This is a genomic window from Amycolatopsis sp. NPDC003865, from assembly GCF_053605345.1.
In genome coordinates this window covers 1-115,343 of the sequence record NZ_JBSGJA010000029.1, presented here as the reverse complement: position 1 = coordinate 115,343, position 115,343 = coordinate 1, and the positions used below count along the sequence as shown (strand labels likewise).

Genomic DNA, 115,343 nt, shown 5'->3' with positions numbered 1-115,343 from the left:
CTGGGCATCAACCCGTTCTGGCAGAACGTCGCCCACGGCGCCCTGCTGGTGATCGCGGTCGTGCTGCAGCAGCTGCGCAGCGGGGAGCGGCGCGTCGGCCTGCCCGAGTAGCGGTGCGCAACCTCCACGCGCGCATCGTCGACGAACTGGGCCGGCTCATCGTCGAAGGCGTCCTCGGGGACGGGCAGCCGCTCGTCCCCGAGGAGCTCGGGCGCCGGTTCTCCGCGTCCCGCACGGTGGTCCGCGAGGCGTTGCGCGTGCTCGAGTCCAAGGGCATGGTCACCGCCCGCCCGCGGGTCGGCACCTGGACGTTGCCGCCCGAGGCGTGGGACGCGATCGACCCGGACGTCATCGCCTGGCGCGTCGGCGGTCCCGGCGGCCGCGAGCACCTGCGCGAGCTGCTGGAGCTGCGGCTGGCCATCGAGCCGCAGGCGGCGCGGATGGCGGCGCGGCACCGGCGTCCCGACGAGCTTTCGGCGATGGCGGCGGCCTACGCGCGGATGGCCGACGCCGAAGACACCGCGGCCTTCCGGGCCGCCGACGCGCAGTTCCACGCCGCGCTGGTCCGCGCCTCGGGGAACACGTTGATCGCGCAGCTGCAGGTGCCGGTGGTGGCGGCGCTGCGGGCGCGAGGCGAACCGGCGGACACGCTCGTCGCGCACTCCCGGGTGCTGACGCTGGTGCTGGCGAAGGACGCCGACGGCGCCGAGTCCGCGTGCCGCCGGCTGCTGGAAACCGTTGCGGCGTACCGGTGATCGGTACCTTGACACGGTTACCGGTACGCGCTTCACTCGCTGCGGATGCCCGCCGCCATGAGTGTTGAGGAGGACGCTTTCATGCGTTTCCCGGGAATTCGCGGTTTCGGCGTGCTCGCGGCCGCGGCCTTGGCGGGCAGTCTCTTCACCGCCCCGGTGGCGACCGCCGCGACCTGCACGATCTCCGACGAAATGGTGTCCGCGGGCAACTACTGGGTGGCGAACGGGACGAACCTCGACGCGCCGGACTGGCAGAACGCGACGTTCCACGTCGGCAACCTGGCACTGGTCCGGACCACCGGCCAGTCCAACCACAAGACGTACCCATGGGCGCAGGCCAACGGCTACCAGCTGCCGCTCGACCCGAAGCGGCCGTTCTTCCCGGACAACCAGGCCGCCGGTGAGGCCTACCTGGACCTGTACACCTACTTTCACCCCGAGATCCCGCTCGACTCGATCCGCACCCGCATCAAGGACGAAGTCGCGTCGGTGCAGGCGGGGCACCGCGGCTACTGGGACTACGTCGACGCGCTGAACATGGCGATGCCGTCGTTCGCGCGGATGAGCCTGATCGACCACGATCCGTCCTATTTGGACGCCATGGACCAGCTCTACCGGACCGCCGAACACAAGCTGTTCAACGAGTTCACCGGCCTGTGGTACCGCGACGAGCGGTTCACGGGCTCGGGCGTGTTCTGGTCGCGCGGCAACGGCTGGGCACTGGCGGCGCTGACGAAGGTGCTGCAGGTCCTGCCGGCGGACGACCCGCGCCGGCCGGAGTACCTGCGGGTGTTCAAGAAGATGGCGTTCTCGTTGTCCTTGCTGCAGCGGCGTGACGGCTTCTGGAACTCCGACCTGCTGAACCCGTGGGACCACGGCGGCCCGGAGACGAGCGGCACGGCGTTCTTCACGTACGGCATCGGCTGGGGCATCACGGCGGGCATCCTGGACGAGTCGCGCTACCGCCCGGTGGTGGACAAGGCGTGGACGGCGCTGTCGACGAAGGCGTTGCAGCCCAGCGGGTTGGTGGGCTACGTCCAGCCGGCGGGCGACCGCCCGGCGACGGCGAAGGCGACCGACACGTCGGCGTTCGGCGTCGGCGCGTTCCTGCTGGCGGGCCAGGAAGTGGCGAAGCTGCAGGGCTGCTCGGCCGAGTAGGGCCTACTTCAGGCAGTCGCCGGGATCGCCGCGGGTCAGGGCCGGGTCGGTCTGGGGGAACGTGCGGGCCACGCCCGGGCCCGAGGAACGGTGCTCGAAGCGGACCGTCACCCGGCCGTGGCCCGCGCCCTGCACCCAGCCCGTTCCGTACTCCGAGTGCACCACGTCGTCGCCCTGGCGCCACTCGGAGGGGGCCGCGGGCACCGGAGCGGCCGCGGTGACCACGGTCGAAGCGGTGGGAGTGGCCGGCGCCGCCAGGGTGAACAGGGCGTCCTGGTGCGGTACCGACAGCCCGCTGTACGCCACGCCCGCCAGGCGGATCCCGCCGAACTCCGCCGGGTCGAGCAGCAGCCGCTCCGCCACCGCCGACAGCTCCGCCAGGTCGTCGGTCGGGGCCGAGATCGTCTCCGAGCGGGTCACCGTGTGCATGTCAGTGTGCCGCAGCTTGATCACCACCGTGCGAGCCACCCGCTCGGCCTTCACCAGCCGCTGGTGCGCGCCCACCGCGATGCGCCGCACTTCCGTCCGAAGCGTGGCCAGGTCCTTGATGTCGGTGTGGAACGTCGTTTCCGCGCTGACCTGCTTCGTCTCGCCGCGGTCGGCCACCGGGCGGTCGTCGAAGCCCGTCGCCAGGCGGCGCAGGTCGCGGCCGACCACCCCGCCCAGCGTCGCGACCGCGTCCTGTTCGGACAGTGCCGCCAGCTGCCCGAGCGTCTGGACGCCGATGAACCGCAGCTTCCCCTCGGCCACCGGTCCGATCCCCCACAGCGCGCGCACCGGCAGTGGCGCGAGGAACTCGCGCTCGGTGCCCTGCGGCACGACCAGGAGCCCGTCGGGCTTGGCCTCGTCGGAGGCGATCTTGGCGATCTGCTTGCCGTTGCCCGCGCCGATCGACGCCACCAGCCCGGTCTCCGCGCGGATCCGGGCCCGCAAAGCCGCACAGAACGCCGTGACCTCGTCGAAAGAGGCGCCCACCAGGGAAGGCGGCTCGGCGAACGCCTCGTCGAGGGAGATCTTCTCCAGCAGCGGGGCCACCGCCGTGACGACGGCGAAGACCTCCTGGCTGAGCCGCTCGTAGACGCGGAACCGCGGCGGCACGATCACGCCGTTCGCCGGGAGCAGCCGCCGCGCCTGGGCCATCGGCATCGCGGAGCGGATGCCGAACGCCCGCGACTCGTAGCTCGCGCCCGCGACGACGCCGCGTGGCCCGAGCCCGCCGACGAGCACCGGGCGCCCGGCCAGCGTCGGGCGGGTGAGCTGCTCGGCCGACGCGTAGAAGGCGTCCAGGTCGAGGTGGATCACCCAGCGGGCCACGTCAGTCCCCGCCGGTGGCGTCCAGCAGCTGGTGCAGCGCCTTGGTGTAGCTCTCGAACGCCGCCCGGCCGGCGGCGGTCAGCCGGACCAGCGTGACCGGCGTGCGGTGCTCGTAGGCCTTGGTGATCTCGACGTACTCGGCGTCCTCGAGCTTGCGCAGGTGCGTCGAGAGGTTGCCCGCCGTCATGTCCAGCAGCTGCTGCAGCCGCGGGAACGTGATCTGGTCGCCGGCGCGCAGCCCGGCGAGCGCGACGGTGACCCGCAGCCGCGCCTGGGCGTGGATGACCGGGTCGAGCTGCGGCAGCTCACTCATCGCGACTTCATCTCGCGGGTGAAGTACACGATCGCGCCGAGCAGGAACCCACCGCCGCCGCAGACCGCCAGCACCAGGAAGTTCGCCGGGAACCCGACCAGCACGCTCAAGCCCGAGCACACGATCATCCACGCGCCGAGGCCGTACATCAGCTTGTCCTGCCAGACCATGCCGCCCGCCAGGTACATGACGCCGGTGAGCAGCAGCCAGGTGCCCGACCACAGCAGCGACACCTGCTCGGAGGCGAGGGACTGGAACGCGGTGATCCGGACGTCGACGACCGTCAGGCCGATCGACGCGAGCGCCCAGCTGTAGCCGTACATCGCGCCGACGGTCTTCGACGGGCCGCGGATCCCCCGCCCCATCCGGGCGCTGACGTAGCCGGTGTAGCCCATCGCGGCGAGGAACAGCACCGCCACGACCACGCCGCCGACCCAGCCGGGGATGCTCTCGGTCCGCGTCGCGAAGTAGGTGAAGCCCCAGCCGACGATCCAGGCGAAGGCCCACGCGGCAAGCATGCGCGCGGGGCCTCCGCCCAGTTCCCGGCGGTTGCGCCGGGACTGCTGGGCGATCAGGTTCAGCGACTCCTCCGCCGACAACGGCTCGTCGTCCACCCGTCCCGCCCTTCGTCCGCGCAGACCCCTCAGTACTGCACGGAGGTTAACAAGCATTCACAGCCTGGCCGTGTCCAGCCGGAACCGGCGCACCACGATCAGGGCCGGCACGACCAGCCAGCCGGCCAGCACGAGCACCGCGAGCCCCATCCCACCCGCGTGCGCGAGGGGTTCGAGACCCACCCGGCCGAGCCAGAACGTCGGGAAGAAGTGCGCCAGCGTCGCCATCCAGTCCGGCAGCACGTAGAGCGGGATCCACAGGCCGCCGAGCATGCCCAGCGGCATCATCAGCGCGCCGGTGACCGCGCCGACCGTGTCGCCCTTGCCGAACAGGCCGATGGCCAGGCCGAGGACGGCGAACGGCAGGACGCCGAGCCACAGCGACACCAGCACCAGGCCCCACTGGGCGGCCGTCAGCTCGACGCCCATCGCCAGGCCCGCGGCGAACAGCACCACCAGCACCGGCAGCGCCACGGCCATCGCCGAGACGACCTTGACGACCAGGTAGCCGGGGCCGCGCATCGGCGTCAGGCGCAGCTGGCGCTGCCAGCCGTCGGTGCGTTCCTGCGCCACCCGCGTGCCGGTGAACAGCGCGCCACCGCTCGCGCCGTACGCGGCCAGGTTGATCATGGTCTGGACGTCGGACGCCAGCCCGTTCGGCGCGACGAGCTTGCCGAAGATCGAGCCGAAGAGCAGGAACATCGCCAGCGGCATGCCGATGGTGAAGATCGTGAACTGGGGACTGCGGACGATCCGCTTGATCTCCAGGCTCAGGTAGGTGGTGTTCACGCGGCGGCCTCCTCGGCGGTCAGCGCCAGGAAGGCTTCTTCGAGCCCGAGCGCGGTGATTTCGATGTCGGCCGCCTGCGGGAACGCCGCCAGCAGCGCCCGGACGGCGGCGTCGGAGTCGGCGCAGGTCAGCTCGGCGCGGCCGGCGCGCAGCTGCACGGACGTGACGCCGGCCAGGCGCGCCAGGTCGGTCTCGGTGGCGCCCGGGACGGCGGCCTTGAGCACCCGCCCGGACACCGCGGCCCGGACCTCGGCGACCGGCCCGTCCGCGACGACCATGCCGTGGCGCATCAGCACGACGCGGTCGGCGTAGTCCTCGGCCTCGGCGAGGTAGTGCGTCGCGAACAGCACCGTCCGGCCGCCGGCGGCGAACTCGCGGATGGCCGCCCAGAACGCGCGCCTGCCGTCGACGTCCATCGCGGCGGTGGGCTCGTCGAGCACGAGCAGCTTCGGGTTGCCGGCCAGCGCGAGGGCGAACCGGACGCGCTGGCGTTCGCCGCCGGAAAGCTTGCCGCAGCGGCGTTTCACGAGGTTCTCCAGGCCCGCGCGGGCGATCACCTCGCTCGCCGGCAGCGGGTTCGCGTGGGTCGAAACGATCAGATCGACGATCTCGCCGACCGTCACGTCGCCCAGCAGCGCGCCGTTCTGCATCATGGCGCCGACGAGCCCGCGGTCGACGGCCTCGCGTGGGCTGCCGCCCTCGACCGTGACGGCTCCCGCGTCCGGCTTGGTGAGCCCCAGCAGCATGTCGACGGTGGTCGACTTGCCCGCGCCGTTGGGCCCGAGCAGCGCGACGACCTCTCCGCGGGCGACCTCGACGGACACCCCGTCGACGGCGGTGACGCGGCCGAACCGTTTGGTCAGGCCCCACAGTGTGAACGCCGGTCCCCCAGTCATGGCGTCCCTCCCTTCGTGAACTTTGAAACGCAAACTCGACTCGCACTTTGTAACACAAAGTCCGCGCAGGTTCAAAGCCCCCGGTGTGGGAAAGCAGGAAAACGGGGTGCCGGGCACTGGGCCCGGCACCCCGTCCAGGAGTGGTTTACGCAGGTCAGCCGGTGAACCGCCCGGACACGAGACCCTGCGTCGCCGCGAGGCCGGCCTTGGCCGCGGTCGGCGCCGGTGGCGTCGGCTGCGGCAGCGGGGCGCACTCGACGTCGGCCGTGCGGCCCGGCTTGCGGGCCGGAAGCGCACCCGTCGCCAGGTAGTCGGCGATCTTGGTGTCGACGCACGCGTTGCCACGCGGGGTGATCGCGTGGCTGGTGCCACCCGGCTCCGCGATCAGCGAAGCGCCCGGGAAGCGGCTGCGGACCTCGAGGCTGCCCGGGTAGGGCGTCGCCGCGTCGAGCGTCTCGTCGATCATCAGGACGCTCTGGACGCCCTTGCCGTCAACCTTGGTCGGCTTGCCCGCCTTCGCGGGCCAGTACAGGCAGGGTGCGTTGAACCACGCGTTCTGCCAGGTGAAGTACGGCGCCTTGGCGAAGGTCTGCCAGTTGTCGCGCTTCCACTGGTTCCAGCTCTGCGGCCACTGCACGTCGGTGCACTGGACGGCGAGGTAGACGGCGTAGCCGTTGTCGTCACCGCGGCCGCCGAAGGCCTCGAACAGCGTCTTCCAGTTCTGCCAGTCGCCCTGGTTGACGAACCGGGACAGCGCGTCGCCCAGCAGCGTCCACCGCAGCTGGTAGTAGCTGGCTTGCTGGATGACGTCGAGGATCTCGTCCGGGCCGATCACGCCGCCCGCGGAGGTGAAGGACGTCTTCAGCAGCTGCTCGTTGACCACCCGCTGCACGGCGGCCTGGGTCTTGCCGAGGTGGTAGACGTCGTCGTGCTGGGCAAGCCAGCCGAACCAGATGAGGATGTTCTTGTCGAAGGCGACGTCCTGGTTGAGGTTGTCGCCGTACCAGACACCGCGCGGGTCGACGGTCGAGTCGAGGACCATCCGGCGCACGTTCTTCGGGTAGAGCGTGCCGTAGACCTGGCCGAGGTAGGTGCCGTAGGAGTAGCCGTAGAAGTTCAGCTGCTTCGCCCCGAGCGCCTGGCGGATGGAGTCCATGTCCTTGACCGTGTCGGTCGTCTTCATGTTCTCCAGCAAGGCCTTCGGGTTGTTCTTCGCGCAGGCCTCGGCGTAGCCCTTCGAGCGGGCGAGCCAGGTCTTCTCCAGCTGCGGGGTGAACGGCGCGTACTCCGGCCGGTCGTAGTCCATGTAGTTCGGGTCGCAGCTGAGCGCGGGCTTGCTCGAGCCGACCCCGCGCGGGTCGAAGCCGATCCAGTCGTAGGCGTCGCCGGCGTGGTTGGGCACGCGCGGCCCGCGGGTGGCCAGCAGCAGGCCGGAACCGCCGGGGCCACCGGGGTTGGTCAGCATGACGCCCTGGTACTGCGCGTCGGGGACCTTGTGCTTGACGCGGTCGACGGCGAGCTGGATCCGGTCGCCGTGCGGCTTCGAGTAGTCGAGCGGCACGCTCAGGAACCCGCACTCGGCGCCGGCGGCGACGAGCGTGGGATCGGTGCACGGCCCCCAGGCGATCGTCCCGGCTTGGTTCGCGGGCGCGGGCGCGGCGCTCGCTGCCGGCGCACTCACGAGCGCGGTCGCCACCGCGGCGGTGACCGCGGCGATCAAGACACGTCTCACTGTTTCCTCCCTTTCCCCTGCGACTGCGGGCGGGAGAACCCTAGACCCGGGCCAGGGGCTTCGGGCAGGGCAAACGGGGTGGCGGCCGGGAATGCCCTACGAAAGGCGGAAACCGGTCATCGAGGGCACGCAGCCGTCCGAAGTGGACTGTGCGGCGGATCGCTTCAGCCGTGCCGCCGGACGAAGGCCTCGATCAGCTGCTGGCGCTCCGCCGAAGTCGCCCGCTCCAGCTCCACCGTGTCGCCGTCGATCGTCACCTTGATCTTGTGCTTGCCCGCCTGGCGGCCCAGCCACTCCTTCAGTGTCTCCACCAGGCCCGGGAACACCCCGCCCGCCGCGCTGAACGCCACCAGCAGCGAGCCCACCGTCACCGGGTCCGCCGCCTTCGCGCCCGCCGGGGCCTCCGCCGGTAGCGCGCGCAAGTCGACGTCCAGCTCGCCCAGCTCCGCGCGCAGCCGGCGGGCGAGGCGGTCCAGCTCCTCCGCGTCGGCGTCCGGCGCCTCGATGCTGAGCACCGCGCACCGAGTGTCCGGTTCGGTCATGCGCGCCATGGTCCGCTGCGGAACGCGTGCGGGCAAGGCCCCGATCAGGCACGGATTTCGTTGAGGTAGTTGTAGATCGTGTACCTCGTGACGTCGAGCCGGCCGGCCAGGTGGTCGACCGCGTCCTTGATCAGGAAATAACCGGCTTCGTCGAGTTCCCGGACCACGGCCGCTTTGTGCCGCTTCTTCATCAGGTCCACCGGGATCCCGGCCTTCGTCACCGCGCGGTCGACGAGGAACCGCTGCAGGCTGTCGACGTCCGGTGGGAAAGTCTCCGGCTCCCCGTTGCCGCCCGCCGAAGCCGACGCGTCGACGCTGTTGACGCACAGGCAGCCGACCGCGACCCCGTCGGCGTCGCGCAGGAACAGCGTCGACGACCGGATCGCGCGGCCGTCGGGACCGTGCGTGCGGTAGTTCGTCAGGTCCTGGGTCGTGCCGCGCCGGACCAGGCCGAGCAGCAGGTCGGTCATCGGCCCGCCGACGCTGCGGCCGGTCAGGTCGCCCGCGATGGCGACGATCGAGTCCGGCAGCCTGCTCAGGTCGTGCAGCAGCACCTCGTTGCCCGGTCCGAGCATCGCCGCGAGCCCCGGGATCGCCGGCACCAGCGCCGTCAGCACCTCGTGCGTCGTCGCTCCCGCGGCCGGGACGACCAGCGGTTCCCGCGGCCGGGTCAGGGTTTCCAACGCGGAACGCAGCAGGTCCGCGGCGGCCACGGGCGTCGACGCGTGCGGCGACAGGCGGACGTGCTCGGGCCGCACGGTCGCCGCGATCCCCGCGCTCGCCAGCGCCGCCCCGACCTGTTCGGCGGGGTGCCCGGGCAGCGTGAACGCCAGGATTCCCGCACGGCGGTCGACCGCCGACACCACTTCGGCGCCGCAGGACGCGAGCACTTCTTCGAACGCTCCCAGCCGCTCGGCGATCCGCGCCGCGATGGCGCCGACGCCGGCGTCCTCGACCAGTTCGAGGGCTTCGGCGAACGCGCCGGACGTGATCGGGCTGAGGTTGGAGATCGACCAGGCCTGCGCGGTGGCGTCCGGCGGGTGGATCTCGTCGTCGAACAGGCCCGGGTCACGCGCGCCGGTCCAGCCCGACAACACGGGGTCCATCCGCTCCAGCGCGCGATCCGACAGCACCGCGAAGCCGGTGCCCCAGCCCGCGCGCAGCCACTTCTGCCCGCCGACGACCAGGACGTCGGCGACCTCCCACGGCTCCTCGACGACGCCGAAGCCCTGGATGCCGTCGACGACCAGGAGCCGGTCGCCCACGACGTCGCGCAGCGCGGCGAGATCGGCGCGGTAGCCGGTGCGGAAGTCGACCGCGCTGACGCTGACCGTGGTGATCTCCGGCGTCAGCGCCGCGGCGACGCGCTCCGGCGTCACGTAACCGCTGGTCAGACGCCGGACACGCAGCCGCCCGGCCTGTTCGGCGCGGGCCCACGGGTAGCTGTTGGCCGGGAACTCCGACGCCGACACCAGCACTTCGCCCGCGCTGTGGAACGCGGCCTGGAACAACCCGAGGCTCGTGTTGGGGAGCAGCACGGTGTGGTCGGTGTCCGAACCGGACAGCCGCGCGGCGGCGGCCTTGGCCCGGATCTCCTGCCGCATCAGCTCGTCCACAGTGGACGGGCCGGCCGTGGTGGCCTGGTCGAGCAGGGCGGCCGTCGTGTCGAGGACAGCGTGCGACGGCGGCCCGAAGCGGGCGAAGTCGAGGTAGCCGGCGGGCTCGTCGAACTGGAGCAGGTACCGGGGCGAAATCCGCGTCACGCGAGGATCCTCGCCAGGAACTGCCGGGTGCGTTCGTGCTTCGGCGCGCTCAATACTTCGCTGGGCGGCCCGGTCTCCACGACGGCTCCGTCGGCCAGGAACACCACCTCGTCGGCGGCCTCCGCGGCGAAGCTCATCTCGTGCGTCACGACGACCATCGTCATCCCCTCCCCCGCCAACGTACTCATCACTTCGAGGACCTCACCGACCAGCTCCGGGTCGAGCGCGGACGTCGGCTCGTCGAACAGCATCAGCTTCGGCTTCATCGCCAAGGACCGCGCGATCGCTACGCGCTGCTGCTGGCCGCCGGACAGCTGGGCCGGGTACGCGTCGGCGCGGTGCGCGAGCCCGACGCGGTCGAGCAGCGCCAGCCCCTGCTTGCGGGCTTCGTCCGGTTTGACCCCGAGTACCCGGATCGGTCCCTCGACGACGTTGTCAAGGGCCGTCCGGTGCGCGAACAGGTTGAACCGCTGGAACACCATGCCGATGTCCCGGCGCTGGTGGGCGACCTCGCGTTCGCGCAGCTCGTAGAGCTTTCCGCCGCGCTGCCGGAAGCCGATCGGCTCGCCGTCGACCCAGATCTGGCCGGCGTCGATCGTCTCGAGGTGGTTGATGCAGCGCAGGAACGTGCTCTTCCCGGCGCCGGACGGGCCGAGCAGGCAGACGACCTGTCCCTTGTGGACGTCCAGGTCGATGCCGCCGAGGACTTCGGTGTGGCCGTAGGACTTCCGGACGCCGACGGCGCGCAGCAGTGGCTCAGACACGGGCACTCCTCACCAGCGGCACCCCGCGCAACGCCTTGCCGGCGCGGGCGAGCGGCCCGCGCTCGGCCTGGCCGAAGGCGCGTTCCAGGTAGTGCTGGCCGACGCCGGCGACGGTCACCACGACCATGTACCAGACGGCCGCGGCCAGCAGGGTCTCCATCACCAGCAGGTTGTTGGAGGAGATGTTGTTGGCCGCGTGGATCAGCTCGGTCACGCCGATCACCGAGGCCATCGACGTGCCCTTGAGCATGTTGATGAAGTCGTTGCCGGTCGGCGGGATGATCACGCGCATGGCCTGCGGCAGCACGACCCGGCGCAGCGTCGCGGCCGGCGTCATGCCGATCGACTTCGCGGCCTCGGTCTGTCCGTTGTCGACGCTGTTCAGTCCCGCCCGGACGATTTCGGCCATGTACGCGCTTTCGTTGAGCGCCAGGCCGAGGAACGCGGCGGTGAACGCGCTGATCAGCACGTTCGTCTGCTCGTGGACCAGGAACGGGATGTCGATGACCGGGAAAACGAGCGCCAGGTTGTACCAGAGCAGGATCTGCAGCAGCACGGGCAGGCCGCGGAAGATCCAGATGTAGCCGGCGGCGAACCACCGCGCGACCGGGTTGGCGCTGCGGCGCAGCAGGGCGATGACGATGCCCAGCACGATCGCGACGGCCTGGGACAGCACGGCCAGGACGACGGTGTTGAGCAGGCCGGTCGCCATCACCTTGTAGAAGACGAAGTCCGGGACCTGGTTCCACGCGATCTGCGCGTTGCCGAGGGCGATACCGAGCAGGACGAGCAGCGCGATGATGATCGCGGCGGCGACCCAGCGGCCCCAGTGCCTCAGCCGGACGATCGGCAGCGGTTCAGGAGCCGCCATTGACGGCAGCCTCCTTGATCGCGCCCTGCTCGACGCCCCAGGCCTGCAGGATCTTGCCGTAGGTGCCGTCGGCGATGAGGGCCTGCAGCGCCTTCTGGACGGCGTCGCGCAGCGGCGTGTTGGCCTTGTTGACGCCGATGCCGTACGGGCCGCCGTCGATCGGTTCGCCCGGGACGACCTCGAAGAACTTGCCGTCACCCGCGGTCCGCGAGATGTAGACGGCGCTGGGGAGGTCGTTGAGGATCGCGGCGACGCGGCCGGTGCGCAGCTGGTTCTGGTTCTGGTTGTCGCTGTCGGTCGCGGTGACGTTCAGCGCGGGCTTGCCGGCCTGCGTGCACTTGGTGCTCTGCGCCTCGGCGAACTTCTGGTGGCTGGTGCCCTGCACGACGGCGACGTTCTTGCCGCACAGGGTGTCCGGGCCGGTGATGCCGTCCGGGTTGCCCTTGCGGATCATGATCGTGATGCCCGAGGTGAAGTAGTCGACGAAGTCGATCTGCGCCTGGCGGGCCTTGGTGTCGTTCATGCCGGCCATGGTCAGGTCGATGCGGCCGGACTGGAGGCTGGTGATGAGCGAGCCGAACGCCATGTCCTGGTGGGTCACCTGGACGCCGAGCTTGGCGGCGATCGCCTTGGCGAGGTCGACCTCGTAACCGATCGGGGTCTTGCCGTCGGCGGCGTAGAAGTTGTTGGGCGCGGACTGCAGGTTCGACGCCAGGTGCAGGCCCGCCGTCTTGACGGTGTCCGGCAGGGCCGCGTTGAGCTGGGCGTCCTTCTGCACGCCCTGGACGATCGCGGCGGTGTCCGGGATGCCGGACGCGGGTGCGCCGGCGGCCTGCGACGTCCCGCCCGCGCCGTCCGGACCACCACCGCACGCGGTCACCAGGACGGCCAGGCTCGCGAGCAACACCGCCTGAGCGGCGCGGGAACGGGACATAACGGACCTCCACTGTTCGGCTGGCCGGAACGGTACAACTCGTTGTTGAAGAGGTCAACTGGCTGTTGAAATCCGGTTCGGTGCTAGCTTCGCGGCATGAGCCTGCGGATCGGCGTCCTGGGGGCGGCTCGCATCGCCCCCGCTGCCCTGGTCAAGCCCGCTTCTTCGCACCCCGCCGTCTCGGTGACGGCCGTCGCCGCGCGCTCCCGCGATCGCGCGCAAGCGTTTGCTTCGCGGCATCGGATCCAGACGGCGTATGGGTCCTACGAGGAGCTGCTGGCGGATCCGGACGTCGACGCCGTGTACAACCCGCTGCCGAACGGCCTCCACGGCAAGTGGACGCGGGCGGCGCTGGAAGCGGGCAAGCACGTGTTGTGCGAGAAGCCGTTCACGGCGAACGCGGACGAGGCTCGCGAGATCGCGGCACTGGCTTCGGCGTCGGACCGCGTCGTGATGGAGGCGTTCCACTACCGGTACCACCCGCTGGCGCTGCGGGTGGAGGAAATCGTGGCGTCGGGCGAACTGGGCACGCTGCAGCGCGTGGAGACGGCGTTGTGCTTCCCGCTGCCGAAGTTCTCCGACATCCGCTACGACTACGGCCTGGCGGGCGGCGCGACGATGGACGCGGGCTGCTACGCGGTCCACATGGCCCGGATCTTCGGCGGCGAGACACCTTCGGTCGTTTCGGCTTCGGCTCGGCTGCGGTCACCCCGGGTGGACCGCGCGATGACGGCGGAGCTCCGCTTCCCTTCCGGCCACACGGGCCGGGTGACGTGCTCGATGTGGTCGTCCTCGCTGCTGAAGATCAGCGCGAAGGTGATCGGGTCACGCGGTTCCGTTTCCGTGTTCAACCCGCTGATGCCTCAGGCGTACCACCGGTTCACGGTCCGGATCGACGGCGCGCGGCGCACGGAGAAGTTCCCCCGCCGGGCGACGTACGAGTACCAGCTGGACGCGTTCGCGGCGGCAGTCCTGCACGGCGAACCGGTGAAGACCTCGCCGTCGGACGCGGTCGAGACGATGACCGTGATCGACGAGATCTACCGCGCCGCGGGACTGCCGCCGCGCGAGCCGAGCTAGGCGGCCACGTAGTTGCCGCTCAGGATCAGCAGCACCTGAACCGTGATGCCCGTCCCGTAGTAGTCCGTCGCGTCCGGGGACCACGTCGAAACCGCCGTCCACAGCTTGTCCAGCCACGCCTGGCTGCCCGCGTCCGTCATCGCCGCCACCGCGAACGGCGCCGTGAAGCACGGGTGCTGGCCGCTTTCGGTCTTCGAGCCCGACAGCGAGTAGCCGCTCTGGATCTTCGCCGGGTCACCGCCCGTCGCCGACTTGATCCACGTGTTCATCTTGCGGACCTGCGCCGCCGCCGCGCTGCCGGAGAACGAAATCGCGTCCGCGCCGAGGCGCCACGGGTCGCGGCACGCGTTCCAGCTGTACTTGCCGTCGTACGGGCCCTCGAGGAAGTCCGCCGGCGCCGGCTTGGGCGTCGAGTTCGTGTTGACCACGAAGTCGGGCAGCAGCCCGGTGTTCGGCGCGTACGACGACTGGAGCTGGCTCACCGCCGTCTCCGAGCGGGTGCGGACCGACGTCCAGAAGCTGTCGCCGGTCGCCGTGGCGAACGCGCGCAGGTGGCCGGGCATCCAGTCCGACGAGCGCGAGCTGTTCCGGTACTCCGCGTCGTTGCCCCAGTCGCCGAGCAGCGTGAACTTCGTCGTGCCGTTGACTTCGCTCTTCTTGATCGCGTTGATGATCCGGATGGCCTCGGCCTTGTAGTTCACCGAGCCCCCGCTGCCCCACTTCTTGTCCGCGATCAGCAGGCCGTAGGCGATTTCGAGGTCGCCGTCGGTGGCGGAGTCGCTGCCGTTGACGCTCCTGCAGTTCGAGTCCTGCTCGGCCGCGTGCAGGTCCTTGTTGTTGACCGACGGGTGCGCCTTGACGAACTTCAGGATCCCGTCGACGATCGAGCGGGCCTGCGGGTCCTTGTCGGCCATCATCGCCGAGATCGTCATGCCGTAGCCCTCGCCCTCGGCGACGAAGGCGTGATCGGCGTCCTTGGACAGCACGGCGTAGGTGCCGCTGCCGCACTTGGTCGTCAGGAAGTTCTGCTTCCAGAAGTCGTAGTACTTCTGCAGCGCGGCATCCTGCGTGGCCTGCGAGACGGACGGCCGCAGGGTCCCCGACACGTACGGGGTGCCGGCCGCGGACGCGGCCGACGGCACGCTCAGCAGCCCGGCGGCGAGCGCGGCCGTGGCCACCACCGCCCGGACGATCTTCTTCATCGCTCCTCCGTAGAGACATCGTTGGCTGCGGCGACGGCGATCAGAGCCTGACAGAAGGTTCAAGACCAGGTCAAGACTGTTAGGAAACTTTCCTTACTATGACCGTGAGTGGTCTCACCGAGCGGCCGGCCACCCGGACGGACTAGCGTGTGACCCATGAAGATCGACGACCGCGGACCCGGCTTCCGCGCGTTCTGGACCGAGCGACGGCTGGCCACTCTCACGACGGTCCGGCCGGACGGCACCCCGCACGTCGTCGCGGTCGGCGTCACCGTGGACTTCGAGGCCGGGCTCGCGCGCGTGATCACCTTCGGCACGTCCGTCAAGGCCAGGATGATCCGGGCCGCGGGCGCCGACGGCGTCCCCGTCGCGGTCTGCCAGCTGGAGGGGCCGAAGTGGTCCACTTTGGAGGGACGTGCCGTGCTGCGCGACGACCCGGAGTCGGTGCGGGACGCCGAAAACCGGTACGCCGCGCGCTACCGGCAGCCCAAGCCGAACCCGCAGCGGGTGGTCCTGGAGATCGCGATCACGCGGGTCCTCGGCAACGCGTAACCCGTCGTGAGTGCACCAGCCGCGTGTACTCGGCCAGCAGGGTCGCCAGTTCGCTGTGCTCCCCCGCCGACGCCAGCTGCTGGTGCCCCACCAGCATCGCCATGCCCAGCGACGTCAGCGTCCGCGCGAGGTCGCCGTCGCCGACTATTCCCTTGACCGCCGCGCCGACCGTCCGCAGCCGGGCGGAGTCGACGCGTTTCTGCGCCGCCCGCACGGTTTCGTCGTTCGCCGCCCACGCGCGGATGGCGGCCTCCGCTTCGTGCGGCAGCCCGAGCGTCAAGTCCATCAGCGCCGCGAAGTCCGCCGACGGCCCGCCGGTGCCGAAGTTCCGCGCGCGCAGGATCAGCACCTGCCGGTTCTCCCAGTGCTCCAGGAGCCGCTCGACGAACCCCGGCCAGCCGCCGAAGTGGTGGTAGAACGAACCGCTCGTGACGCCGAGGGCGCGGCACAGCCGGCCCACGTTCAGTTCGGTGAACCCGTGCTCCGCCAGCACGTCCAGCGCGGCTTCGAAGTACGCCTGCCGCGTGACCGCGGGCATCAGACGTTCCGGTCCTGGTCCCGCCAGTACGGCTCGCGCAGCGAACGCTTGAGGATCTTGCCGGTCGCGTTGCGCGGCAACGCTTCCACGACGTCGACGCTGCGCGGGCACTTGTAGTGGGCGAGCCGTTCGCGGCAGAACTCCATCAGCTTGTCGGCGTCGAGCCCCTCGCCGGCGACGACGGCCTTGACCTGCTCGCCCCACCTCTCGTCCGGCACACCGATCACGGCCACCTCGGCGACACCGGGGAACTCCGCGACTACCCGCTCGACCTCCGGCGAGTAGACGTTCTCGCCGCCGGTGATGATCATGTCCTTGACGCGGTCCTCGAGGAACAGGAACCCGCCGTCGTCGAGGCGCCCGACGTCGCCGGTGCGCACCCAGCCGTCCACGATGGTCTCCGCGGTGGCTTCGGGCTTGCCGAGGTAACCGGCCATCCGCTGCTCGGTGCGGACCCAGACCTCGCCGACCTCCGCGTCTTCGGCGGTCACCGGGTCGACGATCCGGATGTCCACACCGGACAGTGCGGTACCCGCCGAGGCGAGCCGTTCGGGGCGGGTGGCGTCCCGGTGCGCCTCCGGGTCCAGCGCGGTGACCGCGCCGGACAGCTCGGTCATGCCGTAGACCTGCGCGAACTTCACGTCCGGCCAGGCCGCGAGCACCGTGCGCAGCAACGGCAGCGGCATCGGCGAAGCGCCGTAGCACAGGTACTTCAGCCGGGAGAACGCCTTGAGCGCGGCCTCGCCGGCCTGCGCGATCCCGGCGACCACGGCGGGCACCAGGAAGGCGTGCGTGATCCCGGCCTGCAGCGCGGCGAACAACGACGCCGCGTCCGGCTCGCGCGTCAGGTAGGACGGTTCGCCGTAGAGGAACCCGGAAACGGCGTAGCAGCTGCCGCCGACGTGGAACAGCGGCATCGCGACGAGGTTGACGTCACCGGCGCCGATCGGGAACGCGGTCCCCGCGGCGAGCCCGTGCGCGATGACGCTGTGGTGGGTCAGCACCGCGCCCTTGGGGAAGCCGGTGGTGCCGCTGGTGTACATGATCAGGACGCCGTCGTCTTCGTCCACATCGGACGCGGTGTGCGGCTCCCCGGCGGCCAGGAAGTCCTCGTACTCGTCGTGCTCGCCGCCGACGACGACCACGCGTTCCAGGGCCGGCAGCCGGTCGCGGACGGCGTCGAGCGCGGGCACCAGCTCGGCGCCGACGAAGACGACCTTCGCGCCGGCGTCCTTCAGGACGTAGGCGAGTTCGTCACCGGAAAGCCGCCAGTTGACGACGGCGTTCGCGGCACCGGCGCCGGCGGCCGCGAAGGTGGTTTCCAGGCAGGCGGGGTGGTTCTTGTCGACGAAGGCGACGCGGTCGCCTTTCCCGATCCCGGCGGCGGCCAGCGCGCCCGAGAGCCGCCGGACGCGCTCGTCGAACTCCGCCCAGGTCCACCGCCGGTCGCCGAAGATCAGCGCGGTGCCGGTGGGTCGTTCGCGCGCCCAGTGCGCCAGGAGCTCACCGAACAACCGGACGCGGGGGCGGACGTCTTCGGGCATCGGAGGACTCCTCGGGCCGGCGCTGGACCATAGACCGGTCTATGGTGCGCCGCGCTTCCCCGGCCCGTCAACAGCGGACAACGATGACCATGGCGCCCGGATTGCCGGTTTCTTCCTGCCGCGTCAGGCGAACAGCGCCAAGAGCCCCTCGGTCGACCGCACCACGACGTGCGCCGCGGTGCGTTCGGCGTGGGGCTTGTCCGGGCGTTCCGCCTCGTGGCGCCAGCGCCGCAGCGCGTCCAGGCCCGCGTCGTAGATGTCGCCCGGGTCCGCGTCCGGGTCCAGGCCCAGCCGGTCCGCCGGGGACGTGCCCTGCGCGCCCAGCAACCGGATCGCCTCTTCCGCCGGCTCACCGGACAACGCCGTGCGGCCGCCCGTGATGTCCGCGATCAGGCGCAGCTCGCGGAAGTCGTGCGCGGCCGCCGCGAAGCGCTCCACCCGGGACACCAGCCGGTCGCCGCCCGGGCGGGGCTGGGCCGCCAGCAACGTCTCCAGCCGGATCACCGCCGTACGCGCCTTCAACGCCTCGGCGCGGGCCACGAAACAGCCCGCGAGCGTGTCCCGCAGCTCGCCGAGACCGCTGCGGCGCACCAATTCCGCCGACAGCTTCAGGCGGTCGTCGCAGCCGGTGCGGATCAGCGTCAGCGCCAGCCGGACGCCGAACATCCCGAACCGCACCACCAGCGACCGCCGCGTCTCGACCGGGATCGGGCCGGGGAACGCGGGGTCGGTGAACGAGTCCACCGAAAGCACGTGCCGTTCCAGCTCTTCGCGCGGCACCGCGGCGAACGCGGCGAGCAGGTCGAACTCGTCGTCGCGCAACGACCGGCCGCCGTAGGCCAGCTGGCCCGCGACGGCGATCACGCCCAGGAACCCGGTGCACAGCGGGTCTTCGCGCCACGCCCGGCGCGCGAGCTGCTTCGCGGTCAGCAACGCGTCGATCCGGCCCGCGCCGACCTCGTCGGCCCGCGACAGCACCAGCACCGAGTTGACCGCGCTCTGCCGCGCGAACGCCGAGCCGCCCGGTGCGTGCGCCGCCGCGAGCTCGTCCGGCTCGAGGTGCCGCACGAGCCGGACGGTCGCGTCCGGGAAGTCGTCGGCCGGGCCGGGGTCGTCGAGCAGCACGAGGTCGCGCAGCGCCCGCGTCGGCCATTCGCCGAGCGCGGCGGCGAGCGTCGACTTGCCCGACGACGGCGCCCCGGTGAACGCGACGCGCAGCGGCTGCTCCAGCCGGTTCAGGCAGTCGTGCAGGAGGGCCGAAGCCCGCGGGTCGTCGCGGTAGAGCCCGGCCGCGGCGTGCAGCAGGTCGCGGACGTCCTGCGTCACGCCGAAAGCTCCCGCCGCTTCCGCCCGGCGATCGTGCCGAGCTCACCCGCGCGCTGGTGCAGCCCGGCCAGGCGGTCGATCTCCCGGCGGATGTGGCCGGTCTTGCGTTCGCGCTCGGCCGAGCCGGCCATGATCGTCTCGCGCTCGCGCGTCAGCTCGTCCGCGAGGTCCTCGGCCAGGCCGGTGAAGTGGTCGCGCAGCCGCCGCTGCACGACGCGGATCGCGTCCCGGCTTTCCTTGCTGAACCGCAGGAACACGTCGTCGACGTGCCGTTGCGCCGCCTGCTTGGCGACGGCTTGGCGCCGCTGCAGCCGCATCCCGCCCTCGTCGCGGATCGTCTTCACCGCGAACGCCGCGCCGGCGCTGATCGACACGGGGTTGATCAGCGGCAGGCCCAGCCACGGCAGGCTGGTCACCAGGCCGAACATCAGCACCCCGCCGTACGAGCCGCGCAGGCCGGTGAAGGCCTGCTGGCCGATCTTGAACTTCTCGATCTTCGGCCGCCGGACGTCGTCGAGGCTTTCCACGCCCGAGCCGTCGAGCGGCAGGTCGGGCAGCGCGTGGTCGTACTGCGCGCCGAAGCACGCCGCGACCGCCTGCGCGGTCCACTGCGCCCGTTCGGTCAGCCACGCGTAGTTCGTCTCGATCGCTTCGGCCAGCGCGTTGTCCAGCCACGGCGCGAATTCGTCCCACACCTTCGCCGGGTCGCCCTCGTCGAAGGTCTGGTCGATGGTGTTGACGATCTTGCGCGTCCGCTCGCGCAGGTCGTACTCGACGTCACCCATCAGGTCGGTGATCTCGTCGGAAAGCAGGTTCTGCCACCGGGTGTTCTGCCGCCGCAGGTCGTCGGCCCGCCGTTGCGCGCGCTGCAGCAGCGCGGCCTGGCCGAGCCCGGCGTCTTGTGCGGCTGTGTCGATGCGGTCGCGCAGCGACTCGACGAGCTCCGCGGCGGCGGCCCGGATCCCGACGGCAGCGAGCAGCGCGCGAGACTGCTCCGGCGGACGGGCGGCCTGTTCGGCGATCCACGTGAGCAGTTCGGGAAAGCCCGAACGCGCGTTGAGCTCGGCGTCGCCGGTCTTCGCGGCGGCCTGGCGCACGACGGCGGAAACCGGCAGCACGGGCGCGTCGATCCCCGCTTCGGCGAGCATCCCGCGGTTGCGTTCGGCGACCGCGCGCCAGCCGGGCGAAGCGTCGATCTTGGTGAGCGCCAGCACGACGTGCGGGCACCAGGTGCGCACGTGCCGGGCGAGCGCGAGCTCGGCCGCGCTGAGCGGCGCGGTCGCGTCGGAGACGAGGATCACCGCGTCGGCTTCGGCGAGCAGGTCGAGCGCGGCGGCGGTGCGCGGCGATCGCGGGTCGCCGACCGGCGGGGTGTCCACCAGGACCAGCCCGGCGGACAGCAGTTCCCGCGGCACGCCCACCTCGACGCGGCTGAGCGTGCCGGCGGGCCGGGCGCCGAGCTCCCCGCTGAGCCGTTCGACCGCGACGGGAGTCCGTTCGCGGGAGCGGCCGACCAGGGTGGCGGCGGGTTCGGCGGCGTAGCCGATTTCGGTGGGGACCTCGGGGGTCGCGGCGTCGCCGACGGCGCACACGGGCGCGTTCAGCACCGCGTTGAGCAGGTATCCCTTGCCCTGTTTGGGGAAGCCGAGCACGCCGAGGCGGATCTGCCCCTCGGGCGCGTCACGACGTCTGCGAAGGCGCTCGGCGAGATCGGCGCGGCCGTGTGTGCGGCACGCGTCCAGCGTCTCGTTGAGCACTTCGAGCCAAGCCGGTGCGGTCACAGCGGACGAGTGTCCCCGGTTTACTCCCCGTGCGCACACCGGGTGCCCGTCCCGCGGCTGCACCCAGACCGCGGGACGGGCACCGGTGACCGGTTCGGGGATCAGTGCCCGAGGTGGATGTCGTTCGACGCGATGTCACCGATGTGCAGGTTGCCCAGCGCGTTGTGGCTGACGTCCGCCACGTCGGAGACCACGTCGTGGACGGCGGTGCCGGCGCTGTTGCCGCTGGCGATGTCGCCGACGGCACCCGCGACGTTGTGCTCCACGTTGATGCCGGTGGCGTTCGTCACGGCGCCGGTCACGTCGCCGACGTTGTGCGAGATCTCGCCGGTGACGTGCTTCACGTCGAGGTCGGCGGCGCCCTTGATGATGCCGGTGAAGTCGCCGATGTGGCCGGTGACGTTGCCGGCCAGGTCGCCGACGCCGAGGCCGCTGGTGACGTCGTGGACGTCGCCGGTGACCTCGTGGACCTGCGCGTTGGCCAGGCCGACGGCCTGGTGCGCCTGGTCGACGGCACCGCCGACGGCCTGGTAGCCCTGGTCCACGGCGCCGGCGACGACACCGTCGTTGGCGTCGGTCAGGTACGCCGGGGCGGCGGTCAGGTTGGTCAGCGCGGCCGAGTCGAGGCCGTTGGCCAGGTCGCCGCCGAGCACGTTGCCGGCCAGCGCGGTGACGTTGCCGACGTTGGTGAGGTCGTTCACACCCGGGAGCGCGCCGACGGCGGGCAGCTGGCCCACGGCGGGCAGCTCGCCGACGCCGAGGTCGCCGACACCCGGCAGCTCCGGGGTGGCCGGCAGGCCGAGGCCCGCGGTGAGGGCGGTGAGCTGGTCGATCGCGCCCTGGATGCCGGGGGCGTCGGTGCCGACCGGGGCCAGGTCGCCGACGGCCGGGAGGCCACCGACGGCCGGGAGGCTGTCGACCGGGACGAAGTCGAGCACCAGCGGGATGACCTCGTGCACGTCGGCGGCGCTGACGTCACCGAGACCGGCGGCGGCGAGGGCGCCCTGCGGGTCCGTCCCGAAGGCCGCGAGCGCGGTCGGGTCGTTGAGCAGGTTCAGAGCGAAGTCGTGCAAGGTCTGCACGGAGTCCATGGGGATTTCTCCTGGTCCGGTGGTTCGGGGGACAGCATCGGCCGCAGGGACCGGTGCTCCGACATCAAGTTAGGGAGCCGGTGCCCCCACGCACATCGGGGATCACTCCGAGTCGCAGTCCAGTCAGCCAATAGGGGATCGATATGTCATCGTTAGGGAGTTAGGGGCTCATCCGAGACGCACTCAGTTGGATTAAATCCTTCCAACCACTTGCTTGACTAACCCGTTTGGGTGAGGATGCCCCGAGCCCTAGGGGGATTCCGCACCCCCGATCGGCCCCGCGAGGTGAGGAGGAAGCGCCGTTGCCCTACGTCCTCGGGATCGATGTGGCACAGGGGCGGACGCACGCCGCGACCTGCCGCCGTCAAGGCCCCGGCTGGGGCGAGCCCGAACCCCTCTGGCTGGGTGAACGGACCCCGGCCGCCGCGTCCGCGCTGTTCCTGGACGACGAGGGGTACCTGCTCACCGGCGACGCCGCCGCGCAGGCGGGCGCCCGGGTCCCGTCCCGGCTGCTCACCGGCTTCCACCGGCGGATCGGCGACGACGTGCCGATGCTCGTCGAAGGCGAGCCGTTCCCGCCCGAGACGCTGACCACCGTGCTCGTCGAAGGCATCGCCGAGCACGCCGCGAACCTGTTCGGCGGGCCCCCGCAGCACCTCGTGCTGACCCACCCCGGCGACTGGGGCGGCTACCGCCGTGACGTGCTGCGCCGCGCGCTGGCCGACGCCGGGTTCGCCGCGGTCACGCTGGTCCCCGGCTCGGTCGCCGCGCTCGGCGCGCACCTGCCCGTCCCCGGCCCCGGCGCGCAGTTCGCCGGGGTCTGCGAATTCGGTGCCGACGGCGTGAACGTCACGCTGGCCACGGCCACCGGCGCGAGCGGGTGGCAGCCCGCGTCGAGCGCCGAAGGCGTGGCCCCGGCCGCGGCGCTCAGCACGCTGTTCGCCCTCGCCGGCGCGGCCTCGGCCTCCCCCAGGGGGCTCGCCGGCGTGGTTTTCTGCGGCGACGTCCCGCCGCACGCGCTGCCGGCCCGGCCGCCGTGCCCGGTGTTCGCGGGACCGGTTCCGCCGGCGGCCACCGCGCTCGGCGCGGCCGCCCTCGCGGCGCTGCGCGTGGACCACCGGGGTGCCCCGCACGAACCGCCCGCCGTCGAGACCACCCTGCTCCCCCAGGTGGACACGCTCGGTGACCTCGGCGAGCGGCCGCCCCGGCCGCCGGTCGACATCACGCCGTTCGAACTGCCCGAGCGCGCCACCCCGCTGAACCTGTTCCGGCGGCGGCGCCCCCTCGCCGCCGCGGTCCTCGTGCTCGCGGCGGCCGTCTCGGCCGTCGTGATCACCCTCACCGCCCGCGAAGCCACCGCCGGCCCCGACTCGTCCCCCGCTCCGAGCCACTGCGCCCGCCCCGGCGCCCCCTCCGGTGAAGGTCACTGTTGAACACTCTGCTCACGCAGGTCCCCCCGCTCGTCCCCGTGCACCCGGCCGCCCGGCAGCTGCTGGACCAGGTCGCGGCCGCCCCGGCCACGCCGTTGCGGCTCGCCGTCGTCGCGCCCGGTGGCTACGGCAAGAGCGTGCTGCTCGCCGCCCTCGACCGCTGCTACCGCGAAGCCGGCGTCGAAGCCCTGCTCGTCGACGACGCCGACCGGCTGGCCCCCGACCAGCTCGAGGAGCTGCTCACCGGCGCGGACGGCCCGATCGTCGTCGCGCACCGGCCCGCCCCGGTGTCGGCCACCTGGACGCTGCTGCAGCTCGGCCCGCTCGGCGTCGACGACGTCGCGCGGCTGATGACGGCCGTGACGGGCAAGCCCGCCGATCCCGCCGCGGCGGCCGAACTGCACGCGCGCAGCGGCGGCGTGCCGCGGCTGGCCGAGCGGGAGCTGCTCGGGCGGCTGGAGGACTTCCGGCCGGAGCTCGACGAACTCGACGACGACGTCCTGCGCTACCTGACCGCGGCCGAGGCCGGGGCGGGGCGCAACCTCGACCTGCTGTGCGCGCTGCTGGACCGCGACCCCGACCGGCTGCCGTCGATCGTCGACGCCGCCCGCGCGACCGGGCTGCTCGGCCCGGACGACATGCTGCCGCCGCTGGCGGCGGTCGCCGTCCGCGACTTCGGGCCGCCCGCGCGCCGCCTGACGACGGTGCAGCGGCTGGTCGAGCTGCAGCTGGCGAACGGCCTGCCGGTGCTCGACCTGGCGCGCTCGCTGCTCGGCACGGGCAGCTCGGGCTCGTCCGCCGCGGCCGCGTTCGCCGCCGCGGCCGGCGAAGCCCTGCCGTCGGACGCCCAGCTGGCGACGCGGCTGTTCGAAGCGGCTGCCGAAGCGGGTGACCGTTCGTCCGCCGTCACGACGGGCTGGGCGCGCGCGACGGCGTTGTCGGGCGACCTCGACACGGCGTTGCGCCTCGGCGACGGCATGCTCGGCGACCCGGACCCCGGAACCCGCGCGGCCGGCGCGGCGATCGCGGCGACCGTGCTGGCGCACCGCGGCGAGCTGGCCCGCAGCGCGGAGCTGTACCACTGGGCGTCCCGCACCTCCCCGGACGGCGCGGGCACCTGGGCCGGGGCCGACGCGTTCGCGGCGATCGCGCTGGTCGGCACCGGCGACCTCGCCGGTGCCCAGCGGCTCCTCGACTCCCCCGCCCCCGGCGTGGCGCCGACGTTGTTCGCCGGCGCGGCCACGCGGATGGCCCGCGGCATCGCCGACTCGGTGGTCGGCTGCGCGACGGAGACGCTGTCGACGCTGCTCGGCGCGGCGGCGATGCTGGAACCGGCCCTGGGCGGCACGCTGCTGCCGGACAGCCCGGCGGCGCTGGCCGCGCTCGCGGCGCTGCACACCGGCGAGCTGTCGCTGGCGGAGTCGGTGCTGACGCGGGCCCTCGACGGCGGCATCGGCGGCGACCTCCTGGCGGTCCGCCACCGGCTGCTGCTGGGCTGGGTGGCGATGACGGCGGGCGACCTGGCGACGGCGGCCGAGCACCGCGACGCCGTGGCCGGCCGAACCCTGGAGGCCCGCGACGAGCTGTTCTTCGCGACACTGGAGCTCGGCCTGGCCCGGCGGGCGAGTGACCTCGTCGGGCTGCAGCGGTCGTGGAACCGCGCGTACCAGGCGTCGATGCGGCAGCAAACGGACCTGTTCGGCCTGCTGCCCCTCGGCGAGCTGGCGATCGCGGCGGCCCGCACGGGGGCGTTCGCGAAGATTTCGGGCCGGCTCGAGCGTGCGCACGCACTGCTGGGCCGCCTCGGCGAGCCTCCACTGTGGACGGTCTCGCTGGTGTGGCACGAGCTGCACGCGGCGATCACGCTGGAGGACGCGGAAGCGGCGAAGGCGCACCTGGCGACGTTGGCGACGCACGCCCACTGCGGCCGCTACCCGAGCGCGCTGGCGACGGCGGCCCAGTGCTGGCTGTCGGTCCTCGGCGGCAAGTTCGACCCGGACGCGATCACCGCCGCCGCGGCCGAGATGCACGACCTGGGCCTGCGCTGGGACGCGGCCCGCCTGGCCGGCCAGGCGGCGATCCGCACGTCCGACCGCAAGGCGATGGTCCGGCTGCTGGAGGCGGCCCGCCAGTTCCAGGGCACGGCGGCCCGCCGCGAGTCGGGAGCGGCCGAACCCGCGGCGGCCGGGACCGGCCTGGCGGCGCTGAGCGAGCGCGAGCTGGAGGTGGCCCGGCTGGTCGTCGAGGGGCTGACGTACAAGCAGGCCGGGTCGAAGCTGTTCATTTCGGGCAAGACGGTCGAGCACCACATGGCCCGCATCCGCGGCAAGCTGGGGGCGTCGGACCGGCGCGAGCTGCTCGCGACGCTGCGCGAGCTGCTTTCCCGGCCGGACGCCCCCTGAAGCAACCCCCACCCTCCCTGGGGGCCGGCCCCGCTTCCAGCGTATCGGGGGCGCCCGACCGAAACCTTGTGGAGACCGTCGGCCGGGCCGCTTTGTCCACATCTCGGCCGGCCTGTGGATCACTGGCTCAGCCGCTGGTCGTCGCGGTGAAGGTGGCGGCCGGGCCGGTTCCCGTCGCCGTTACCGCCTCCACCGTGAACGTGTACGTCGTCGCGGGCTTCAGGTTGTCCACCACCCTCGTCATGCCCTTGATCGTCGGCTGGGTCACCAGTGCGTCCCGGCCCCGGACGTCGATCGTGCGGCCGTCGGACACCGTGATCGTGTAGCCAAGGACCGGGGTGTCGCCCGTGGCCGCCGGCGGGTTCCAGCGGATCGAAGCCGCCGTCGCGCTCGGCAGGGCACGGGCGTTCGTCGGCACTCCGGGCAGCGTTCCCGCCTTCGGGCCCGGTGTCACCGGAGCCGCGGCCAGGGAGGGTTCGCTTGTGCCGTAAGCGTTGCGCGCCGCCACTGTGACCGTGTACGCGGTCCCGTCCGTCAGGCCCGGGACCTCGGCGTACGCGCGCTTCGCGAAGTCGGCCGCCGGGATCGTCGCGGTGTAGGTGCGGCCGCCGCCCGTTGCCGTCACGACATAGTCCGTCACCGGGGCGTTGTTGAACGCGTACGTCGGGTTCCACGTCGCGTACAGCTTCCTCTCGACCGCGAACGTGCCCACCCGCGACGGCGCTTCGGCCGGCGCGGCCCCGCCCACCCGGCGGGTCAGCAGGCCGCGGTAGGCCGGTTCGAGGCCCGCGTTCGCGACGATCGCCGCCGGCGCGTCGGACGGGTTCGCCAGGAGCTTGTTGCCGCGCGTGATCGCGCCCTTGTCGACCTTGTCGCGGTCGCCCTGCTCCCAGTAGTTGTCCTCGGTCAGCGTCGGGTCGTTGTTGCCGAGGCCGTCGCGGTAGTCGACGTGCACCGTGCCGACGTTCGCGTACGCCATGTCGTAGAGGACGTTGCCGCGGATCGTCTCGTAGGTGTTGCCGTTGTCGGTGTAGACGCCCTTGCCGAGGCCCCACTGGCCGTGGATGACGTTGCCGGTGACCTTCTCGCCGTCGTCGAGCGAACTGCCCGTGATGCCTTGGGTGTAGACGCCGCCACCGTCGTCGAGCATCAGCATGTAGTCGAAGATCAGGTTGTCCGAGACGGCGTTGTCGTGCGACAGGTTCGGCGTCGCCGGCTGCTTGATCTTGTCGGGCCAGCCACCCCAGCCGACGGAGATCGCCGAGTAGCCGACGTGGTCGATCTGGTTGTGGGACAGCGTGTTCCGCACGGTGTAGCCGTTGACGATCGGCACGCCGCCGTGGAACTCCCGCGGCAGGCCGTAGAGGTGGTTGTCGGTCACCGCGACGTCGCGCACGACGTCGGCGTCGGTGTCGGTGACCGGTTTGTCGACGCCGCCGATCTGCACGCCGTTGCCCGAGATGTCGGTGAAGACGTTGCCGCGGACCAGGGATTCCTTGGTGCCTTCGACGAGATCCAGCGCGGCGCCGCCGAGGTGCGCGAACACGCTGTCGCTGAACTCGACGCGCTGCCCGTGCGACACCGAGACGTTCGCGGGCTCCCGCGTCCACGACGCGTACGGGCAGGTGCCGCCGGGCACGAACTGGCAGAGCCCCTGGGTGGCCCAGCCGTCGGCACCGGTGATTGTGTAGCCCGCCTGGATTTCGGAGAAGCCCTCCGGCGACGACGGCGTCAGCCACGTCGCGTAGGAGTAGCGCAGCCCACGGAAGGCGACGTCGTGGATGCCCCGCGCGTCGACGAGCTTTTCCAGCACCGGCACCTCGACGTCGGCGCGGCGCAGGTCCTGTCCCGGCTTCGGCAGGTAGTAGACGACGTGCGCGGACCGGTCCAGGTACCACTCGCCGGGGGTGTCGAGCAGCTCGAAGGCGTTTTCCGCGTAGGTCGGGTGCCGTCCGTTGGTCAGGTCGGCCGGGCCGACCATGTTGACGCTGCGGCCGGGGATGTCCGGGAAGAGCACGCGTTTGGTCGAGTTGTCCCAGCACGGCTGGGCCATGGTGATGGTCGTGCCTTCGGCCGCGGCGAGCGGGCACCGCGGCTCGGTCCACTGGCCGAGGCCGTCGCGCTGGATGTTCCAGAGCGCTTCGCCGGCGGTGTAGACGAACTCGACGTCCTTCGGGTTGCGCCAGTGCGCGAGGGTGTCGGCGCTCGCGGTGTAGCCGGTGGCGGTGGCCTTGACGGTCACCGGCAGCGGCCCCCGGGCGCGTTGTTCGCGGACACCGTCGACGTACAGCTGCCGGCTGTTGCCGAGCCCGGCGGGCGCGGCCGCGGCGAACAGGCCGGGACGGCCCGGGACCGGCCGCCACCCGGTGACGCGCACGCCGCCGTTCAGCTCGGTGTCGCCGCTGCCCTGCCAGATGACGCGGTGGCCGTTGCCGCCCGAGTCCCGGGCGTCGAGGCGAAGCGGCTCGGTCAGCCGGAAGACGCCGGGAGCGAGGTGCACGGTGAGGTCGCGCGAGAGGTGCGGCGCGCGCTGCCGCACGAGGTCGCGCGCCTTGCCGAGGGTCCGCACGGGCCGGTGCGCGGTGCCCGGAGCGTGGTCGGAGCCGGCCGGCGAGACGTAGACGTCCCGATCGGCGGCGGAGTCCGGATCCGCGGCGGCGGCCGGGCCGGTCGTGGCGAGCAGCGCGCCCGCCCCCAGGAGAACGGTCACCACGGTGCGGCGCCGCTTCGAGCCCCACTTCGTCAGCATGGGACGAAACATAGGATCTCTGAACGCCCATGTCGACAAGTTCCCGCTCAGCGGGGCGCGTTGTCACCTATTCATCGGATGCCTGCCCGGTCAGTCGCGGCTGGGACCGAACCGCTCGGTGCGGATCCGGTGCGGATCGTGGCCGAGGGCGACCAGGATGTCGGCGACGGTCTCGACGAAGCCCGTCGGTCCGCAGACGAAGCACGACGCGCCGAACTCCGCCGGCCACCCCGCCGTGTTGAGCGTGGCCACGTCGATGCGCCGCGGAATACCGGGGCGGCCTTCGGGCAGCTCGCGCGTGTAGACGTAGGTGATGTCCAGCCCGGCCACCGGCGTGCGCAGCTCGTCGGCGTAGTACCGCTCAGCCGGGGTGCGCAGCGAGTAGATCAGCTTGAAGGGCGTGCGCACGCCGGCCGCGCGGCGGGCGCGGATCATCGCCATCAACGGCACGATGCCCGAGCCACCCGCGACGAGCAGGACCGGTTCGGGAGCCGTCGGCCGCCAGACGAACCAGCCGCCGACGGGCCCGCGGATCTCGACCGGGTCACCGACCGCGTACGGGCCGGTCAGGTGCTCGGACACCTCACCGTCGGCGACCCGCTGCACCGTCAGCTCGACTCGGTCCCCATCGGCGGGCGCGGCGAGCGAGTAGCTGCGCTGCGCGCGGTAGCCGTCGGCGGCGGTCAGCCGGACGTCGACGTGCTGCCCCGCCAGGTGCCCCGGCCACCCGGGCAGGTCGAAGACGAGCGTGCGCGCCGTCGGCGTCTCGTCGCGGATCGCGGCCAGGCGGGCGACCCGCCAGGCTAGTCGCCCTGATACCGCTGTTCGCGCCATGGATCCCCGTAGTCGTGGTAGCCGACGTTCTCCCAGAAGCCGGGCTCGTCCCGGGTCTTCAGCTCCAGGCCGCGCACCCACTTCGCGGACTTCCAGAAGTAAAGGTGCGGCACGAGCAGCCGCGCCGGGCCGCCGTGCTCGGGCGTCAGCGGCCGGCCGCCGTATTCGTAGGCGATCCAGGCCTGCCCGTCGAGCAGGTCGGCGAGCGGCAGGTTCGTGGTGTAGCCGCCGTAGGAGTGCACCATGACGTAGTCGGCGGCGGTGTCGAGCCCGCCGATCAGCGTGTCCACCGAGACGCCACGCCACCGGGTGTCCAGTTTGGACCACTGGGTGACGCAGTGGATGTCCACTGTGGGCTTCTCGCTGGGCAGGGCCATCAGCTCGGCCCAGGTCCAGGAACGCTTCTCACCGGCTTCGGTGGTGACCGTGAACTCCCACGTCTCGGTGCGCACGCGCGGAGTCGGTCCCGCCGACAGCACGGGGAAGTCCTCGGCGAGGTACTGCCCGGGCGGCAGGCGCGGGTCACCGCTGCGAGCCCGGCCACTGAACCCCGGTGTCACGACACCCATGCGGCCCTCCCTTCCCGGTCGGCCCGAGCCTACGCCCGGACGCGCAGCCCGAGCGACGTGACGAGCACCGCAGCCTGTTCGGGTGACACGATCGCCCCCGCCAGGTCGGCGTTCACCGGGTCGAGTGCCGACAGGTCGCTGCCCCGCAGGTCCGCGCGCGGCAGCTTGACGGCGTGCAGCATCGCGCCCGAGAGGTCGACGTCGGCGAACACGGCGTCGCCGCAGTTCGCCCCGCTGAGGTCGGCCTCGCGCATCCGCACCCCGTGGAAGGCGACCGACCGCAGGTCGGCACCCGCCAGCCCGGCGAACGACCAGTCGCCACCGGTGACCCGCAGCGGCCGCAGCTCGCACTCGCCGAACGTCGCGCCGACGAGCTTGCACCCGGTGAACTCGGCGTCGAAGAAGTTGCACCGCTTGAAGGAGCAGCCGGTGAACGCCGAGTCCGTGTGGCGGGACGCGTTGAACCGCACGTTCCCGAACACGCAGTCGGTGAAGACCGCGTTCCGCGTCTGCGCCTCCGAGAGGTCGACCTCGAGGAACTCGCAGCGCACGTAGTGCCGTCCGGTGATCTCCTCTCCGTACCAGTCGTCGCGGACGAACCGCTGTTCTTCGACGGGTGGATCTTGCGTCGCGTCGGGCACCCCGTCAGGCTAGCCGCAGTCTCCGCCGCCGAAGGGGTCAGCGCATGCTCGATGCCCACGCCGTCCGGGCCGCCGTGCCGATGCCGGCCGCCGTCGACGCGGTGCGGGCGGCCTTCCTCGACCTCGCCGCCGGCCGTTTCGTGGTACCGCAACGGTTGTCGTTCGGCGGAGGCACGACGCTGGTGATGAGCGCGTGCCACACCCCGAGTGCGACGACGGTGGTCAAGACGCTCAGCCTGGCCGCCGGCCGCACCCCGATGATCCTCGGGACGCTCGTGTGGAACACGGCCGCGGGCCAGCTGGTCGCCGACGCGATCGAGGTGACGACGCTCCGCACGGGCGCGGCATCCGGCGTCGCGACGGCCCTGCTCGCCCCACCGTCCGCCGGCCGCTTGGCCCTCCTCGGCACCGGCGCGCAGGCCGCGGACCAGGTACGCGCGGTGGCCGCGGTCCGGCCGGTGAGCCGGCTGGCGGTGTTCGGCCGCTCGCCTGAACGCGCGGTCGCTTTCGTGGAGCGGATGAGGGCCGAGTTCCCGGGCGTGGTGACGCGGGTGGCCTCGTCGGCCGCGGACGCGGTGTTCGACGCGGAGATCGTTTGCTGCGCTACGTCATCGTCGACTCCTCTGTTCGATGTGGACGACTTGCCTGAGCGGGTTCACGTCAACGCGATCGGGTCATACCTGCCTTCCCTGCGCGAGCTCCCGGCCGAGCTGCTCGGGGGCGCCACGTGTGTGGTGGTGGATCAGGTCGAGGCGGCGCTCGAGGAGGCCGGCGAAGTGATCCACGCGGTCGAGGCTGGAGTGGTGGCGCGGTCTTCGTTGGTCGAGCTCGGGGACGCGCTCCGCTCACCGCCGGCGGTGAGCGGCCGGACGGTGTTCAAGTCGGTGGGCCTGGCGGTGCAGGACTGGGCGATCGCCAGGCTGCTCGGTGACGCTCACGGAGTGTCCGAATGAGGCGGCGGAGAGCAACGGGAGCGGCCGAACGGCGCAATCTTGGGGATTGAGCGTTTGATCGGTCACCCGATCCGGGAATTTTCCGGACATGTCTCCTTGGCGAACCACCACCAGACGGAACACGGCCGTGCGGGTCATCACGGCGATCGGCGCGATCTTCGCGGGGATCGAAGTTCTCTACATGATCATGGTCCTGGCCGGCGCCAATGCCGGCAACGCCTTCTTCATCTTCATCAAGTCCTTGGCGGTTCCTCTCGCGTTGTTCTGGCCGGGGCTGTTCAACGTGGACAACGCCAGCTTGCAGGTCATCCTCGACTTCGGCTTGGCCGCGGTGTTCTGGCTGGTAGTCACCGGCATCATCGCCCGCTTCGCGGGCCGGTGACCCGCGGGCGACGTCGCCCTCCGAGCTGCCACCTGCCGTCACTGCCCCCTCCGGTGGCGGCAGGTGGCTCACGATCCGCCACCTGCCGGTGGTTTGGTCTTGGCGCGGTACGGAAAGCGAGACGTGAGCTTCCGAGCCGATGCCATGGCGTCCCCGCTGCCGGGGCCGCCGTCCTGAAGGGCGGCTACCGCGCGGAAGGTTCACGTCCGGGCTACGGCCACGCATGAGGGCCTCCCCCGTCCGGGCGGGGACCTACCCCCCATGCCGCCAGGACTGCGGTTCTCGGGCGGCGAAGGTCGCAGGGCGGCGATTGTTCTGTGTGGCCCAAGCGGCGGGGCGGGTGCTGCAGCGGCAGGGAGAACGCGGCGCGCGCGAAGCCCGGCCCAGCAAGTTTCGCGGCGCCAGAGACAACCCGGCGCACCCCAAACCCCGCCCAGCAAGACCCACGGCACCACAGACAACCCGGCGCACGCCAAACCCCGCCCAGCAAGCCCCACAGCACCAGAGACAGCCCCGGGGGGCGATTCCCCGCCGGGCGGACTTGCACCTGATGGTGCCGGGCCTGCACCTGCGGGACGCGCTCATCCAAAGCCGGTCCCGGCTCGTCGAATAACCCTTACCGCGTGAGAAACCTCCTTTTGCGTTACCTGGCCTCGGCGGCCTACCCCTCCTTGCGCAACACTGGACGGATGACGGACGGCAGGTGGTTCGACGGCTGGTCGCCCTGGCCTGAGCTGGCGGGGCTGGCCGCGGCCGGGCGTTCGCTGCTGCCGAACGTCCCCGTCACGCCCGCTGCCCTGGTGCGGACCGTCACCGAACAGCTCGTCGGGCGGCGGCTGACCGCCAAGGTCGAGGACCGCGAGGTTCACCTGACCCTCGCCGAGCTCGACTACCCCGCCGACAGCCTGCGACTGGCCACCGGACGCGTCGGCGACGTGCGCATCGTCGCCGAAGACGTCGACTGGCCGGAGCCCGAAGGCGGCCGCATTCCGCTGCGCCGGGTCACCGTGCTCGCCGAAGACGTCCGCCTCCGCTCACTCCCCGCTCCCACCGCCAAGCCGGCTCGCGTGGACCTGCGGATCGCCGTCTCCGCGGACGTGCTCCGCGAAAGGGTGGCGAAGGTCCGGCCCGGGATCGTGGCCGCGCCCGCGGGCAGCGGGCTGCTCCAGATCCACTGGGCCAGGAAACCCCACTGGGGCCACTTGACCCTCGAGGCCCAGGTGGACGACGACGCCGTCGTGCTCGTGCCGCGGACCCTCCACATAGGACAACGACAGCTCCGCCCACCGAAACGCTTTCACCCCATCGTGCTCCCCCTGCCGGAACTTCCACCGGGGATAAAGCTGACGAAGGTGGAGCCCCGGCACGACGAACTCGTGCTGCACACCGTGGCGGAAGAGTGGCCGGAACGGCTCTCCCGCATTCCTCTCGCCGATCTGTTGAGCTGGCTGACCACCGCAGCGGTGACCCTGACCCTGCCGAAACTCGGTTCGCGTCCATAACGCCAAGCTACTCGAACGCGCGTTCGAACGTCATCACTCACAAGGGTAGGGCCGGAAACTCACACGTCCCGGTCTCGCAGATACCGCGTGTGATCGGCCTGCCGGTCGACTTCGGAAGCGTAGAACCGCTCGGCCACCCGGTGCGCCTCCGCCTCGAGCAAACCCAGCTGAGCTACCAGTTCCTCGCCGGCCCCGGCCCGCCGGGCGGCGAACCACCACGGCAGATTCAGGTAAGTCTCCAGCGACAGCGGCAAATCCGTCCGCGCAAGACGAACCAAGGAGTGCTGCAGATCTGGATCGGCGGCCAACCGCGCGGGCTCCGACAGCAGGTCACGCACGATCGAAGCGATCCGCCCCACGGTGTCCACAGTAGACGCAGGCATCCGCGAAGCCTCCGTCGAGACCCGCGAAACCAAGGTCTCCAACGACGAAAGCAGCGAGGCTGAAAGGTCCGGCACCAACCGGACCTTCTCGGACGGCCCCAGCAAGGCACCCGCCAGGTACAACGCCACCACGACGAACGGCCAGAACCACCCGACCACCCCGGTCAGGTACAGCACGATGCCGATCAGGCCCCCGACGCAGCCGAGCAGGTTCTTGGTCGACCCCAGATAGCGCAGCATCATTGGTACCCGCGGATCTCCTTGAAGACATCGGACAGCTGGGTCTTGCGCCCGTCGAAAACCTTGCCGCCGGTCATCGCCGCGACCTGCGTGAGCTCGTCGCTGCTGCCCTCGCCGAACAGCACCGTGAACACCGGCACCTGCTTGACCGACGGCGGGATCGAGCCGAAGGACGACCGGAAATCCGCCAGGGACGAGCCGTTCGCGTTCTCGCCGTCGGTCATCAGCACGATCGAGGTGAACCGGTCGGGATCGCGCGTCTGCAACGGTTCCAGGTCCCGGTACGCCTGCGACAGGCTGTCGTAGATCGCCGTCCCGCCGCCGGCCGACAGCCCTTCGGCGAACGCCTTGATGCGCGCCAGCTCACCCGAAGGGTCCTGCTCCGGCACGGTGAACGCCGTGACGCCCGTGGGCCGCGTGTTGAAGGGCAGCATCAGCACCTCCTCGCGGCTGCGGAACCGCCGGTACCGCCCGGTAAGCGAGTTGTCCGCGCCGGTCAGCCCGGCTAGCGCGGTTCGCAGCGAGTCGATCCGGTCGCCCTTCATCGACCCGGACGTGTCCAGCACGTACAGCGTCCGCGAAGGCCGCCTGATCTTGTCGAAATACGCCTGGAGCAGCGCGTCCACCGCCTGTTGCGTCGCCGGGAACGGCAGCTCGACGAGGTCGTGCGCCGCGAACTGCCGCTCCAGCGCCACGCCCGGCACCACCGGCCGCCGCTGGGTGGTCTCCATGATCCGCTTCTGCACGTCGGGCGTGCGCAGGTAGTCCGCGAGCCGCTGGTGCGCCGACCGCGCGTCGTCACCGGCGGAAGCCAGCAGGGAAAGCGGGTAGTCCGCGGTGACGACGCCGTCGCTCGGGTAGATCAGCGTCAGCGGCTCGGGCAGCTTCCCGGACGCGTTCGCCGACAGCAGCACCGACTCGTAGTTGATCAGCCCGTCGACCTTCCGCCCGGGGTCCTGGCCGGTCGCGCGCCGGAGGTACGCGTCGGACAGCCACCCCGAAGAACCCGCCGAAAGCGCCTGGGCGCTGAAGAACTGGGTCAGCTGCGGAGTGACCGAGGCGATCTGCCGGGCATCGATCGCGTTGCCGGCCCCGGCCAGCGCCGAAGCGACGCCGACCAGCGCCGAGAACCCGGAGTTCGACGCCGACGGGTCCGTCATCCCGTAGCTGAACGCCTTCTGCCCGGCCTGCGCGGCGATCTCGCTCCAGCTGACCGGCTTCCCGGCCCACCCCAGCCGCCGCACGACCGACTCGGCCAGCCCGAGCACCACCGGCGAGCTCATGATCTTGACCTGGTTGCCGAGCCGTTTCGCCGCCTCGGGAATGCCTGCGAGATAGCGGTTCGACGAGAACCACACGGCGTCGTACTTGCCGTCGACGCTGCCGTTGGCCAGCGCTTCGGCGCCCTCCAAAGTACCGGTGAAGGTGAACTTGACCGTGACGCCGGTGGCCTGCGCGGCCGCGTCGAGCACCGGCTGCATGTCCGCCAGTTCGCTGCCCGCGAGGATCCGCAAGGTCCCCGGCTCGGGCTCCCCCAACGGCGCGGACGAAGGTTCGGAACACCCCGCCAGCAACGCGGCGCCCAAGAAGAGCGCCAGCACCTTCCTGATCATGCTTCCCCCTCGTGCGAACGCCGCAGGTGGTCCTCGGCGCGGCGGATCTCGCCGGACAGCGATTCGACGGTCGTGGCCATCGCGGCGACGGCGTCGGCGCGGAACCCGTCGATCGCGTCGAGCGAGGCGTAGATCCGGTCGAAGGACGCGCGGATCGTCCCGGTCGCGACGGCCGGGTCGCTGCCCGCCTTGCGGATCTCCGCGGACTGCAGGTCCAGCAGCTCGGTGTTGGCGCGGATCAGCCCGTCCGTGGTCGCCCGCAGGGCCGCGACCTCGTCGAGGACGTCCCGCTGGCTCGCCAAGGCACCGCTGACCAGCAGCGAGACCCGCAGCGCGGACACGGTCGTGGACACCGCCCGCTCGACGCCGCGGATCAGCTCGTCGTTGTTCTTGCGCACCAGGTCCAGCGCGAGGTAGCCCTGCGCGCTGACGGCCAGCTGGGTCAGCAGGTCCTGGTGCCGTTGCCGGATCGGGTACAGGACGTCCGCGCGCAACGCCTGCGCGCGCCCGGGATCCGTCAGGTCGAAGACGCCGGCCTGCGCTTCGATCGCGCCGTCGACGGCTTCGGCGAGCGCGGCCGCTTCGGCGAGCTTCCCCATGACCTGCCACAGCTGCTCGTGCTCGCGCTTGATCGAGGCGTTGTCGCGGCGCAGGACGTCCTGACGGCCGCGCAGGTCGACGACCAGCGCGTTGACCGGCTCGTTCGCCGCGCGGTACCGGTCCAGCGCCCGCTTCGCGCCGGCCGCGGCCGGGAACACCCCCAGCAGTTTCCGGCCGGTGAGCGGCAGCTTCGCCGGATCCAGCCCGGCGACGGTCCGGCGCAGGCTCGCGAGGCTCGTCGTGACGCCGTCCTGCGGCGACGCCGTACTGCGCAACGACCGGTCGAGCATCGTCCCGGCGACCCCGGCGGCCGCGCGCATGTCGGCCTCGCCGACGGTCAGCAACTCGTCGAGCAGGTCGGTGAACTCCGGCGAACGGACGTCGAGGGCTTCGAGCCGGGCCGCGAACTCCGAAGCGCGAACGGTGACTTCCGACCGCGTCTCGGAACTGAGCGTGATCAGCCCGGCGGCGCGCGCGGTGGGGATCGCGGTGACCGGCTCGGGCGGCGTGAGCGCGAAGTCCATGTCAGTACTGCTTGCCGACGGCGTCGAGCAGCCGCTCGAGGGTCTCGAACGAGGGCGGTTCGACGACGTCCACCAGGTCGGCGGGCACGTGGGCCGGCGCGGCGACCTCGGCGAACAGCTTCGGGTCGGTCGTGCGGAAGCCGAACGTCGCGGCGAGCTTGCCCAGCTCGGGGTCGGTCGCGAGGAGCTGACCGACCTTGTCGCCATCGCCGGTCAACGGCACCAGCGTGTGCTTCGAGTAGACCGTCGGCGCGGTGTAGAGCATCCGCATCTCCGGCCGGATCGAGCCGTCGCCGCTCACCACGCGGCCGACGAACTGCGACTCGTAGATCAGCGCCAGCGGCGTCTTCCCCATGCCCGCCGACAGGTAGTCCTCGAACGGCCCTTCGGTGCTGTTCTGCGTGTACCCCTGGTCCAGGAACAGCTTCGCCACCGACGGCAGCACCTTTGCCTCCTGGTCGGGGGTGCTCACGACGGCGTTCCCGTTGGCCACGAAGGAAACGATCGACAGGTACATGGCCGCGGAGTTCGACTCGCGCGGGTCGGTCGTCGTCACGAGGACGTTCTTGCGGGCCGGGTAGGCGGTGTTGCCGGGCAGCTGGTCCCAGCGCGTGCCGGCCTTCGCCAGGTCGAGGTACTTCGCGATGTCGAGGACGTCGTAGTCGCCGGCGCCCTTGTGGACCACGCCATCGGCGCGAAGCAGCGCCACGATCGGCTCGAAGGACGCGACGGCCATCGGCGACTGGAACGGCGTGTAGACCGTGGTCACCTTGCGGTCGCGCTGGATCTTCTGCGCCGCGGGCGACGACGACGGGAACGCGAAGGCGTACTTCCCGAGGTCGACGGTCGTCGCGATCTGCCGCGAGCCGGCCGTGTCGACCTCGACTTTCAGGCCGTGCCGGGCGAAGGCGTCGACGACGCGCTGGTCGGTGAAGAAGGCCTGCTTCTCCGAACCGATCACCCCGCGGACCGTCGTCGCCGAGCCGGCGGCGCTGTCGTCACCGCGGCCCCAGATGATCACCCCCGCGACGGCCAGCACCAGCACCACGGCCAGTCCGATCGACACCCGGCGTTTCACGAGCCACTCCCCTCGACGGGCCTTCGCTCATTGGACGCGGGAGCGAGCCGGTTCGAAGTGAACGGCGGGTGAAGGAACGGTCTCAGGTCACCGGGAACCAGGTCCCGGACGCCCATTCCGTGTCGCCCCAGGCTTTTCGCTCGTCGGAGCGTGGATCGAGCACCAGATCGGTGTCTTCCCGGAAAACCAGCACCGGCCGGAGTTCGGGGCCGTAGGGCGGCCATTCGGGACCGTCCGCGTCCGCGACGCCGTCCCGGATGAACCGCACCCAGGCGCGGTGGATCAGCAACGCCGCGCGTTCCCGTTTCGGGTTGACGGCAGACCCCTGCGAGGCGAGCGGCAGCGGCGTCTTCCACGCCATCGTCGTCTCGGTGCCGTGGCCGCCGTCGAGCTGTTCGGGCACGCCGGGCGCGGCGATGTCGATGCGGTAGCGGTAGACGGGCGCGTGCGCGGACTGCGCGTCGGCGAGCCGCTGCGTCGGAATGCCGTAGCGCTCGTCGCCCATCGCGGCGATCTTCGCGGCCTTCAGGTCGGGCACGCGGCGAAGGTACGTCTCGAGAAGGTGCGAAGCGCCTTCGCGGCCGAGGATGCCCTCGAGCACACCGGAAGCCGGCGCCGTCGCGACGTCGTCGCCGAGCATCAGCGCGTACGTGCTGCCTTCGTTGCTGTTGCAGCCGACCAGCGCCGGGATCCCGGCCGCGCTCCCCCGGCGGATCGGCTCGATCGGCACCTCCGGCAGCACGCGCGGGTGCAGCGTCGGGCGCCACAGCCACAACGCCTGGAACCCCGTGAGGATCCGTTCCTGCGCTTCGACGAACTCCTTGGCGGGCAACGCCCGCAGCGCGTCCATGTCGTCGCAGCCGACCTCGGCGAGGAGCCGCCGGGCCAGCGCCGTCCCGGCTTCCGGCGTCGCCACGTGGTCGGCGCCGCCGCTGCTGCTGATCGCCTGCGCGAACAACCCCAGGCCCAGCGGGCTGCCCATCAGATTCCCGACGCTCTTCGCGCCGGCCGAGACGCCGTAGACAGTGATCCGCGTCGGGTCGCCGCCGAACGCGGAGATGTTGCGCCGCACCCACTTCAGGGCCTCGACCTGGTCGAGGAACCCGCACACACCGGCGTCCGCTTCGGACTCACCAAAGATCCCGGCGAGGTGCAGGAACCCGAGCGAGCCGAGCCGGTAGTTGATCGTGACGACGACGATCCCGGCGCGCGCGAACTCCTCGCCGTCGCCCAGCTGCTCGCCGTGCCCGACGCGGTAGCCGCCGCCGTGCAACCAGAACAGCACCGGCCACCCACCGTCGGGCGCGGTTCCGTCGGGTGTGCAGACGTTGAGGTACAGGCAGTCTTCGTCGCACACCGCGGCCGGGTTCATCGGGTCCGGCGACTGCATCGCGTGCGGCCCGTACTCCGTCGCGACGTGCACGCCGCCCGAGAGCAGCGGCGGCCGCGGCGCCTTCCACCGCAGCTCACCGACCGGCGGGCGGGCGTACGGAACCCCGCGCCAGGCGCGGACGCCGTCACCCGCCAGCCCCACCAGCGCCCCGAGCTCGGTCGTGACCGTCGGGACGGAAGCCATCAGAGCGAGGCCTGCTCGACCGTCGGCAGGCAGACCTCGAACCGGGTGTTCCCGGGCTCGGACTCGACGCGCAGGTCGCCCTGGTGGCGTTCGACGACGATCTTCCACGAGATGTCCAGGCCCAGCCCGGTGCCCTCGCCGACCGGCTTGGTCGTGAAGAACGGCTCGAAGATCCGCGGCTTGATGTCCGCCGGGATGCCGGGCCCGGTGTCGCCGATCTCGACGCGGATCTGCTCGTTCTCGCCCCACGTGCGCAGCGTCAGCGTGCCGTCGCCCTTCATCGCGCCCAGGGCGTTGTCGATGATGTTCGTCCAGACCTGGTTCAGCTCGGCGGGGTACGCGGGGATCTTCGGCAGGCTGCGGTCGTACTCCTTGACGACGCGGATGCCGCTGCCGATCTTGCCGGACAGCATCACCAGCGTGGAGTCGAGGCCGTCGTGGACGTCGACCCACTGGTGCGGCGCCCGGTCCATCTGGGAGTACTGCTTGGCCTTGCCGACCAGCGCGGAGATGCGCGTGGTGGAGTCCTCGATCTCGCCCATCAGCATCTCGGTCTCGAGCGCGTAGGCGAGCCAGCGGACGGCACCGTCGATGAAGGTGTCGCCGACCTGCTCGAGGACGTGGTCCAGGTCGGCCGTGGTCAGGCCGGCGCGGACGTAGATGTCGGCGAGGTCCCAGCCCTGGTCGATCCCGCGGTCCTCGAACCAGTCGGTGATCTCGTCCTCGCGGTCGGCCTGCTGCATCGCGGACAGCTTTTCGGCCTGCGCGACCTGCTTGACCAGGCGTTCCTGGACGTCGATGAGCTGGTAGAGCAGCTCCGGGTCGATGTCCTTCTTGGCCAGGAAGGCGAGCTTGTGGCGCATGCCCGCGACGCGCTCGCGCAGGGCGGACGTCGCCCGGACGGCCGCCGCGGCCGGGTTGTTCAGCTCGTGCGTCAGCCCGGCCGAGAGCTCGCCGAGGGCGAGCAGCCGGCGGCGGGACCCGATCACGGTGTCGCTGTTGCGCCACCCCAGGTACATGCCTTCGAGCAGGTGCGTCGCCATCGGGAACCACCGGCGGAACTCGAAGGAGAACTCCTTCGAGGGCAGCGCCAGGAACGTGACGTCGGACAGCGCGCGCACCGTGGCGTTGTAGGTGTGCTCGCTCTCCTGGTGCACGAAGAACTGCGTCGCGCCGAAGTAGGCGCCGCGCTGGTCGGACCGGTTGGTCTCCACCTCGGTGCCGCTGACCAGCCGCGTCATCCGGATCGCGCCGTTGAGCAGGACGTAGAAGCAGGTCGCCTCGCCGCCCTCGCTGATGACGGTCGAGTCGGCCGCGTACTCCTCGAGCACGGCGTTGTCGGCGATCCAGTCGAGCTGGTCTTCGGAAAGGTGTTCGAAAAGGAAGAGCCCGCGAAGCTCTTCCCGCGGCAGTGCGCTCATTGTTCCTCCAGGTACCGGTGTACCAGCGTCACGGCCATCGCGCCCTCGCCGACCGCGGACGCCACCCGCTTGACCGACTGCGCCCGCACGTCACCGGCCACGAACACGCCGGGGATGGACGACTCGAGGTAGTGCGGATCACGGTCGAGGGGCCAGCCGGCGGGCCGCTGCCCGGCGCTCAGCAGGTCGGGCCCGGTGCACACGAAGCCGTGCTCGTCGCGGTGGATGTCGTCGCCGAGCCAGTCGGTGCGCGGGGCGGCGCCGATGAAGATGAACAGGTGGCCGGACTCGACGGTCTCGGTGACGCCGTTCTCGCACAGCGTGAGCCGCTCGAGGTGCTCGTCGCCGTGGGCCTGCTTGACCGTGGTGTGCGTGCGGACGTGGATGTTCTCGATGCCGGCGATCTGCTCGATCAGGTAGTGCGACATCGAGGCTTCGAGCGACTCGCCGCGCACCAGGATCGTGACGTCGCTGGCGTGCCGGGAGAAGAACACCGCGGCCTGGCCGGCGGAGTTGGCGCCGCCGACGATGTAGACGTGCTCGCCCTTGCACTCGGGGGCCTCGGTGGCGGCCGAGCCGTAGTAGACGCCGCGGCCGGTGAGCTCCTCGATGCCCTCGGCGTCGAGCGCCCGGTAGGTGACACCGCTGGCGAGGATCACCGAGTGGGCGGCGATCTCGCTGCCGTCGCCGAACGTGACGACCCGGGAGGAGCCGCGGGCTTCGAGGCCGACGACGTCGCGCGCGGTCAGCACCTCGGCGCCGAACTTCTGCGCCTGGCGCCGCGCGCGGTCGGTCAGCTGCGCGCCGGAGACGCCGTCGGGGAAGCCGAGGTAGTTCTCGATGCGCGAGCTGGTGCCGGCCTGGCCGCCGGTCGCCTTCTTCTCGACGAGCACGGTCCGCAGGCCCTCGGACGCGCCGTAGACGGCGGCACCGAGCCCGGCCGGGCCGCCACCGATCACGACGAGGTCGTAGAACTCCTGAGCCGGACGCGTCGACAGACCGACCGCGTCCGCGATCTCGCCGCCGGACGGGTTCTTGAGCACCGTTCCGTCCGGGGTGACGACGACCGGGATGTCCTTTTCGGTGGCCTCCGCGGCCTGCAGGATCCGGCAGGCTTCGTCGTCCTCGACCGAGTACCAGCGGTAGGGCACGGCGTTGCGCGCGAGGAAGTCCCGCAGGTGGAACGACGGCGAGTTGTACCGGTGGCCGATGAGCTTGACCTCCTCGACCGGCTTGTCGCCGACCGCCTTCCAGGTCTCGACCAGCGCGTCGATCACCGGGTAGAGCTTCTCCTCCGGCGGGTCCCACGGCTTGAGCAGGTAGTGGTCGACGTCGACGACGTTGATCGCCTGGATCGCGGCGTCGGTGTCGGCGTAGGCGGTCAGCAGGGCGCGACGGGCGTGCGGGAACAGGTCCATCGCCTTCTCGAGGAAGGCGATGCCGTCCATCTGCGGCATCCGGTAGTCGGCGAGGATGGCCGCGACGGCGTCGCCGCGCAGCTTGATCTCGCGCAGCGCGTCGAGGGCGTCCGGGCCGGAGTCGGCGCGGATGACGCGGTAGTCCTTCCCGTACCGGCGCCGCAGGTCGCGGGCGACCGAGCGGGACACGGCGGGATCGTCGTCGACGGTCATCAGGATCGGCTGGCTCACGAGATGCAGCCTACGGCGCCCGGTGCTCCGCTGGGGAGGACCGGCGTTTCGGCACCTGGACCCGCTCCAGGTCCTCGGCCACGACTATCTCGCCGTCGAACTCGGCTTTCGCCTCCTCCAGGAACCGCGCCGGGTCGGGGTAGCGCTGCGAGAAGTGCGTCAGGACCAGTTGCCGGACGCCGCATTCGGCGGCGACGCGGGCGGCCTGCTGGGCGGTCAGGTGGCCGAAGTCCTTCGCCAGGGACGTGTCCTCGGCGAGGAATGTCGCCTCGATCACCAGGGTGTCCGCGTTTTCGCTGAGGGCGTACACCGCGTCGCAGAGGCGGGTGTCCATCACGAACGCGAAGCGCTGGCCGGGTCGCGGCGTGCTGACGTCTTCGAGGCTCGTGGTCCCGAGGCGCCCCTCGCGCTGGAGCTTGCCGACGTCCGGGCCGCTGAGGCCGTGTTCCTCCAGTTTCGCGGGGAGCATCGTGCGGCCGTCGGGCTCGGTCAGCCGGTAGCCGAACGCCTCGACCGGGTGGCTCAGCCGCCGGGCGTCGAGGGTGAACTTGGTCCCGGTGGCGATCGGGCCGTCGTCGGTGATCGGGTGTTCGCGCAGGTCTGCCTGCTCGTAGAACGCCGTCGCGTGCCGCAGCCGCTCGAAGTAGTGCGCGCCGGACGCCGGGAAGTGGGCGTGGACGGGGTGCGGGACCTTGTCCAGGGACAGCCGCTGGATCACGCCGGGCAGGCCGAGGCTGTGGTCGCCGTGGAAGTGCGTGACGCAGATCCGGGTGAGGTCGGTGGCGGCCACGCCCGCCCGCAGCATCTGGCGCTGGGTGCCCTCGCCGGGGTCGAAGAGGATGCCCTCGCCGTCCCAGCGCAGGAGGTAGCCGTTCTGGTTGCGGTGGCGCGTGGGCACCTGGCTCGCGGTGCCCAGCACCACCAGTTCGCGGGTCGACACCCCGCGCACGCTACTCAGGCGGCGGGGGTGGTGTCCCCCAGTTTGCGCAGCCGGAAGGCCAGCACCAGGAGCATGATCCCGTAGAGCAGCGCGTAGATGCCGACGAGCAGCGCGATGCCGAACGCGCCGGCGATCGGGTTGATCACGATGAGGACACCGGCGATCACGGAGAGCGCGCCGGCGGCGATGAGGAAGGCCTCACCCTGGATCTGCTTGCGGAGCCGGATCGCCGCGGCGATCTCCGCGACGCCGGTGACGATCGCCCACAGGCCGACCAGCAGGGCCAGCAGCAGAACCGTGATGCCGGGCCAGACCAGGACGAGGATTCCGGCGATGATGCCGAGCACGCCGAGGATTCCGTAGGCGGCGCGGTGGGCGGCGTCGCCCGGGCGGAAGGCCTGCATGAGGCCGCCGATGCCGTCGACGATCGCGTAGACGCCGTACAGGATCGCCAGCACGAGCACCGTGGCGCCGGGCCAGATGAGTGCGAAGAGCCCGAACAGCACGGCGAACACGCCGCGGACGGCGGCGATCGGCCACGCCTTGCGGGGCTCGACGACGGAGAACGCTGCGAAGGAGGTCATGAGTCGCTCCTCGGGTGTCGGGGCACCCAGTATCGCGACAAAACGATCGGGTGGCGCGATTCACCACCCGTTCGGGCCACACGTCCACAGTGTCCGGTCATTGTGGACCACCGCGGGCTTGAAGGACCGGCGTGCGCCGCGGCCGCCACCACGACGCACGCCGGTTGCTCAGGGGTAGCTCACCAGGTTCGACGGCCGGGTGCCGTCGGGGGTGATGTCACCGGTGTTGTTGATGACGTGGTTGATCCGGCCCTGGGTGCCCAGGGAGACGGTCACCATGTCGTGGAACCGGACGTTCGGGTTGGTCGGCGCCTCGAACGCGTGCGCGCTGACCACCGAGGGGTTGGTGCTGAAGAAGCAGTAGCTGCCCAGCCCCCACGCCTCGTGGCTGGTGACGTTCGGGCCCACCTTGTAGGCGGAGTAGCCCAGCGTCGACCCGTTCATCCAGCCGGCCTGGTTCGGCACGTCGTAGGGCATCTCGTTCTGGAAGAAGTACGTCCGGCCGCCGTTGCCGTTCCAGACGACCTGCGTCTTCTGGTAGTGCTCGACGAACAGGCCGTACATCGTCACGTTGTTGCCGTTGACCGTGAGCCCGGTGTCGGCGGTGTTGGTGGTCCAGCCGACGTAGTTGTTGTTGTCGGCGTGGTCGGCCCGCCAGATCCACATGTGGTCGCCGATGACGTTGTTGCTGTTGACGACCAGGCTGTTCGTCGCCTTCCCGACGTTCGCGCCGCCGATCCGGAAGAACACGTCGTGCAGCGACGTCGGGTCGGCCGAGTGGTCCGCGGTCGAGCCGGCCGCGCCGACCTGCATGAGGGTGTTCGAGCTGGTCGTGCCGGCGTCGATCAGCAGGCCGGCGACCTTGACGCCGTCGACGTCGTCGACGTTCATCGCGGTGACGCCGCCGTCCGGCACCAGCGTGGCGATGCCGAGGCCGAGCACGACGGTGTCCGGCCGGGCGACGTGCAGCGCCTGGTTCAGGTGGTAGACACCCGGCGTGACCAGCAGGTTCTTGCCCGCGGCGAGCGCGGCGTTCATGTCCGCGGCGGTGGCGCCGGGCTTGGCGATGTAGAACTGGTCGATCGGGATCGACGTGCCGGGCGCGGCGCCGTTCGCCCAGCTCGTGCCGGACGCGTTGGTCTTCACGCTCGGGACGAAGACCTGATAGTTGCCGGAGCCGTCGATGTAGAGGAACGGCTTCTCGCGCACGACCGGCGTCTGGCCGACCGTGGTGTACGGCGGGCTCGGGAAGGTGTTCGCCGGGGCGCCCTGGACGCCCGCGAAGACCATGTTCCAGTTCGAGCCGTTCCAGCTGCCGAACTGCGAGTTGCGGGAAATCCACTGCTGCTGCGAGCCGGAGCGGACCTGGCCGTCGATCTTCGAGTCGGAGATCCAGCCGCCGCTGGCCCAGCCACCGTCGTCGAGCTGCAGGTCGCCGCGGACGTGCATGCGACGGTAGGGCGCGGCCTGGGAGACGGCCCACCGGTCGGCGCCCCCGTTCGGGGTCACGGACAGGTTTTCGGCGCCCCGCCAGAAGTTCTGGGTGGCGTTCTGCGGCGGGAACCAGTCGGCCTCGACGTGCACGGCGCCGTTGATGTTCACCGCGTCCGGGCTCAGCCCGAGCCCGAGGACCTGGGTGTAGAAGCCGACGTTGACGTCGTTCGAGTAAGTGCCGGGCTTGAACATCACGGCGTACCGCTGGCTGCCGAACTGGTTGCGTTCCTGCTGGCCGAAGATGCTGTTGAGCCGGCTCTGGATGGTGGAGCTCGACATGGACGGGTCGAAGACGACGACGTTCGGGCCGAAGTCGGGCTGGCCGGGCTGGGTCGTGTTCACGGGGTTCAGGGTGAAGGACTGGGCGGCGGTGCCGTTGCAGGAGTACTGCTGGAGCTGAACCGAGTCGGCGGCGGAGGCACCGGGCACGTCGAGGCACTTCCCGCTGTTGCGGCTGACGAGGTGGTAGCGGCCGTTGCCCTCGTCGACGGCCTGCCACTGCTGGTTGGCGCCGCCTCCGTAGGTCCAGAGCTGGAGCAGGCCGCCATCGGCGGTGGAGACGTCCTTGACGTCCCAGGCGGCGGCCGGGTTGGTGCGGGCGTTCACGCGGAAGTAGCCGTCGCCGGTGGACTGGAACTGCCACTGCTGCGAGGCGGTCTGGTTGCAGGAGTACTGCTGCACGACGGTGCTGTCGGTGGTCCCGGCGGCCCGGGCGTCGACGCACTTCCCGCTGTTGGCGGCGGTCACGGTGTACCAGCCATCAGGGGTGACGGCGGCGTGGGCACCGGTCGCGGTCGTCATGCCCGCGACCAGGGCTGATGCTGCGGCGAGCAGCACCAACGTCCTCTTCATGCGAAACCTCCTCTGCCGCGTGGGCGGCGTTCGTAGAGCAGGAAACGGCAGAGGCGTGCCCGGTCTGGGTAGACGCGGCGTAACGGGCGGGGACCTCGGCGTCACAACCGCGCAAAATGTAACGGCGGCCACACCGGGAGTCAATACACGACTAAAAATAAGGCGTAAAAACGCAGGTCAGCGGGTTGCGGGGACTGTGGGGACCCCCGCGTGGAGGGGTGTTGGGCGGGGTGTAATGTATGGACACACGAGATGCGGAGTTGAACTTCGCTCCGGGGCTATGGCGCAGCTGGTAGCGCACCTCACTGGCAGTGAGGGGGTCAGGGGTTCGAGTCCCCTTAGCTCCACATCGTGAGAAACCCCTTCGTTTCAGCCTTTCGGGCTGTTCGGAGGGGTTTTCTGCGTTCCGGGTTCGATCATCGGTGATCGGCTCAACGGCCACCGATCACCCAGCCGGCAAGAAGTGCGGCTACACCCGGCACTTGTAGGTATCGATGACCTCGCGCAACGAGCCGCTCATGCGGATCCTGCCTTCGTCCATCCAGAGAGCCGTGGTGCACAGTTCGGCGAGCAGTTCGTCGGAATGCGAGGCGAACACCAGCACCCCGGAGCGCCGGGCGAGGTCCACCAGTCGCGAGCGAGCCTTGGCGAGGAATCCGGCGTCGATCGCGCCGAGGCCCTCGTCCAAGATGAGGATCTCGGGGTCGATGGTGGTCACCACGCCGAGCGCGAGCCGGACCCGCATGCCTGCCGAGTAGGTGCGCAACGGCAGGTGCAGGTAGTCGCCGAGCTCGGTGAACTCCGCGATGTCGTCGATCCGCTTCTCCATCTGCCTGCGGTTCATGCCGAGGAACAGGCCCCGGATCAGGATGTTCTCCCGGCCCGAAACCTCCGGGTCCAGCCCGACGCCGAGGTCGAACACCGGCGCGATCCGGCCGACGACCCGGCTGCTTCCCCGGGTCGGCTCGTAGATGCCGGACAGCAGCCGCAACAAGGTCGACTTGCCGGCGCCGTTGTGCCCGACCAGGCCGACCCGGTCCCCTTCCTCCAGGGACAGCGTGATGTCCTGCTTCTTCATCGAGCGGGTCTTGGCGTCGAAGATCGGGAAGTCGACGTGGGCGTTGGGCACCTCGATGCGTATTGGCGGGGTCCATCGCCCCTGTTCGGCTGGAGGTAACGTGCGGCCGGTGAGCAAGCAGACCGACGAGCGCGGCTTCCACCCGCCTCAGCAGGCTCGGAGCCGTGCGTCACTGCAGAAGGTGCTGGCGGCCGCCGAGCACGTGCTGGCCCACCGCGGGCTCGAAGAGTTCACCGTCGGCGCTGTCGCCGAGCAGGCGGAGCTGTCCGTGGGCGCGATCTACCGCCGGTTCTCCGGCAAGGAACAGCTCCTGCACGCGGTAAAGGATCAACTGCTCAGGCAACTCGAAACCAACGTCGGCGAAGCACTCCGCGTGTCGGCACCTGGACTACGCGAGACCCTCGGCGCCTTCGCTCAAGCCCTGGCGCACACGTTCGCCAGCCACGACCGGATCTTCTCGGAGCTGCTCGACGGCCAGCGCGCGGAAGGCCGCGAGCGCGGCTTGGAAGCGCTTGCCGCAATTCAGGAAGCGTTCGTCGACTCCAGTAGCCCCTACTTGCACGAGATCTCCCGCCACGACCAAGTCCAGGCCATCCGAATGGTTGCCCGAACGATCATCGGTGCGTGCGTGCACCGCGCGGCCACCTGCCGGTATTGGCCCGATGACCTGTCCTGGGAAGCGTGGGCCCTCGAGACGACCGAGTTGACATTCGCCTACCTCATTTCGTCGGCGAAAGCCGAAGCGGCACGTCCGGACCAACGCACGCCGCGGTAGCAGGTCCACGGCAAGCGGCATTCGACAGCTCGACGTGCGGACAGAAACGATCGCGCGGGGTCCGGTGCCGGGGCGGGACCGCCTGTGGCGCCCTCCCCCTTTACAGTGGGGTTTCAGCGTTACCGATCTGGTCAGGTGGGAGATGCCGCGTAACCGACGCCCGCAGGACCGGGAAGAGAAACGCGGTGAGATCGTCGCCGCGGCCACGCGGTTGTTCGTGGACGACGGCTACGAACCCACGACGGTGACGCGGATCGGGCGCGAGGCGGGGGTGACCTCCAACACCGTCTACTGGTACTTCAAGGACAAGGACGAGGTACTGGTCGCCGTCCTGGACGCGCTGTTCGCGCAGTTCCTGGCCGGCGTGGCGGAACGCTCGGCCGAGCCGCCCGTCGAGCAGTTGTTGTGGGCGGTCGGCGAGTTGCGGCGGGTCGACCGGCTGATCACGACGGTGCACGCCAGGGTCGCGGCATCGGAGTCACTGCGGGGGTGGCACGACGGCTTCCACGCGCAGGTGGAGACGATCCTGCGGTGGCACCTGGCCGCGTTGGGCGTGCCGCCGGCCGAGCAGGACGCGATGACCCGGATCGGGGTGTTCGTCGTCGAGGGGATGCTGACCCACGCGGGCGACGCCGCGGGCGATCGCGCCGTCGTCGAGACGCTGGTGCGCAGTGCCCGCGGCATCGCCGCCGTGCCGGGTTCCCCCGACGGCGGGTCGGCTAGCGGCTGAACCGGTCCGCGAGGAACCGGATCTGGTCCGCGACGGCACGCTCGAACAGGTCACCGACGTAGATGTCGAAGTGGTCACCGTCGTAGTGGTTGACCTGGACGTGGTCCTGCCCGGCCGCGAGGCGGGCCGTGGTGCGCGCCGGGGCGGCGCGGTCGTCGTCGCACACGCACAGCAAGGTCGCCGCGGCAATCTTGCGCAGGTCCTTGCCTGGCCGGTACAGCGGCAACCGCAACGCGAGCCGGGCCGCGATCGCGTTGGCGCTGTCGCCGCCACCGTCCGGGCCACTCATGACACCCCAGATCGTGTCGCGGCCGACAGCGGTGTCGCCGGGGCGGAACGGCTGCCCGCCCGTCTCGACGGTCTCAGACAATCCCTTGCCCACGGCCGGGACCCGGGCCAGGACCCCGGCGGTGCGGGGCGAGAGCCGAGACCCCGCCGGGATCAGCTTGGACGCCGCGGCGATCGCGGTCCGCGACACCAGGAACGCGGGCATCCACCACACCCCGACCACCGGGGCCAGCACCGGCTTCCTCCGGAACACCGACCCGGCGACATCGAGCAGCGCGGCGATGACGAGCCCGGCCATGCTCACCGGGCCGGACCGGAACCGGGAGAGCAACGACGCCGGACCGTCGGTGAACGGACACTGGGCCACCACCGCGGCCAGATCGTGGTCCTCGCTCGCGATCCGCAGCACGTGCCCGCCGCCGAACGACGTCCCCCACACCGCGATCCGGTCCGGGTCGACCTCCGGCAGGGACCGGCCGTAGGCCAGCGCCGCCCGCCAGTCGTCGAGCTGGTCGCCGATGTCGAGCAACTGCCGGGGAGACCCCTCGCTGGCCCCCAGATACCGGTAGTCGAACACCAGCACCACCCACCCCTGCGCGGCGAAGCGCTGCGCGAACGCGTCCAGCCGCCACTCCCGCACCGCGCCCAGCCCGTGCGCCATGACCACCAGCGGCCGAGGCCCGCCCTCCGCGGCCGGCGCGTACAGCCACGCCGCGCACCGCACGCCCCCGGACTCGAACCACACGTCCCGCCGCACCGGCGCGGTGCGGCTGTCCTTCTCCGCCGAAGCTTCCATCGCCTGCCTCATTCAGCTCACCCGCCGCTCTTGACTTGCGATCAAGAACTGGTCGACGCGAAGGCTAGGACCCTCTTGATTGGAAGTCAAGAAACAGCCGCAGCCGGGCTGCGCACCGGCGAGGGCGATCGCGATGTCCCGCGCGAGGCTCGCCCGCAGGTTCCCCGCGGTGATCGAGCACCGAAAGGAGGCCGGTGGCCGGCTCGCTCCCTCGAGTCTCGCCGGCCACCGGTTCCTGGGTGGTTCAGTCCTTCTTGAAGACGTTCTTAACCTTGTCCACAGCGTCGCCGACCGCGTCCTTGACGTTCTCGACCGCGTCCTTGACTCCGGCCTTGGCCTGATCGGCTCGGCCTTCGGCGCGCAGCTCGTCGTCACCGGTGACCTTGCCCGCCGTCTCCTTGGCCTTGCCGCCGAAGTCTTCGGCTTTGTTCCCGATCTTGTCGCCCAACGACATAAGCCGCTCCTCCCGTGCCGGACACCGTCCCCTGTGGACAGTCCTGTTCATCAAGACACCTCGCCGGGCCGTTCGTCACTTCCCCGGTCGCGTGAGCCTGTTCACACGAACGAGGCCGTGACGATTCCGGTCCGTGCCGAGTCTTCCCGGCACAACCGTCCACTCGACGAAGGAGGAACACCATGGCCGAGACGACCACGAAGGCGCCTGCCACCACCACCGAGGCGACCGGCGCCCTCGTCACCAGCCAGGGCGCGACCACGATCGCGGACACGGTGGTGCAGAAGATCGCCGGCCTGGCCACCCGGGAAGTGCCCGGCGTCCACTCCCTCGGCGGCGGCGCCGCCCGCGCCTTCTCCGCGATCCGGGAGCGCATCCCGGGTGCGACCGCCTCCGCGGGACAGGGCGTCTCGGTCGAGGTGGGCGAAAAGCAGGCCGCGGTCGACCTGCAGCTCGTCGTCGAGTACGGCGTGTCCATCGCCGACCTCTCGCGCTCGGTGCGGCGCAACGTGATCACCGCGGTCGAGCGGATGACCGGCTTGGAGGTCGTCGAGGTCAACATCGCCGTCGGCGACCTCAACCTGCCCGGCGACGAAGCCGACGAGCAGAGCGCCGACACCGGCCGGGTGCAGTGACACCCGACGCGGTCGCGATCGCCGCCGCGGTGGCGGGCCTGCCCGAAGTGGCGGGCCCGCACGGCGGCCGGGTCGGGGAGATCGCGACGCTGCTGCCCGGCCGGCGCGTGGCCGGGGTCCGCGTCGCCGACGACGAGGTGACCGTCGGCGTCGTGCTCCGCTATCCGGCCACGGTCGCCGAAGCGGTGTCCGTGATCCGCGCAGCGCTCGGCCCGCTCGACCGGCCCGTACGCGTATTCGTCGGCGACGTGGCCGCACCCACCACTTCTTGACGGAGGTTCCCATGAATGCCACCAGGACAGGTTTGCTGACCGGCCTCGTGCTCGGCCTCGCGCTCGCCTTCGGCGGGTTCGGGGCGTTCCTGGCCGTGCTCGTGCTCGGCGCGATCGGGTTCCTGATCGGCCGTCACCTCGACGGCAAGATCGACCTCGTCCAGCTGTTCGGCCGGGACCGGGGCTGACCCATGACCGCCACCGTGCCCGCCGAAGAGCGGGGTGAACTGGTCGTCTCCGGCCACGCGATCGAACGGATCGCCGCGCACGCCGCCCGCGAGATCGGCGAAGTCGGCGGCACCGCCGGGCGCGTGCTGGGGGTCGCGCTCGGCGGCGAAGGCGCCGAGCGCTCGGTGAAGGTCGACGCCGAGGTCCACGGCGACCGGGTACGGCTGGCCGCCCGGCTGTCGATCACCTACCCGGCCTCGGTCGCCCGCACCACGGAACAGGCCCGGGCCCACCTGCGCGCGCGGGTGAGCGAACTGACCGGGCTCGACGTCGAACGGGTGGACATCACCGTCACCGCGCTGCACGCGCCGGCCACGTCGTCGAGGAGGGTCTCGTGAAACGCCGCCCCCGCCGTAGCACCCCGGCCGCCCTGATCGCGCTGGTGCTGGCCGCGGCCGGCGCGCTCGCCGCGATCGTGGCCATCCAGATGATCCTCGGCGAGCGCCCGTGGCTGGATTACGGCGCCACCGCCCGGCGGCTGCACGACGTCCGCTGGGCCGAGCTGCCCGTCGTCATCACCGGCGGGGCCGTCGCCCTGCTCGGCCTGGTCCTGGTGCTCGCGGCCGTGCTGCCGGGGAAGCTCACCGTGCTTCCGCTGCGCGGCGAGCCGGACGCGGGTGCTTCGCGCCACAGCTTCGGCGTCACCCTCCGGGCGGCCGCGGCGCGGGTCGACGGCGTGGAAAAGGTGCGGCTCAAGGTACGGCGGCACACCGTCCGGGTCCGGGTGTGGACCCGGCGCACTCGCCCCGACGGGATCGCCGACGCGGTCCGCGTCGCCGTCGCCGCCCGCCTCGACCGGATCGACCCGGTCCGCCGCCCCGAGGTCAAGGTCCGTCTTCGCGCGGTGAGGAGCACGTCGTGAACCGTCCTGCCCGTCTCAACCGGACACTGCTGGCCGCGTTCGGCCTGCTGCTGATCGCCGCCGGCGCGGTGCCGGCCGCGATCCGCTTCCACTGGCTCCCGGCGCTCGGCGGGGATCGGCCGATCGTGCCGGGCACCGAGCTGCCCCCCACCTGGGTGCTGTCCGTGACCGCGGCCGCCGGCATCGTCGTCGCACTGGCCGGGCTGCGCTGGCTGGCCGCCCAGCTCGTCCGCAAGCCGGCCGGCCGCACCTGGCACTTCGAAGCCGATCCCGACGCCGGCCGGACCGAGCTGGCCACCACCGCGGCGGTCGGGCCGTTCACCGAAGAGCTGCGCGGCTACCCCGGCGTCCGCACCGCGTCCGCGTCTCTCATCGGGAACCGCGACCACCCCGAGCTGCTCGCGGTCGTCTCGGTCGAGCAGGACGGCGATCCCTCCGAGATCCGCGACCGGATCCGCGCGGAGGGCGTGCCGCGGTTGTGCCAGGCGCTCGACCTCGACGACCTGCCCACCCGGGTCGAGCTGCGCTTCACCACAGCTGCCAGTTCCCGCGTCGCCTGACGGGCCATCGTTGCTCGAGCCGGAACGCTTGTCGGTGTTCATTCAGGATGTGTGACGCTCGGTTTACGTTCTCCGGTAACGATTTGGGGCGGCCACACGACTAGGGTGGGGAGGTCGGCGACCATTTCTCCCTGGGATGGTGTTCTGCGCTGGAGGCACAATGGGAGCACGAGCGGTTGCGGTGGCCGGCAGCGGGGCAAGCTTCGTGGCGGCTGCCGTCGCTGGGGTGCTGGGGAACCAGCTGAGCAAGGATGCGCTGTGGGCCTGGATCGCTTTCGGGCTCACGCTGCTGATCGGTGCCGGGGTGACCGCGCTCGTGACACACCGAAGTCTGGCGGGGAACCAGTCGCCCGAACCGGAACCGCGAACGGTTGAGGGGCCGGTCACCGGGCGAGGCGACATCACGCTCAAGGGCGAGTACGTCGCCGGGCACGACCTGACCGTCAACCATCCCGGCCGCCGAGGCAAGAAACGCTGATGGCCCGCGACAAGGCGCAGGACCGAATCGAGGGCCCGGTCGTCGAGAAAGGAACCGTCAACCTCACCGGCAACCACGTCGCCGGGCATGACATGACGGTGATCTACCACGGTGATCCCGAGGAAGCGCTGCCGTTCCTGGTCGTGGATCGCGAGTATCTGGCGGAACAGGCCCGCAAGCCCAAACGGATATACGTGGCGCGGTCTCCGGACTGGGCCGACGTCGTCCACGGCAACGATCCCGAGTTGCGGTTCATCGAAAGGGATCAAACCGAGGCGTTGTGCGTTGCGGTGCGTGACGCACTGCTGGATCCGATAACGCGTGGCACGGATATGCAACTGCATTCGTTGTTCGTCTTGGGCGCGCCGGGATCAGGGAAAACGACGCTGGTCCGCCGGGTGGCGGCGATGCTGGTGATGGCGGGCGAGTGCGTGGTCGCCGACTTCGGTGTGAAGACCGAGCGGGTGACGCACGCCGACACCACCGCCTACATCCGGGCATTGGATCAGCTTGCCGCCGCCGGCAAGCCGGTGCTCGCGCTGGTCGACGATCCATTCTTCGCCAACTCCGGCTGGGTGGAACTGTTGCAGGCGCTCGGCAAGCCGCAGCACCAAGGTATCGCGGTGCTGGGTGCGAGCCCGGACTTCTTGTTCGAGAAGTTCGCTCACTGGTTATTCGGCAAGCAGGTGTTGGGCCGGACCTTCGATGTGTCCCGACCGTCCGTGTCGGAGCGCGAGCAGCTGATGGTGTTGCATGGTCGCAATCTGGCGGACGCGCTGTCCACCGATGAGGACTTGCTGGTCGTGGCCATGGAGGCCACGGCCGGTGAGTCGTTCCGCGACATCATGCAGCGTATGTGGATGACGCTGAACGACGGCGTCCCGATCGACCCGACCACAGAGGTACGGCACCTACCTTGGGCGGTCGTCGCGTTCGCGGTGACCTGCTTTTTCCACCAGAATTACGTGTTGTGCCCAGAGGCGCTGCTTCACGAATTCCTCTCGGATACCTTGGACGAGACCCCGCCGAGCCAGCTGGCACATGTCCTGCAGAACCTGGTGACGCGGGAGGGCTGGCGAATCTTCTCCGTACACACGCCCAGCGATGGTGGCCGGCTTATCGGCGCCACGCACGCGCGAGTGGCGCGGGAAGCGTGGCAGCATCGGCCGGCGAGCGGTTGGGACGTCGACAAGACCGTGATCGACGTGTCCGCGCGGGTGCCGACTGCTGTCCCGCAGCTGGCGGAGCTGATCCTTGCGCGCAAGCCAGCGCAGGTGAACCAGCTCTCAAGGAGGTTCTCCACGTACTGGAGTGCCGCGATCTCCGACGACAACGCCGAGACGAAGACGCTCTGCGCGCTGGTACGCGCGCTACAGCCGTCTCGGTCGGCACGGCTCAACTTCCGCGCTGTGCTACGCCGGTGCCTGACCGCTCAAAACAACCAGAGCTGGCTCGCCGCCTGGCAGCTGTACCACCTGTCTTCCAACGAGCTGCACCCCCAGGAGCGAAAGTTCCTGCTGGAAATCGACCTACCGTGGACGCTCAAGATCGCCGACCTGTCAGCAGGACCACCGGAGTCCATCGACATCGCCAGATGGAAAAAGGAACTCCGGGTGATCATCATCGATCGGCTGACCACGAGCCTGCGCGAGGATGCCGGCTGGATCGCAGACGCACGACAGGTCAGCTGGCTGCTCGAAACCTTGCCCGCCGGCGAGACGGTTTCGCTGCTGGAGCCGGTGTACAGGTGGCTGGAGAACGATCTCCTGACCGCCGACGACGTGGAACGCCCATCACGCGCGGAGCGTGTCGTTGAGGCATTGGTGCCCATGCTGAGCACTGACAGCCTGCTCGACGAGAACCAGAGCGCCCGCCTGCTCACAGTGGCCCTCGAGTGGCTCGTCACCGCACCCAACAGCAAAGAAGGTGTGGTCCGCGCGCTGTTGTCATTTGCCGAGACGGACGCAGGCGGCAACGAGGCGCACGGCAAGATCGTCGTGCGGGAATTGATCGACTGGCTGTGTTCCTGCCAAGAAAACAACGAGACCGAGTGGGTTGCGTTCTTCACTACCATGGAGCGGTTGTCCAATGCGGCCGAACTGGCCCCCGTAACCCTCCCCCGAGCACTGACCTGGTTGACAGCACATCCGGAAGCCGACGAACAGATCTGGCGAGCCATGTTCGGCGCACTCGCTGCGCTCCGCGCGTTCGGCCACCTGCCCGAAATCGCCGGTTTGGCCCGCGAAGTCCTCTCGGCGGCATTCACCTGGTTGAAAGCCCACCCGGAAGCCAACGAACAAACCTGGCGAACGATGGTTGGCACACTGGGCGCGTTCGGTCACCTACCCGAGATCGCCGACTCCGTTCGCGTAGTCCTCCCGGAGGCATTCGACTGGTTGAAAGCGCGCCCGGAAGCCGACGAAAAATCATGGCGAACCCTGTTCGGCACGCTCACCACACTCGGCGCCTACGGTCACCTACCCGAGATCGCCGACGCCGTTCGCACAGTCCTCCCCGAGGCATTCACCTCGTTCAAATCCCACCCAGAAGCCAGCGAACAAACCTGGCGAACCCTGTTCGGCACGCTCACCACACTCGGCGCCTACGGTCACCTACCCGAGATCGCCGACGCCGTTCGCACAGTCCTCCCCGAGGCATTCACCTCGTTCAAATCCCACCCAGAAGCCAGCGAACAAACCTGGCGAACCCTGTTCGGCGCGCTCGCCGCGCTCCGCGCTTTCGGTCACCTACCCGAGATCGCCGACCTGGCCCGCGAAGCCCTTCCCGAGGCGTTCACCTGGCTGAAAGCGCACCCAGAAGCCGATGAACGGACCTGGCGAACCGTGTTCACCGCGCTTGGCGCGTTCGGTCACCTACCCGAGATCGCCGACTTGGCCCGCGAAGTCCTGCCCGAGGCATTCACCTCGTTGAAAACACGCCCGGAAGCCGACGAACAAACATGGCGAACGCTGCTCGCCGCACTCAGTTCGTGCGGCCCGTTCAATCGCGTACCCGAGGTCACCGACTTGGTCGGCGTAGTCCTCCCTGAGGCATTCGCCTGGTTGAAAGCACACCCGGAAGCCGACGAAGAGACCTGGCGGACCCTGTTCGGCGCGCTCAGTGCGTTCGGCCCGTCCAATCGCATACCCGAGGTCACCGACTTGGTCGGCGTAGTCCTCCCTGAGGCATTCGCCTGGTTGAAAGCACACCCGGAAGCCGACGAACGGAACTGGCGGACCATTGTCGGCATGGCCGGCTCACTCGGACACGTGCCCGGGGTCGCCGATGTGGCCCGCGAGGTCCTGCCCGAGGCATTCACCTGGCTGAAGACCCACCCAGAAGCCAACGAACGAACTCGGCGAAACATCCTCAGAGCGTTCGGTTCGTTCGGGCACGTGCCGGAGATCGCCGACTTGGCTCGCGAAGTCCTCCCCGAAGCATTCACCTGGCTGAAAACCCACCCAGAAGCCAACGAACGGAACTGGCGAGCCATGCTCGGCACACTCGTTCGTGTGCCCGAGATCGCCGACTTGGCTCGCCAAGTCCTCCCTGAGGCATTCACCTGGTTGAAGGCACACCCTGACGTTCTCGCTCGTACACAGTTGGATATTCTGGTCGCCCTGTCATCCCCGATCGCCGTTTCCATCGAGCAACGCGCAGGAATGCTCACCACACTGCGCCAAGTGGCGACAGACAGCGACTTCCTCCGCGGAGTTCGACTGCTCGAACTCGCCAACGCGGCCCACAGGGACCTCGTGCCGGCCGTGACGTCGGAACTCACCGAACTGGAAAACGACTCGAACCGGAGACTGTCTTACGTTTTGGCTGAACCTATGGCATTCGCTGTCGCCAAGACCGGCCGAGCCGACCTTGTCGCGAGGTTTGCGGCCTGGAAGCTACGATCACTCGACAGCCATGACGACGACCAGAACGAAGTCGCAGAATTCGCCGGTTGAACAGATTCGGCACCGGCCGCGTCACCGGTCCGCCCCCCGTGGGGCCTCAGCGGGGCAGGACGAGGTGGTCGGCGACGGCGTACAGCTCCGCCTGCCCGCCGCGGCCCGCGACGGCGATCGGCTCGCCGTGGACGGCCTTGAGGATCCACAGCGTGCCGTAACCGCCCTCGTCCAGGTAGCGGGTCTCGTGTCCCTGGACCGGTTTCCCCGCGGTGCCGCGGACCTGGCCGGCCTCGTCGCCGCGCACCTGGATCGGCGGGAGCGTGCTGCACGTGCCCACCGAGTAGCTCGTGCGCGGGCCGCCGCCCGGGCCGCTCTTCTCGACGTCGAACGCGCACATCCGCAGGCCGCCGGGCAGCTCGCCGAGGCCGAACGCCGGGGTGACCTTGGTCGCGCCCGGGAAGGCGATGTTCTCCGCGACGCGGCGGCCCGCGTCGATCAGTTGCTGCGGCGACGCCGTGCTGCCCGGCTCCGCGGCCACGTTGACGTACAGCGAGCCGCCGTCCGGGTGGGTCAGGTACAGCTCGTAACCGCCCGGGCCGCCGGAGTGCGAGCTCTCCACGCCGGCCCGTCCGCCGACGGTGACCGGCCGGCCCGGGCCGGACTTGAAGGCCGCCTGCCCGACCGGCATCATCCGCATTTCCTGCACGTCCACCATCAGCACCTGACGCCCGGACGTGATGGTCAGGAGGTACTCGCCGCCGTACACGGGCTTGTCGGGGGTGGCCGCGCTGCCACCGATGTTGATCCGGCGCGCGAGGTAGTCGGCCTTGCCCGCCGGCAGCCAGCCGAGCGAGAAGGGCATGGGCAGCTCCGCGATGGCCGGCTTGGCCGGCGCCTCGGCGACGGCCGGACCGCCGGTGCCCGTGGCCACCTGGTTGTCGGGCGCGGGCCGGTTCAGCGCGACGACGGCGACCGCGGCCAAGGCGAGCAGGACCACCCCGGCGCCGGCCGCGAGCGGGCGGCTCATCACGGCGCGCCTGGCGTCGAGGCGCTGACGCGTGGCCGCCAGCACCTGGTCGCTGTCGGGAGCGTCGGGCTCGTGGGCGGTGAACGTGTCCTTGATCAGGTTCTCGAGGTCCATCAGCTCTCCTTCGCCTGGGCCATCCGGTCGATGCGCAGGCCGTCTCGCAGGGTCGTCAGGGCTTTGCGCGCGTGGGCCCGCACGGTGGCCTGGGCGCAGCCGAGCAGGTCGGCGATGTCGGCGTCGGCGAGCTGCTCGTAGTACCGGAGCACCACCACCGCGCGCTGGCGCCGGGGCAGCCGCGCCAGGCGCTGCCACATGTCCTCGCGTGCCGCGTGGTCCGACGCGAAGTCGTCCGGCCGCGCCTGCTCCGGCGGGTCGCCCACGGCGATCAGCCGCGCCGCGCGGCTGCGGCGCCAGGACAGGTAGTCGTTGGTCACCATCCGCAGGACGTAACGGTCGGGGTGGTCGGCGTCGCTGATCCGCGACCACCGCCGGTACGCCTTGACCAGCACGTCCTGCACCAGATCGGCGGCCTGTTCCCGCTCCCCGGTCAGCATCGTCGCGTAGCGCAGCAGCCGCGGCAGGTGCCCCCGGACGAAGTCCTCGTAGTCAGCCATCACCAGGAAGACTGCCGTGGCGTGCGATCCGTGTACTTCCGCGCACGACTTCCTCGCGAACCGGGCCCCGGGGCATCAACCGCCGAGGCGGCGCCGGCGCGCGTGTGCCGCACGGACGACGTCCGGCCAGATCGGCTCCAGCGCGGCCGGCAGGGTCGCGGTCCGCAGTTGTTCCGGCGCAACCGTGGCGAGCAGGTCGAGGATCTCCGGCTCGCGGTCCCGAGCGCGCCGGAGCATCGGAGCATCCGCGCCGGAATACGCACGGACAGCGGCCAGGAAGAGCAGGTTCGCGACGACCGGCCACCAGCCGTCCACACCGGCCGGATCGGGGCCGGGCTCGGCGTCGGACGGATCGGGCGCCACGAACCGCACCTCCCCCACGCCGGTGAATTCGCACGCTGCCACGCACATCGCACACGGGCGGTGCGAGCTCCACAGCGTGACCGAGGACAGATCCGCGTCGACGGACACGCGGGCCAACGCGTTCATCTCCGCGTGCGCGATCGGGCTGCCCTGCAACCGGTCGTCGCCGCCGGGCGGGTCGTACGCCCGGTTGCGGCCCTCGGCCACCACGTCGCCACCGCGGTCCAGGACCACGGCGCCGACCGGCAGGCCGCCGGCGACGAAGGACAGGTGGGCGAGCTCCAGGCTTCGCGTGATGCCCGGGCCGGCCTCGCGCCACGCCGTGATCACGTCTGCGCCCACCACACCATCATGGCACGCCGTCAGCCCGTTGTACCTTGTCAGCGAGCCGTCAACGCCGATGGAAACCGCCGGCCGCGTGGCTAGGAGGCAGTGTGCTGGAAGCGCTGGGCATGACTCCCGAGGAAGAACGGGTCTACCGCATCGTCGTCGGCGGGTACCGGACCGCGCTCGACGAGATCGCGGGCCGGGCCGGCGTGAACCGCGGCGAGGTGGAGCCCGTTCTGGACGTCCTGCTGGCGAAGGGGCTCGTCAGCATGGCCGATGGCCGGTACATGTCCGCGCCGCCGGACGTCTCCCTCGGTCCGCTGCTGGTGCACGGCCAGGAGAAGCTGGAGGCCGCCAGGGCCGCCGTGTCCCAGCTCGCCGAGGAGTACCGCGGCAGCGCGCGGCGGCGGGACTCCGCTCAGCTCGTCGAAGTCGTCACCGGGGTGGACGCGATCCGGCGGCAGGCTCTGGCCATCCAGCGCGGCGCCCGCGAAGAGTCCCTGTGGTTCTGTCTGGAGGGCAACGTCGCGATGGCGGCGTCGGAGAACGTCGAGGAGGCGCTGGCGCAGGCCCGCGGCGTGCAGTACCGCGTGATCTACGAGACCGGCCTGCTCGAAGAACCCGGCCGGATGGTCAACGTCCTGGAGGGCATCGAGGGCGGCGAGATCGCCCGCTCGATCGCGAAGCTGCCGGTGCGCCTGGCCATCTCCGACCGCCGGGTGGCGCTGTGCCCGCTGGTCAGCCACGACAGCACGGGCGAGCCCACCGCCGCGCTCGTCCGGGAGAGCAGCCTGCTGTCCGCGCTGGTCGCGTTGTTCGAGGTCTACTGGGAACGCGCGTCGCCGCTGCGGATCGGCGACACCGCGCCCACCCCGCACCTCGACCCCGACGAGCGGCGGCTGCTGTCCCTGCTCATCGGCGGGGTCAGCGACAAGTCGATCGCGACCCAGCTCAACGTCAGCTACCGGACCGTCCAGCGGCGCCTGCAGGACCTCATGCGCCGGGTCGACGCCCGCACCCGGATGCAGCTGGCCTGGCAGGCCAGCAAGCTCGGCTGGCTGGACGAGCCGAGCCCCGGGCACCTTCTGTCGCGCGCCGACGGAAGGCACCCGGGGCCGTTGAGCGACGCCGTTCCTAGCTGAGCCCGTACGCCCGCAGCACCGTCTGGTCGACGGCGTTGCCCGCGTTGTCGGTGGCCTGCACCCGCAACGCGACGTAGGAGTTGGTGGCCCTGAGCGACGGGTGGTCGATCGTGGCCTCGTAGGACTTCCCGGTGCGCCGGACGTCGACGGCGCGCCAGGTCTTGCCGTCGTCGTAGGACGCCCAGGCCTTCACCGACCGCACGTCCGGCGCGGCCAGCCCGTCCTGGAACCGGGCGGTCAGGCCGATCCTGGCCCGGCGGCCGGCGGGGAGCCGGTTGCCGCTGTCCGCGTCGACCGCGTAGTCCAGCTGCAGCAGCGGAAGCAGCGCCGGGGACGCCGACCGGGCCGAGCGGAACGTCCACGACGTCTGCGTGCTGGTGCCGAACAGCCACTCCGGCGAATCCCGCCGGACCGACAGGTCGAGCCGGTAGGTCGCCGGGTCCGCGCCGGCGGGGAAGGTGCCGAACGCGTACGGCTGTTCCGACACGAGCTTGCCGTCGCGGAACAGCTTCGCCGACGTGACGGCCGGCCCGGCCTGGTCGTCGCCTTCGTTGAAGCCGTAGTGCCCGGCCTGGCTGTCGACGAACTCCGGGATCCGGATCCGGAGCTGGTCGCCGTCGCGGGTCGAGTCCATGCCGGGCACGCCGCTCGGGATGGCGGGCCGGACGACCGGCGCGAACCAGTCCTCGGTGATGTTCTCCTTACCCGTGTAGGTGCGCGGCGCCGCGGTCATGCCGCCCTGGAGCGGGGACATCTCGTCCCAGATCAGGCCGTGCTTCACCCGGTGCTGCCACAGGATGTCCCCGGAACTGACGTACTCCTGCCGGGTCGACGGCGTCGTCACGTACCGCTGGTACTCGTTGACGGCGAAGTCCTGCCACGGCTTCCACGCGAACCGCTGTTCCTTCGCCTCACCGCCGCTACCGGTCTGGCGGTAGTGGGTGGTGACGGTCGCGGTGTTCGCCGCGGTGACCCGGTGGACGGGCTGGTCCGGGATCCGGTCGCGCTCGGTCTGCACCACGTCGTAGAGGTACGGGCTGACCGCGACCCCGTGCAGGCTCAGGAAAGCCGGGAAGCGCTTGATCCTGTCCAGCAGCGCGAGCCCTTCGTCCCGGTCGAGCTGGACGGTCGGGATCCTGAGGAACGGCGCCGCGCTGATCGACGGCACCGAGGCGGTGCCCCAGCCGTCGGGCACGACGATGAACACGATCGCCGCCCCGGCTTCCGCGGCGGCGCGGGAGACCTCGTCGCGGTTGTAGTCGGCCGGGTCCGGGTCGACGATCGCGGCCTTCCCGCGCACGTTCTTGAAGTCCGCCGGCTTGCCCTGCCCCGCGGAGACCGCCTGCAGCAGCCGCCGGCCGTCCAGCTTGGGCGACCCGGCGAGGTAGCGGTTCGTCAGCGGATCCCGGCCGCCCAGGACGTTCACCGTCAACGGCGGCGCGATCCTCGACCAGCGGGAGCCGAACTCGAAGGCCCCGGTCGTCACCTTCGGGGTCGGGGTGACGCGGAGTTCGCGGGTGTAGTCGAACTGCATGGCGTAGTTGGCGATCCGGCGCGGGCCGAGCTCCCGGTAGGTGTAGTAGCTCCAGATCCCGGCCTGTTCGGACGGTTGCGGGGTCTGGATGTCCACCTTCACCGCCTTGCGGGCGTCCAGCACGACGTTCGTGTCGCCGGTGATCCGCAGCTCCGGCAGGACGACCTGGGAGACGGTGAGGCCGTCCCGGGTCCCGTCGACCTCGGCGGTCAGGTAGTACACGCCCTCGCCGAGTTCGACCGTGAGGCTGCCGCCGCCCAGCCAGGTGTTGACGTCGTAGCGGTAGTCCTCGCCGTACATCAGCAGCCACGGCGCCATGGTCGGCTTGCCTTGCATGTCCAGCGCGGTGAGGGTGACCTTGTGCTTGGGCGCGGTCTTGTCCGCGCCGAGCGCGGTGTGCACCACGACCCCGTCGGCGGTCGCGGTGAGCCGTCCGCTGTAGGTGCCCGGCGCCAGTTTCGCCGGGTCGCCGGTGATCGTGACGGTCGCCCGGCCACCGGCCGGAACGTCCACTGTGGACTTGTTCAGCCGGATCCCGTCTCCGGCGGGGACACCGGCGAGGGACTTGGCGTCGAGCGCGAGCTTCAGCGAGACCGGTGTGGTGCCGACGTTGGTGTAGGTGACCTCTTTGGCCACCGGCGCCGTGCCGTTCTCGACCGCGCCGAGGTCGAGCGTGCCGGTGGCGAATACTTTCTGCTTCACCGCGCGCGCCACGTCGACGCGGCCGCCGCCCTGCTCGAACACCGAAAGCCCGGCAGCTGTCAGGGAAGTACTGGCCAGCGCGTCCTTGAGCTGACTGCCTTTCCAGTCGGGGTGCTGCTGGGCGAGGATCGCCGCCGCGCCGGCGACGTGCGGCGTGGCCATCGACGTGCCGGAGGCGGCGGTGTAGTGGTCGTCGACGACGTCGCCCATGGCGGTCCCCGCGGCGCGGGCGGCGACGATGCCGACGCCGGGCGCGGTGATGTCGGGCTTGACGGCGTTGTCGCCCAGGCGCGGGCCGCGGCTGGAGAACGACGCCAGGCTCTCGTCACGGCCGACCGCGCCGACGGTCAGCGCGGCTTCGGCGGTGCCCGGCGAGCCGACCGTGTAGGCGCCCTGTTCGCCGTCGTTGCCCGCGGCCACCACGAAGAGCGTGCCGGTCTGCTCGCTGAGCGCGTTGAGGCCGACGCTGAGCGCGTCGGTGCCGTCGGTCGGGCCGCCACCGAGGCTCATGTTGACCGCCTTGGCGCCGGAGTGCGCCGCCCACTCCATCCCGGCGAGGACCCAGGACTCGTAGCCGAAGCCGTCGTCGTCGAGCACCTTGCCGACGAGCAGTTTCGCGCCCGGCGCGGCGCCCTTGAGCCGGCCGCCCGAGGCGGCGCCGGAGCCCGCGATCGTCGAGGCGACGTGCGTGCCGTGGCCGAAGTGGTCGGTCGTGTCGGGACTGGTCGTGAAGTTGACCGCCTCGCTCACGCGCCCGGCCAGGTCGGGGTGGGTGGGGTCGTAACCGGTGTCGAGCACGGCGACCGTGGTCCCGGTGCCGTCGAAGCCCGCGGCCCACGCCTCGGGGGCGCCGATCTGCGGGACGCTGCGGTCGAGCGAGACGCGGACCTTGCGGTCCAGCGAGATCCGCTCGATGTTTCCGGACGAGGCCCAGAACGCGGTGGCGTCGGCCTTGGCCGCTCGCGCGGACCGGCCGTTGACGCTGCTCAGCGTCGCACCGAGGGCGGCGTTCGCGGTGGTGGTTTTCCGGAGGTCGGTGCCCTTGCCGTAGGTGAGGATCAGCGGCAGGGTCGCCGACTGCTCGTCGGCGTACCCCTCGGCGATCAGCTCGGTGACGTCGAAGAGGGTCCGGTCGACCTGCTTCGCGGCCAGCCGCGGGGTGACGTCCTCGGGGAAGACGCTGAGGTGGCCGTCGACCTCCTGCTGGTGGAACCGGATCTTCTCCCGGCCCGGCGCGGGCTGGACGGTGGCGGCCTGCTTGCCGCCGGGCTGCCGTTCGACCTGGACGACGTCCCCGGTGAGCAGGGTGACCGAATGGCGTTCGGTACCCGCGGGTGCCGGTGCCGGGTGCGGGCCGGGCGCCGCGTTCGCGGCTCCGGCGGTGCCCGCGGCGAGGGTGCCGGCGCAGGCCACGACCAGAACAGATGATCTCCAGTGCATCGCACCAGGCTCGCGCCGGCGCCGTGATCCGTCACTAGGGCGGCCGCGTCCGAATCACGACACGTCGCATCTTCGTCAGCGGGCGAACACCGCCACGAGGAGCCGCCGGAGCTCGCGCCGACCGTGGTCGTCGAGCCCGGCCAGGACCCGGTCCTCGGCCTCGGCCACCTCGGGATCGAGGCGCGCGAGCAAGGTCATGCCCTCACGCGTCAGCGTGGCGGGCAGCGACCGCCCGGACGGCACGGTGGCGGGTCGCGTCACCAGGCCGCGCTCCTGCAGCTCCCGCACGACCTTGTTCATCGCCTGCGGCGACACCTGGGCCTCGCGGGCCAGTTCGGCATTGGACTTCGGCGACCGCGCCAGCATCCGCAGGCAGAGGTACTCCGGCGCCGCGAGATCCGCGGGCCCGAGCACGGTGGCGGCCACCTCGGCGCGCAGGGCCGCGGTGATCCGGTGCAGCAGGTAGCCGAGCGGCTCGTCGCGGAAGTCGTTCATGTCAACCATGTTGACATGTATCAACCTGGTTGAGACTCTGGGGTGCATGACGAACCCCTCCTTGTTCGACTCCGCCTACCGCCGCCAGGCCCCCGAGATGGGGCCGGGCCTGCGTCCGCCGTGGAGCCTCGGCGAACCGCAACCCGAGATCGCCGCGCTCATCGACGCCGGCCTCTTCCACGGTGAAGTCCTCGACGCCGGCTGCGGCGAGGGCGCGACGGCGATCCACCTCGCCGAGCGGGGCTTCACGACGGTCGGTCTGGACCAGTCACCGACGGCGATCGAGCTCGCGCGCGCGGACGCCGCCCGGCGCGGCTTGCCCGGCACCACCTTCGAGGTCGCCGACATCAGCGCGTTCACCGGCTACGACGGCCGGTTCGGCACGGTCCTCGACAGCACCTTGTTCCACTCGATGCCGGTCGAGCTGCGCCGCGGGTACCAGGAATCGATCGTGCGCGCGGCGGCGCCCGGCGCGTCCTACTTCGTGCTGGTGTTCGACAGCTGGAGCGTGCCCACGGGGCGGGTCCACCCGGTCTCCCCGAGGGAACTGCGGGAGGTGGTGGGCGCGTACTGGACGATCGACGAGATCCGGCCCGCCCGCATCCACGCCAACGTCGCCGAGAACTTCCCGGACTTCGCGGACTTCGCCGGCAGCGACGTCCGCGACGAGGGCAACGGCCGCAAGTCGGCGCCGGCTTGGCTGCTGTCGGCGCACTTGTCCTGACTCTGCCGAGGGACCGTGTCAGCGTAGTGGCCGTCCGGTGTCAGGACGGGAGGCGATCGTGGTTCCCGTGATCGGGTCATCGATCGCACTCGCCACCGGATGCGTCACCCCCAGCGGGGACGCCTGACTCTTCGGAGAGCACGATGCAGAAGCTCGACACCCCCGCCACCGTCCAGGCCCGCCCCGAACTGCAGGAAGCCGTCCAGGCGTTCGTCGACGCCGGGTTCGCCGGCGCCCGGGTGCGCGTGCACGACGAGCGCGGCGACTGGGCCGGCAGCGCCGGGGTCAGCGAGCTGGGCGGCACCGCCGGGCCGCCGGCCAACGGGCAGGCGTGGGCGGGCAGCGTCACCAAGACGTTCACCGCGACCCTGGTCCTGCAGCTGGTCGCCGAAGGCCGGATCGGGCTGGACGACCCGGTGGCCGGGCACCTGCCCGAGCTCGGGCTGGACGGGCGGATCACGGTGCGGATGCTGCTGCAGCACACCAGCGGCCTCTACAACTACACCGGCGAACTCGACGCCGGCGGAACGTTCGAAATGGGGCTCCCCTCCCACGGCAAAGCGTGGGTGGACAACCGGTTCCACACGTACCACCCCGAGGAGCTCGTGCGCTTCGCGCTGGCCCGGCCGGCGCGGTTCGAACCGGGGACCGACCAGAGTTACTCCAACACCAACTACACGCTGGCCATGCTGCTGATCGAGAAGGTCACCGGCCGCTCCTACGCCGAGCAGGCGCGGCAGCGGATCCTGGAGCCGCTGGGCCTGTCCGACACCGTGGTGTCGGCCACCTCACCCGACCTGCCCGGGCCGCACGCCCACGGCTACTACCGCTACGAGGACGCCGGCGAGTGGAAGGTGGTCGACGTCAGCCGCCAGAACCCGTCCCTGCTGGCCGGCGCCGGCGACCTCATCTCGACGGCCGAGGACCTCGGCACCTTCATCTCCGCGCTGCTGGGCGGCCGGCTCCTGCCCGCCGCGCTGCTGACCGAAATGCGCACCCCGCACGGGAAGCTCGGGCTCGGACTGGGACTCTGGGTGCAGGACCTGGGCCCGGACGGCGGCACCATCGTCCACCACAACGGGGGCGCCCCGGGAGGCTACGGAGCGCTGATGATCAGCACGCCCGACGGCGGCAAGACCTTGACCGCCACGCTGACCACCGGCGACACCGACCCCGCCGGGGTGTTCCCCGCGGCGTTGGGCGGGCTCATCAACGCGGTGTTCGGCCAGGCCGGGCCCGTCGGCTGAGCATCATCCCCGGGTACTGGTCGTGCCCTCCGGTACGGAGTCCGCCGCATGGTGCCCGGACGGCCGGAGCCGTCCGTTGAGGTCGGCTCCGGACCCGACCCCCTGCTGGTCGGGCACGAGTGCGGCACGCCGATCCGGCCCGTCGTCGTACTCGTGCTCGACCGCGGCGGTGAGGAGGGCCAGCTGCCGGTCGAGCGGGGGATGCCGGTCCGGCGGCGCGACCGTCTTGAGGTCGTGGAGCGCGGCCAGGATCCGGCGTGGGACCTGCGGCGAGGCGGCGCCGGCGAGCCGGAGTTCGTCGAAGGCGAGCCGCACGTAGCCGTCCCAGCCGAGCACGCGCTCGACCAGCCGTACGTCGCCGTTGTCGTCGGTGTGCCGGCCGGTCGGGAAGCGCCGGGTGGCGAGCTGGCGAAGGCCGTCGTGCAGGCGGTCGATCACCATGATCGCCGTGGTCGGGTCGGTGAACGGCTGGGCGATCCCGCGTTCGGCGATGTCGACGAGCTTGCGGAAGCCGTACGCGGGGTCGTCGCCGTGCGTGCGTTCGGCGGCGAGGACGACGAACCCGGCGAGCTGCGCGTGATCCGACCGGCCGGCGTCTCCCTCGATCCGGAACAGGGGCGCACCGGCGGGCACGAAGTCACCCATCATGGGAACCAGTTCGAGCACGCAGCCGGCGTCGCGAGCGGCGGCGACCAGGGCGGGGCGGTCGAGGTCGACCACGATCCCGGCCTCGGGGCAGACGACGACGTCGCGTGGGGTGGGTGCGGTGTCGCCGGCCTCGTAGAGCCGGTCGATCTGTTCGTGGAGGTGGTCGCCGACCAGGTCGATCAAGCCGGCCGCGCGCAGCGAGTTCCCGGAGTGGTGCATGTAGAGGAACAAGGTGGCGATGCTGGCCAGCATGAGCAGGTAGGCCACCAGGACCGTCAGGCCGGGCACGGTGCCGCCACCCCCGACGTCCAGCTCGCGCAGCGCCAGGATGGCGAAGGTGAAGGTCGAGGCGAACAGCCCGTAGGCGAATTGGCTGGCCCGGTCCTGCAGCAGGGCTCGCACGATCCGGGGCGAGAACTGGCCCATGGCGAGCTGCACGGCCACCGTGGTGATGGTCAGCACGAGCGTGGTCAGGGTGACCATGGCCGACGCGATCGTGCTGAGGATGGTGGACACCGAGTCCGGCTTGCCGGTGATGGCGGCCGGGACGATGTGGTCGCCGAACGCCCGGTCTATCGACACGGTGAGCACGGACAGCGCGATCGAAGCGAGCACCAGGAGCAGAGGGATGATCCAGAGTTCGCCTCGCAGGCGGTGACGGGCGCGCAGCGACAACATCGTCGACTTCCTCTCGGCGGGCGAACTGAGCCACGGTCAGTGGTCTGGCAGGCGCTTCGACCAGATGGCCTACCCGTGCCGGGTCGGGATAAACGCCGCCCGGCTCCTGGTTCGGCCGGAAGACGAAGAGAGCGCCCGGAACACCGGCCCACGGCCGCCGCGAGCGGGAACGCCAGGAACGAAACGAGCGCCGGCCGGCCGGAACCGGCCGGCGCGTCGCGGTCGGAGCGAGGAAGGCGAACGCGCTAGAACCAGTTGAGAGCTGAGAAGGAAGCACGCTCATGGCCTCGCCACCGCAGCCTATCCGGAAGATCAGGCCGGGATCAAACGGTTGAGCGTGTCCAGCGTGATCACCGACGCGGACTCCGGGAGCCCCTCCGGCCGCTCCAGTCCGACGTAGGTGATCGGCCCGTCCGTCCGCTGCCCCGGCGCCCACTCCGTCACCGTCGTCCCGGCCGCGCGCAGCAGGCCGACCAGGTACCGGACGGTCAGGTACTTCCGGCGCACCAGGCCGCGCACCAGTTCGCTCGTCGCACCGTGGTTGGTTTCGACCCGGTTGAAGCGCGGCGAGCCGGCCAGGTACAGGTGCAGCCACGTCGCGGTCCACGTGCCGAAGCTGTCACGGCCGAACACGATCGGCAGCGCGACGCGGCCGGTGCCGCGCAGGTCCGAGCGGGTCCGCACCGTGCGGGCTTCGAACGGCATCCCCTTCTGGGCCTCGTCGCGGATCATCCAGCCGAACACCGATTCGGCGACCGCGGTGAACCCCTCGCCCGAGTAGACGTTCACCTGCGGCACGACGTACGCGGCGTCGACCGGCGCGAGCGGGATGTCGATGAACTCCGTCGCCCCGTCCGGCGCGGCCGTGATGTCGCCCGAGTACACCGCGCCGCCCTTGCGGTAGTTCGTCCACGACACGTGGCCCGCGAAGCGGAAGTGCCGGTCCAGCAGCAGCGCGGACAGGTCGAAGTCGGTGGTGTCCTTCGCCTGGCGCCAGTAGGTGAAGAACCGCAGCACCTCGCCTTCGACGTGGCTGCGCGAACCCCTCGGCAGCACGGCGAAGCCGTCCTCGCTCGCCTTGCCCGACAGCGGCAGCGCCACGTCGAGCACGTCCGGGTCGACGACGAGCCGGTCGATCTTCGGCAGCCGGCCCGCGATCTCGGCGTCGATCAGCGCGCTGGCTCGCTCGATGACTTCGCGGCGCAGCGGCGGCCGCGTGTCCTCGGTGACCCAGGCCCGCCGTTCCCGCGTGGTGAACGCCCGGAACCCGGCCGGTTCGGCGCGGTTGCCCAGGTGTTCGCGCACCGAGCACAGCACGCGTCCCGACACCGGCCCGAGAACCGTGCCGACGATGTCGAGCAGGGCGTCCTGTTCGGCGGGGTCCGCCTGCCGCAGCAGCCGGTCCAGCGACCTCATCAGCATCCCCGGCGCGGCGCTGAGGACGCCGGCCGCCCGGACGACGTCGCGGTCGGCGAAGGCGGCCTCCGCGCGCCCGGCGATCGTCGGGACGGCCCGGTCACCGCGGGCGACGTCGAACACCGCACGCGCGCCCGGGCAGGCCGGGGTCTCGTAGGCGTGCAGGTACGTGCCGAGCCGCTTGAAGCGTTCGGCGAAGCGCTTGACGTCGCCGAGCTTGGCCTCGTCGCCGCCCACGACGCGATCGAGCTCGCCGAGCAGCACGCGCCGTTCACGCCGGCGGAAGCCGCGGAACCGCGTCGGGACGGCGAGGGTGACGTCTCCCCCGCTGGCCGCGCAGGCGGTGCGCAGCACGTCGACGACGGTGTCGGCGGCGACGAGCGGCCGCCCGGCGGCGAGCAGGACGCCGTTGACGACGGCCCGGTTCTCCCGCATCGGCACGGCGGTCAGCTCGACGGCGTAGCAGGTCAGCGCCAGCTCACCGAGCAGGGCCAGGCCGGCCTCCCCCAGCGGCGTGACCGATTCGGCGAGGGTCCGGTACAGCGCCTCGGTCTCCTCCTGGAGGGTCCCGCCGAGGTGCACGACGGTGACCCGGTCGCCGGCGGAGGCGATCAGCTCGTCGTGCGCGTCGAGCAGTTCGTCGAAGGTGTGCCGGTAGCGGCCGTAGCGGGGCAGGGTGAGCAGGTCGACCGCGCCGTGGTCGGTGCCGAAGGTCCCGCGCAGGCAGGACGCCCAGAACTTGACGGTGTCCGGGACTCCCCGCGGGAAGCGCTTGAAGTAGGAGTTGTGCTCGACGTCGTCCCCGACCAGCTCCCGGACCGCCCCGATGACGTCGACGGCGATGCCCATCGCCGCCCCGGCGCGCCGCGTGGCGACGTATTCGACCAGCGCGCGATCGGCCTTGAACCCGGCCGTGACGAGCACGGCGTCCATCTGCCGGGCGACGGCGGCGCCGTCCCCGGCCGGGGCGTCCGTGCGCGGGACGCGCAGGGTGTGGCGGATGATCGTCTGCAGCATGGTCTTGTCCTACGGTTCGTCCGGCGGGGCCGTCAACGCTTTATCGACGTGCTCATCCGCAGGATCAAGGCGACCGCGTCCGCCGGGAGGGCCGTCGGCGTCAGGACCTCCTGCAAGAGCAGGCCACGCATCGCGGCGATCGTGACGGTGGCCAAAGCCAGCGCTTCCCCGGTGTCGAGCCCTTCGCGTTCCGCGAGCGAGGCCAGCACCTTGGTCAGGTCGTCGAGCGAGTCGATGAACTCGCGAAAGTCCCCCGGGTGGTACGCGGCCAGCCCGGCGACGTGGAAGAAGCCGCGGACCCGCGACAGCTGCTCCGGGCGGGTGTAGGCCCGCCAGATCGCCACGACGAGGTCGTCGAAGGTGCGTTGCCGGGCGGAATCGAGCAGCGCCTCGTTGTCACGGGAACGCTGCTCCTTGAGCATGGCCGCCAAGACGCCCGGGAGTGACCCGAAGTGGTAGCGCAGGAGGGCGTGGCTGGTGCCGGCCCTGGCGGCGATCTCGCGCAGCGACACCTCGGGTGCGGGCAGGCCTTCGCCGAAGGCGTCGAGAAGCCGGGCGAGGAGACGCTCCCGCGCGTCGCCCTTGCGTTCCGTGCTTGACAGGGTCACTCCCGCAGTTTATCCATTGGAAAAGAAGAAGGGAACAACCCGATGAGCACCATGTGGCAGGGCTGCCTCGCCGACACCGACTATTTCGAGCTGCGGTCCGCCGGCGGCCACGACTACGGCGTCTGGGTCACCACACCCCCGGGCTACGACCCCGCCGCGACGCCGGCTCCGGCCGTGTACGTGCTCGACGGCAACTGGGCCGTCGGCATGACGGCTCCGCTGATCGTCACCCAGAACGACCCCATGCACCGGATCCGGCCCTACATCCAGGTCAGCGTCGGCTACGCCGGCGAAGACGCGCAGCACTGGGCACGGCTGCGCAACCGGGACCTCGTGCCACCCGGCGAGCCCATCGCCCAGGAGTTCGTCGACGCCGTGGAGACGGGAATCCGGACGGGCGCGATGACGCGCGAGGAAGCCGACGCCTACCTCGGCGAACTGCGCGAAACCCACGCCGACGCGTTCCTGGGCTTCCTCACCGGGGAACTGCACCCGCGGATCGAACGCGACTACGGCACGGCCGCGAGCGGTCACGGCCTCTTCGGCTACTCCTACGGCGGGCTGTTCAGCCTCTACGCCTGGCTCACCGGCAGCACGCTCTTCGAGAGCGTCGGGGCGGGCAGCCCGGGTGTCGTCGGTGAAGACAGCCAGGTTTTCGCGCTGCTCGAGGAAATGGGCGACAGCCTGCCGGCGGCCGAGCTGCACCTGACCGTCAACGACCAAGAGCTTCTCGGAGACCTGGCCGTCTACCAGAACCTCGCGAAGCACACGGCCACCGTGCTGCACCGCTTGACCGCCCGCGGCGGAGCTGTCACCAGTGCGGTCCTGCGGGAAACGCACGTGACCGGGCTGCAAGCGTCGTTCCTCAGCTATCTCAGGACTTGCCGTACGCACCGGTTCCCGCCGGCTCCGACCGGGCGTTAGGCTCGGCTTTCGGCCCGACTTGGAGGTGCTGTGGAGCGGCTGGTCCCCGACGTCACCGGGCTCGACCCCGTGCTGGCCCGCCGGTTGCTGACCACCGTCGCCTGCGCCGACGCCGATGACATCCCCAAGGTCGCGGACGCCGGCGAGTGCCGCGACCACGGCGGTGGCCGGGTGCAGGTCATGCACAACGGCCTGCTCGTCGAGGAAGGCGGCTACTACGGCGCCTGGATGACCGAGGCCATCCGCGCCCTCCGCGGCCACCACGAACCGCAGGAAGAGCTCGTCTTCCACCGCGTCGTCGAACGGCTCGCCGCGGACGGCGGGAACCCGGCCATGATCGAGTTCGGCAGCTTCTGGACCTACTACGGGCTCTGGTTCTGCCACGCCGTCCCCGGCGGTCACGTCGTCGCGGTGGAGCCGGACCCCGCCTACCTCGAGGTCGGCCGGCGCAACGCGGCTCTCAACGGCTACACCGGCCGGGTCCGGTTCGTCCACGCCGCCATCGGGGACCGGCCCGGCGAACCCCTGGCCTTCGAAGCCGAAAGCGACGGCCGGACGCACATCGTCCGGCAGTACGACCTCGCGTCCCTGATGTACGACGCCGAGGTGCCCCGGGCGGACCTGGTCCTGGCCGACGTCCAAGGCGCCGAAACGCTCCTGATCGAACGCGGCCGCGACATCTTCGACGCCGGCCGGGTGCGGTTCCTGATCGTCTCGACCCACCACCACTCCATCTCCGGCGACCCGCTCACCCACCAGAACGCCCTGCGCACCCTGCTCGACGCCGGCGCGCACGTCATCGCCGAGCACAGCGTCGGGGAATCCGCCAGCGGCGACGGCCTGATCGCCGTCTCCTTCGACCCGCGCGACAAGGACTTCACCGTTCCCGTCAGCCACGGCCGCTACCGGGATTCGCTCTTCGGCGAAGTCGAACACGACCTCGCCGCCGCCGAAGACCGCGCCGGGCACCTCGAGCGCGAACTGGCCCGCGTCAGCGCCGAACTCGACCGCCTCAGCCGGCGAGAGCCTGAGTGATCTGCCGGGTCGTCTGCGCCGCGACACGGGGATTCACGGCGGCGTAAGCGTTGTACGCGTTCAGACCGGTCGCCAACGCCCAGCCGCGGCCGCGCGTCCACGTGCGGTCGTCCACGTCGAGCGCCCCGCGGAACGTGGCTCGCGTCTCGGGTGACATCAGGGTGAACGCGATGATCAGGTCGCGGGCCGGGTCGCCCACGCCGAGCTCGCCGAAGTCGATGACCGCGCTCAGGCGGCCGTCCTTCGTCAGCAGGTTGCCCGTGTGGAAATCGCCGTGGAACCAGCTCGGTGTGCGGTCCCACCCGGCCGCGAGAGCGCTGTCCCACAGCTCGGCCATCGCCACCGTGTCGAACGCGTCGGCGGCTTTCCCGATCGCGCGGCGGGTTTCCGCGTCCCGGGCGGTGAGGGGGTGTCCGGTGAGATCCTCGGTCGCGTCGGCGTCGAACCGGTGCAGTGCGGTCAGGAACCCGGCCAGCGCACCGGCGGCCTCGTGCGAGCCGGACAGGGCTTCGACGGTCGCCACTTCGCCGTCCAGCCAGCGCGACACCGCCCACGGCCACGGGTAGCCGAAGTCCGGCTCGCCCACCCCCAGCACCGTCGGCACGGCCAGCGGCAGGTGCGGGGCGAGCCGGGGCAACCAGCGGGCCTCCTTGCCCGCCTGCTCGATCGCACCGGCGTGGCGCGGCAGCCGGACGGACAGTTCCTCGCCCAGCCGGTGGATCACGTGGTCGGAGCCCGCCGGTTCGTGCCGCCGCAACGGCATCCCGGCCCACTGCGGGAACTGCGAATCGACCAGCCGCCTCGCCAGCGCGACGTCGATCGCCGGGCCGGGTTCGACGGTCAAGGTCAGCTCCTGCGGGTCGCCACGATCTTCGCGGAGCATGCCCTGGTCCGGCCGGTCCGATCAATCGGTTATTCCGGGACCGCCACTCCCGCAGGCGCCAGCCGGACGCTCTTGGTGGACAGGTAGCGGCGGCGGTCGGTGACCAGGATCGACACGAGCGTGCCGACCAGCAGCCACGCGGCGAGCTGCGCGACTCCGGTCGCCAGGCCGGTGCCGTCGGTCGCCGCCGCGCGCAGCGCCAGCACGGCGCCGTGGGTGGGCAGGTAGCCGGCGAGCGTGTACAGCGGTCCCGGGAGCGTCGAGACGACCCCGGTCGCGCCTGCGAGGACGAGCACCGCGAGGGAGGCGATCCGGCCGGCGCGGCCGAAGATCGCCGTCGCCGCCTGGTTGAGGGCGACGAACGCCGAGGCCGCCAGCAGCGCGATCAGCACGAACCCGGCGGTGCCCGCAATGCCGAGCTTCAGCACCGGGACGGCGATCGCGGTGATGGCCAGCGCCGCGAGCGCGGCCGCCGTCGCACCGGGGATGGCCGCCCGCACGATGATCCGCCAGGTCGGTTCGCGTGCGGTGAGCACCGCGTCCGGGACGGCGCGGGTGACGATGTACGTCGCCAGCGCGAGCGCCCAGAGGGCCAGCGCGGCGAACAGCGTCAGGGCCAAGGTGCCGATCGGGGTGCCGTCGGTCACGGCGGTGCTGGGATCCGCGGCGACGGTCTTGAGGTGCGCGCGTTCGGCGTCGGTGTAGCTGGGCACCTGGTCGCGGCCCTGGTCCAGCTGGGTCGCGAGTTGCCGGGCGCCGTCGTCGACCTTCTTGGCGCCGCCGGTCAGCTGCCCGGCGCCGGACGCCAGCTGCCGCGCGCCCGAATTCGCTTGCCGGACACCGCTGTCGAGCTGACGCGCGCCGTTCGCGGCGGCCCCGATCCCGGCGGCGAGCTGACCCGATTTCGCGGCCAGCTGGGCGTTGCCGTCGGCGACCTTGCGCGCCCCGGTCGCGAGGGCCCGGATGGCGTCACGAGCCTTGACGGCGTTGGCGCGGACGGCGGCCTTGGCGTTGTCGATCTTCCCCGCGTCGGTCGCGAACCGGTCCGCGGTGCGGCGGAGGTCCTCGCAGAACGAGGCCGAGCCGCCGCCCGCGGCGCACTGGTCGGCCAGCTGCCGGAACTGCTTCGCGGCGTTGCTCGCCGACGGCAGCGCGTCGATCGCGGCGATGATCCGGTCGGCCAGCGGCACCACCGCGGCGGCGAGCTGTTCGTTGCCGTCGGCGACCTGGTCCGCGCCGGCCGCCAGCTGCCGGGTCAGCGCGGGCAGCTGCGCGGTGTCCCGCTCGGCTTGGGTGAGCCCGGACGCAAGCTCGCCGGAACCAGCGGCGAGCTGTGCGGTCCCGTCGGCGAGCCGGTCGGCACCGGTGCGCAGCCGGCCGGCGGCGTCGGCCAGCTGACCGGTCCCGCCGGCCAGCTGCCCGGCGCCGTCCGCCGCCTGCCCGACCTGCTGGTGGAGGGTCGTGAAGCCGACGTACACGTTGTCCAAATAGGTCTCGACGACCTGCTGGTCCAACGTCCGTTGCGTGGCCTGGGCGATGTGGTCCGCCAAGCCGGGATCGCCGACGCCGGCGGCGTCGGACGTCCGCACCCGCAGCTGCGCCTGCCGGGCCTCGAGGGGTTTGGCGGTGGCGCTGGAGGTGGCGCGGGCGGAGAAGTCCGCGGGGATCGTGACCGTCGCCGCGTAGCTGCCGTCGGCGAGGCCGGCCGCGGCGTCGGCGGCGTCGGTGAGCACCCAGTCGTAGGGCGAATCTTCGCTGTGCGTCAGGTATCCGGCGAGCTGACGGCCGAGCGGGACGGTCCGACCGTCGACCTGGACGGGCTCGTCGTTGTTGACCACGGCCGCCTTCGCGGTGCCGTGGTTGGCGTCCGGCGTCCAGAACGCCCAGGTGAGCAGGCCCATGACGAGCAGCGGCACGGCGATCAGGCCGGCCCAGGTCCGCCAGGTCAGCGGGCCCGTGGCCAGAGCGCGAGCGGAGTTGGCGAACGGCTTCAGCATCAGGAAACCTCGACGGGCTGGGCTGCGGTGAGGGCGAGCAAGTGGGTGGCGCCGCCGGGCAGCAGGTCCCGGATGCGCTCGGGGTCCTGGCAGGTCAGCACGAACGTGGTGCTCCCCCGCTCGGCGAGCACGGCGCGCAGCCGGTCGCGGGTGCCGGGGCGGAGCACGAGGTCGACGTCGTCGACGACCACCAGCTCGGCGTCGCCGATCCGCCGCACGGGATCCTGCTCGTCGCGGCACGGCACGACGGCGACGTCGCGGCGCAACGCGTGCGTGTGCTGCGGCAGGACGCGCCCGAGCACCTTGAGGTCGCCGGTGAACTTCGTGACGCGCCCGGCCAGTGTGTACAGCAACGCGGTCTTGCCGCACGCGCCCGCACCGTGCAGCACGAGGACTCCCCCACGCGGCAGGCGCACGTCCACCCCGGTGTAGACCGGGCGCCCGCGGTCGTCCTCGAGGCGCAGCTCGCGGGCACTGACCGCTTCGTCGCTGCCGGGCCAGTCCGCGAGCCGCAGTTCGCGCACGAGCGCGTCGCCTTCGGCGTCGAACACCGGCAGCGCCCGGTCCAGCTTCGGCGGCAGTCCCCAGGCGCGGCGGCCCAGCAACGCCAGCACCGCGGGCACCAGGGTCATGCGGACGACGAAGGCGTCGATGAACACCCCGACCGCGAGGCTGAACGCGATCGGTTTGATGGTGGCGCTGCCTTCGGGGACGAACGCGGCGAAGACCGCGAACATGATCACCGCGGCCGCGACTACGACCCGCGACGCGGAAACGAACCCGGACTCGATCGCGTGGTGCGGGTCGCCGCGGTGGACGTAGTCCTCGCGGATCCGCGAGACGAGGAAGACCTCGTAGTCCATCGCGAGTCCGAAGAGGACACCCATGAGGATGATCGGCAGGAAGCTGATCACGCTGCCGGTGTGCGTCACGCCGAGGGCGTCCGCGAAGTGCCCTTGCACGAACACGAACGACGTCGCACCGAACGCCGCGGCGACGGAAAGCAGGTACCCCGCGGTCGCCTTGACCGGCACCCAGATCGAGCGGAACACCATGGCCAGCAGGATCAGCGAGAGGCCGACGACGAGGATCCCGAACGGCAGCAGCGCACCGCCCAGCTGCGCGGAGACGTCGATGCCGACCGCGGTGATGCCGGTGACGGCCGTCTGCGTGCCGTAGGCGTCCAGGAAGTGCGGCTCCAGCGCGCGCAGCCGGGCGACGAGGTCGTCGGTCCGCGCGGAGTCCGGCGCGGTGGCCGGGACGACCTGCACGATCCCGGTGTCGCCCTTGGGGTTCGGGGTGGCGAGCGGCACCGACGCGACGCCCGGCACGTGCCGGATCTCCTCGGCGATCTCGTTCATCAGCCCGACGGGGTCGGTGCTGGTGATGATGTCCGCCGTGACGATCAGCGGGCCGTTGTAGCCCGGCCCGAAGTGCTCGCTGACGACGTCGTAGGTGTCCCGCGCCGGGCTGCCGTGCTCCTCGGTTCCGTTGTCCGGCAACGCCAGCCGCAACGACGTGGCCGGGATCGCGCAGACAGCCAGCCCCGCCACCACGACCAGCACGGTGACCAGCGGCGCCTTGGTCGCGAGCCGGACCCACCCGCGCGCGATCCGCGGCTTCGGGCGGCGCCGGGTCCGCCGCGGTTTCGGGGCCCGCGGCCGCAACCGCCTGCCGGCGAAGGACATCAGGGCAGGCACCAGCGTGACGGCGATCGCGACCGCCAGCGCCACGGCGACCGCGGCGGCGACGCCCATGGTGGTCAGGAACGGGATGCCGGCCACCGCGAGGCCGAGCAGGGCGATCACGACGGTGAGCCCGGCGAAGATGACCGCCGACCCGGCGGTGGCCGTGGCCCTGGCGATCGACTCCTCGACGTCGAGGCCCTCGGCCAGCTGGTCGCGGTGCCGGGAGAGCAGGAACAGGGCGTAGTCGATCCCGACGGCGAGCCCGATCATCACCGCCAGCATCGGCGCCGTCGACGAGATCGGCGTGACGAGTGTGGCCAGGAAGATCAGCCCGACGGCGACGCCGACCCCGAGGACCGCGGTGACCAGCGGCATCACCGCGGCGATCAGGGACCGGAACATCAGCACCAGGACCAGCAGGGCGATGACCAGGCCGATGCCCTCGGTCGGGCTGAGCTTCGGCACCCGGTCGGAGAACGCGTCGCCGCCCGTGTGGACCTTCGCGCCGGTGGCCGTCCCGAGGTCCGCGGCGATCGCCGAGAGCTGCGTCCTGGTGACCGGGTCGACCTGCGCGAGCTGCACCTTCAGCGGCACGGCGATCAGCGCCGCCCGGCCGTCGCCGGACACCGCGCCGGTGACGCTCCGGTCGAACGGGTTCACGACGGTGGCGACCTGATCCAGCTTCCCGATCCGGGTCACCGCCTGCGCCACGGCCGCGCGGTTGCGCGGGGTGTCGGCCTTCGCGCCTTCCGGCACCACCAGCACCAGCTGCGCCGACGTGCCGCTGACCTCCGGGAAGACGCGGCCGAGGTGGTCGAGGGCGCCCTGCGATTCGGAACCCGGGATCTCGAACGCGTCATCGGTGCCCTGGTTGGCCAGCAGCGCGGCCCCGCCGGCCGCCGCCAGCACCACCACCCACAGCGCCAGCACGAGCACGCGCGCCCGGGCGGCGGCGCGGCCCAGCCGGTACAGGAACGACGACACGAGGACTCCCAGCTCTTCGGATACGTCGTGTATCGTAATGCAGTATGTATCCGATACACAGTGGATCTCGTCACTCCGCCGGGTGAGACGGGGAAAGTAAGGTGACCGGCATGGCGACGACCAGCGCGGACATCGGCGGTCCGAAGCGGATGACCCGGCGGCGCGCCGAGACCCGGCGCCGGGTCATGGCGGCCGCCTACGAGGTGTTCACCGAGCTGGGCATCCGCGATGCCCCGGTGGAGCTGATCTGCGAACGGGCCGGCTTCACCCGCGGCGCCTTCTACTCCAACTTCGCCAGCAAGGAGGAGCTCTTCCTGGCGATCTACGAGGAGGAGATGCGGGACCGCGCCGAACGGCTGCGCGTCGCCGTCGAGGAGGCGGCCGGCGGGGCCGGACCGGGTTCCGTCGACGAGGTGCTGCGGCAAGCCGGGTTGTTGTTCACGGGGTCACTCGCCGCCGACGAGACGTGGTACCTGCTCAACGCCGAGTTCCGCGCGCAGGCGATGCGGCAGCCGGAACTGCGCGAGCCGGCCGCCGTCGCGGAGGGCCGCTTCCACGACGAGCTCGCCGAAATCCTGCAGAGCCTGCTCGGCCGGCTCGAGCTGCGGCTGACCGTCGACCCGCGCAGCGCCGTCGTGACGATCGTGGCCCTGTACGAGACGATGCTCCAGCGCGCGATCCTCGACGCGCTGCCGGACCGGGCCGACAGCCGCTACCTGACCGACGTCCTCCCCCGGCTGTTCACCGCGCTGGTCGAACCGGGCCGGTGAGGTGACCGGCGAGCTCGCCGGACCGCGCCGAAGGGGATCCTCGACCGCGGCCGCCGGGCGGCCCGACGAAAGTCGGGGGCGGTTCCCGACGAAAGTCGGACGCGCGCCCCCGCCGATTCGTCCCGATCGGGCGGGAACGGGAGGCCGTGGCCGATTGGTCCGCGGGCCATTCGGCGGAATCGCCGCGGGGGTGGACGGCATCAATTGCTTATCCCCCTTCGAAAAGGGATCCCCGGTGGTCCGGGGACTGTATAAACAGGACACCCATGGGTCCCCACCGTCCGCAGGAACTCCTCCAGGAGGGCTCAGTGCGCCGTCCACCCCGAAGAATCCTCGCCGTCGCCGGTTTCGCGGCACTGGCGTTGACCACCCCCGCGCTCGCGGCCACCGCATCCGCCGCCACGGCCACCGTGCACCCGACGGCACGCGTGTGCGCGCAAGCCGCGAAACCCGGCATGGCAACGTGTTTCGCCGAACGCCAGACCGACACGATGCGCGCCGCGCTAGCCCCGGACGCCCTGCCGAGCGGGTTCGGGCCGTCCGGGCTGCGTTCCGCGTACAACCTCACCGCGAGCGGCAGCGCGTCGGCCACAGTGGCCATTGTGGACTCCAACGACGACCCCAACGCCGAGAGCGACCTCGCCACCTACCGGTCGACCTACGGCCTGCCCGCCTGCACCACGGCGAACGGCTGCTTCAAGAAGGTCAACGAAAACGGGCAAAGCAGCCCGCTGCCGTCCGCGGACAGCGGCTGGGCCGGCGAGATCTCCCTCGACGTCGACATGGTCTCGGCGATCTGCCCCAACTGCCACATCCTGCTCGTCGAAGCGAACCAGCCGAGCATGGCGGACCTCGGCACCGCGGTGAACACCGCCGTTTCGCTGGGCGCCAAGTACGTCTCCAACAGCTACGGCGGCGGTGAGGACGGCAGCGAACCCTCCTACGACGCCAGCTACTTCCACCACCCCGGCGTCGCGATCACCGCGAGCACCGGCGACAACGGCTACGGCATCAGCTACCCGGCCTCGTCGCAGTACGTCACCGCCGTCGGCGGCACGTCCCTCACCCAGGGCGGCGGCACCCGCGGCTGGACCGAAACCGCGTGGAGCGGCGCGGGCAGCGGCTGCTCGACCAGTGTGGCGAAGCCGGCGTTCCAGAACGTGACGACCGGGTGCGCCAAGCGTGCCAACGCCGACGTCTCCGCGGTCGCCGACCCGCAGACCGGCGTCGCGGTCTACCAGACCTACGGCGGCAGCGGCTGGGCCGTCTACGGCGGCACCAGCGCGTCCGCCCCGATCATCGCGTCGGTCTACGCGCTCGCCGGCACCCCCGGCGCGTCCGACACCCCCGCCGCCTACCCCTATTCGCACACGGGCAACCTCTACGACGTCACTTCCGGCAGCAACGGCAGCTGCTCGACGACCGTGCAGTGCAAGGCGGGCGCCGGCTGGGACGGCCCCACCGGGCTCGGCACGCCCAACGGGACCGCCGCCTTCACCGCCGGGACGTCCTCCGGCGGCGTGACCGCGGCGAACCCGGGCAACCAGAGCGGCGTCACCGGGACGGCGGCGAGCCTGCAACTGTCGGCGTCCGGCGGCAGCGGCGGCTACACGTGGACCGCCACCGGCCTGCCCGCCGGGCTGTCGATCGGTTCCTCGGGGCTGATCTCCGGCACGCCGACCACCGCGGGGACGTATTCGGTGACCGCCACCGCCAAGGATTCCGCGGGTGCCACCGGCAGCACGACGTTCTCGTGGACCATCACGTCCCCGGGTGGCGGCGGCTGTTCGGGCCAGAAGCTGGCCAACCCCGGCTTCGAAAGCGGCGCGACGGCGTGGACCGCGTCCAGCGGCGTGATCACCACGTCCGCCGACGGTGAGGCGCCGCACGCCGGCACGTACCTCGCCTACCTCGACGGCTACGGCAGCACGCACACCGACACGCTTTCGCAGCCGGTGACCATCCCGAGCGGGTGCCACGCGTCGCTGAGCTTCTACCTGCACGTCGATTCGGCGGAGACGACGACCTCGACGCAGTACGACAAGCTGACGGTCAAGGCCGGGTCGACGACGCTGGCGACGTATTCGAACCTGAACAAGGCGACCGGCTACCAGCAGCGCACGGTCGACGTCTCGGCGTTCGCCGGGCAGACCGTGACGCTGACGTTCACCGGCACCGAGGATTCGTCCCTGCAGACGTCGTTCTGCATCGACGACACGGCGGTGACGCTGAGCTGAGGGCCCGGAGCGAGGTAGACAGTCCTCAGTGGACGGTCTACCTCGCTCAGCGGGCCGCCCCCAGCGACCCGCGGTACCAGTCGGCCGCTTCGGCGAGGCGCGGGCCGAAGCCCGGGCCCGGGGAAACGCCCGTCAGTTCCCAGATGCGCGTGCTCTCGTACCAGTGATCCCGCGTGAGCAGGGAGTACTGGTGGTCGGTCAGCCCCGGGAGCGCGGCGCGCGTGCGGGCCCGGTGCTCGGTCAGCGTGAGGTCCGCGACCGGGACCGGGAGGCCGAGCAGCTCGCACACCGCGGTGATGAGGCCACGCAGCGGGACCGGGTCGGGGTCGGCCACGTGGAAGACCTCACCGGCCCCGCCGGTGCCGGGATTGAGCGCCAGCACCGCGATCGCGGCCGCCAGATCGGCGACGGCCACGAGCGAGGTGCGGGCGGCGCCGCCCGCGGCCCACGCGGGGACGGCGCTGATCCAGCGGGCCAGCGCGGGCACGACGTGCCGGTCACCGGCACCGTGGATCAGGTGCGGCCGGAGGACGACCCCGCCGGCGGCGAGGACGAGCCGCTCACCGGCGAGCCTGCTGCGGCTGGTCGCCGACGCCGGGCCGGTGACGAGGGCGGACCTCGGCTCGGCGGGGCCGGTGTGCGGGCCCGGATCCGCCGCCGCGCCTTTGCGAACGGCCGGACCGGACACATCCCACGGCCCGCCAAGACCGGTTGCCGAACCCGCCCCGGCTCCCGGCCAGCCACGGCCAGCCGCCGAACCAGCACCAGCTCCCGGCCAGCCACGACCACTCACCGAACCGGCCCCGGCTTCCGGCCCACCACGACCAGCCACCGAGCCAGCACCGGCTCCCGGCCAGCCACGACCAGCCACCAAACCAGCACCGGCTCCCGGCCCATCACGACCAGCCCGCCAACCAGCTCCAGCTCCCGGCCCATCACGACCAGCCCGCGAACCGGCTCCAGCTCCCGGCCAGCCACGGCCGGCCACCGAACCGGCCTCGCCCCCGAGGCCGCCCCGACCGGCCGGTGAACCCGGGTCCGTCCCCAGAGCGGACCCGGTCCCCCTTCCCCTGTCCGCGGCCCCGGGTTCCGGCGCCCCCTGGTGGATGCCGTCGCGGTAGACCGCGCACGTGCTCAGGTACAACACCTCCGCCGTGCCCGCTCGGCCGGCCTCCGCCAGGAGCTTCGCCGTGCCGTCCTCGTTGACGGCCGTGCACAGTTCCGCGTCGCCCCCCACCTGCGAAGCGAGGTGCACCAGCGTCGTGATGCCGGTGCACAGCCCCACCATGCCCGCCGCGTCGGTGACGTCGCCGCGCCAGGTCGTCACCCCCGCGTCCGTCATCCACCCCGGCACGGGGCGGCGGGCGAGGACGCGGACCCGCGCGCCCTCGCCGCGGGCGACCAGCTCGCGCAGCACCGCCGTGCCGACGAAGCCGGTCGCGCCGGTGACCAGCAGGTCCGGCTCACCGGCTCTCACGACAAGTGCATTCCCAGGGTGCCGCTCGCGGCCGTGGCGCCCTTCTGCCGGATGTCCACCCGGACGGTGCGGGTGCGGTCCGGCCCCGCCGGGGCCGCCTCGACCACCAGCAGGCACTCGGAGTCGAACTCCACGTACGAGCCGAAGGTGAAGTCCGCACGCTCGGGCAGCGCGTACGGGTCGCCGATCGCCAGCAGGGCCGCCTGCCGCGCCCCCTCGATGAGCACCATGCCCGGCACGTGGTCGACCGGGTGGTCGAAGAGCACCGCGTGGTCCGGGTCGAAGCGCAGCGCCCACGTGCCGTCCGTCGGCGTCGCCGCCAGCAGGACGTCTTCCGCGCGGTCGCGGCCGACCGACGCGGGCGCCACCGCGGCCAGCGCCGCGGCCTGGAACGGCGTCGCCGCGAAGTGGTCGCCCCGCACCCGGCGGTAGACGGCCGAGGACACGCAGCGCCAGCGCTCCGACGCCGTGCCGATCCGCCGCCCGTCGCGGAAGCACTCGAAGTCCAGCCGCATGCCGCCGACGCTCTTCCCCCGGAACTCGACCTCGTGCGCGGTGACCCGCAGGACCACGTCGACCGGGCGGCCCAGCGTGGCCAGCCCGGTCTGCTCGACCGCGTACTCCTTGTGGTCGGACAGGAAGCTGTGACTGAGCGGCACGCCGTAGGCGCGGTGCGCGATCAGCAGCGCGGCCTGGCGGATCGTCTCCGCGTAGAGCATCGGATCGTGGAAGACGGGCGTCCGCGGCCCGAAGAAGCTGTGCCGGCGCGGCCACTGCGCGCCGACTTCGAACCGGCCTTCGCCGAGGATGTGCAGGTCGGTGACGAAGACTTCCGAGACGGCCGCGCGGTGCACGAGGCTCCGCGGGATGGTCTGCTGGAAGTCGACCGAAGTCGCCGACGGGATCGCGTTGATCTTCGTTTCCGGTATTTCGCGCACAGACTCCTGCAACAGCGTGCCGCCCATGACGGTCCTCCTAGAAAGTTCAACCCCAGTACCCCAGTACTCCCCCGCTTCAGTTTTAGCGGAACAGGTCACCTAAAACCATACCAACCGAGCGGTTTTTTTAAGTGGCTTTCCCAGGTCGGAGGACGTAGACTGTCCTCCGGACCGGGAGGTACCGCCGAATGGTCTACTGTGGACTGATCGGCCGGAGCGAGAGGGGCTGGGCGTGGCTCGCCAAGAGCGTGCGGAGCAGACACGGAACGCGATCCTCGAGGCGGCCGCCTCGCGGTTCGACGCCGTCGGCTTCCTCGGCGCCAGCCTCTCGGACATCCTCGCGGAGGCGGGTGTCACGAAGGGTGCGCTTTACTTCCACTTCAAGTCGAAGGAAGACCTCGCCGACGCCCTGATCGACGAGCAGTTCACGGTCTGGGACCCGCTCGCCGAGATCGACGACCCCGGGTTGCAGACGGTGATCGACCTGACCCAGGGGATGGCGGCCAGTCTGCAGTCCGACGTCCGGGTACGGGCGAGCATCCGGCTGGTCATCGAGCAGGGATCGTTCATCGCCCCGGCCGGCGACGCGTACAAGCGCTGGATCGACACGATCCACGGCTGCCTGCTGGCGGCGAAGGCCGCGGGCGATCTGCGCAAGGAGATCAACGCGCACGACCTGGCGATGTTCATCCAGGCGTCGTTCACCGGAATCCAGCTGAGCTCGCAGGTCCTGACCGGCCGGTCGGACCTGATCGAGCGCGTGACGTTCATGTGGACCACGATCCTGAGCTCGGTGGTGCCGCCGCGGCGGCTGCACCGGTTCGTCCCGGAGGGGACGCAGCAGGTGACGGCCGCGGTCTGAGGTTCCGCGGAACGGGACAGGTGCCGGGGCCCCGAGCCGGCCCGCTCAGGTGCGCGCCGGGCGGGTCGCCACCGGCTGATGGGACAGCTCCAGCAGCCGCCACAGCTTGCCCAGCATCACCGCCAGGTCGCTGTCCGGGACCACTATCCGGCTCGACACCACCGACTCCAGGCCGACGCACGTCACGACCACCAGCAGCTCCGCGGTCTCGATCGGCACGTCCGTGCCCAGTTCCCCGCCCGCCAGCGCTTCCGCCACGTACTCGTGCACCTGCGCCAGCCACGCCCGGGAAAACCCCACGAACCGCTCGTCCGCCGCCCCCATCTCGCGGGCCATGCGGAAGCTCGCGCCCACCTTGGGGTCCGTGTCGAGCCAGCGCATCAGCGCCCGGCTCAGGTCCGCCAGCCGCGGCAACGCCGGGCGCGGGACCGCCGACTGCCGGTTCACGTGCTCGCGCAGCACCGCCGTCGCGGCGTCCTGAACCTCGTCGCAGATCTCGTCCTTCGACGAGAAGTGGAAGTACAGGCCACCCTTGGTGACCCCCGCCGCCTGCGCGATGCCCACCATGCTGGTGGCCGCGTACCCGTCCCGGTGCAGCAGCTCGGCCGCGGCCTCCAGCAACAGGCGCCGCGTCTGTTCCGAGCGTGCCTGCTTGGTCACCGTCGGTCCCCTCCGCTCGAGCCGTCCAGCGCGGGAGTCCCGCGCTTCCCGGTCATGGTTACATACCAACCGCCCGGTTTACAACTGGGGTAACCCCAGAAAACCGCCTCGCACAAGGAAGTTGTCAACTCAGGATAGAACAAACCGACCGACCTCCCGGTTTTGTCTTGAAAACCGGGAGGTCGGTTTAGTACGCTGCACTGGCAGGACCGGACATTGGGGCGCTGGAGGACAACACTGGGGGCGCCGGGCCGGGCAGATCCGATCGACGCGGACACCGGAGGGCACTGGAAATGGACTACGGGATACTGGGGCAGATCAGAGTCGGGGGGCGGCCCGGCGTGAGCGCCCCGCGGGCACGCAAGATCGAAACGCTCCTGGCCGTGCTGCTGGTCAAGCGCAACCAGGTCGCGACCACCGAGCACCTGATCGGCGAGCTCTGGGGAGAGCACCCGCCGGCCAGGGCGAGTGCGGCGCTGTACGTCTACGTCTCGCAGCTGCGGAAGCTGCTGCGCGGCACGGGCGACGACGCCGACGACAGCCCCGTCGTCACCAGCCCGCGCGGCTATTCACTGGTCGTCACCGGTGACGAGCTCGACGCCGACCGCTTCACCCGCCTCTACGAGCGAGGCCGGACCCTGTACTGGGACCGCAACTACAAGGAGGCCGCGAAGGTCCTGCGCGAGGCCGCGAACCTGTGGCGTGGTGAGGCATTCGGCGGCTTCACCGACTCTCCCGACGTCCAGGCCTACGCCGCGCTGCTGGCGGAAAGCCGGCTGGAGTGCCTGGAACTGCTGATGGAAACCGAGCTGCTGATCGGACGGCACCGCGAGGTCGTCGGTCAGCTCTCCGCGCTGGCGAAGGAACACACGCTGCGCGAGACGTTCTACGAGTACCTGATGACCGCCCTGCTGCGCTCGAACCGCCGTGCGGAAGCTCTCGAGACCTTCGCTTCCGCCCGGCAGCACCTGGTTCAGCAGCTGGGCATCGAGCCCGGCACTTCGCTGCGGAAGCTGCACCACAGCATCCTCGTCGGCGAGCTGTCGGACGCGGTCTGACCAGGCCCGCGTCCGGCGCTCAGCGGCCCGGTCCTCCGCCACCAGCGGGGACCGGGCCTCTTTCAGTTCCGGTAGAGGGAGACGACGGGCGAGCCGCACGCGGCGGGCTCGCCGTACCAGCCGCCCCAGCGACTGTCGAGCGCCAGCTCGGCCAGCTCGGCCATGAGGTCCAGCTCCGACGGCCACACGTAGCGCAGCGGCACCCGGGCGTCGGCCAGGAACAGCGTCTGGCGCGCGCAGTCGTGCCCGGTCACCAGCGGGTGCTCGGCCCAGCGGGCCGGGTCGGGGTGGTAGCCCTGCACGACGAGGGCGCCACCGGGCCGCAGCAGCGCCGCCAGCCGGCGGACCGCGCGCACCTGTTCCCGCTGCACGAGCAGCCGGGAAAGGGCGTCCGAACCGGTGTAGACGACGTCGAACCGCCCACCGGGCGGGCTGTCGAAGGCAGCTTCCGCGACGGCGTACCCCAGCTCCGCGAGCTGGTCCGCCACCGGGCCCGCGCTCAGGACGAGCACGCGCGGGCGGTGGGCCACCCGGTCGGCGACCTCGGCGAGGAACGCCGCCGCGCCCGCCGGGTCGGCGGCCAGCGGGGCGGACCACGCGTCGAGGCTCACGGCCGGGTTCTCGGCGATGCGGATCGGCATCGGGGCCCCCCTCACTTCACGGACTGGTCGGATGCTCTCTACGCAGAGTGCCCGACCGACCTAAAGTCGACCTTGCGCACGCGAGAGGCGGCCCGTGCTCGGGGGCACGGGCCGCCTTCGCCACCGCGGGGGAGTCAGCCGCGGGCGCGCTGGTGGAACTTCCGGATCGCGAGGTACGCGGCACCGGCGGTGATGGCGACCCACCAGGCCACGGCCAGCCAGCCGGTCGAACCCAGGTCCGTGCCGTTCACCAGGCCGCGGACGGCGTCGATCAGCACCGTCACCGGCTGGTTGTCCACGACGGCACGCAGCACCGACGGCATCGACGCCGTGGGGACGAGCGCGCTGGTGGCGTAGGGGACGAACACGAGGATCATGCCCAGGCCGCCCGCGCCCTCGACGGTCTTGGCGATCGACCCCAGCAGCGTGGCGAGCCAGAACACGCCGGAGGCGAAGAGCACCAGCAGGCCGATCGCGCCGAGCCAGCCGAGCACGCCGGCCGCGGGGCGGAATCCGACGGCCAGGCCGACCGCGACCATCACCACGAGCGAGATCATGCTGCGCAGCACGCCGGAGACGACGTGGCCCACGAGCACGGCGGGGCCGGCCATCGGCATCGAGCGGAACCGCTCCACCAGGCCCTGCGTGAGGTCGGCGGCGACGCCGACCACGGTCGACGTCGCGTTGAAGCCGATGCTGATGACCACCAAGCCGGGCACCAGGTAGTCGATGTAGGCCATGCCCGGCAGGTTGATCGCGCCGCCGAACATGAAGCGGAACAGCAGCAGGAGCACGACCGGCAGCGACACCGCCTGGATCAGCATCTCGGCGTTGCGGGCGATGTGCTTGACGTTGCGCCCGATCAGGACGCGGCAGTCGGACAGCGCCAGCGCGAACGACGAGCGGCTCGGGGTGTCGGAGAGCGGCATCCCCTCGACCTCCCTGGACAGAGTCTGGGTCATCGCTTCTCTCCCGCGGTTCCGGTAAGGGTGTGGAAAACGTCGTCCAGGGTCGGCTCGGAGAGCTCCAGCCCGGTGGTCTCGAGGCCGGCGTCGGCGACCTGGTTGAGCACCCGCCGGACTTGGGCGGGCTGGTCGATCGCGACGCTGACGGTGTCGTCGGTGAGCACGCCGCCGGTGACGCCGTGCGCGCGTACCGCTTCGGCGGCGGTGGCGAAGGTGAGCTTCAGCCGCTCGGTCCCCACCTTGCGCTTCAGCTCGGCCGCCGTGCCCTCGGCGACGACGCGGCCCTTGTCGATCACCGCGATCCGGTCGGCGAGCTGGTCGGCCTCCTCGAGGTACTGCGTGGTGAGCAGGATCGTGGTGCCGCCGTCGAGCAGCTCGCGGATCGCGTCCCACATCGCCGAGCGGCTGCGCGGGTCGAGACCGGTGGTCGGCTCGTCGAGGAACAGCACCGGCGGCGAGGTGATCAGGCTGATCGCCAGGTCGAGCCGGCGGCGCATGCCGCCGGAGTAGGTCTTGACCGGGCGGTCGGCGGCTTCGGTCAGGTCGAACTGCGTGAGCAGCTCGGTGGCGCGGCTCTTCGCCGCGGGCGTGGCCAGGTGGAACAGCCGGGCCATCATCTCCAGGTTCTCGCGGCCGGTGAGCAGCTCGTCGACCGCGGTGTTCTGGCCGGTGAGGCCGATCTGCTCACGCACCTTCCGCTTGGGGCCGGCGAGGTCGTGGCCGTTGATCGTCACGGTGCCGCCGTCGGCCTCCAGCAGGGTGCTGAGGATCCGCACCGTCGTGGTCTTGCCGGCGCCGTTCGGGCCGAGCAGCGCGAACATCGTGCCGCGCCGCACGCTCAGGTCGACGCTTTCCAGGACGTCCACGTCGCCATAGGACTTGCGCAGCCCCCGTGCTTCGATCGCGTAGCCGGTGACCATGGGATACCTCTCCTCGTTCGGATCAAGATCGTGGTGGAGCACGGGAAACTCTCCCGACCAGTGGGCCACAGCCGCGCCGGGCCGGGCAATAGCGGCCGACCCCTAGTCGTCGTCACCACCGCCGATCGCCATGCTGATCAGCGCGTCGGCGTCGAGGTCGTCGATCGTGGCCTCTTCGACGGCTTCGGGTTCTTCCGCCTCCGGCAGGCGGACGCCGGCCAGCTCGAGCAGCCCGTCCAGGAGCCCGGCGGCGCGCAGCTTCTCCAGCGGGATGGCCGCCAGCGCGTCGCGAACCCCTTGCTCGGTAACGGCTTCCTCGACGACCTCGGCCTCGGCCGGAGCCAGCTCGCCGACCAGGTGCTCGGCCAGGATCCGCGGGGTCGGGTAGTCGAAGATCAGGCTCACCGGCAGCTTGAGCCCGGTGACGAGGCTGAGCTTGTTGCGGAATCCGGTGGCGGACAGGGAATCGAAGCCGACCTCGTTGAACGAGCGGTCCGGTTCCACCGCCTCCGGCCCGGCGTGGCCCAGCAGCGTCGCCGCGTGCGTGCGGACCAGGGTCAGCACGGTCGGGACGCGCTTGGCCACCGGCAGCCCGGCGAGCTTCCTGGCGAGGGACTCGGTGTCCTCGGCCACGTCCTGCGCCGCGCGGCGGCCGGGGGTGCCGGCCAGGCCGCGCAGGACGGCGGGCAGGTCGTCGTCGCCCGACGAGGCCAGCACGCGGGTGTCCAGCGCGATCGGCACCAGCAGCGCTTCCGCGCCGCCGGCCGCCGCGTCCAGCAGCGCCAGTCCATCCTCAGTGGACAGTGCGGTGATGCCGGTCTCTCCGATGCGGTGCGCGTCCGCGTCTTCGAGGGCCTCGCCCATGCCGCCGGCCCACAGGCCCCACGCCAGCGAAGTGCCGGCCAGGCCGCCGGCCCGGCGCTTGGCCGCCAGCGCGTCGAGGAACGCGTTGGCCGCGGCGTAGCTGCCCTGCCCCGGGGCGCCGAGGACGCCGGCGGCCGAGGAGAACAGCACGAAGGCCGTGAGGTCGAGGTCGCGGGTCAGCTCGTCGAGCACCGAAGCCGCGTCGGCCTTCGGCCGCAGCACCGTGTTCAGGCGCTCCGGCGTCAGCGACGTCAGGACGCCGTCGTCGAGGACGCCCGCCGCGTGCACGACCGCACGCAGTGGTGTCTCCGCCGGGATTCCGGCCAGCAGCGCCGACACGGCGTCGCGGTCGGCGACGTCGCAGGCCGCGATGGTGACGTTCGCGTCGAGTGCGGCGAGTTCGGCCGCCCCGGGTGCGTCGGCGCCGCGGCGGCTGACCAGGAGCAGGTTGCGGACGCCGTGCTCGGCGACCAGGTGCCGCGCCACGGCCGAACCCAGCACGCCGGTGGCGCCGGTGACCAGGACCGTGCCGTCCGCGTCCCACACCGGGGCCGCGGCCGCGTCGGCCGCCTTGGCCAGCCGCGGCACCAGCACCGCGCCGGCCCGCAGGGCGACCTGCGGTTCGTCGGACGCCGCCACCGCGGCGAGCGTCCGGCCCGCCGGGGTGCCCGCGCCGAGGTCGACGAGGGTGATCCGGCCCGGGTGCTCGGCCTGCGCCGACCGGACCAGGCCGGCCACCGCGGCGCCGACCGGGTCGGGGTTCTCCCCCGCCTCGGCCGCCACCGCACCGCGGGTCACGACGATCAGCGACTCCCCCGGTCCGGCCAGCCAGGACTGCAGCAGGCCGAGCACGCGGTGCAGTTCGGCGTGCAGGTCGTCGCCGGCGACCGGCAGCACGGCCGGGCCGGTCGCGCCCGCCTCGGCGCCCAGCGCTTCGGTGAGGCCGAAGGCGTCGGTACCCAGCACGGACCAGTCGGTCACCTCCGCGACCGCGTCGAGCTCGGTGGGTTCCCAGGCGACGCGGAACAGCGTGTCGCCGCCACCGGTGGGCGCGGCCTGCGGAACGGCGGACATCGGCCGCAGCAGGAGCGACTCCACCGAGGTGACCGGGGCCCCGGCCCCGTCGGCGACGTCCAGCGCGACCGCGCCGGTGCCCGCCGGGCGGACGTGGACCCGCAGGGTCGTCGCGCCGACGGCGTGCAGCCGCACGCCTTCCCACGCGAACGGCAGGGCGGGTTCGGAACCCGCGGCGCCGGAGACGCCGATGGTGTGCAGCGCGGCGTCGAGCACGGCCGGGTGGACGCCGTAGCGGTCCACATCGGACACCGAAGCCGGGAGCCGGATCTCGGCGAAGGCCTCGCCGTCGCGCTTCCAGGCCGCGACGAGCCCGCGGAACGCGGGACCGTAGGCCAGCCCGTCGGCCGCCAATTCCTCGTACGTGCCCTCCAGGTTCACCTGCTCGGCGCCGGCGGGCGGCCAGGCCGTCAGGTCGAAGGTCGCCTTCGGGGACGCCTTGGCCAGCTTGCCGGTGGCGTGCCGCGTCCACGCGCCGCTCGCGCCCTCGGGTCGCGAGTGGACGCTGAACGCGCGGGTGCCGTCACCACCGGGGGCTTCGAGGGCGAACTGGACGCGGACGCCGGTCCGCTCCGGCACGACCAGCGGGTACTCCAGGGTCAGCTCGTCCAGCCGCGGGCAGCCCGCCTCGTCGCCGGCGCGGATCGCCATCTCGACGAACCCGGTGCCGGGGAACAGGATCGCGCCGCCGACGACGTGGTCGGCCAGCCACGGGTGCGTGCCCACGGAAAGCCGTCCGGAGAACAGCAGCCCGTCGGCGCCGGCCAGTTCGATGGCCGAACCGAGCAGCGGGTGGTCCTCCTGGCTCGCCGAGCCGGTGGTGCTCTCCAGCCAGAAGCGCTGCCGCTGGAACGGGTAGGTCGGCACCGCGACCGGCCGGGCACCCGTGGGCTCGTACACCGCGGCCCAGTCGACGTCGACGCCGCTGACGTGCAGCTGCGCGATGCCGGTCAGGGCGGCGACGGCTTCGTCGTTCTCCTTGTGCAGCAGGGAAGCCAGCACCTCGGGCCGCTCGTCGAGGCAGGCCGAGGCCGCCGCGGTGAGCGTGGTGTCCGGGCCCAGCTCCAGGAACCGGGTGACGCCCTCGGCCGCGGCGCGGGTGACCGCGTCGGCGAACCGGACGCCCGCGCGGACCTGGTCGACCCAGTACTCGGGCGTGGTCAGCTCGGCCGGTCCGCCGGTGACCGTGGAAACCACCGGGATGCGCGGCTGGGCGTAGGTCAGCTTCGAGGCCACCGCGTGGAACTCGTCCAGCATCGGGTCCATCAGCCGGGAGTGGAACGCGTGCGACACCTTCAGCTGCTTGGTGCGCTCGAACTTCGCGGCGACTTCGGCGACCGCGTCGGCCGCACCGGAAACGACGACCGCGTTCGGGCCGTTGACCGCGGCGAGGTCGACGGTGTCCCCGGCGGCTTCGCGCACCGCGTCGGCCGTCGCCTCGATCGCCACCATCGCCCCGCCGGCCGGCAGGGCCTGCATCAGGGCACCCCGGGCGACCACCAGCTGGGCGGCGTCCGCCAGGGAGAACACGCCCGCGCAGTGGGCCGCGGCGATCTCGCCGATCGAGTGTCCGATCAGGACGTCCGGCCGGACACCCCACGACCGCACCAGGCGGAACAACGCGACTTCCAGCGCGAACAACGCGGGCTGGGTGTAGCGGGTCTCGTGCAGTTCGTCGGTGACCGAGCGGATCGGGCGGTCCAGGTGCCGGTCGACTTCCGCGCAGACTTCGTCGTACGCGGCCGCGAAGGCCGGGAACTGCTCGGCGAGCCGAGCCCCCATGCCCACGCGCTGCGCACCCTGGCCGGCGAAGAGGAACGCCGTGCGTCCGCCTGCGGTGGCGACACCGCTGACGACGCCGCGCGCCTCCTCTTCGTCGACCAGCGCGGCGAGACCGCGGACGAACTGCGGCGACCGCTGGCCGATCAGCACCGCGCGGCGGTCGAACGCACCGCGGGTCGTGGCCAGCGAGAAGCCGATGTCGGCGAGGCTGCCCTCGGGGTCTTCGTCCACATAGGACATCAGCTGTTCGGCCTGCGCGCGCAGGGCCGCCGCGCCGCGGCCGGAGACCGGCCACGCGACCGGGCCTTCGTAGTCGTGCCCGCCGGTGACCTCGCGGCGGTCGCCCTCTTCGAGGATCACGTGGGCGTTGGTGCCGCTGACGCCGAACGACGAGACACCGGCCCGGCGGATGTGCCCGTTGGGCAGCCACTTCACCGGCTCGACGAGCGGCCGGACCGCGCCGGACGACCAGTCGATCTCGCTCGACGGGCGCCCGACGTGCAGCGTCGCGGGCAGCTCGCCCTGTCGCATGGCCATCACCATCTTGATCACACCCGCCGCGCCGGCCGCCGCTTGGGTGTGGCCGAGGTTCGACTTGACCGAGCCGATCCACAGGGGACGGTCGGCCGAGGTCTCCTTGCCGTAGGTGGCCAGCAGGGCCTGGACCTCGATCGGGTCGCCCAGCTTCGTGCCGGTGCCGTGCGCCTCGACGGCGTCGACGTCGGCCGCGGTGATGCCCGCGTCGGCCAGCGCCGCCCGGATCACGCGCTGCTGCGCGGGGCCGTTGGGGGCGGTGAGGCCGTTGGACGTGCCGTCCTGGTTGACCGCGCTGCCCTTGAGCACCGCGAGCACCGGGTGGCCGAGGCGGCGGGCTTCGGACAGCCGCTCCAGCACCAGCACGCCGACGCCTTCGGACCAGGTGGTGCCGTCGGCGTCGTCGGAGAACACCTTGCAGCGGCCGTCGGCGGCCAGCCCCTTCTGGCGGCTGAACTCGACGAACGTCTCCGGCGTCGCCATCACGGTCACGCCGCCGGCCAGCGCGAGCGAGCAGTCGCCGCCGCGCAGGGCCTGGGCCGCCATGTGCATCGCGACCAGCGACGACGAGCACGCCGTGTCGACGCTGACCGCCGGGCCCTCGAGGCCGAGGGTGTAGGACACCCGGCCGGTGACGATGGAGCCGGCGCTGTTCGCGCCCACGTAGTCGTGGTACTGGACGCCCGCGTAGACGCCGGTCGGGCTGCCTTTGAGCGAAGTCGGGTCGATGCCCGCGCGCTCCAGAGCTTCCCAGCAGGCTTCCAGCAGGAGCCGCTGCTGCGGGTCGATGGCCGGCGCTTCCTTCGGCGAGACGCCGAAGAAGGTGGCGTCGAAGTCGCCGGCGTCGTGGACGAACCCGCCGCGGGCCACGTAGGTCGTGCCGGGGCGGCGGCCGGTCGGGTCGAGCAGGCCGTCGACGTCCCAGCCGCGGTCGGCCGGGAAGTCGCCGATGGCGTCACGGCCGCCGGCGACGAGGTCCCACAGCTGCTCGGGCGAGGTGACCCCGCCGGGCAGCCGGCAGGCCATGCCGACGATCGCGATCGGCTCGTCGGACGTCGTGGACGAGGCCGTGGCGACCTCCTCCACCGCGCCCACCAGCTCGGTGAGCAGGTGCGCGGCCAGCGCCGACGGTGTCGGGTGGTCGAAGATCAGCGTCGCGGGCAGCCGCTGCCCGGTGGCCGCGGTGAGGCCGTTGCGCAGCTCGATCGCGGTGAGCGAGTCGAAGCCGAGCGACTGGAACTGCGCGCCCGGCTCGATCTCGTGCCCGCCGCCGTAGCCGAGGACGGTGGCCGCGTGCCCGCGGACCAGGTCCAGCACGGCGTCGGCCCGGTCGGGCTCCGGCAGGGCGCGGACGCGGGCGGCGAACGAGTCGTCGGTGGCCGCGGCCGCACTCGCCGCGACGCGCCGGGTGGGCCGTCCGGTCAGCTCCTCCAGGGTCTTCGGGATCCGGCCCAGCTTGCGCAGCGCCGGCAGGTCGAGCTTCACCGGCACGACGGCCGCCTGACGGGACGCCAGCGCGCGGTCGAACAGGTCGAGAGCGTCCGAAGTGGACAGCGGCACGATGCCGCCCGAAGCCAGGCGCGCGATCTCGGCCTCGGTCAGGGTGCCGCCCATGCCGCCGACTTCGCCCCACAGGCCCCAGCCCAGGGACAGCGCGGGCAGGCCGCGGGCGACGCGGTGGGCGGCGAGGCCGTCGAGGAACGCGTTCGCGGCGGCGTACCCGCCCTGGCCCGGGGCGCCGAGGACGCCGGAGACCGAGGAGAACAGTACGAACGCCGAGAGCGCGGTGTCGCGGGTGAGCTCGTGCAGGTTGAGTGCGCCGTCGACCTTCGGCCGCAGCACGGTGTCGAGGCGTTCGGGCGTGAGTGCGGTGACGACGCCGTCGTCGAGGACGCCGGCGGCGTGCACGACCGACGTCAGCGGGTGCTCGGCCGGGATCGCGGCCAGCACGGCGGCGAGCGCGGCGCGGTCGGCGACGTCGCAGAGGGCGATGTCGACGTGCACGCCCAGCTCGGCACCCAGGCTCTCCAGTTCGGGGGTGCTACGCCGGCTGACCAGCAGGAACCGCCGGACGTCGTGCTGTGCGGCCAGGTGCCGGACGAGCGCCCCGCCGATCGCGCCGGACGCGCCGGTGACCAGCACCGTGCCGCCCGGGTGGAAGTACGCCGGCTCGGCGGCCGCGGCGGTGCGCACCAAGCGCGGGACGAGGACCGCGCCGAAGCGGACGGCGGCCTGTGCCTCCCCGGTGGCGAGAACCTGCGGGAGGACCTCGGCCGCGGTGCTCACAGTGCTGTCCACGTCGAGGTCCAGCAGCACGAAGGTGTCGGGGTTCTCCTCCTGCGCCGAGCGCACGAGACCCCAGGCCGCGGCCGCGGCGAGGTCCGAGACGCCTCCGGCCGCCGCGACGGCACCGCGGGTGACGACGACCAGGCGCGCGTCCTCCGGGTGCTCCCCGGCGAGCCAGTCCTGCAGCGCGCCGAGCACGCGGTGGGTCACCTCGTGGGTGTCCGCACCCGCGCACTCGAAAACCTCGGCGGCCGAGGCGTCCACAGTGGACTCGGCTGCGATCCGCTGCCATTCGATCCGGTAGAGCGGGGCCTCCGCCGCGACCGGCGCGGTGAACGCCCGGAACACGGTCTCGGCGACCGTCGCGACCGGTGCGCCCGTGCTGTCGGCGAGCGCGACTTCGAAGCCGTCCTCGGTGGTCGGCGTGAATTTCACGCGCAGCGCCGAAGCGCCGGTGGCGTGCAGCTCGACGCCCGTCCAGCAGAACGGGACGCGGCCGACCCCGCCGTCTCCGCCGCCCGCGACGCGCAGTGCGTGCGTGCAGGCGTCGAGCGCGGCCGGGTGCAGGCCGAAGCGCTCGGCGTCGCTGTCCTCGGGCAGGGCGACCTCGGCGAAGACCTCGCGGCCGCGGCTCCAGACCGCCCGCAGCGAGCGGAAGAGCGGGCCGTAGGTGAGGCCGGTGCCGGCGAAGTCGTCGTAGAGACCGTCGATGGCGACGGGCTCGGCGCCGGCCGGCGGCCACTCGGTCAGCTCGGTCCCGCGGTGCGTCTGCGGGGCGACCGTGCCGTCGGCGTGCGCCGTCCACGGGTCGTCGCTGTCCTCGAGGCGCGAGTGGACGCTGACCGCGCGGACACCGTTCTCGCCCGCGGCCCCGACCGTGACCTGCACCTGGACCCCACCGCGGTCCGGGACGACCAGCGGGCTGCCGAGGGTGAGCTCCTCGATGCGGCCGCAGCCGACCTGGTCGCCGGCGCGGATCGCCAGCTCCAGGAACGCCGTGCCGGGCACGGTGGCGACGTCGCCGAGGCGGTGCTCGTCGAGCCACGCGTGGGTTTCCAGGGAGAGGCGGCCGGTGAGGACGACGCCGTCGGTGTCGGCGAGCGCGACGGCCGCGCCGAGCAGCGGGTGCCCGGCGGAGGTGAGGCCGGCGGCGGACACCTCGTCGCGGTTGGCGCGGGCGTCGATCCAGTAGCGCTTGCGCTGGAACGCATACGTCGGCAGCTCGACGCGCCGGGCGCCGCGGCCCTCGAACACCGCGGCCCAGTCCGGGTCCGAGCCGCTGACGTACAGCTCGGCCAGCGCGGTGAGCGCGGTGGCCGGCTCGGGCCGGTCCTTGCGCAGGACCGGCACGACCACGGCGTCGAAGCTCTGGCGGGCCAACGCGGACAGCACGCCGTCCGGGCCGACCTCGACGAACCGGGAGACGCCCTGGTCGCTCAGCGCGGTGAGACCGTCGTGGAACCGGACGGCCGCGCGGACGTGCGAGACCCAGTACTCCGGCGTGGCGACCTCGGGCCCGGCGAGCGTGCCGGACACGTTGGACACCAGCGGGATCCCGGGCTGGGCGAAGGTGAGCGTGCCGGCGATCGCGGCGAACTCGGCCAGCATCGGCTCCATCAGCGGCGAGTGGAAGGCGTGCGACACCTTGAGCTTCGACGACTTGCGGCCCTCGAACCGCGCGACCACGGCCGCCACGGCGTCCTCGGTGCCGGACAGCACGACGGAGTCCGGGCCGTTGATCGCCGCGATGCTGACGTCGTCGGTCAGGTGCGGCGTGACCTCGTCCTCGGTCGCCTGCACCGCGACCATCGCGCCGCCGGTCGGCAGCGCCTGCATCAGCTTCGCGCGGGCGGCGACCAGCTTGGCCGCGTCGGCCAGCGACAGCACCCCGGCGACGTGCGCTGCGGCCAGCTCGCCGACCGAATGGCCGAGCAGGAAGTCCGGCTTGATACCCCACGAGGACAGCAGCCGGAACAGCGCGACCTCGATCGCGAACAGCGCGGGCTGGGTGTAGCCGGTCTGGTTGATCAGGCGCGGCTTGTCGAAGACGACCGTCTTCAGTGGACGGTCGAGGTGCTGGTCCAGTTCCGCGCAGACCTCGTCCAGCGCGGCGGCGAACACCGGGAACGCGGCGGCCAGCTCGGCCCCCATGCCCGCGCGCTGCGCGCCCTGACCGGAGAACAGGAAGGCGGTGAGCCCTTCGACGGGCGTGCCGGCCTCCACGGCCGTAAGACCCGCCTTGCCGTCGAACACCACCGCACGGTGGCTCAGCGGCGAGCGCGACGTCGCCAACGAGAACCCGATGTCGAGTGCCGAGGCGTCCACATCGGACAGACGGGCTGCCTGCGCCTTCAGCGCGGCGGCACCGTGCCCGGAGAGGGGCCACGGGACCGGCACGTCCGCGGGCCAGCTCGGTGTGCCGTCCTCGACGTCGATGGCGGGCGCTTCCTCGATGATCACGTGCGCGTTGGTGCCACTCACCCCGAACGACGACACACCCGCACGACGCGGCGTCGAGCCCGCCTCCCACGAACGTTCCTCGGTCAGCAGCTCGACGTTCCCGGCGGTCCAGTCGACCTCGGTGCTCGGCTCGGTGACGTGCAGGGTCTTCGGCAGCAGGCCGTTGCGCAGGGCCTGCACCATCTTGATCACGCCGCCGACCCCGGCCGCGCCCTGGGCGTGGCCGATGTTCGACTTGATCGAGCCGAGCCAGAGCGGGCGGTCGCGGTCCTGGCCGTAGGTGGCGAGCAGGGCCTGTGCCTCGATCGGGTCACCGAGGGTGGTTCCGGTGCCGTGGCCCTCGACGGCGTCCACATCGGACGCCGACAACTGCGCGTTCGCCAGCGCCTGGCGGATGACGCGCTGCTGGGACGGGCCGTTCGGGGCGGTGAGGCCGTTGGACGCGCCGTCGGAGTTGACCGCGGTGCCGCGCACGACCGCGAGGACCTGGTGGCCGTTGCGGCGCGCGTCGGACAGCCGCTCCAGCAGGAGCGTGCCCGCGCCCTCGGCCCACCCGGTGCCGTCGGCGCTGTCGGAGAACGGCTTGCAGCGGCCGTCGGCGGCGAGGCCGCGCTGGCGGCTGAACGCGACGAACGGGCCGGGCCGCGACATCACCATGACGCCACCGGCCAGGGCCAGCGCGCAGTCGCGCTGCCGCAGCGCCTGCACGGCCAGGTGCAGGGCGACCAGCGAAGACGAGCACGCCGTGTCGATCGTGATGGCCGGGCCTTCCAGGCCCAGCGCGTAGGCGATCCGGCCGGAGATGACCGAGCCGGCGTTGCCGGTGCTCAGGTAGTCCTGGACCTCGCCGGCGAGCACCGACTGGGGCAGCTCGTCGTAGTAGTCCTGGTCGCCGCTGCCGAGGAAGACGCCGACCTGCTGCTTGGCGAGGCTGTGCGGCGCGATGCCGGCGCGTTCGAAGGTCTCCCACGCCAGCTCCAGCGTCAGCCGCTGCTGCGGGTCCATGGCGAGCGCTTCGCGCGGCGAGATGCCGAAGAACGGCGCGTCGAACTGGGCGACGTCGTGGAGGAACCCGCCCTCGCTCACGTAGCTCGTGCCCGGGCTGTCGGGGTCGGCGTCGAACATCGTGTCCAGGCCCCAGCCGCGGTCGGCCGGGAACGGCCCGATCGCGTCCCGGCCCTGCGCCACCAGTTCCCAGAGGTCCTCCGGGGAGCGGACGTCGCCCGGGTACCGGCAGCCCATCGCGACGATGGCGATCGGCTCGGCGTCGGCGGCCTCGACCTCGCGCAGCCGCTCCCGCGTCTCCTGCAGGGTGGCGGTCACCCGCTTCAGGTAGTCGACCAGCTTGCTTTCGTCAGTCATCGTGGACATACCTCTCAGGCGCCGAGCTCGTTGTCGATGAGGGCGAACAGCTCATCCGTGGTCGCGGTCTCCAGCACTTCGGTGCTCTTCGTGCCGGACAGGGTCTTGTGCAGCGTGGTCACCATCGCCTGCAGCCGGGCGACGATCCGGGACCGGTCGATCTCGGCCGCGTCCAATGTGGACGCGATGCCTTCCAGCCGGTCCAGCTCGGCCTCCAGCGGGACCGCGGCCTCGCCGCCGCCCAGCCGGGTCCACAGGTGCTCGGCGAGCGCCTGCGGGTTGACGTGGTCGAACGCGACGGTCGCCGGCAGCTTCAGGCCGGTGGCCGCGCCGAGCCGGTTGCGCAGGTCGACGGCGGTGACGGAGTCGAACCCCAGCTCCTTGAACGCGCGGGCGGGTTCGACCGCCGAACCGCCGTCGTAGCCGGCCACCACGGCGACCTCGCCGCGCACCAGCTCCAGCAGCGTCCGCTTCTGTTCGGCAGGCGTCAGCGAGGCGAGCTTCGCTTGCAGGTCACCGGTGTCCGCCGGGGTTTCCATCTTGTCCTCGGCGACCTCGGGCAGCCCGCGCAGCAGCGGCCGCGGCCGAGCGAGCTGGTACACCGGCGCGAACGCGGCCCAGTCGATGTCCGCGACGACCAGATGGGTTTCGTCGTGGTCAAGCGCTTGGCCCAGGGCCTCGACGGCCAGGTCCGGCGCCATCTCGGCCAGGCCCATGCGGCGCAGCAGGGCACTCGCCTCGGCGTCGACCATGCCCCCGCCGCCCCAGGAGCCCCAGGCGATCGCGGTGGCCTTCCGGCCGGCCGCGCGACGGCGCCGGGCGAGCGCGTCGAGGTAGGCGTTGCCCGCGGCGTAGGCGGGCTGGCCGGAGGTGCCCCACACCGCGGCCCCGGAGGACATCAGCACGAACGCGTCCAGTTCGGTGTCGCCGAGCAGCTCGTCGAGCAGCGCGGCGCCGGTGACCTTGGCCCGGGTGGCCGCGGCGAACTCGGCGGGCGTGACGTCGGTCAGCGACGACTCGGCGGTGAGGACACCGGCCGCGTGGACGACGGCGGTCGGTGGGTGCTCGGCCAGCAGGGCCTTGACCTGGTCCTCGTCGGTGACGTCGCAGGCCACGACGGTCGCGCCCAGCTCGTCGGCCAGCTCCCGCGCGCCCTCGGCGTCGAGGCCGCGACGGCTGGTGAGGACGAGGTTTTCCACGCCCCGGCCGGCGAGCCAGCGGGCGACGTGCGCGCCGACCGCGCCCGTGCCGCCGGTGACCAGGACCGTTCCGCGCGGCTGCCACTCCGCCGCGGTGGCCTTCAGCGGGGCGTGGACCATCCGCCGGGCGAACACCCCGGACGGCCGGATCGCGACCTGGTCTTCACTGTCCACACCGGACAGGACGGCGGCGAGGCGGGCGGCGTCGGCGGCGCCGTCGACGTCGACCAGGCCACCCCAGGTGGCGGGCAGGTCGAGCGCGGCCACCGTGCCGAGGCCCCACACCGCCGCGGCGGCCGGGTCGGCGTCGGAGAAGGCGTCCACCGCGACCGCGCCGCGGGTGACGACCCACACCGGAGTGTCGACGTCGCGCAGGGCCTGCAGGAGCGCGATGGTGGCGGCGACCGCGGTACTGAGCGCCGGGTGCTCCGGGTGCTCGCGCGTGTCGAGGGCGAGCAGGGACACCACGCCGTCGAACGGCCGGACCGCCGTCGCTTCGGTGAGCACTGCGGCCAGTTCGCCGTCTTCGGCGATCACCCGGACGACCTCGCCCTGTTCGGCGAGTGCGTCGGCCAGTTCGGCCGCCTCGGGGACGTCCGCCGGGACGACGACCAGCCAGGTGCCGATCAGCCCGCCCGTGACGGTCACCGGCGCCCACGACACGCGGTAGCGCCAGGACTCCACTGTGGACAGCTGGGTCCGCCGCCCGTGCCAGGCCGCGAGCGCCGGGACGATGTCGGCCAGGGGGTTCACCTCGACGCCGAGCCGGGCGGCGAGCCCGTCGACGTCGCCGGTGGTGACCTCCTGCCAGAAGTCCTGATCGGCCCCTTGGCCGGGCGCCGTGGCGGCTTCCGCTTCGAGCCAGAAGCGCTTGTGCTGGAACGGGTAGGTCGGCAGGTCGGCGATCCGGCCGCCGGGCACCAGCGACGCCCAGTCGGCCGCGCCGCCCCGCACCGAGTGCTCGGCCAGGGACATCGCGAACCGGGTCATGCTGCCTTCGTCGCGGCGCAGGGTACCGGTCACGGACCCGCTGTGCCCGCCCTCGTCGAGGGTCTCCTGGATGCTCATCGCGAGCACCGGGTGCGGGCTGACCTCGACGAACCGGGCGAAGCCCGCCTCGGCGAGCTTCGCGACGACCGGGGCGAACCGGACGGTCGTGCGCAGGTTGGTGAACCAGTACCGGGCGTCCATGGTGGCGCCCGGCTCTTCGGTGACCGTGGACGTCATCGCGACGCTGCCGGCGCCGGGTTCGATCGGGCCCAGGTCTTCGAGCAGGCGGTCGGCGAGGTGCTCGACGTGCGCGGAGTGCGACGCGTAGTCCACCGGCACGCGCTTGGCGCGGAAGCCCTCGGCGACGAGCTGGTCACGCAGCTCGTCGAGGGCGTCGCCGTCGCCGGACAGCACCGCCGAGGTGGCGCCGTTGTCGGCGGCCAGGGAGATCCGGCCGTCCCAGGCGTCGAGGCGGGTCAGCAGCTCGGCGGCGGGGAGACCGGCGGCGAGCATGCCGCCGCCGCGGCCGCCGAGGACGTCCCCGATCGCCCTGCTGCGCAGCGCGACCACGCGCGCACCGTCCTGAAGGGACAGTGCACCCGAGACGGTCGCCGCGGCGATCTCGCCCTGCGAGTGCCCGATCACCATGTCCGGCTCGACGCCGTGCGCGCGCCACAACGCTGCGAGGGAGACCATCACGGCCCACAGCATCGGCTGGACGACGTCGACCCGGTCCACGGGCGGGGTGCCCGGCTCGCCGTGCAGGACGTCGATCACCGACCAGCCGGTGAACCCGTGCAGCGCGGCGTCGCACTCGGCCATCCGGGCGGCGAACGCCGGCGACTGCGTCAGCAGCTCGGTCGCCATGCCGGTCCACTGGGCGCCCTGGCCGGGGAAGACGAACACGGTCTTGCCGCGGACGTCGGCGGTGCCGGTGACGACGCCGGGGTGCGAGCCGCCCGCGGCCAGCGTCTCCAGGGCCTGCTTCGGGTCCACCGACAGCACCACCGCGCGGTGGTCGAGCTGCGCGCGGCCGGTGGCCAGGGTGTGAGCGACATCGACGAGGTTGCCGTCCACATGGGACGCGAGCTGCCCGGCGGCTTCGGCGAGCGCGGCCGGGGTCCTGGCCGACAACACCAGCGGGTGGACCGCGGGCAGCGGCGGCTCGGCGACCTCGCTCTCGGGTGCCTGCTCGAGGATGACGTGCGCGTTGGTGCCGCTGACGCCGAACGACGACACCGCGGCCCGGCGCGGCCGGCCGACCTCGGGCCAGTCGCGCGGCTCGGTGAGCAGCTCGACGGCGCCCGCGGTCCAGTCGACGTGCGTCGAAGGCGTGCCGACGTGCAGGGTGCGCGGCGCCTTGCCGTGGCGCAACGCCTGCACCACCTTGATCACCCCGGCGACACCGGCCGCCGCCTGCGGGTGGCCCATGTTGGACTTGATCGAGCCGAGCAGCAGCGGCTCGCCCGTGGTGCGCTGCCCGTAGGTCTCCATCAGCGACTGCGCCTCGATCGGGTCGCCGAGCGCGGTGCCGGTGCCGTGCGCCTCGACGAGGTCCACATCGGACCGCGACAGCCCGGCGTCGGCCAGCGCGGCCTCGATCACGCGAACCTGCGAGGGGCCGTTGGGGGCGGAGAAACCGTTGCTGGCGCCGTCCTGGTTGATGGCGGACCCGCGCAGGAGCGCGAGGACGCGGTGACCGTTGCGGCGGGCGTCGGAAAGCTTCTCCAGCACGAGAACGCCGACACCCTCGGCCCAGGACGTCCCGTCGGCGTCGTCCGAAAAGGACTTGCTGCGGCCGTCGGCCGAGAGGCCACGGCGGCCGCTGAAGTCGACGAACATCTCGGGCGTGCCCATGACGGCGACTCCGCCGGCGAGCGCGAGGGAGCAGTCGCCGTCCCGGAGGCCCTGGGCGGCCATGTGCAGCGCGACCAGCGACGACGAGCACGCGGTGTCGACCGAGACGGACGGGCCTTCGAGACCGAGGGTGTAGGACACCTGCCCGGAGACGAGGCTGCCGTCGGGGCTGCCGCCGCTGTAGTCGTGGTACATGACGCCGGCGTAGACCCCGGTCGGGCTGCCCTTGAGCGAGTGCGGGTCGAGCCCGGCGCGTTCGAAGGCCTCCCACGAGGCCTCCAGGAGGATCCGCTGCTGCGGGTCGGAGCGGCGGGCGTCGCGCGGGCTGATGCCGAAGAACTCGGCGTCGAAACCCGGTGCGTCGTAGAGGAAACCGCCGTGGCGCGTGTAGGTCTTGCCCGGCCGGTCGGGAGTCGGGTCGTAGATGCCCTCGAGGTCCCACCCGCGGTCGGCGGGGAACTCCCCGATGACGTCGCGGCCCTGGTCGACCAGGTCCCACAGGTCGTCCGGCGTCCGGACGCCCCCGGGGTAGCGGCAGCTCATGCCGATGATGGCGATGGGCTCGGTGTTCCGTGCTTCCAGCTCCTGCACCCGGCGCCGGGCTGCCTGCAGATCCGCCGTCGCGCGCTTCAGGTAGTCGCGGAGCTTGTCCTCGTTGCTCATGAGATCCCCAGTTCTTCATCGAGCACGGCGAAGAGCTCGTCGTCGGTGGCTTCGTCCAGGTCGGCGGCTTCGGCGGTGGTCGTGTTCGCCTCGGTCCACTTGCGCACCAACGCGTCCAGGCGGGCGGTCACCTTCGCCGTCGAGCCGTTGAGGGAGCCCGCGCCCGCGAGGAGCGCCTCCAGGCGGTCGATCTCGGCCAGCAGCGAGTCCGCCGCGCCGCGAGCCGGGCCCAGCAGGGCGTGCAGCCGCTTGGCCAGCGCCGCCGGCGTCGGGTGGTCGAACACGATCGTCGCCGTCAGCTTCAGGCCGGTCAGGGCACCCAGCTGGTTGCGCAGCTCCACCGACGTCAGCGAGTCGAAGCCCATCTCCTGGAAGGCGCGCTCCGGCTCGACGAATCCGAGGCCCAGCACGGCCTTGACCTGCCCCGAAACGACTTCGAGGAGGTACGCCTCGCGCTCGGACTCCGGCAACGCGGCCAGGCGGGCCGCGACCGCGCCGTCGGTCTTCGCGGCCGTGCGGCGGGGTGCTTGCCGGACCATGCCGCGCAGGACCGGCGGCAGGGAGTCCGCGCGGGACCGCAAGGCCGCGAGGTCCAGCTTCACCGGCGCCAGCACGGCGTCGTCGGCGACGAGACACGCGTCGAACAGCGCGAGGGCGTCGGCCGTCGCCATCGGCGGGGTGCCGAGGCGGCGCAGGCGGCGGAAGTCGGCTTCGGTGAGTTCGCCGGCCATGCCGCCGTCGTCGGCCCACGCGCCCCAGCCGAGGGACGTCGCCGGGAGGCCCTGGGCGTGGCGGTGCCGGGCCAGCTCGTCGAGGAACGCGTTGGCCGCGGCGTACCCGGCCTGCCCGGCGGCCAGCACGGTGCTCGCGGCCGAGGAGAACAGGATGAACGCGTCGAGGCCCTCGGTCAGCTCGTGGAGGTGCCAGGCGCCGTCGACCTTGGGGGCGAAGACGCGGTCAAGTTCGGCATCGGTGAGGCTTTCGACGCGGCCGGCGGACGGAACACCCGCCGCGTGCACGACCGCCGTCAGCGGGACACCGTCGACCAGCTTGGCCACGGACGCCCGGTCGGTGACGTCGCAGCGCGCGATGGTCACCTCGGCGCCGAGACTCGTCAGCTCCTCGCGCAGCTCGGCTGCCCCGGGCGCGTCGGCGCCGCGGCGGCTGGAGAGCAGCAGGTGCCGGACGCCGTGGTTCGTCACCAGGTGCTTCGCCACGACGGCGCCGAGGCCGCCCGTGCCGCCGGTGATCAAGACCGTGCCGTCGGGGTTCCAGCCCAATTCGCCGGACGGCGCCGCCGCGACCAGCCTGGGGACGTAGGCCTTCCCCTCGCGGACGGCAACTTCGGGCTCGCCGGTCGCCAGCCCTGCTTCGACGTCGCCGTCGATGAGGACGAACCGGCCCGGGTTCTCGGCCTCGGCCGCGCGGACCAGGCCCCACACCGTCGCGAGCGCCGGGTCGACGTCTTCACCGTCGACCGACACCGCGCCACGCGTGACGACGGCCAGGCGATCCTCCGAGTTCCGGATGGCGTCGAGCACCTGGCGCGTGACCGCGCGGGCTCGTTCCGGCACTGTGCCATCCACAGTGGACACATTGAGGACTGTCGCCACGGTGGTTTCTCCCGCACCGACGGGCTCCCAGGCGGTGCGGAAGAGCGAACTCGGGGCCAGCTTGTCGAGGGAGATCGGCCGGGCGGCCAGGGAGTCGACCGTCAGCACCGGAAGCCCGGTGGCGTCGGCGATCCGCAGCGTGATGGTGTCCGGGCCGGTCGGCGACACGTGGACGCGGACCTCGCCGGTGCCGGCGGCGTGCCAGGTAGTGCCGCTGAACGCGAACGGCAACATCGGCTTCGCGTCACCGTCCTCGGGCGCGGGGCCGAGCAGCTGGGCGTGCATCGCGGCGTCGAACAGCGCCGGGTGCAGGCCGTAGTCGCGGGCGTCTTCGGGGAGCACGACCTCCGCGTAGACGTCGTCACCGTGCCGCCACATCGCGCGCAGGCCCTGGAACGCCGGGCCGTAGTCGTAGCCCAGGTCCGCGAGCTGCGCGTACGGGTCCGTCAGCGGGATCTCGGTGGCTCCGGCGGGCGGCCACTCGGTGAGGTCGAACGCCGGCGCGGCCGCCTCGGCCGTGAGGAACCCTTCGGCGTGCCGGGTCCACGCCTCGTCGCCGTCGGGTCGCGAATGGACGGTCACCCGGCGACGGCCGTCCTCTTCGGATTCGAGGGTGACCTGCAGGGCCGCGCCCGTGGTCAGGGCGAGCGGGGCGTGCAGTGTCAGCTCGTCGAGGCCGGTGTAGCCGATCTCGTCGGCGGCGGCGCGGGCCAGCTCGACGAAGGCCGTGCCCGGCACCAGGACCGTGCCGAGCACGACGTGGTCGGCCAGCCACGGCACGGTGTCCGTCGACAGCCGGCCGGTGAGGACGATCGTGTCCGTCTCCGGCACCCGGACGACCGCACTGAGCATCGGGTGGCCGGCGGCCTGCTGGCCGTGGTCCCCGGCGTCACCGGTCGCGGTGGTGGCGGGCAGCCAGTAGCGGGTGCGGCGGAAGGCGTACGTCGGCACCTCGACGCGGCGCGCACCGGGGTAGAACGCTTGCCAGTCCACGGGAATCCCGCGGGCGTGCAGCGCGGCGACCGCCGTGACGACGGTGTGGGTCTCGTCGCGGTCCGGGCGCACGGCCGGGACGAAGGCGAGGGTGTCGTCGTCCAGCGCGGTGCTCGCGGCGGCCGTCAGGACCGGAGCCGGGCCGATCTCGACGAACGTCTTGACGCCGTCCTCGGCGAGGGCGCGGACGCCGTCGGCGAACCGGACGGTCGCGCGGACCTGCTCCACCCAGTACTCCGGCGAGGTCAGGTCGGCGCCGATCGTCACAGTCGAGGTGATCGGGATTTCCGGCTTGGCGTAGGCGAGTTTCGCCGCCACGGCCGCGAACTCGGCCAGCATCGGCTCCATCAGCGGCGAGTGGAAGGCGTGCGAGACGCGCAGCTTCTTGGTTCGCTCGAAGTTCGCGGCGACGGCGGCGACGGCGTCCTCGGTACCCGAGACGACCAGCGAGACCGGGCCGTTGATCGCGGCGATGCTCACGCCGTCGGTCAGCAGCGGCGTCACCTCGGCCTCGGTGGCCGGGATGGCGACCATCGCCCCGCCCGCGGGCAGGGCCTGCATGAGCCGGGCGCGGGCGGCGACGAGCGTGCAGGCGTCGTCGAGCGAGAGGACGCCGGCGACGTGCGCCGCGGCCAGCTCGCCGATCGAGTGGCCGAGCAGGTGGTCGGGCCGCAGGCCCCACGACTCGAGGAGCCGGTACAGCGCGACTTCGAACGCGAACAGCGCGGGCTGCGTGTTCCCGGTCTGGGCCAACGCATCGGCGTCGTCCAGGACCGCGCGGTCGAGACCCAGGCGGGTGCACGCGGCGTCGAGGGCTTCGGCGAACACCGAGTACTTCGACAGCTCGCGGCCCATGCCGGCGCGCTGGGCGCCTTGGCCGGTGAAGAGGAAGGCCGTGCGGCCGGTGCCACGGCGGTCCCGGACGACGTTGGGCGCGTCCTCGTCGTTCGCGAGTGCTCGCAGGCCGGCACGCAGCTCTTCCGGTCCGCTTCCCACGACGACGGCTCGGTGGTCCAGCGCCGAGCGGGACGTGGCCAGCGAAAACCCGATGCCGGTCAGGTCTCCTTCGTGGTCCACGAGCTGCCGCGCCTGGGCCGCGACGGCGTCCGCCGTGTCGGCCGAGACCGGCCACGCGACCACGGGAACGCCTGCTCCGGCGGGCGCTTCTTCCGCGGGTCCGGCCTGCTCGATGATGACGTGGGCGTTGGTGCCGCTGATGCCGAACGACGACACCGCCCCGCGGCGGGGCCGGCCGGCCTCGGGCCAGTCGCGGGCCTCGGTGAGCAGCTCGACGGCGCCGGCCGACCAGTCGACGTGCGGCGACGGCGTGTCGACGTGCAGGGTCTTCGGCAGCACGCCGTGGCGGATGGCCTGCACGACCTTGATCACGCCGCCGACCCCGGCCGCGGCCTGGGTGTGCCCGATGTTGGACTTGAGCGAGCCGAGCCACAGCGGTTCTTCGCGGTCCTGCCCGTAGGTCGCGAGCAGGGCCTGCGCTTCGATCGGGTCGCCCAGCTTCGTGCCGGTGCCGTGGCCCTCGACGAGGTCGACGTCCGTTGTGGACAGTCCGGCGGTGGCGAGCGCCTGCCGGATCACGCGTTGCTGCGCGGGTCCATTGGGGACGGTCAGGCCGCTGGAGGCACCATCGGAGTTCACCGCGCTGCCGCGCACGACGGCGAGGACGTTGTGCCCCAGGCGCTGGGCGTCGGAGAGGCGTTCGACGACGAGGACGCCGACGCCCTCGCCCCAGCCCGTGCCGTCGGCACCGGCGGCGAAGGCCTTGCAGCGGCCGTCGTCGGACAGGCCGCGCTGCTCGGTGAAGTAGACGAAGGTCTCGGGCGTGGCCATGACGGTGACGCCGCCGACGAGGGCCAGCGAGCAGTCACCGCGGCGCAGCGCCTGCGCGGCCCAGTGCAGGGCGACGAGCGAGGACGAGCACGCGGTGTCGACGCTGACGGCGGGACCTTCCAGCCCGAGCGCGTAGGCGACCCGCCCGGAGACGACGCTGCCGGCGGCGGCGTGGCCGAGGTAGTCGTGGTACATGACGCCGGCGAAGACCCCGGTGCTGCTGCCCCGCAGGGTTTCGGGCACGATGCCGGCGCGCTCGAGGGCGGTCCAGGAGGTCTGGAGCAGGAGCCGCTGCTGGGCGTCCATGGAGAGTGCCTCGCGCGGTGAGATCCCGAAGAACTCGGGATCGAACTCCGCGGCGTCGTACAGGAAGCCGCCTTCGCGGGTGTTGGTGGTGCCGGGCTGTTCGCCGGCCGGGTCGTAGAGCCGGTCGAGCGGCCAGCCGCGGTCGGCCGGGAAGGCACCGATGCCGTCGGTCCCGGTGCGGACGAGCTCCCAGAGGTCCTCGGGGCTCCCGACGCCACCGGGATACCGGCAGTCCATGCCGACGATCGCGATGGGCTCGGAGTCGCGCCGCCGGACCTCCTGCAGGGCACCTTTGGCCTCCCGCAGATCGGCGGTGGCGCGCTTGAGGTAGTCGAGCAGTTTCCGCTCGTTTTCGGCGCTCACGCCATTACCCCCGTTCCGGCGCGAGGCCGGGAAATGGCAGGAAAAACGGTACTCACGTAATCGACCACCTAACCGCGAAAAGGGTGGAAGGTGCCACGCCGAAAACGCTACCGACGGACTTTCGGCCAACCCACCCCTAACGGCCCCACACTTGCCGGCCCGCCGCCCCGAGCGGCGGACTCGCTACGCGCCGGTCAGCTCCACCACCACGTCGCGCGGTGCCGGCAACCCCGCGATCTCCTCCCGCAGCGTCTCCGCCGCCCCCCGCAGCGAAGCCAGTTCGGCCACGGCCGAAGCCGGTCCCACGCGCCCCGCCCCCACCGCGGCGATGCGCGCGCCGATCGGTGTCTCCGTCAGGGACAGCTGTGGCAGGCCGAAACTCGCTGCCGCGAGGGCGAGCGAAGCGTCACCGTCGTGGACGACCGCCGTGCACGTCGGCAGGACCGCCGCCGGTGGGGCGGCGTCGACCAGGCGCACGTTCGGCGGCATCGTCACCCCCGCCGGGATGCTCGCCGGGTCCGTCGCCCACACCACCTCCGCGTCCAGGTCCGCGACCGCGTCGAACACCGGCCCGGCCAGTGCCGCGTCCGTCAGCGACAGCAGTACCCGGCTCCGCCTCGCCTTGCGCCGCAACCAGCCCGGCACCTCGACCGGCCCGAAGTACGGCACGTGCCGGATCGGGCGGGCATCGGCGACGGGATCCCGCAGCGACGGCGGCACCGTGTCGAAACCTGGGCCGGACTCGTCCAGCGGGCCCCGCAGCCGGACCGCCCCAGCCCCCACCGAGACCGTCGCGTCGGACACCACGACCGCGGGCCGCCACAGCTCGGCGAACTCCGCCAGGTCGAGGTCGGCCGCCACGCAGCCGGTCGTGAGGATCTCGCCGACGAACGACGGCTCGCCGGCGATCTTCACGTCGTGGCCCGCGGTCCGCAACGCCCACGCCAGCGGGACCAGGTTGCGCAGCCGCGCGGGGGACGACGGGGCGGCCAGGAGTACGCGCATGGGAATCCACTCCAGAAAAGGAAACCGGGCCGGCCCGGTGCGGACAGTCGAATTCGACACTATCCACACCGGGCCGGCCCGCTAACCCCTACAAATCGCTACTGCCCCGGCAATGTCACCGCTTCGATCGGGCTGCGCCGCATCGCCAGCCGCGCGGAGAGCACGGTGACCGGCCAGACGATCACGAACACCGCGGCGACGACCGCGAGGAACACCCACACCGGGCCCACCGGCACGATCGTGCCGGACGAGAGCGCCATGGGAATGATGGTGAACAACGAAATCGCCGTGCCGAGCACCAGGCCGAGCACGGCGAGGATGCCGCCCTCGATCAGCAGCATCGACCGGACCTGTCCCCGCCGCGCTCCCGCGAGCCGCTGCACGCCGAACTCACGGCGCCGCGAAAGCACCGCCACGGCGAGCGTGTTCACCGCCGCGATCGCCGCGTAGGCGATGGCGAGCACGGCCAGCAGGTAGTGGATCATCGCCTCCATGTCGGCGATGGCCGCGAAGCTCTCCTTCACCGCGTCGGAGTCGCCGACGACGGCACCCGGCCAGTTCGCCGTCGCCGTCGTGACCGCCGAGACGACGGCGTCCGCGTCCTGGCCGTCCGCCGCCCGCACCAGCAGCCGGTTCGCCACGCCCGGTGTCGTGTGCGGGGCGAGCAGCGCGGCCGGCAGCACGATGCTGGGGTAGCCCGACGGGCTGTCCAGCAACGCGACGATCTTCACCTTCGCCTGCGCGCCGTCGCCGAGCCGCAGCGTGATCCCGTCGCCGAGCTTGAGGTCGAGGTCGTCCGCGACGCCTTCGGGCAGCGCGACCGTGTCGCCCGTGAGGTCCCCGAGCGAGCCGGACGTCACCGGCGTCGCCAGGACCCCGTTCGGGTCCCGGACGTCGAGGCCGAGCAGCCGGCCCGGGTCGCTGCCGTTGCCGTCGTAGGGCTCTTCGATCCAGCCCTGGCTGGTCACCAGCGGTGACACCGACCCGACGCCGGGCGCCTGCCGGACGGCCTCGGCCAGCGCGGGCGAGACCGCGCCGGTCCCGCTGGTCACCACGGCGTCGGCCCGCAGCTGGCCGGCGTAGGCGTCGACGATGGCCCGCTGCTGCGTGGTTTCGGCGTACACGTTGCCGAGCGCGACCGCGGTGGCGAGCGTGATCGGCGTCAGCACCGCGGCGAACGCCACCGCCCGGGTCCGCGAGTTGATCACCGCGAGGACCGCGTCGCGACCGCCGACCCGCCGGATCAGCGGGCCGAACCGGGTGGCGACGAACGCCAGCAGCTCCGGGCCGATCAGCGCGACGGCGATCGAGCCGGTGAGCACGGCGGCACCGCACACGGCCGAGGTGATGTCCACCGGCGTGAACAGGCTCGCGACGGCCAGCACCACGGTGGCGCCCGCCAGCACCTTCGCGCCGAAGCGGCGCACGTCGCCGACCTTCGCGGGCGGGATGGCCGCCTCGGCCAGCGCCTGCAGCGGCCGGGCTCGCGCCGCCGGCAGCGCGGCGAACCACGCGGCGGCGAACGAGATCGCGAGCGACAGCACCAGGCCGCCGCCGAAGGCGATGATCCCCTGCTGGAACTCCAGCTGGGGCGGCAGCATCCCGTGCCCCGTGGTGAAGCCGAAGATCTCCGTGCCGACGAAGCGACCGCCGGCCAGCCCGGCGAGCGCGCCGAGCGCCGCCACGACCATCGTCTCGGCGAGCACCATGCGGTGCACCTGGCGCGGGACCGCACCGGTGGCCCGCAGCAGCGCGAGCTCCTGCTGCCGCTGCCGCACGGTGAGGCTGATCGTCGCCGACACCACCAGCGCCATCACCACCAGGACCATGCCGCCGAACACGCCGGCGAGCAGGATCAGCGGCAGCTGGGCGCCGTCGATGCCGGGGAACTCCGCGGCGCCGCGGTCGGCGCCGGTCAGCACGGTGAGGCCGGGCACCTGCTCGGCGATCCGGGCGGCGAGCTCGCCGGCGTCGACTCCGTCGGCGGGGAAGACGCCGGCCAGGTCGACCGTGCCGGGGTGCACCGAGAACTGCTGGGCGTCGGCGGGTGAGAAGAACAGCGCGGGCACGGCCGTGTCCGCGTGCGCGATCCCGGTGACCACGAAGTCCCGGGGCGCCGCGCCGTTCACGGCGATGGGCACCTGGCCGCCGGCGCGCACGCCGGCCGCCGCGGCCGAAGCTTCGTCCAGGACGACCTGGCCGGTCACCCGTGGCTGCGCGCCGTCCACCAGTGAATAGGGAGCCAGCGCGGCGGAGTCCCAGCCGTGCCCGGCCAACGGGGCCTGCGCACCCTGCGGCCCGGCCGACGTGACGACCACGGCGGCGAAGGTGGTGTCCGGCACGACCTGCCGCACGCCGGCCACGGCCGCGATCTTGGCGATCCGGTCGGCCGGGATGCCGGCCCGCTCGCCGTAGGGGACGACCTCGGACTCCTCGTCGGGCAGCTTGAACCCGGCCGAACCGCCGACGACGACCGGCGCGGCCGCCAGCCGCTGCGGCTGGGCGTCGAGGCTCAGCGCGGTTTCGAACAGCCCGCCGCAGGCGATCAGCAACGAGCAGCCGACGAGGACCGCGACGAACGTCGCCAGCGAGGCGGCCGCGCGGAACCGCAGGCTGGCCAGTGCCAGCCGCAGCACCACCCGCCGCGGGTTCACCGTCGCCCCCTCGCCTGCTTGGCCCGGGCGCCGAGGCGCGCCAGCTCGGCGGCGACCATCTCGACGGCCGGCGCCGCCATCTTGGTCACGATCTGCCCGTCCACCAGGAAGAGCACCTCGTCGGCGAACGACGCGGCGACCGGGTCGTGGGTGACCATGACGATCGTCTGGCCGGCGTCGGCGAGCTCGCGCAGCAACCCGAGCACCTCGAGCGCGGTGGACGTGTCCAGCGCACCCGTCGGCTCGTCGGCGAACGTCACCGCCGAGCGGCCGGCGAGCGCGCGGGCGATCGCCACGCGCTGCTGCTGGCCGCCGGACAGCTCGCCGGGACGGTGCCGGACCCGGTGCGTCAGGCCGACCCGCTCGACGACCTGGGCGATCCACGCCCGGTCCGGCTCCTTGCCCGCGAGCAGCATCGGGAGCGTGATGTTCTCCTCGACGTTGAGCGCGGGCATCAGGTTGAACGACTGGAACACGAACGCCACGTGCTCGCGGCGCAGTTCGGTCAGCTGGGTTTCGGTGCGGCCCCGCAGGTCGACGTCGACGAGCGTGACGCTGCCCGAGTCGGGCCGGTCGAGCCCGGCCGCGCAGTGCAGCAGGGTGCTCTTGCCGGACCCCGACGGGCCCATCACCGCGGTGAAGCTGCCGGCCGGGAACTCCACGCTGACCCCGGCGAGCGCCACCACACCGCTCTCGCCGCGCCCGTACGTCTTCTTCACCGAGTCCAGCCGGACGGGCGACCCGGTGGTCGTCATGGTCGTCATCCCCGGGTGACCCGTCCGTTCGAGCGGGAGCGGGTCGCGTAGTACCACGGCACCACGATGAGCGCGCCGCCGATCAGCGGCCAGATCCAAAACGGCGAGTGCAGGCTGAGCGTCGCGAAGCACATGATCAGCCAGACCAGCAGGTTGATGCCGACGGCCGCCAGCCACACGATCGCGATCACTTTGAGGGCGGTGTTCCGCCCCGCGGTTTCTGTCGTCCCGGCCATGTCGGCCCCCGATCTCAAAAACTGTGTATGGATTACACAGATTAACGCACGAAGGGCCCCGGGGGAACCGGCACCCCTGCCGGATCAGGGGTGGATCATTCGCCGAGGCGCATCCGGCGGTCCCGCTCGCGCATGGACCACAGGCCGAGCACGAGCAGTCCGCCACCGAGCGCCGGCCACAGCACCCAGGGCTCGTCCCACTGGCCGCTGACCATCCCGAGGGTGAGGTAGACGGCGAGGTCGGCCAGGGTGACCAGGCACCAGATCGCCAGCCCGACCCGCGGGGCGGCCTCCAGGACCGGCGGGACCGCGGAGCCGGACCGCCCGGCGACCGCACTGTCCAGCTCCGCGTGCGTCGTGGCCTCCCGCACCCGGGCGAGCCGGATCTCGGCGTCGGGGCACCGGCCCTCGGCGCGCTCGTGCTCGATCCGCGTGGCGGCGAGCTTGCGATCGAGTTCGGTGACCCGCGTACGCTCCGGCCACAGGAGCCGGCCGACGGCCTCGACCACCGGCCTGTTCTCGATCACGTCCGCTCGCCCTCCGCCCAGATCAGTGTAAGACTCTCACAGTTTACTGCCGAAAGCACTCGCCAGGGAAGACGCACCATGCTGGACAGGGACACGACGCCGGAACTGCCGCCCGGAACGGCACTGGCGTGGGGAGCGACACCACCACCGCGCCGCGGCCCCAAGCCGGCGTACACGGTGGCGCAGATCGTCGCGGCGGCGGTGGAGCTCGCCGACGCCGACGGCCTCGCCGGCGCCTCGCTCCCCAACATCGCCCACGAGGTGGGCGTCACGACGAACGCGCTTTACCGGTACGTCAGCTCGAAGGAGGAGCTGACGGTGCTGCTGGCCGACGCCGGCTGGGGACCGCCGCCGTCCGGGCTGGCGTCGTCGGGCGACTGGCGGTCCGACGTCCGCGCCTGGACCCGGGCGGTGGTCGAACGGCTGCTGAGCCGGACGTGGCTGCTGGACCTCCCGATGCGCGGCGACCCGGTGACCCCGCACCGGCTGGCCTGGACGGAACTGCTGCTGCGCGCGTGCGCTCTCGCCGGTGTCGGCGAAGAGCACCTGCCGGGGTGCGTGACGATGGTGTCCGGGTTCGCCCACGCGACAGCCGTCCGGCTGGCCACCCCGGCCACCCCGGCCGAGACGGCCGCGGTGCGGGACCACCTCGCACCCCACCTGGACCGGGCCGGCTCGGTCCGGCTGGCCGCACTGGTCGCCGGCGGCCGGTACCCGGCGACGGCCGAGGACCACGACGCCTTCTTCGCCGCCGGCCTCGAACCGGTGCTGGCCGGGGTGGCGGGCGTCGCCGGTCGTGAGTGAGAAACAGTGTTCTAACCCTGTTTCTCACTCACAGCCCGGCGATTCCGGCCTGGTTTCGCCGCCCCGCACCCTGGCATCGTCGAACGCACACGCACCGTGATCGCCGGGACCACCCCG

Annotated in this window: 89 protein-coding genes, 1 tRNA gene and 2 pseudogenes (1 of these 92 running past the window's edge); 31 read left to right on the top strand and 61 right to left on the bottom strand. The window is 71.8% G+C overall.

The features are described 5' to 3' along the window. From ACWEVP_RS44055 to ACWEVP_RS44045, 3 genes are all read left to right on the top strand, one after another. A protein-coding gene (locus ACWEVP_RS44055) for an ABC transporter permease (protein ID WP_452068551.1) crosses the window boundary here: on the top strand, positions 1 to 111 show its final stretch. 915 nt of this gene lie to the left of the window's left edge; only the last 111 of its 1,026 coding nucleotides appear in the window; its start codon lies beyond the left edge, outside the window; the stop codon is at positions 109 to 111. A 2-nt stretch (positions 112 to 113) separates the two neighbouring features. Beyond that, complete coding sequence (locus tag ACWEVP_RS44050) at positions 114 to 755, top strand: FadR/GntR family transcriptional regulator (protein ID WP_452068550.1); 642 nt, start codon at positions 114 to 116, stop codon at positions 753 to 755. Positions 756 to 836: 81 nt separating this feature from the next. Further along, complete coding sequence (locus ACWEVP_RS44045) at positions 837 to 1,913, top strand: glycoside hydrolase family 88 protein (protein ID WP_452068549.1); 1,077 nt, start codon at positions 837 to 839, stop codon at positions 1,911 to 1,913. Positions 1,914 to 1,916: 3 nt separating this feature from the next. Here ACWEVP_RS44045 and ACWEVP_RS44040 read toward each other — a convergent pair whose 3' ends face one another. The 11 genes from ACWEVP_RS44040 to ACWEVP_RS43990 form a co-directional block, all read right to left on the bottom strand. Then, positions 1,917 to 3,227: a DNA polymerase IV gene (locus ACWEVP_RS44040; protein WP_452068548.1), complete on the bottom strand. Its 1,311-nt coding sequence runs from the start codon at positions 3,225 to 3,227 to the stop codon at positions 1,917 to 1,919. 1 nt (position 3,228) lies between these two features. Further along, positions 3,229 to 3,540 carry a transcriptional regulator gene (locus tag ACWEVP_RS44035; RefSeq protein WP_285988840.1) on the bottom strand — a complete coding sequence of 104 codons (312 nt, stop codon included), beginning with the start codon at positions 3,538 to 3,540 and terminating at the stop codon, positions 3,229 to 3,231. After that, entirely contained in the window at positions 3,537 to 4,154 is a 618-nt protein-coding gene (locus ACWEVP_RS44030; RefSeq protein WP_452068547.1) for a hypothetical protein, read from the bottom strand. The genes ACWEVP_RS44035 and ACWEVP_RS44030 overlap by 4 nt, the downstream gene beginning before the upstream one ends. A 57-nt stretch (positions 4,155 to 4,211) precedes the next feature. Continuing rightward, the gene (locus ACWEVP_RS44025; protein WP_452068546.1) at positions 4,212 to 4,943 is read right to left on the bottom strand and encodes an ABC transporter permease; all 732 of its coding nucleotides are present in this window, start codon (positions 4,941 to 4,943) and stop codon (positions 4,212 to 4,214) included. After that, a complete protein-coding gene (locus tag ACWEVP_RS44020) occupies positions 4,940 to 5,839 on the bottom strand; it encodes an ABC transporter ATP-binding protein (protein ID WP_452068545.1) in 900 nt (299 codons plus the stop codon). Before ACWEVP_RS44020 ends, ACWEVP_RS44025 begins: the two co-directional genes overlap by 4 nt. Before the next feature lie 154 nt (positions 5,840 to 5,993). Continuing rightward, on the bottom strand, positions 5,994 to 7,571 hold the full coding sequence (locus tag ACWEVP_RS44015; RefSeq protein WP_452068544.1) for an alpha/beta hydrolase: 1,578 nt from the start codon (positions 7,569 to 7,571) through the stop codon (positions 5,994 to 5,996). A gap of 164 nt (positions 7,572 to 7,735) precedes the next feature. Beyond that, on the bottom strand, positions 7,736 to 8,113 hold the full coding sequence (locus ACWEVP_RS44010) for an effector-associated constant component EACC1 (protein ID WP_452068543.1): 378 nt from the start codon (positions 8,111 to 8,113) through the stop codon (positions 7,736 to 7,738). Positions 8,114 to 8,157: 44 nt separating this feature from the next. Next, the gene (locus tag ACWEVP_RS44005) at positions 8,158 to 9,876 is read right to left on the bottom strand and encodes an aminotransferase class V-fold PLP-dependent enzyme (RefSeq protein ID WP_452068542.1); all 1,719 of its coding nucleotides are present in this window, start codon (positions 9,874 to 9,876) and stop codon (positions 8,158 to 8,160) included. Then, positions 9,873 to 10,640, bottom strand: coding sequence for an amino acid ABC transporter ATP-binding protein (locus ACWEVP_RS44000; RefSeq protein WP_452068541.1), 768 nt, complete (start codon positions 10,638 to 10,640; stop codon positions 9,873 to 9,875). Before ACWEVP_RS44000 ends, ACWEVP_RS44005 begins: the two co-directional genes overlap by 4 nt. Beyond that, positions 10,633 to 11,511 carry an amino acid ABC transporter permease gene (locus tag ACWEVP_RS43995; RefSeq protein ID WP_452068540.1) on the bottom strand — a complete coding sequence of 293 codons (879 nt, stop codon included), beginning with the start codon at positions 11,509 to 11,511 and terminating at the stop codon, positions 10,633 to 10,635. The genes ACWEVP_RS44000 and ACWEVP_RS43995 overlap by 8 nt, the downstream gene beginning before the upstream one ends. Beyond that, a complete protein-coding gene (locus ACWEVP_RS43990) occupies positions 11,498 to 12,445 on the bottom strand; it encodes an ABC transporter substrate-binding protein (protein ID WP_452068539.1) in 948 nt (315 codons plus the stop codon). The genes ACWEVP_RS43995 and ACWEVP_RS43990 overlap by 14 nt, the downstream gene beginning before the upstream one ends. 96 nt (positions 12,446 to 12,541) lie before the next feature. Between ACWEVP_RS43990 and ACWEVP_RS43985 the strand changes: the two genes are divergently transcribed. After that, positions 12,542 to 13,525, top strand: coding sequence for a Gfo/Idh/MocA family protein (locus tag ACWEVP_RS43985; protein ID WP_452068538.1), 984 nt, complete (start codon positions 12,542 to 12,544; stop codon positions 13,523 to 13,525). On the opposite strand, the gene ACWEVP_RS43980 is transcribed toward ACWEVP_RS43985, so the two are convergent. After that, positions 13,522 to 14,727: a glycosyl hydrolase family 8 gene (locus tag ACWEVP_RS43980; RefSeq protein ID WP_452068537.1), complete on the bottom strand. Its 1,206-nt coding sequence runs from the start codon at positions 14,725 to 14,727 to the stop codon at positions 13,522 to 13,524. The two genes, ACWEVP_RS43985 and ACWEVP_RS43980, sit on opposite strands and share 4 nt — an antisense overlap. Before the next feature lie 156 nt (positions 14,728 to 14,883). On the opposite strand from ACWEVP_RS43980, the gene ACWEVP_RS43975 reads away from it, so the two are divergent. Then, positions 14,884 to 15,279 (top strand): TIGR03618 family F420-dependent PPOX class oxidoreductase, encoded by a 396-nt coding sequence (locus ACWEVP_RS43975; protein WP_452068536.1) that lies wholly within the window; start codon positions 14,884 to 14,886, stop codon positions 15,277 to 15,279. Here ACWEVP_RS43975 and ACWEVP_RS43970 read toward each other — a convergent pair. The 5 genes from ACWEVP_RS43970 to ACWEVP_RS43950 all read right to left on the bottom strand — a co-directional run bounded on the left by ACWEVP_RS43970 (position 15,254) and on the right by ACWEVP_RS43950 (position 21,559). Further along, on the bottom strand, positions 15,254 to 15,817 hold the full coding sequence (locus tag ACWEVP_RS43970) for a TetR/AcrR family transcriptional regulator (protein WP_452068535.1): 564 nt from the start codon (positions 15,815 to 15,817) through the stop codon (positions 15,254 to 15,256). The two genes, ACWEVP_RS43975 and ACWEVP_RS43970, sit on opposite strands and share 26 nt — an antisense overlap. Next, positions 15,817 to 17,361, bottom strand: coding sequence for an acyl-CoA synthetase (locus ACWEVP_RS43965; protein ID WP_452068534.1), 1,545 nt, complete (start codon positions 17,359 to 17,361; stop codon positions 15,817 to 15,819). Before ACWEVP_RS43965 ends, ACWEVP_RS43970 begins: the two co-directional genes overlap by 1 nt. A gap of 123 nt (positions 17,362 to 17,484) precedes the next feature. Beyond that, complete coding sequence (locus ACWEVP_RS43960) at positions 17,485 to 18,687, bottom strand: GTPase (protein ID WP_452068533.1); 1,203 nt, start codon at positions 18,685 to 18,687, stop codon at positions 17,485 to 17,487. Then, complete coding sequence (locus ACWEVP_RS43955; RefSeq protein ID WP_452068532.1) at positions 18,684 to 20,468, bottom strand: dynamin family protein; 1,785 nt, start codon at positions 20,466 to 20,468, stop codon at positions 18,684 to 18,686. The genes ACWEVP_RS43960 and ACWEVP_RS43955 overlap by 4 nt, the downstream gene beginning before the upstream one ends. Positions 20,469 to 20,569: 101 nt before the next feature. After that, positions 20,570 to 21,559, bottom strand: a complete 990-nt coding sequence (locus ACWEVP_RS43950; protein ID WP_452068531.1) for an IniB N-terminal domain-containing protein — start codon at positions 21,557 to 21,559, stop codon at positions 20,570 to 20,572. Positions 21,560 to 21,861: 302 nt separating this feature from the next. Between ACWEVP_RS43950 and ACWEVP_RS43945 the strand changes: the two genes are divergently transcribed. Both ACWEVP_RS43945 and ACWEVP_RS43940 read left to right on the top strand, forming a co-directional pair. Beyond that, on the top strand, positions 21,862 to 22,992 hold the full coding sequence (locus ACWEVP_RS43945; RefSeq protein ID WP_452068530.1) for a molecular chaperone DnaK: 1,131 nt from the start codon (positions 21,862 to 21,864) through the stop codon (positions 22,990 to 22,992). Then, positions 22,989 to 25,391, top strand: a complete 2,403-nt coding sequence (locus ACWEVP_RS43940; protein WP_452068529.1) for a LuxR C-terminal-related transcriptional regulator — start codon at positions 22,989 to 22,991, stop codon at positions 25,389 to 25,391. Before ACWEVP_RS43945 ends, ACWEVP_RS43940 begins: the two co-directional genes overlap by 4 nt. 127 nt (positions 25,392 to 25,518) lie before the next feature. Here ACWEVP_RS43940 and ACWEVP_RS43935 read toward each other — a convergent pair whose 3' ends face one another. From ACWEVP_RS43935 to ACWEVP_RS43920, 4 genes are all read right to left on the bottom strand, one after another. Further along, a complete protein-coding gene (locus tag ACWEVP_RS43935; protein WP_452068528.1) occupies positions 25,519 to 28,140 on the bottom strand; it encodes a fibronectin type III domain-containing protein in 2,622 nt (873 codons plus the stop codon). 90 nt (positions 28,141 to 28,230) lie between these two features. Then, positions 28,231 to 28,974, bottom strand: a complete 744-nt coding sequence (locus tag ACWEVP_RS43930; protein WP_452068527.1) for a ferredoxin reductase — start codon at positions 28,972 to 28,974, stop codon at positions 28,231 to 28,233. After that, complete coding sequence (locus tag ACWEVP_RS43925; protein WP_452068526.1) at positions 28,944 to 29,543, bottom strand: sulfite oxidase-like oxidoreductase; 600 nt, start codon at positions 29,541 to 29,543, stop codon at positions 28,944 to 28,946. Before ACWEVP_RS43925 ends, ACWEVP_RS43930 begins: the two co-directional genes overlap by 31 nt. A gap of 29 nt (positions 29,544 to 29,572) precedes the next feature. Next, positions 29,573 to 30,184 carry a pentapeptide repeat-containing protein gene (locus tag ACWEVP_RS43920; RefSeq protein ID WP_452068525.1) on the bottom strand — a complete coding sequence of 204 codons (612 nt, stop codon included), beginning with the start codon at positions 30,182 to 30,184 and terminating at the stop codon, positions 29,573 to 29,575. A 44-nt stretch (positions 30,185 to 30,228) separates the two neighbouring features. On the opposite strand from ACWEVP_RS43920, the gene ACWEVP_RS43915 reads away from it, so the two are divergent. The 3 genes from ACWEVP_RS43915 to ACWEVP_RS43905 all read left to right on the top strand — a co-directional run bounded on the left by ACWEVP_RS43915 (position 30,229) and on the right by ACWEVP_RS43905 (position 33,021). Then, the gene (locus tag ACWEVP_RS43915) at positions 30,229 to 31,137 is read left to right on the top strand and encodes an ornithine cyclodeaminase family protein (RefSeq protein WP_452068524.1); all 909 of its coding nucleotides are present in this window, start codon (positions 30,229 to 30,231) and stop codon (positions 31,135 to 31,137) included. Between the two features lie 127 nt (positions 31,138 to 31,264). After that, entirely contained in the window at positions 31,265 to 31,519 is a 255-nt protein-coding gene (locus tag ACWEVP_RS43910) for a hypothetical protein (protein ID WP_284749574.1), read from the top strand. 689 nt (positions 31,520 to 32,208) lie between these two features. Continuing rightward, positions 32,209 to 33,021 carry an LmeA family phospholipid-binding protein gene (locus ACWEVP_RS43905; protein WP_452068523.1) on the top strand — a complete coding sequence of 271 codons (813 nt, stop codon included), beginning with the start codon at positions 32,209 to 32,211 and terminating at the stop codon, positions 33,019 to 33,021. Between the two features lie 59 nt (positions 33,022 to 33,080). On the opposite strand, the gene ACWEVP_RS43900 is transcribed toward ACWEVP_RS43905, so the two are convergent. The 10 genes from ACWEVP_RS43900 to ACWEVP_RS43855 form a co-directional block, all read right to left on the bottom strand. Continuing rightward, complete coding sequence (locus tag ACWEVP_RS43900) at positions 33,081 to 33,647, bottom strand: hypothetical protein (protein ID WP_452068522.1); 567 nt, start codon at positions 33,645 to 33,647, stop codon at positions 33,081 to 33,083. Next, the gene (locus tag ACWEVP_RS43895; RefSeq protein WP_452068521.1) at positions 33,644 to 35,257 is read right to left on the bottom strand and encodes a substrate-binding domain-containing protein; all 1,614 of its coding nucleotides are present in this window, start codon (positions 35,255 to 35,257) and stop codon (positions 33,644 to 33,646) included. The genes ACWEVP_RS43900 and ACWEVP_RS43895 overlap by 4 nt, the downstream gene beginning before the upstream one ends. Next, the gene (locus tag ACWEVP_RS43890; RefSeq protein WP_452068520.1) at positions 35,254 to 36,381 is read right to left on the bottom strand and encodes a toxic anion resistance protein; all 1,128 of its coding nucleotides are present in this window, start codon (positions 36,379 to 36,381) and stop codon (positions 35,254 to 35,256) included. Before ACWEVP_RS43890 ends, ACWEVP_RS43895 begins: the two co-directional genes overlap by 4 nt. A 1-nt stretch (position 36,382) precedes the next feature. Next, positions 36,383 to 37,459, bottom strand: a complete 1,077-nt coding sequence (locus ACWEVP_RS43885; RefSeq protein ID WP_452068519.1) for a hypothetical protein — start codon at positions 37,457 to 37,459, stop codon at positions 36,383 to 36,385. Between the two features lie 82 nt (positions 37,460 to 37,541). Further along, on the bottom strand, positions 37,542 to 39,035 hold the full coding sequence (locus ACWEVP_RS43880; RefSeq protein WP_452068518.1) for a carboxylesterase/lipase family protein: 1,494 nt from the start codon (positions 39,033 to 39,035) through the stop codon (positions 37,542 to 37,544). Continuing rightward, positions 39,035 to 40,456: an ATP-binding protein gene (locus tag ACWEVP_RS43875; RefSeq protein WP_452068517.1), complete on the bottom strand. Its 1,422-nt coding sequence runs from the start codon at positions 40,454 to 40,456 to the stop codon at positions 39,035 to 39,037. The genes ACWEVP_RS43880 and ACWEVP_RS43875 overlap by 1 nt, the downstream gene beginning before the upstream one ends. Next, positions 40,453 to 42,105, bottom strand: a complete 1,653-nt coding sequence (locus tag ACWEVP_RS43870) for an FAD-dependent oxidoreductase (protein ID WP_452068516.1) — start codon at positions 42,103 to 42,105, stop codon at positions 40,453 to 40,455. The genes ACWEVP_RS43875 and ACWEVP_RS43870 overlap by 4 nt, the downstream gene beginning before the upstream one ends. Positions 42,106 to 42,115: 10 nt before the next feature. Next, on the bottom strand, positions 42,116 to 43,045 hold the full coding sequence (locus ACWEVP_RS43865) for a ribonuclease Z (RefSeq protein ID WP_452068515.1): 930 nt from the start codon (positions 43,043 to 43,045) through the stop codon (positions 42,116 to 42,118). 14 nt (positions 43,046 to 43,059) lie between these two features. Then, on the bottom strand, positions 43,060 to 43,629 hold the full coding sequence (locus ACWEVP_RS43860; RefSeq protein ID WP_452068514.1) for an HdeD family acid-resistance protein: 570 nt from the start codon (positions 43,627 to 43,629) through the stop codon (positions 43,060 to 43,062). A gap of 168 nt (positions 43,630 to 43,797) precedes the next feature. Continuing rightward, positions 43,798 to 45,975: an RICIN domain-containing protein gene (locus ACWEVP_RS43855; protein WP_452068513.1), complete on the bottom strand. Its 2,178-nt coding sequence runs from the start codon at positions 45,973 to 45,975 to the stop codon at positions 43,798 to 43,800. A 274-nt stretch (positions 45,976 to 46,249) separates the two neighbouring features. On the opposite strand from ACWEVP_RS43855, the gene ACWEVP_RS43850 reads away from it, so the two are divergent. After that, a tRNA-Ala gene (locus tag ACWEVP_RS43850) sits at positions 46,250 to 46,322 on the top strand. Between the two features lie 122 nt (positions 46,323 to 46,444). Here the strand turns inward: ACWEVP_RS43850 and ACWEVP_RS43845 are convergent. Next, the gene (locus tag ACWEVP_RS43845) at positions 46,445 to 47,116 is read right to left on the bottom strand and encodes an ABC transporter ATP-binding protein (protein ID WP_452068557.1); all 672 of its coding nucleotides are present in this window, start codon (positions 47,114 to 47,116) and stop codon (positions 46,445 to 46,447) included. Positions 47,117 to 47,162: 46 nt separating this feature from the next. Between ACWEVP_RS43845 and ACWEVP_RS43840 the strand changes: the two genes are divergently transcribed. Then, on the top strand, positions 47,163 to 47,828 hold the full coding sequence (locus tag ACWEVP_RS43840; protein WP_452068512.1) for a TetR/AcrR family transcriptional regulator: 666 nt from the start codon (positions 47,163 to 47,165) through the stop codon (positions 47,826 to 47,828). A gap of 142 nt (positions 47,829 to 47,970) precedes the next feature. Next, positions 47,971 to 48,558, top strand: coding sequence for a TetR/AcrR family transcriptional regulator (locus ACWEVP_RS43835; protein WP_452068511.1), 588 nt, complete (start codon positions 47,971 to 47,973; stop codon positions 48,556 to 48,558). Here the strand turns inward: ACWEVP_RS43835 and ACWEVP_RS43830 are convergent. Then, positions 48,548 to 49,642: an alpha/beta hydrolase gene (locus ACWEVP_RS43830; protein ID WP_452068510.1), complete on the bottom strand. Its 1,095-nt coding sequence runs from the start codon at positions 49,640 to 49,642 to the stop codon at positions 48,548 to 48,550. The two genes, ACWEVP_RS43835 and ACWEVP_RS43830, sit on opposite strands and share 11 nt — an antisense overlap. Before the next feature lie 244 nt (positions 49,643 to 49,886). Further along, positions 49,887 to 50,096 carry a CsbD family protein gene (locus ACWEVP_RS43825; RefSeq protein WP_452068509.1) on the bottom strand — a complete coding sequence of 70 codons (210 nt, stop codon included), beginning with the start codon at positions 50,094 to 50,096 and terminating at the stop codon, positions 49,887 to 49,889. Positions 50,097 to 50,278: 182 nt separating this feature from the next. On the opposite strand from ACWEVP_RS43825, the gene ACWEVP_RS43820 reads away from it, so the two are divergent. The 8 genes from ACWEVP_RS43820 (at position 50,279) to ACWEVP_RS43785 (ending at position 57,087) form a co-directional block, all read left to right on the top strand. Then, entirely contained in the window at positions 50,279 to 50,731 is a 453-nt protein-coding gene (locus tag ACWEVP_RS43820; RefSeq protein ID WP_452068508.1) for an Asp23/Gls24 family envelope stress response protein, read from the top strand. After that, a complete protein-coding gene (locus tag ACWEVP_RS43815) occupies positions 50,728 to 51,003 on the top strand; it encodes a hypothetical protein (protein WP_452068507.1) in 276 nt (91 codons plus the stop codon). Before ACWEVP_RS43820 ends, ACWEVP_RS43815 begins: the two co-directional genes overlap by 4 nt. Before the next feature lie 11 nt (positions 51,004 to 51,014). Further along, positions 51,015 to 51,191, top strand: coding sequence for a hypothetical protein (locus ACWEVP_RS43810; protein WP_176170725.1), 177 nt, complete (start codon positions 51,015 to 51,017; stop codon positions 51,189 to 51,191). A gap of 3 nt (positions 51,192 to 51,194) precedes the next feature. Beyond that, complete coding sequence (locus ACWEVP_RS43805) at positions 51,195 to 51,569, top strand: Asp23/Gls24 family envelope stress response protein (protein ID WP_452068506.1); 375 nt, start codon at positions 51,195 to 51,197, stop codon at positions 51,567 to 51,569. Next, the gene (locus ACWEVP_RS43800; RefSeq protein WP_452068505.1) at positions 51,566 to 52,093 is read left to right on the top strand and encodes a DUF6286 domain-containing protein; all 528 of its coding nucleotides are present in this window, start codon (positions 51,566 to 51,568) and stop codon (positions 52,091 to 52,093) included. The genes ACWEVP_RS43805 and ACWEVP_RS43800 overlap by 4 nt, the downstream gene beginning before the upstream one ends. Beyond that, complete coding sequence (locus tag ACWEVP_RS43795) at positions 52,090 to 52,653, top strand: alkaline shock response membrane anchor protein AmaP (RefSeq protein ID WP_452068504.1); 564 nt, start codon at positions 52,090 to 52,092, stop codon at positions 52,651 to 52,653. Before ACWEVP_RS43800 ends, ACWEVP_RS43795 begins: the two co-directional genes overlap by 4 nt. Positions 52,654 to 52,813: 160 nt before the next feature. Further along, entirely contained in the window at positions 52,814 to 53,131 is a 318-nt protein-coding gene (locus ACWEVP_RS43790) for a hypothetical protein (RefSeq protein WP_452068503.1), read from the top strand. Then, the gene (locus tag ACWEVP_RS43785) at positions 53,131 to 57,087 is read left to right on the top strand and encodes a hypothetical protein (protein WP_452068502.1); all 3,957 of its coding nucleotides are present in this window, start codon (positions 53,131 to 53,133) and stop codon (positions 57,085 to 57,087) included. Before ACWEVP_RS43790 ends, ACWEVP_RS43785 begins: the two co-directional genes overlap by 1 nt. 46 nt (positions 57,088 to 57,133) lie before the next feature. On the opposite strand, the gene ACWEVP_RS43780 is transcribed toward ACWEVP_RS43785, so the two are convergent. From ACWEVP_RS43780 to ACWEVP_RS43770, 3 genes are all read right to left on the bottom strand, one after another. Continuing rightward, positions 57,134 to 58,171 carry a hypothetical protein gene (locus ACWEVP_RS43780; RefSeq protein ID WP_452068501.1) on the bottom strand — a complete coding sequence of 346 codons (1,038 nt, stop codon included), beginning with the start codon at positions 58,169 to 58,171 and terminating at the stop codon, positions 57,134 to 57,136. Then, complete coding sequence (locus ACWEVP_RS43775) at positions 58,171 to 58,671, bottom strand: SigE family RNA polymerase sigma factor (protein WP_452068500.1); 501 nt, start codon at positions 58,669 to 58,671, stop codon at positions 58,171 to 58,173. The genes ACWEVP_RS43780 and ACWEVP_RS43775 overlap by 1 nt, the downstream gene beginning before the upstream one ends. A 75-nt stretch (positions 58,672 to 58,746) precedes the next feature. Continuing rightward, positions 58,747 to 59,376, bottom strand: a complete 630-nt coding sequence (locus tag ACWEVP_RS43770; protein WP_452068499.1) for a nucleoside deaminase — start codon at positions 59,374 to 59,376, stop codon at positions 58,747 to 58,749. A gap of 92 nt (positions 59,377 to 59,468) precedes the next feature. Here ACWEVP_RS43770 and ACWEVP_RS43765 point away from each other — a divergent pair, with 92 nt between their 5' ends. After that, positions 59,469 to 60,503, top strand: coding sequence for a helix-turn-helix domain-containing protein (locus ACWEVP_RS43765; RefSeq protein WP_452068498.1), 1,035 nt, complete (start codon positions 59,469 to 59,471; stop codon positions 60,501 to 60,503). Here ACWEVP_RS43765 and ACWEVP_RS43760 read toward each other — a convergent pair. After that, entirely contained in the window at positions 60,496 to 64,179 is a 3,684-nt protein-coding gene (locus ACWEVP_RS43760) for a S8 family serine peptidase (RefSeq protein WP_452068497.1), read from the bottom strand. The two genes, ACWEVP_RS43765 and ACWEVP_RS43760, sit on opposite strands and share 8 nt — an antisense overlap. Before the next feature lie 75 nt (positions 64,180 to 64,254). Beyond that, on the bottom strand, positions 64,255 to 64,674 hold the full coding sequence (locus tag ACWEVP_RS43755) for a MarR family winged helix-turn-helix transcriptional regulator (protein ID WP_452068496.1): 420 nt from the start codon (positions 64,672 to 64,674) through the stop codon (positions 64,255 to 64,257). A 46-nt stretch (positions 64,675 to 64,720) separates the two neighbouring features. Between ACWEVP_RS43755 and ACWEVP_RS43750 the strand changes: the two genes are divergently transcribed. Beyond that, positions 64,721 to 65,398 (top strand): class I SAM-dependent methyltransferase, encoded by a 678-nt coding sequence (locus ACWEVP_RS43750; protein WP_452068495.1) that lies wholly within the window; start codon positions 64,721 to 64,723, stop codon positions 65,396 to 65,398. Between the two features lie 143 nt (positions 65,399 to 65,541). Then, positions 65,542 to 66,645, top strand: coding sequence for a serine hydrolase domain-containing protein (locus ACWEVP_RS43745; protein WP_452068494.1), 1,104 nt, complete (start codon positions 65,542 to 65,544; stop codon positions 66,643 to 66,645). 3 nt (positions 66,646 to 66,648) lie between these two features. Here ACWEVP_RS43745 and ACWEVP_RS43740 read toward each other — a convergent pair whose 3' ends face one another. The 3 genes from ACWEVP_RS43740 to ACWEVP_RS43730 form a co-directional block, all read right to left on the bottom strand. Beyond that, positions 66,649 to 67,971: a DUF2254 domain-containing protein gene (locus ACWEVP_RS43740; RefSeq protein ID WP_452068493.1), complete on the bottom strand. Its 1,323-nt coding sequence runs from the start codon at positions 67,969 to 67,971 to the stop codon at positions 66,649 to 66,651. Between the two features lie 312 nt (positions 67,972 to 68,283). After that, entirely contained in the window at positions 68,284 to 70,404 is a 2,121-nt protein-coding gene (locus ACWEVP_RS43735; protein WP_452068492.1) for a hypothetical protein, read from the bottom strand. Between the two features lie 32 nt (positions 70,405 to 70,436). Continuing rightward, entirely contained in the window at positions 70,437 to 71,012 is a 576-nt protein-coding gene (locus tag ACWEVP_RS43730) for a TetR/AcrR family transcriptional regulator (RefSeq protein WP_452068491.1), read from the bottom strand. 42 nt (positions 71,013 to 71,054) lie between these two features. On the opposite strand from ACWEVP_RS43730, the gene ACWEVP_RS43725 reads away from it, so the two are divergent. Both ACWEVP_RS43725 and ACWEVP_RS43720 read left to right on the top strand, forming a co-directional pair. Continuing rightward, entirely contained in the window at positions 71,055 to 71,936 is an 882-nt protein-coding gene (locus tag ACWEVP_RS43725) for an alpha/beta hydrolase (protein ID WP_452068490.1), read from the top strand. 30 nt (positions 71,937 to 71,966) lie between these two features. Next, the gene (locus ACWEVP_RS43720) at positions 71,967 to 72,971 is read left to right on the top strand and encodes an FkbM family methyltransferase (RefSeq protein ID WP_452068489.1); all 1,005 of its coding nucleotides are present in this window, start codon (positions 71,967 to 71,969) and stop codon (positions 72,969 to 72,971) included. Here ACWEVP_RS43720 and ACWEVP_RS43715 read toward each other — a convergent pair. Genes ACWEVP_RS43715 through ACWEVP_RS43705 form a run of 3 tightly spaced genes read right to left on the bottom strand, consistent with a single transcriptional unit; the run spans position 72,949 to position 78,523 of the window. Beyond that, on the bottom strand, positions 72,949 to 73,854 hold the full coding sequence (locus ACWEVP_RS43715; protein WP_452068488.1) for an aminoglycoside phosphotransferase family protein: 906 nt from the start codon (positions 73,852 to 73,854) through the stop codon (positions 72,949 to 72,951). The genes ACWEVP_RS43720 and ACWEVP_RS43715 overlap by 23 nt on opposite strands. A 29-nt stretch (positions 73,855 to 73,883) precedes the next feature. Next, positions 73,884 to 75,851: a YhgE/Pip family protein gene (locus ACWEVP_RS43710; protein WP_452068487.1), complete on the bottom strand. Its 1,968-nt coding sequence runs from the start codon at positions 75,849 to 75,851 to the stop codon at positions 73,884 to 73,886. Continuing rightward, positions 75,851 to 78,523, bottom strand: a complete 2,673-nt coding sequence (locus ACWEVP_RS43705) for an MMPL family transporter (RefSeq protein WP_452068486.1) — start codon at positions 78,521 to 78,523, stop codon at positions 75,851 to 75,853. Before ACWEVP_RS43705 ends, ACWEVP_RS43710 begins: the two co-directional genes overlap by 1 nt. Before the next feature lie 110 nt (positions 78,524 to 78,633). Between ACWEVP_RS43705 and ACWEVP_RS43700 the strand changes: the two genes are divergently transcribed. Together ACWEVP_RS43700 and ACWEVP_RS43695 are read left to right on the top strand one after the other, a co-directional pair. Further along, on the top strand, positions 78,634 to 79,293 hold the full coding sequence (locus ACWEVP_RS43700; RefSeq protein ID WP_452068485.1) for a TetR/AcrR family transcriptional regulator: 660 nt from the start codon (positions 78,634 to 78,636) through the stop codon (positions 79,291 to 79,293). A gap of 308 nt (positions 79,294 to 79,601) precedes the next feature. Beyond that, complete coding sequence (locus tag ACWEVP_RS43695) at positions 79,602 to 81,530, top strand: putative Ig domain-containing protein (protein ID WP_452068484.1); 1,929 nt, start codon at positions 79,602 to 79,604, stop codon at positions 81,528 to 81,530. Positions 81,531 to 81,576: 46 nt separating this feature from the next. Here ACWEVP_RS43695 and ACWEVP_RS43690 read toward each other — a convergent pair whose 3' ends face one another. The 4 genes and pseudogenes from ACWEVP_RS43690 to ACWEVP_RS43675 form a co-directional block, all read right to left on the bottom strand. Beyond that, entirely contained in the window at positions 81,577 to 82,218 is a 642-nt protein-coding gene (locus ACWEVP_RS43690; protein WP_452068560.1) for a hypothetical protein, read from the bottom strand. Positions 82,219 to 82,319: 101 nt separating this feature from the next. Continuing rightward, positions 82,320 to 82,508: a hypothetical protein gene (locus tag ACWEVP_RS43685; protein WP_452068559.1), complete on the bottom strand. Its 189-nt coding sequence runs from the start codon at positions 82,506 to 82,508 to the stop codon at positions 82,320 to 82,322. Between the two features lie 136 nt (positions 82,509 to 82,644). Continuing rightward, positions 82,645 to 83,007 (bottom strand): annotated as a pseudogene (locus ACWEVP_RS43680) (NAD-dependent epimerase/dehydratase family protein); the annotation flags it as partial. Next, complete coding sequence (locus tag ACWEVP_RS43675; protein WP_452068483.1) at positions 83,004 to 83,972, bottom strand: ScbA/BarX family gamma-butyrolactone biosynthesis protein; 969 nt, start codon at positions 83,970 to 83,972, stop codon at positions 83,004 to 83,006. The pseudogene ACWEVP_RS43680 and the gene ACWEVP_RS43675, both read right to left, overlap by 4 nt. Before the next feature lie 205 nt (positions 83,973 to 84,177). Here ACWEVP_RS43675 and ACWEVP_RS43670 point away from each other — a divergent pair, with 205 nt between their 5' ends. Beyond that, positions 84,178 to 84,807: a ScbR family autoregulator-binding transcription factor gene (locus tag ACWEVP_RS43670; RefSeq protein WP_452068482.1), complete on the top strand. Its 630-nt coding sequence runs from the start codon at positions 84,178 to 84,180 to the stop codon at positions 84,805 to 84,807. A gap of 45 nt (positions 84,808 to 84,852) precedes the next feature. On the opposite strand, the gene ACWEVP_RS43665 is transcribed toward ACWEVP_RS43670, so the two are convergent. Beyond that, a complete protein-coding gene (locus ACWEVP_RS43665; RefSeq protein WP_452068481.1) occupies positions 84,853 to 85,467 on the bottom strand; it encodes a ScbR family autoregulator-binding transcription factor in 615 nt (204 codons plus the stop codon). Positions 85,468 to 85,808: 341 nt separating this feature from the next. Here ACWEVP_RS43665 and ACWEVP_RS43660 point away from each other — a divergent pair, with 341 nt between their 5' ends. Next, a complete protein-coding gene (locus tag ACWEVP_RS43660) occupies positions 85,809 to 86,525 on the top strand; it encodes an AfsR/SARP family transcriptional regulator (protein WP_452068480.1) in 717 nt (238 codons plus the stop codon). A gap of 62 nt (positions 86,526 to 86,587) precedes the next feature. Here ACWEVP_RS43660 and ACWEVP_RS43655 read toward each other — a convergent pair whose 3' ends face one another. The 11 genes and pseudogenes from ACWEVP_RS43655 to ACWEVP_RS43605 form a co-directional block, all read right to left on the bottom strand. Beyond that, on the bottom strand, positions 86,588 to 87,166 hold the full coding sequence (locus ACWEVP_RS43655; protein WP_452068479.1) for a hypothetical protein: 579 nt from the start codon (positions 87,164 to 87,166) through the stop codon (positions 86,588 to 86,590). Positions 87,167 to 87,300: 134 nt separating this feature from the next. Continuing rightward, entirely contained in the window at positions 87,301 to 88,128 is an 828-nt protein-coding gene (locus ACWEVP_RS43650; protein ID WP_452068478.1) for an ABC transporter permease, read from the bottom strand. Then, positions 88,125 to 89,051: an ATP-binding cassette domain-containing protein gene (locus tag ACWEVP_RS43645; protein ID WP_452068477.1), complete on the bottom strand. Its 927-nt coding sequence runs from the start codon at positions 89,049 to 89,051 to the stop codon at positions 88,125 to 88,127. Before ACWEVP_RS43645 ends, ACWEVP_RS43650 begins: the two co-directional genes overlap by 4 nt. Positions 89,052 to 89,153: 102 nt before the next feature. Continuing rightward, positions 89,154 to 99,413, bottom strand: a complete 10,260-nt coding sequence (locus ACWEVP_RS43640; RefSeq protein ID WP_452068476.1) for an SDR family NAD(P)-dependent oxidoreductase — start codon at positions 99,411 to 99,413, stop codon at positions 89,154 to 89,156. A gap of 14 nt (positions 99,414 to 99,427) precedes the next feature. Beyond that, on the bottom strand, positions 99,428 to 104,092 hold the full coding sequence (locus ACWEVP_RS43635) for a type I polyketide synthase (protein WP_452068556.1): 4,665 nt from the start codon (positions 104,090 to 104,092) through the stop codon (positions 99,428 to 99,430). Between the two features lie 26 nt (positions 104,093 to 104,118). After that, positions 104,119 to 109,221 (bottom strand): annotated as a pseudogene (locus ACWEVP_RS43630) (SDR family NAD(P)-dependent oxidoreductase); the annotation flags it as partial. A gap of 207 nt (positions 109,222 to 109,428) precedes the next feature. Continuing rightward, the gene (locus ACWEVP_RS43625; protein ID WP_452068475.1) at positions 109,429 to 110,250 is read right to left on the bottom strand and encodes a nucleotide disphospho-sugar-binding domain-containing protein; all 822 of its coding nucleotides are present in this window, start codon (positions 110,248 to 110,250) and stop codon (positions 109,429 to 109,431) included. Between the two features lie 98 nt (positions 110,251 to 110,348). Continuing rightward, positions 110,349 to 112,904 carry an FtsX-like permease family protein gene (locus ACWEVP_RS43620; protein WP_452068474.1) on the bottom strand — a complete coding sequence of 852 codons (2,556 nt, stop codon included), beginning with the start codon at positions 112,902 to 112,904 and terminating at the stop codon, positions 110,349 to 110,351. Further along, a complete protein-coding gene (locus ACWEVP_RS43615; protein ID WP_452068473.1) occupies positions 112,901 to 113,659 on the bottom strand; it encodes an ABC transporter ATP-binding protein in 759 nt (252 codons plus the stop codon). The genes ACWEVP_RS43620 and ACWEVP_RS43615 overlap by 4 nt, the downstream gene beginning before the upstream one ends. 5 nt (positions 113,660 to 113,664) lie before the next feature. Next, positions 113,665 to 113,895: a hypothetical protein gene (locus ACWEVP_RS43610; protein WP_364464953.1), complete on the bottom strand. Its 231-nt coding sequence runs from the start codon at positions 113,893 to 113,895 to the stop codon at positions 113,665 to 113,667. A gap of 95 nt (positions 113,896 to 113,990) precedes the next feature. Beyond that, on the bottom strand, positions 113,991 to 114,422 hold the full coding sequence (locus ACWEVP_RS43605; RefSeq protein WP_452068472.1) for a hypothetical protein: 432 nt from the start codon (positions 114,420 to 114,422) through the stop codon (positions 113,991 to 113,993). Between the two features lie 78 nt (positions 114,423 to 114,500). On the opposite strand from ACWEVP_RS43605, the gene ACWEVP_RS43600 reads away from it, so the two are divergent. After that, the gene (locus tag ACWEVP_RS43600; RefSeq protein ID WP_452068471.1) at positions 114,501 to 115,226 is read left to right on the top strand and encodes a TetR/AcrR family transcriptional regulator; all 726 of its coding nucleotides are present in this window, start codon (positions 114,501 to 114,503) and stop codon (positions 115,224 to 115,226) included. The last annotated feature ends 117 nt before the right edge of the window (positions 115,227 to 115,343 follow it).

Bases quoted from the DNA above. Each gene is read 5' to 3' on its own strand.
- ACWEVP_RS43790 (WP_452068503.1), top strand. From the start codon at position 52,814: ATGGGAGCACGAGCGGTTGCGGTGGCCGGCAGCGGGGCAAGCTTCGTG.
- ACWEVP_RS43860 (WP_452068514.1), bottom strand. From the start codon at position 43,629: ATGACCTCCTTCGCAGCGTTCTCCGTCGTCGAGCCCCGCAAGGCGTGG.
- ACWEVP_RS43775 (WP_452068500.1), bottom strand. From the start codon at position 58,671: ATGGCTGACTACGAGGACTTCGTCCGGGGGCACCTGCCGCGGCTGCTG.
- ACWEVP_RS43710 (WP_452068487.1), bottom strand. From the start codon at position 75,851: ATGCTGAAGCCGTTCGCCAACTCCGCTCGCGCTCTGGCCACGGGCCCG.
- ACWEVP_RS43825 (WP_452068509.1), bottom strand. From the start codon at position 50,096: ATGTCGTTGGGCGACAAGATCGGGAACAAAGCCGAAGACTTCGGCGGC.
- ACWEVP_RS43915 (WP_452068524.1), top strand. From the start codon at position 30,229: ATGCTCGATGCCCACGCCGTCCGGGCCGCCGTGCCGATGCCGGCCGCC.
- ACWEVP_RS43835 (WP_452068511.1), top strand. From the start codon at position 47,971: ATGCCGCGTAACCGACGCCCGCAGGACCGGGAAGAGAAACGCGGTGAG.
- ACWEVP_RS43805 (WP_452068506.1), top strand. From the start codon at position 51,195: ATGACCGCCACCGTGCCCGCCGAAGAGCGGGGTGAACTGGTCGTCTCC.
- ACWEVP_RS43820 (WP_452068508.1), top strand. From the start codon at position 50,279: ATGGCCGAGACGACCACGAAGGCGCCTGCCACCACCACCGAGGCGACC.
- ACWEVP_RS43880 (WP_452068518.1), bottom strand. From the start codon at position 39,035: ATGGCTTCCGTCCCGACGGTCACGACCGAGCTCGGGGCGCTGGTGGGG.
- ACWEVP_RS44010 (WP_452068543.1), bottom strand. From the start codon at position 8,113: ATGACCGAACCGGACACTCGGTGCGCGGTGCTCAGCATCGAGGCGCCG.
- ACWEVP_RS43905 (WP_452068523.1), top strand. From the start codon at position 32,209: ATGACGGACGGCAGGTGGTTCGACGGCTGGTCGCCCTGGCCTGAGCTG.
- ACWEVP_RS44020 (WP_452068545.1), bottom strand. From the start codon at position 5,839: ATGACTGGGGGACCGGCGTTCACACTGTGGGGCCTGACCAAACGGTTC.
- ACWEVP_RS43725 (WP_452068490.1), top strand. From the start codon at position 71,055: ATGAGCACCATGTGGCAGGGCTGCCTCGCCGACACCGACTATTTCGAG.
- ACWEVP_RS43900 (WP_452068522.1), bottom strand. From the start codon at position 33,647: ATGATGCTGCGCTATCTGGGGTCGACCAAGAACCTGCTCGGCTGCGTC.
- ACWEVP_RS43950 (WP_452068531.1), bottom strand. From the start codon at position 21,559: ATGGACTCCGTGCAGACCTTGCACGACTTCGCTCTGAACCTGCTCAAC.
- ACWEVP_RS43785 (WP_452068502.1), top strand. From the start codon at position 53,131: ATGGCCCGCGACAAGGCGCAGGACCGAATCGAGGGCCCGGTCGTCGAG.
- ACWEVP_RS43740 (WP_452068493.1), bottom strand. From the start codon at position 67,971: ATGTTGTCGCTGCGCGCCCGTCACCGCCTGCGAGGCGAACTCTGGATC.
- ACWEVP_RS43875 (WP_452068517.1), bottom strand. From the start codon at position 40,456: ATGAGCGCACTGCCGCGGGAAGAGCTTCGCGGGCTCTTCCTTTTCGAA.
- ACWEVP_RS43935 (WP_452068528.1), bottom strand. From the start codon at position 28,140: ATGCTGACGAAGTGGGGCTCGAAGCGGCGCCGCACCGTGGTGACCGTT.
- ACWEVP_RS43750 (WP_452068495.1), top strand. From the start codon at position 64,721: ATGACGAACCCCTCCTTGTTCGACTCCGCCTACCGCCGCCAGGCCCCC.
- ACWEVP_RS43980 (WP_452068537.1), bottom strand. From the start codon at position 14,727: ATGAAGAAGATCGTCCGGGCGGTGGTGGCCACGGCCGCGCTCGCCGCC.
- ACWEVP_RS43615 (WP_452068473.1), bottom strand. From the start codon at position 113,659: ATGACGACCACCGGGTCGCCCGTCCGGCTGGACTCGGTGAAGAAGACG.
- ACWEVP_RS43780 (WP_452068501.1), bottom strand. From the start codon at position 58,171: ATGGACCTCGAGAACCTGATCAAGGACACGTTCACCGCCCACGAGCCC.
- ACWEVP_RS43855 (WP_452068513.1), bottom strand. From the start codon at position 45,975: ATGAAGAGGACGTTGGTGCTGCTCGCCGCAGCATCAGCCCTGGTCGCG.
- ACWEVP_RS43655 (WP_452068479.1), bottom strand. From the start codon at position 87,166: ATGCCGATCCGCATCGCCGAGAACCCGGCCGTGAGCCTCGACGCGTGG.
- ACWEVP_RS43745 (WP_452068494.1), top strand. From the start codon at position 65,542: ATGCAGAAGCTCGACACCCCCGCCACCGTCCAGGCCCGCCCCGAACTG.
- ACWEVP_RS43990 (WP_452068539.1), bottom strand. From the start codon at position 12,445: ATGTCCCGTTCCCGCGCCGCTCAGGCGGTGTTGCTCGCGAGCCTGGCC.
- ACWEVP_RS43965 (WP_452068534.1), bottom strand. From the start codon at position 17,361: ATGCCCGAAGACGTCCGCCCCCGCGTCCGGTTGTTCGGTGAGCTCCTG.
- ACWEVP_RS43760 (WP_452068497.1), bottom strand. From the start codon at position 64,179: ATGCACTGGAGATCATCTGTTCTGGTCGTGGCCTGCGCCGGCACCCTC.
- ACWEVP_RS44035 (WP_285988840.1), bottom strand. From the start codon at position 3,540: ATGAGTGAGCTGCCGCAGCTCGACCCGGTCATCCACGCCCAGGCGCGG.
- ACWEVP_RS44045 (WP_452068549.1), top strand. From the start codon at position 837: ATGCGTTTCCCGGGAATTCGCGGTTTCGGCGTGCTCGCGGCCGCGGCC.
- ACWEVP_RS43675 (WP_452068483.1), bottom strand. From the start codon at position 83,972: ATGGGCGGCACGCTGTTGCAGGAGTCTGTGCGCGAAATACCGGAAACG.
- ACWEVP_RS43970 (WP_452068535.1), bottom strand. From the start codon at position 15,817: ATGCCCGCGGTCACGCGGCAGGCGTACTTCGAAGCCGCGCTGGACGTG.
- ACWEVP_RS43735 (WP_452068492.1), bottom strand. From the start codon at position 70,404: ATGCTGCAGACGATCATCCGCCACACCCTGCGCGTCCCGCGCACGGAC.
- ACWEVP_RS43610 (WP_364464953.1), bottom strand. From the start codon at position 113,895: ATGGCCGGGACGACAGAAACCGCGGGGCGGAACACCGCCCTCAAAGTG.
- ACWEVP_RS43625 (WP_452068475.1), bottom strand. From the start codon at position 110,250: ATGCGCGTACTCCTGGCCGCCCCGTCGTCCCCCGCGCGGCTGCGCAAC.
- ACWEVP_RS43810 (WP_176170725.1), top strand. From the start codon at position 51,015: ATGAATGCCACCAGGACAGGTTTGCTGACCGGCCTCGTGCTCGGCCTC.
- ACWEVP_RS43925 (WP_452068526.1), bottom strand. From the start codon at position 29,543: ATGGGTGTCGTGACACCGGGGTTCAGTGGCCGGGCTCGCAGCGGTGAC.
- ACWEVP_RS43985 (WP_452068538.1), top strand. From the start codon at position 12,542: ATGAGCCTGCGGATCGGCGTCCTGGGGGCGGCTCGCATCGCCCCCGCT.
- ACWEVP_RS43895 (WP_452068521.1), bottom strand. From the start codon at position 35,257: ATGATCAGGAAGGTGCTGGCGCTCTTCTTGGGCGCCGCGTTGCTGGCG.
- ACWEVP_RS43640 (WP_452068476.1), bottom strand. From the start codon at position 99,413: ATGACTGACGAAAGCAAGCTGGTCGACTACCTGAAGCGGGTGACCGCC.
- ACWEVP_RS43890 (WP_452068520.1), bottom strand. From the start codon at position 36,381: ATGGACTTCGCGCTCACGCCGCCCGAGCCGGTCACCGCGATCCCCACC.
- ACWEVP_RS43715 (WP_452068488.1), bottom strand. From the start codon at position 73,854: ATGCTCCGCGAAGATCGTGGCGACCCGCAGGAGCTGACCTTGACCGTC.
- ACWEVP_RS43650 (WP_452068478.1), bottom strand. From the start codon at position 88,128: ATGACCCAGACTCTGTCCAGGGAGGTCGAGGGGATGCCGCTCTCCGAC.
- ACWEVP_RS43755 (WP_452068496.1), bottom strand. From the start codon at position 64,674: ATGAACGACTTCCGCGACGAGCCGCTCGGCTACCTGCTGCACCGGATC.
- ACWEVP_RS43700 (WP_452068485.1), top strand. From the start codon at position 78,634: ATGGCGACGACCAGCGCGGACATCGGCGGTCCGAAGCGGATGACCCGG.
- ACWEVP_RS43830 (WP_452068510.1), bottom strand. From the start codon at position 49,642: ATGGAAGCTTCGGCGGAGAAGGACAGCCGCACCGCGCCGGTGCGGCGG.
- ACWEVP_RS43645 (WP_452068477.1), bottom strand. From the start codon at position 89,051: ATGGTCACCGGCTACGCGATCGAAGCACGGGGGCTGCGCAAGTCCTAT.
- ACWEVP_RS43930 (WP_452068527.1), bottom strand. From the start codon at position 28,974: ATGGCGCGAACAGCGGTATCAGGGCGACTAGCCTGGCGGGTCGCCCGC.
- ACWEVP_RS43975 (WP_452068536.1), top strand. From the start codon at position 14,884: ATGAAGATCGACGACCGCGGACCCGGCTTCCGCGCGTTCTGGACCGAG.
- ACWEVP_RS43600 (WP_452068471.1), top strand. From the start codon at position 114,501: ATGCTGGACAGGGACACGACGCCGGAACTGCCGCCCGGAACGGCACTG.
- ACWEVP_RS43995 (WP_452068540.1), bottom strand. From the start codon at position 11,511: ATGGCGGCTCCTGAACCGCTGCCGATCGTCCGGCTGAGGCACTGGGGC.